This window comes from Streptococcus sp. 4886 (genome assembly GCF_013276485.1).
GTDB lineage: Bacteria > Bacillota > Bacilli > Lactobacillales > Streptococcaceae > Streptococcus.
Map to the genome: position 1 here is coordinate 1 of NZ_VMLD01000022.1, position 112,603 is coordinate 112,603.

The 112,603-nt window shown below is 40.0% G+C and carries 128 protein-coding genes, 4 pseudogenes and 1 riboswitch (1 of these 133 cut by a window edge); of the genes and pseudogenes, 104 read left to right on the forward strand and 28 right to left on the reverse strand.

Annotated elements, in window-relative coordinates; genetic code table 11:
- The 15 genes from HT679_RS09260 to HT679_RS09325 all read left to right on the forward strand — a co-directional run.
- Nucleotides 1–823: hypothetical protein (locus tag HT679_RS09260; RefSeq protein WP_240149595.1), on the forward strand; the 823-nt coding region annotated here is incomplete at its 5' end.
- 455 nt (nt 824–1,278) lie between these two features.
- Complete coding sequence (locus HT679_RS11605; protein ID WP_001839798.1) at nt 1,279–1,401, forward strand: hypothetical protein; 123 nt, start codon at nt 1,279–1,281, stop codon at nt 1,399–1,401.
- 59 nt (nt 1,402–1,460) lie between these two features.
- Nucleotides 1,461–2,246, forward strand: a complete 786-nt coding sequence (locus tag HT679_RS09265) for an enoyl-CoA hydratase (protein WP_173214263.1) — start codon at nt 1,461–1,463, stop codon at nt 2,244–2,246.
- Nucleotides 2,247–2,339: 93 nt separating this feature from the next.
- On the forward strand, nt 2,340–2,774 hold the full coding sequence (locus HT679_RS09270) for a MarR family transcriptional regulator (RefSeq protein ID WP_173214264.1): 435 nt from the start codon (nt 2,340–2,342) through the stop codon (nt 2,772–2,774).
- Nucleotides 2,774–3,748 carry a beta-ketoacyl-ACP synthase III gene (locus HT679_RS09275; protein WP_173214265.1) on the forward strand — a complete coding sequence of 325 codons (975 nt, stop codon included), beginning with the start codon at nt 2,774–2,776 and terminating at the stop codon, nt 3,746–3,748. The genes HT679_RS09270 and HT679_RS09275 overlap by 1 nt, the downstream gene beginning before the upstream one ends.
- 58 nt (nt 3,749–3,806) lie before the next feature.
- On the forward strand, nt 3,807–4,031 hold the full coding sequence (locus HT679_RS09280) for an acyl carrier protein (protein WP_000257838.1): 225 nt from the start codon (nt 3,807–3,809) through the stop codon (nt 4,029–4,031).
- 223 nt (nt 4,032–4,254) lie between these two features.
- A complete protein-coding gene (gene fabK, locus HT679_RS09285; protein ID WP_112444397.1) occupies nt 4,255–5,229 on the forward strand; it encodes an enoyl-[acyl-carrier-protein] reductase FabK in 975 nt (324 codons plus the stop codon).
- Entirely contained in the window at nt 5,222–6,145 is a 924-nt protein-coding gene (gene fabD / locus HT679_RS09290; protein ID WP_173214267.1) for an ACP S-malonyltransferase, read from the forward strand. Before fabK ends, fabD begins: the two co-directional genes overlap by 8 nt.
- Before the next feature lie 40 nt (nt 6,146–6,185).
- Complete coding sequence (gene fabG / locus HT679_RS09295) at nt 6,186–6,917, forward strand: 3-oxoacyl-[acyl-carrier-protein] reductase (protein ID WP_173214269.1); 732 nt, start codon at nt 6,186–6,188, stop codon at nt 6,915–6,917.
- Nucleotides 6,918–6,938: 21 nt separating this feature from the next.
- The gene (gene fabF / locus HT679_RS09300; protein ID WP_173214271.1) at nt 6,939–8,174 is read left to right on the forward strand and encodes a beta-ketoacyl-ACP synthase II; all 1,236 of its coding nucleotides are present in this window, start codon (nt 6,939–6,941) and stop codon (nt 8,172–8,174) included.
- 2 nt (nt 8,175–8,176) lie between these two features.
- On the forward strand, nt 8,177–8,662 hold the full coding sequence (gene accB, locus HT679_RS09305; RefSeq protein ID WP_173214273.1) for an acetyl-CoA carboxylase biotin carboxyl carrier protein: 486 nt from the start codon (nt 8,177–8,179) through the stop codon (nt 8,660–8,662).
- Nucleotides 8,659–9,081, forward strand: coding sequence for a 3-hydroxyacyl-ACP dehydratase FabZ (gene fabZ / locus HT679_RS09310; protein WP_000565509.1), 423 nt, complete (start codon nt 8,659–8,661; stop codon nt 9,079–9,081). Before accB ends, fabZ begins: the two co-directional genes overlap by 4 nt.
- Nucleotides 9,082–9,092: 11 nt before the next feature.
- Complete coding sequence (locus HT679_RS09315) at nt 9,093–10,460, forward strand: acetyl-CoA carboxylase biotin carboxylase subunit (RefSeq protein WP_173214275.1); 1,368 nt, start codon at nt 9,093–9,095, stop codon at nt 10,458–10,460.
- A 36-nt stretch (nt 10,461–10,496) separates the two neighbouring features.
- Nucleotides 10,497–11,363 carry an acetyl-CoA carboxylase, carboxyltransferase subunit beta gene (gene accD, locus HT679_RS09320; RefSeq protein ID WP_049522033.1) on the forward strand — a complete coding sequence of 289 codons (867 nt, stop codon included), beginning with the start codon at nt 10,497–10,499 and terminating at the stop codon, nt 11,361–11,363.
- Nucleotides 11,360–12,127, forward strand: a complete 768-nt coding sequence (locus HT679_RS09325; RefSeq protein ID WP_173214277.1) for an acetyl-CoA carboxylase carboxyl transferase subunit alpha — start codon at nt 11,360–11,362, stop codon at nt 12,125–12,127. Before accD ends, HT679_RS09325 begins: the two co-directional genes overlap by 4 nt.
- A gap of 254 nt (nt 12,128–12,381) precedes the next feature.
- On the opposite strand, the gene nusB is transcribed toward HT679_RS09325, so the two are convergent.
- The 6 genes from nusB to gatC form a co-directional block, all read right to left on the reverse strand.
- Nucleotides 12,382–12,807, reverse strand: coding sequence for a transcription antitermination factor NusB (nusB, locus tag HT679_RS09330; RefSeq protein WP_173214279.1), 426 nt, complete (start codon nt 12,805–12,807; stop codon nt 12,382–12,384).
- Nucleotides 12,800–13,189, reverse strand: coding sequence for an Asp23/Gls24 family envelope stress response protein (locus tag HT679_RS09335; RefSeq protein WP_173214281.1), 390 nt, complete (start codon nt 13,187–13,189; stop codon nt 12,800–12,802). Before HT679_RS09335 ends, nusB begins: the two co-directional genes overlap by 8 nt.
- A gap of 21 nt (nt 13,190–13,210) precedes the next feature.
- Nucleotides 13,211–13,771: an elongation factor P gene (gene efp / locus HT679_RS09340; protein ID WP_000568643.1), complete on the reverse strand. Its 561-nt coding sequence runs from the start codon at nt 13,769–13,771 to the stop codon at nt 13,211–13,213.
- A 127-nt stretch (nt 13,772–13,898) separates the two neighbouring features.
- Nucleotides 13,899–15,341, reverse strand: a complete 1,443-nt coding sequence (gene gatB, locus HT679_RS09345; RefSeq protein ID WP_173214283.1) for an Asp-tRNA(Asn)/Glu-tRNA(Gln) amidotransferase subunit GatB — start codon at nt 15,339–15,341, stop codon at nt 13,899–13,901.
- Entirely contained in the window at nt 15,341–16,807 is a 1,467-nt protein-coding gene (gatA, locus tag HT679_RS09350; RefSeq protein WP_000143706.1) for an Asp-tRNA(Asn)/Glu-tRNA(Gln) amidotransferase subunit GatA, read from the reverse strand. Before gatA ends, gatB begins: the two co-directional genes overlap by 1 nt.
- Nucleotides 16,807–17,109 carry an Asp-tRNA(Asn)/Glu-tRNA(Gln) amidotransferase subunit GatC gene (gatC, locus tag HT679_RS09355; RefSeq protein WP_173214285.1) on the reverse strand — a complete coding sequence of 101 codons (303 nt, stop codon included), beginning with the start codon at nt 17,107–17,109 and terminating at the stop codon, nt 16,807–16,809. The genes gatA and gatC overlap by 1 nt, the downstream gene beginning before the upstream one ends.
- 212 nt (nt 17,110–17,321) lie before the next feature.
- Between gatC and HT679_RS09360 the strand changes: the two genes are divergently transcribed.
- Both HT679_RS09360 and HT679_RS09365 read left to right on the forward strand, forming a co-directional pair.
- Complete coding sequence (locus HT679_RS09360) at nt 17,322–18,866, forward strand: peptide chain release factor 3 (RefSeq protein ID WP_001025436.1); 1,545 nt, start codon at nt 17,322–17,324, stop codon at nt 18,864–18,866.
- Between the two features lie 302 nt (nt 18,867–19,168).
- A complete protein-coding gene (locus HT679_RS09365; protein WP_225904690.1) occupies nt 19,169–19,507 on the forward strand; it encodes a glycosyltransferase in 339 nt (112 codons plus the stop codon).
- A 59-nt stretch (nt 19,508–19,566) separates the two neighbouring features.
- On the opposite strand, the pseudogene HT679_RS09370 reads toward HT679_RS09365, so the two are convergent.
- Nucleotides 19,567–19,728 (reverse strand): annotated as a pseudogene (locus HT679_RS09370) (helix-turn-helix domain-containing protein); the annotation flags it as partial.
- Nucleotides 19,729–19,932: 204 nt separating this feature from the next.
- On the opposite strand from HT679_RS09370, the gene rpmB reads away from it, so the two are divergent.
- The 10 genes and pseudogenes from rpmB to HT679_RS09415 all read left to right on the forward strand — a co-directional run bounded on the left by rpmB (nt 19,933) and on the right by HT679_RS09415 (nt 28,483).
- Complete coding sequence (gene rpmB, locus HT679_RS09375) at nt 19,933–20,121, forward strand: 50S ribosomal protein L28 (RefSeq protein WP_001140948.1); 189 nt, start codon at nt 19,933–19,935, stop codon at nt 20,119–20,121.
- A 154-nt stretch (nt 20,122–20,275) separates the two neighbouring features.
- Complete coding sequence (locus HT679_RS09380) at nt 20,276–20,641, forward strand: Asp23/Gls24 family envelope stress response protein (RefSeq protein WP_000216442.1); 366 nt, start codon at nt 20,276–20,278, stop codon at nt 20,639–20,641.
- A 2-nt stretch (nt 20,642–20,643) separates the two neighbouring features.
- Nucleotides 20,644–22,311 (forward strand): DAK2 domain-containing protein, encoded by a 1,668-nt coding sequence (locus HT679_RS09385; protein WP_173214287.1) that lies wholly within the window; start codon nt 20,644–20,646, stop codon nt 22,309–22,311.
- Between the two features lie 201 nt (nt 22,312–22,512).
- Nucleotides 22,513–24,213, forward strand: a complete 1,701-nt coding sequence (locus HT679_RS09390; RefSeq protein WP_173214289.1) for an acetolactate synthase large subunit — start codon at nt 22,513–22,515, stop codon at nt 24,211–24,213.
- Nucleotides 24,206–24,682, forward strand: a complete 477-nt coding sequence (gene ilvN, locus HT679_RS09395; RefSeq protein WP_001253803.1) for an acetolactate synthase small subunit — start codon at nt 24,206–24,208, stop codon at nt 24,680–24,682. The genes HT679_RS09390 and ilvN overlap by 8 nt, the downstream gene beginning before the upstream one ends.
- A 65-nt stretch (nt 24,683–24,747) precedes the next feature.
- Nucleotides 24,748–25,770: a ketol-acid reductoisomerase gene (gene ilvC / locus HT679_RS09400; RefSeq protein WP_000290683.1), complete on the forward strand. Its 1,023-nt coding sequence runs from the start codon at nt 24,748–24,750 to the stop codon at nt 25,768–25,770.
- 83 nt (nt 25,771–25,853) lie between these two features.
- Nucleotides 25,854–26,210: a hypothetical protein gene (locus tag HT679_RS09405; protein ID WP_023940905.1), complete on the forward strand. Its 357-nt coding sequence runs from the start codon at nt 25,854–25,856 to the stop codon at nt 26,208–26,210.
- Between the two features lie 50 nt (nt 26,211–26,260).
- The gene (ilvA, locus tag HT679_RS09410) at nt 26,261–27,511 is read left to right on the forward strand and encodes a threonine ammonia-lyase IlvA (protein WP_000952975.1); all 1,251 of its coding nucleotides are present in this window, start codon (nt 26,261–26,263) and stop codon (nt 27,509–27,511) included.
- Nucleotides 27,512–28,048: 537 nt separating this feature from the next.
- Nucleotides 28,049–28,144, forward strand: a pseudogene (locus HT679_RS11460) (SPFH domain-containing protein); the annotation flags it as partial.
- 123 nt (nt 28,145–28,267) lie between these two features.
- Complete coding sequence (locus tag HT679_RS09415; RefSeq protein ID WP_001130036.1) at nt 28,268–28,483, forward strand: hypothetical protein; 216 nt, start codon at nt 28,268–28,270, stop codon at nt 28,481–28,483.
- A 105-nt stretch (nt 28,484–28,588) separates the two neighbouring features.
- On the opposite strand, the gene HT679_RS09420 is transcribed toward HT679_RS09415, so the two are convergent.
- A complete protein-coding gene (locus HT679_RS09420; protein WP_000189477.1) occupies nt 28,589–29,329 on the reverse strand; it encodes an amino acid ABC transporter ATP-binding protein in 741 nt (246 codons plus the stop codon).
- Entirely contained in the window at nt 29,329–30,894 is a 1,566-nt protein-coding gene (locus tag HT679_RS09425) for an ABC transporter substrate-binding protein/permease (RefSeq protein WP_173214291.1), read from the reverse strand. The genes HT679_RS09420 and HT679_RS09425 overlap by 1 nt, the downstream gene beginning before the upstream one ends.
- A 138-nt stretch (nt 30,895–31,032) precedes the next feature.
- Here HT679_RS09425 and HT679_RS09430 point away from each other — a divergent pair, with 138 nt between their 5' ends.
- Together HT679_RS09430 and HT679_RS09435 are read left to right on the forward strand one after the other, a co-directional pair.
- Nucleotides 31,033–32,922, forward strand: a complete 1,890-nt coding sequence (locus HT679_RS09430; RefSeq protein WP_173214293.1) for a DUF2207 domain-containing protein — start codon at nt 31,033–31,035, stop codon at nt 32,920–32,922.
- Between the two features lie 61 nt (nt 32,923–32,983).
- Nucleotides 32,984–33,829, forward strand: coding sequence for an undecaprenyl-diphosphate phosphatase (locus HT679_RS09435; RefSeq protein ID WP_173214295.1), 846 nt, complete (start codon nt 32,984–32,986; stop codon nt 33,827–33,829).
- Between the two features lie 146 nt (nt 33,830–33,975).
- Here the strand turns inward: HT679_RS09435 and dinB are convergent, their stop codons facing one another.
- The gene (gene dinB, locus HT679_RS09440) at nt 33,976–35,037 is read right to left on the reverse strand and encodes a DNA polymerase IV (protein WP_173214300.1); all 1,062 of its coding nucleotides are present in this window, start codon (nt 35,035–35,037) and stop codon (nt 33,976–33,978) included.
- A gap of 238 nt (nt 35,038–35,275) precedes the next feature.
- On the opposite strand from dinB, the gene pflB reads away from it, so the two are divergent.
- Nucleotides 35,276–37,600: a formate C-acetyltransferase gene (gene pflB, locus HT679_RS09445; protein ID WP_000260628.1), complete on the forward strand. Its 2,325-nt coding sequence runs from the start codon at nt 35,276–35,278 to the stop codon at nt 37,598–37,600.
- Between the two features lie 261 nt (nt 37,601–37,861).
- Here pflB and HT679_RS09450 read toward each other — a convergent pair whose 3' ends face one another.
- The 3 genes from HT679_RS09450 to HT679_RS09465 all read right to left on the reverse strand — a co-directional run bounded on the left by HT679_RS09450 (nt 37,862) and on the right by HT679_RS09465 (nt 40,929).
- Nucleotides 37,862–38,419, reverse strand: a complete 558-nt coding sequence (locus tag HT679_RS09450; RefSeq protein ID WP_173214301.1) for a DUF6036 family nucleotidyltransferase — start codon at nt 38,417–38,419, stop codon at nt 37,862–37,864.
- Complete coding sequence (locus HT679_RS09455) at nt 38,412–38,696, reverse strand: hypothetical protein (RefSeq protein WP_050259685.1); 285 nt, start codon at nt 38,694–38,696, stop codon at nt 38,412–38,414. The genes HT679_RS09450 and HT679_RS09455 overlap by 8 nt, the downstream gene beginning before the upstream one ends.
- Before the next feature lie 1,009 nt (nt 38,697–39,705).
- Nucleotides 39,706–40,929: an ROK family transcriptional regulator gene (locus tag HT679_RS09465; RefSeq protein ID WP_173214303.1), complete on the reverse strand. Its 1,224-nt coding sequence runs from the start codon at nt 40,927–40,929 to the stop codon at nt 39,706–39,708.
- Nucleotides 40,930–41,096: 167 nt separating this feature from the next.
- Here HT679_RS09465 and HT679_RS09470 point away from each other — a divergent pair, with 167 nt between their 5' ends.
- The 5 genes from HT679_RS09470 (at nt 41,097) to HT679_RS09490 (ending at nt 47,989) form a co-directional block, all read left to right on the forward strand.
- Complete coding sequence (locus HT679_RS09470) at nt 41,097–42,419, forward strand: PTS sugar transporter subunit IIC (RefSeq protein ID WP_173214304.1); 1,323 nt, start codon at nt 41,097–41,099, stop codon at nt 42,417–42,419.
- A gap of 1 nt (nt 42,420) precedes the next feature.
- The gene (locus HT679_RS09475) at nt 42,421–44,307 is read left to right on the forward strand and encodes a DUF4838 domain-containing protein (protein ID WP_173214306.1); all 1,887 of its coding nucleotides are present in this window, start codon (nt 42,421–42,423) and stop codon (nt 44,305–44,307) included.
- A 167-nt stretch (nt 44,308–44,474) separates the two neighbouring features.
- Nucleotides 44,475–44,819: a PTS lactose/cellobiose transporter subunit IIA gene (locus HT679_RS09480; protein ID WP_000836780.1), complete on the forward strand. Its 345-nt coding sequence runs from the start codon at nt 44,475–44,477 to the stop codon at nt 44,817–44,819.
- 9 nt (nt 44,820–44,828) lie between these two features.
- On the forward strand, nt 44,829–46,241 hold the full coding sequence (gene lacG, locus HT679_RS09485; protein WP_173214308.1) for a 6-phospho-beta-galactosidase: 1,413 nt from the start codon (nt 44,829–44,831) through the stop codon (nt 46,239–46,241).
- Nucleotides 46,242–46,309: 68 nt separating this feature from the next.
- Nucleotides 46,310–47,989 (forward strand): PTS transporter subunit EIIC, encoded by a 1,680-nt coding sequence (locus HT679_RS09490; RefSeq protein ID WP_173214311.1) that lies wholly within the window; start codon nt 46,310–46,312, stop codon nt 47,987–47,989.
- A 125-nt stretch (nt 47,990–48,114) separates the two neighbouring features.
- On the opposite strand, the gene HT679_RS09495 is transcribed toward HT679_RS09490, so the two are convergent.
- Nucleotides 48,115–49,554 carry a TrkH family potassium uptake protein gene (locus tag HT679_RS09495; protein WP_173214313.1) on the reverse strand — a complete coding sequence of 480 codons (1,440 nt, stop codon included), beginning with the start codon at nt 49,552–49,554 and terminating at the stop codon, nt 48,115–48,117.
- A gap of 3 nt (nt 49,555–49,557) precedes the next feature.
- Nucleotides 49,558–50,907 (reverse strand): Trk system potassium transporter TrkA, encoded by a 1,350-nt coding sequence (gene trkA, locus HT679_RS09500; RefSeq protein WP_173214315.1) that lies wholly within the window; start codon nt 50,905–50,907, stop codon nt 49,558–49,560.
- 188 nt (nt 50,908–51,095) lie between these two features.
- Here trkA and HT679_RS09505 point away from each other — a divergent pair, with 188 nt between their 5' ends.
- From HT679_RS09505 to HT679_RS09555, 11 genes are all read left to right on the forward strand, one after another.
- Entirely contained in the window at nt 51,096–51,944 is an 849-nt protein-coding gene (locus tag HT679_RS09505; RefSeq protein ID WP_173214317.1) for an S-adenosyl-l-methionine hydroxide adenosyltransferase family protein, read from the forward strand.
- Between the two features lie 18 nt (nt 51,945–51,962).
- Complete coding sequence (locus HT679_RS09510) at nt 51,963–52,511, forward strand: ECF-type riboflavin transporter substrate-binding protein (protein ID WP_173214320.1); 549 nt, start codon at nt 51,963–51,965, stop codon at nt 52,509–52,511.
- Between the two features lie 168 nt (nt 52,512–52,679).
- Complete coding sequence (locus tag HT679_RS09515) at nt 52,680–54,362, forward strand: ABC transporter ATP-binding protein (RefSeq protein ID WP_173214322.1); 1,683 nt, start codon at nt 52,680–52,682, stop codon at nt 54,360–54,362.
- Nucleotides 54,347–55,177 (forward strand): energy-coupling factor transporter transmembrane component T, encoded by an 831-nt coding sequence (locus HT679_RS09520; RefSeq protein WP_173214324.1) that lies wholly within the window; start codon nt 54,347–54,349, stop codon nt 55,175–55,177. Before HT679_RS09515 ends, HT679_RS09520 begins: the two co-directional genes overlap by 16 nt.
- 192 nt (nt 55,178–55,369) lie before the next feature.
- Nucleotides 55,370–55,873 (forward strand): tRNA (cytidine(34)-2'-O)-methyltransferase, encoded by a 504-nt coding sequence (locus tag HT679_RS09525; protein ID WP_173214326.1) that lies wholly within the window; start codon nt 55,370–55,372, stop codon nt 55,871–55,873.
- A 59-nt stretch (nt 55,874–55,932) separates the two neighbouring features.
- Nucleotides 55,933–56,151, forward strand: a riboswitch (FMN riboswitch).
- A 164-nt stretch (nt 56,152–56,315) separates the two neighbouring features.
- Nucleotides 56,316–56,879 carry an ECF transporter S component gene (locus tag HT679_RS09530; protein ID WP_000185834.1) on the forward strand — a complete coding sequence of 188 codons (564 nt, stop codon included), beginning with the start codon at nt 56,316–56,318 and terminating at the stop codon, nt 56,877–56,879.
- Complete coding sequence (locus HT679_RS09535) at nt 56,869–57,519, forward strand: phosphatase PAP2 family protein (RefSeq protein ID WP_138704046.1); 651 nt, start codon at nt 56,869–56,871, stop codon at nt 57,517–57,519. The genes HT679_RS09530 and HT679_RS09535 overlap by 11 nt, the downstream gene beginning before the upstream one ends.
- A gap of 27 nt (nt 57,520–57,546) precedes the next feature.
- Entirely contained in the window at nt 57,547–57,966 is a 420-nt protein-coding gene (locus HT679_RS09540; protein WP_173214328.1) for a chromosome partitioning protein ParB, read from the forward strand.
- Nucleotides 57,941–58,420, forward strand: coding sequence for a GNAT family N-acetyltransferase (locus HT679_RS09545; RefSeq protein ID WP_173214330.1), 480 nt, complete (start codon nt 57,941–57,943; stop codon nt 58,418–58,420). The genes HT679_RS09540 and HT679_RS09545 overlap by 26 nt, the downstream gene beginning before the upstream one ends.
- A gap of 127 nt (nt 58,421–58,547) precedes the next feature.
- Complete coding sequence (gene rpoE, locus HT679_RS09550; RefSeq protein WP_173214332.1) at nt 58,548–59,135, forward strand: DNA-directed RNA polymerase subunit delta; 588 nt, start codon at nt 58,548–58,550, stop codon at nt 59,133–59,135.
- Between the two features lie 236 nt (nt 59,136–59,371).
- Nucleotides 59,372–60,979: a CTP synthase gene (locus HT679_RS09555; RefSeq protein ID WP_061438751.1), complete on the forward strand. Its 1,608-nt coding sequence runs from the start codon at nt 59,372–59,374 to the stop codon at nt 60,977–60,979.
- Between the two features lie 371 nt (nt 60,980–61,350).
- Here HT679_RS09555 and HT679_RS09560 read toward each other — a convergent pair whose 3' ends face one another.
- Nucleotides 61,351–62,982, reverse strand: coding sequence for a Na/Pi cotransporter family protein (locus HT679_RS09560; protein ID WP_173214334.1), 1,632 nt, complete (start codon nt 62,980–62,982; stop codon nt 61,351–61,353).
- A gap of 303 nt (nt 62,983–63,285) precedes the next feature.
- Between HT679_RS09560 and HT679_RS09565 the strand changes: the two genes are divergently transcribed.
- The gene (locus HT679_RS09565; protein ID WP_173214335.1) at nt 63,286–68,295 is read left to right on the forward strand and encodes a bacterial Ig-like domain-containing protein; all 5,010 of its coding nucleotides are present in this window, start codon (nt 63,286–63,288) and stop codon (nt 68,293–68,295) included.
- A gap of 86 nt (nt 68,296–68,381) precedes the next feature.
- Complete coding sequence (locus HT679_RS09570; protein WP_173214336.1) at nt 68,382–69,848, forward strand: YSIRK-type signal peptide-containing protein; 1,467 nt, start codon at nt 68,382–68,384, stop codon at nt 69,846–69,848.
- Nucleotides 69,849–69,902: 54 nt separating this feature from the next.
- Here HT679_RS09570 and HT679_RS09575 read toward each other — a convergent pair.
- Nucleotides 69,903–70,412, reverse strand: a pseudogene (locus tag HT679_RS09575) (transposase); the annotation flags it as partial.
- A gap of 150 nt (nt 70,413–70,562) precedes the next feature.
- A pseudogene (locus tag HT679_RS09580) lies at nt 70,563–71,084 on the reverse strand (biotin--[acetyl-CoA-carboxylase] ligase); the annotation flags it as partial.
- Nucleotides 71,085–71,295: 211 nt separating this feature from the next.
- Between HT679_RS09580 and HT679_RS09585 the strand changes: the two are divergent.
- The 12 genes from HT679_RS09585 to dnaJ all read left to right on the forward strand — a co-directional run bounded on the left by HT679_RS09585 (nt 71,296) and on the right by dnaJ (nt 83,043).
- Complete coding sequence (locus tag HT679_RS09585) at nt 71,296–72,492, forward strand: phosphoglycerate kinase (RefSeq protein ID WP_173214337.1); 1,197 nt, start codon at nt 71,296–71,298, stop codon at nt 72,490–72,492.
- Between the two features lie 428 nt (nt 72,493–72,920).
- Nucleotides 72,921–73,448, forward strand: a complete 528-nt coding sequence (locus HT679_RS09590) for an aromatic acid exporter family protein (protein WP_000119914.1) — start codon at nt 72,921–72,923, stop codon at nt 73,446–73,448.
- Between the two features lie 76 nt (nt 73,449–73,524).
- Entirely contained in the window at nt 73,525–73,881 is a 357-nt protein-coding gene (gene glnR, locus HT679_RS09595; RefSeq protein WP_000659547.1) for a transcriptional repressor GlnR, read from the forward strand.
- A 36-nt stretch (nt 73,882–73,917) separates the two neighbouring features.
- Nucleotides 73,918–75,264, forward strand: a complete 1,347-nt coding sequence (glnA, locus tag HT679_RS09600; RefSeq protein ID WP_173214338.1) for a type I glutamate--ammonia ligase — start codon at nt 73,918–73,920, stop codon at nt 75,262–75,264.
- 120 nt (nt 75,265–75,384) lie between these two features.
- Complete coding sequence (locus HT679_RS09605) at nt 75,385–75,705, forward strand: PadR family transcriptional regulator (RefSeq protein WP_049510185.1); 321 nt, start codon at nt 75,385–75,387, stop codon at nt 75,703–75,705.
- Nucleotides 75,705–76,280 (forward strand): DUF2812 domain-containing protein, encoded by a 576-nt coding sequence (locus HT679_RS11675; RefSeq protein ID WP_173214433.1) that lies wholly within the window; start codon nt 75,705–75,707, stop codon nt 76,278–76,280. The genes HT679_RS09605 and HT679_RS11675 overlap by 1 nt, the downstream gene beginning before the upstream one ends.
- A gap of 34 nt (nt 76,281–76,314) precedes the next feature.
- Nucleotides 76,315–76,827, forward strand: a complete 513-nt coding sequence (locus tag HT679_RS09615; protein WP_173214339.1) for a DUF2812 domain-containing protein — start codon at nt 76,315–76,317, stop codon at nt 76,825–76,827.
- 159 nt (nt 76,828–76,986) lie between these two features.
- Nucleotides 76,987–78,021, forward strand: a complete 1,035-nt coding sequence (gene hrcA / locus HT679_RS09620; protein ID WP_173214435.1) for a heat-inducible transcriptional repressor HrcA — start codon at nt 76,987–76,989, stop codon at nt 78,019–78,021.
- 26 nt (nt 78,022–78,047) lie between these two features.
- Nucleotides 78,048–78,572, forward strand: a complete 525-nt coding sequence (gene grpE, locus HT679_RS09625) for a nucleotide exchange factor GrpE (RefSeq protein ID WP_000046038.1) — start codon at nt 78,048–78,050, stop codon at nt 78,570–78,572.
- 259 nt (nt 78,573–78,831) lie between these two features.
- Complete coding sequence (dnaK, locus tag HT679_RS09630) at nt 78,832–80,655, forward strand: molecular chaperone DnaK (protein WP_000034661.1); 1,824 nt, start codon at nt 78,832–78,834, stop codon at nt 80,653–80,655.
- A gap of 419 nt (nt 80,656–81,074) precedes the next feature.
- A complete protein-coding gene (locus HT679_RS09635; protein ID WP_173214340.1) occupies nt 81,075–81,707 on the forward strand; it encodes a DJ-1/PfpI family protein in 633 nt (210 codons plus the stop codon).
- Between the two features lie 199 nt (nt 81,708–81,906).
- Nucleotides 81,907–83,043, forward strand: coding sequence for a molecular chaperone DnaJ (dnaJ, locus tag HT679_RS09640; RefSeq protein ID WP_173214342.1), 1,137 nt, complete (start codon nt 81,907–81,909; stop codon nt 83,041–83,043).
- A 393-nt stretch (nt 83,044–83,436) separates the two neighbouring features.
- On the opposite strand, the gene HT679_RS09645 is transcribed toward dnaJ, so the two are convergent.
- Entirely contained in the window at nt 83,437–83,724 is a 288-nt protein-coding gene (locus HT679_RS09645; protein ID WP_049487998.1) for a hypothetical protein, read from the reverse strand.
- Between the two features lie 9 nt (nt 83,725–83,733).
- Nucleotides 83,734–84,144 (reverse strand): HIT family protein, encoded by a 411-nt coding sequence (locus tag HT679_RS09650; protein WP_173214343.1) that lies wholly within the window; start codon nt 84,142–84,144, stop codon nt 83,734–83,736.
- A 67-nt stretch (nt 84,145–84,211) separates the two neighbouring features.
- Here HT679_RS09650 and HT679_RS09655 point away from each other — a divergent pair, with 67 nt between their 5' ends.
- Both HT679_RS09655 and HT679_RS09660 read left to right on the forward strand, forming a co-directional pair.
- A complete protein-coding gene (locus tag HT679_RS09655) occupies nt 84,212–84,943 on the forward strand; it encodes an ABC transporter ATP-binding protein (RefSeq protein WP_049511542.1) in 732 nt (243 codons plus the stop codon).
- A complete protein-coding gene (locus tag HT679_RS09660; protein WP_173214344.1) occupies nt 84,940–85,989 on the forward strand; it encodes an ABC transporter permease in 1,050 nt (349 codons plus the stop codon). Before HT679_RS09655 ends, HT679_RS09660 begins: the two co-directional genes overlap by 4 nt.
- 62 nt (nt 85,990–86,051) lie before the next feature.
- Here HT679_RS09660 and HT679_RS09665 read toward each other — a convergent pair whose 3' ends face one another.
- Entirely contained in the window at nt 86,052–86,381 is a 330-nt protein-coding gene (locus HT679_RS09665; RefSeq protein ID WP_004257513.1) for a hypothetical protein, read from the reverse strand.
- Nucleotides 86,382–86,676: 295 nt separating this feature from the next.
- On the opposite strand from HT679_RS09665, the gene HT679_RS09670 reads away from it, so the two are divergent.
- The 3 genes from HT679_RS09670 (at nt 86,677) to HT679_RS09680 (ending at nt 89,203) form a co-directional block, all read left to right on the forward strand.
- A complete protein-coding gene (locus tag HT679_RS09670) occupies nt 86,677–87,414 on the forward strand; it encodes a LytTR family DNA-binding domain-containing protein (protein WP_173214345.1) in 738 nt (245 codons plus the stop codon).
- A 13-nt stretch (nt 87,415–87,427) separates the two neighbouring features.
- Nucleotides 87,428–88,777 carry a sensor histidine kinase gene (locus HT679_RS09675; RefSeq protein ID WP_173214346.1) on the forward strand — a complete coding sequence of 450 codons (1,350 nt, stop codon included), beginning with the start codon at nt 87,428–87,430 and terminating at the stop codon, nt 88,775–88,777.
- A 69-nt stretch (nt 88,778–88,846) separates the two neighbouring features.
- On the forward strand, nt 88,847–89,203 hold the full coding sequence (locus HT679_RS09680) for a hypothetical protein (RefSeq protein WP_173214347.1): 357 nt from the start codon (nt 88,847–88,849) through the stop codon (nt 89,201–89,203).
- A gap of 436 nt (nt 89,204–89,639) precedes the next feature.
- Here the strand turns inward: HT679_RS09680 and HT679_RS09685 are convergent, their stop codons facing one another.
- From HT679_RS09685 to HT679_RS09710, 6 genes are all read right to left on the reverse strand, one after another.
- A complete protein-coding gene (locus HT679_RS09685) occupies nt 89,640–90,788 on the reverse strand; it encodes a site-specific integrase (protein WP_173214349.1) in 1,149 nt (382 codons plus the stop codon).
- 174 nt (nt 90,789–90,962) lie between these two features.
- Nucleotides 90,963–91,370, reverse strand: a complete 408-nt coding sequence (locus tag HT679_RS09690) for a DUF4429 domain-containing protein (protein WP_173214351.1) — start codon at nt 91,368–91,370, stop codon at nt 90,963–90,965.
- Between the two features lie 14 nt (nt 91,371–91,384).
- Nucleotides 91,385–91,888, reverse strand: coding sequence for a hypothetical protein (locus HT679_RS09695; protein ID WP_173214353.1), 504 nt, complete (start codon nt 91,886–91,888; stop codon nt 91,385–91,387).
- Between the two features lie 12 nt (nt 91,889–91,900).
- Nucleotides 91,901–92,284, reverse strand: a complete 384-nt coding sequence (locus HT679_RS09700; protein WP_173214355.1) for an ImmA/IrrE family metallo-endopeptidase — start codon at nt 92,282–92,284, stop codon at nt 91,901–91,903.
- Nucleotides 92,285–92,293: 9 nt separating this feature from the next.
- Nucleotides 92,294–92,644: a helix-turn-helix transcriptional regulator gene (locus HT679_RS09705; protein ID WP_173214357.1), complete on the reverse strand. Its 351-nt coding sequence runs from the start codon at nt 92,642–92,644 to the stop codon at nt 92,294–92,296.
- 769 nt (nt 92,645–93,413) lie between these two features.
- Nucleotides 93,414–93,503, reverse strand: coding sequence for a type I addiction module toxin, Fst family (locus HT679_RS09710; RefSeq protein WP_073177132.1), 90 nt, complete (start codon nt 93,501–93,503; stop codon nt 93,414–93,416).
- Between the two features lie 101 nt (nt 93,504–93,604).
- Here HT679_RS09710 and HT679_RS09715 point away from each other — a divergent pair, with 101 nt between their 5' ends.
- Nucleotides 93,605–93,814 carry a helix-turn-helix transcriptional regulator gene (locus HT679_RS09715; protein WP_173214359.1) on the forward strand — a complete coding sequence of 70 codons (210 nt, stop codon included), beginning with the start codon at nt 93,605–93,607 and terminating at the stop codon, nt 93,812–93,814.
- Nucleotides 93,815–93,976: 162 nt separating this feature from the next.
- Complete coding sequence (locus HT679_RS09720) at nt 93,977–94,147, forward strand: hypothetical protein (protein WP_173214361.1); 171 nt, start codon at nt 93,977–93,979, stop codon at nt 94,145–94,147.
- Here HT679_RS09720 and HT679_RS09725 read toward each other — a convergent pair.
- Nucleotides 94,130–94,600 carry a hypothetical protein gene (locus tag HT679_RS09725; protein ID WP_173214363.1) on the reverse strand — a complete coding sequence of 157 codons (471 nt, stop codon included), beginning with the start codon at nt 94,598–94,600 and terminating at the stop codon, nt 94,130–94,132. The two genes, HT679_RS09720 and HT679_RS09725, sit on opposite strands and share 18 nt — an antisense overlap.
- A 117-nt stretch (nt 94,601–94,717) precedes the next feature.
- On the opposite strand from HT679_RS09725, the gene HT679_RS09730 reads away from it, so the two are divergent.
- From HT679_RS09730 to HT679_RS09910, 37 genes are all read left to right on the forward strand, one after another.
- The gene (locus HT679_RS09730; protein ID WP_173214365.1) at nt 94,718–94,861 is read left to right on the forward strand and encodes a hypothetical protein; all 144 of its coding nucleotides are present in this window, start codon (nt 94,718–94,720) and stop codon (nt 94,859–94,861) included.
- 72 nt (nt 94,862–94,933) lie between these two features.
- Nucleotides 94,934–95,641, forward strand: coding sequence for an ORF6C domain-containing protein (locus HT679_RS09735; RefSeq protein WP_173214367.1), 708 nt, complete (start codon nt 94,934–94,936; stop codon nt 95,639–95,641).
- A gap of 12 nt (nt 95,642–95,653) precedes the next feature.
- The gene (locus HT679_RS09740; RefSeq protein ID WP_000370958.1) at nt 95,654–95,911 is read left to right on the forward strand and encodes a hypothetical protein; all 258 of its coding nucleotides are present in this window, start codon (nt 95,654–95,656) and stop codon (nt 95,909–95,911) included.
- An 85-nt stretch (nt 95,912–95,996) separates the two neighbouring features.
- Nucleotides 95,997–96,317, forward strand: coding sequence for a hypothetical protein (locus tag HT679_RS09745; RefSeq protein WP_112445619.1), 321 nt, complete (start codon nt 95,997–95,999; stop codon nt 96,315–96,317).
- A 65-nt stretch (nt 96,318–96,382) separates the two neighbouring features.
- Nucleotides 96,383–96,631 carry a hypothetical protein gene (locus HT679_RS09750; protein WP_240149596.1) on the forward strand — a complete coding sequence of 83 codons (249 nt, stop codon included), beginning with the start codon at nt 96,383–96,385 and terminating at the stop codon, nt 96,629–96,631.
- The gene (locus HT679_RS09755) at nt 96,622–97,503 is read left to right on the forward strand and encodes a phage replisome organizer N-terminal domain-containing protein (protein ID WP_173214371.1); all 882 of its coding nucleotides are present in this window, start codon (nt 96,622–96,624) and stop codon (nt 97,501–97,503) included. The genes HT679_RS09750 and HT679_RS09755 overlap by 10 nt, the downstream gene beginning before the upstream one ends.
- Entirely contained in the window at nt 97,503–97,697 is a 195-nt protein-coding gene (locus HT679_RS09760; RefSeq protein ID WP_050234594.1) for a hypothetical protein, read from the forward strand. Before HT679_RS09755 ends, HT679_RS09760 begins: the two co-directional genes overlap by 1 nt.
- Complete coding sequence (locus tag HT679_RS09765) at nt 97,697–98,371, forward strand: DNA methyltransferase (RefSeq protein ID WP_173214373.1); 675 nt, start codon at nt 97,697–97,699, stop codon at nt 98,369–98,371. The genes HT679_RS09760 and HT679_RS09765 overlap by 1 nt, the downstream gene beginning before the upstream one ends.
- A 9-nt stretch (nt 98,372–98,380) precedes the next feature.
- On the forward strand, nt 98,381–98,608 hold the full coding sequence (locus HT679_RS09770) for a hypothetical protein (protein WP_031222755.1): 228 nt from the start codon (nt 98,381–98,383) through the stop codon (nt 98,606–98,608).
- Nucleotides 98,609–98,694: 86 nt separating this feature from the next.
- Nucleotides 98,695–99,090: a single-stranded DNA-binding protein gene (ssb, locus tag HT679_RS09775; protein ID WP_000609556.1), complete on the forward strand. Its 396-nt coding sequence runs from the start codon at nt 98,695–98,697 to the stop codon at nt 99,088–99,090.
- 15 nt (nt 99,091–99,105) lie between these two features.
- A complete protein-coding gene (locus HT679_RS09780; protein WP_173214375.1) occupies nt 99,106–99,273 on the forward strand; it encodes a hypothetical protein in 168 nt (55 codons plus the stop codon).
- A gap of 167 nt (nt 99,274–99,440) precedes the next feature.
- Complete coding sequence (locus HT679_RS09785) at nt 99,441–99,752, forward strand: hypothetical protein (RefSeq protein WP_173214378.1); 312 nt, start codon at nt 99,441–99,443, stop codon at nt 99,750–99,752.
- On the forward strand, nt 99,745–100,227 hold the full coding sequence (locus HT679_RS09790) for a DUF1642 domain-containing protein (RefSeq protein WP_112445635.1): 483 nt from the start codon (nt 99,745–99,747) through the stop codon (nt 100,225–100,227). Before HT679_RS09785 ends, HT679_RS09790 begins: the two co-directional genes overlap by 8 nt.
- Nucleotides 100,227–100,421 carry a hypothetical protein gene (locus HT679_RS09795; protein WP_173214380.1) on the forward strand — a complete coding sequence of 65 codons (195 nt, stop codon included), beginning with the start codon at nt 100,227–100,229 and terminating at the stop codon, nt 100,419–100,421. Before HT679_RS09790 ends, HT679_RS09795 begins: the two co-directional genes overlap by 1 nt.
- The gene (locus HT679_RS09800; protein WP_049515369.1) at nt 100,418–100,678 is read left to right on the forward strand and encodes a DUF1372 family protein; all 261 of its coding nucleotides are present in this window, start codon (nt 100,418–100,420) and stop codon (nt 100,676–100,678) included. The genes HT679_RS09795 and HT679_RS09800 overlap by 4 nt, the downstream gene beginning before the upstream one ends.
- Nucleotides 100,678–101,136, forward strand: coding sequence for a hypothetical protein (locus tag HT679_RS09805; protein WP_173214382.1), 459 nt, complete (start codon nt 100,678–100,680; stop codon nt 101,134–101,136). The genes HT679_RS09800 and HT679_RS09805 overlap by 1 nt, the downstream gene beginning before the upstream one ends.
- An 8-nt stretch (nt 101,137–101,144) precedes the next feature.
- Nucleotides 101,145–101,636: a MazG-like family protein gene (locus tag HT679_RS09810; RefSeq protein WP_173214384.1), complete on the forward strand. Its 492-nt coding sequence runs from the start codon at nt 101,145–101,147 to the stop codon at nt 101,634–101,636.
- Nucleotides 101,633–102,058, forward strand: coding sequence for a YopX family protein (locus HT679_RS09815; protein ID WP_173214387.1), 426 nt, complete (start codon nt 101,633–101,635; stop codon nt 102,056–102,058). Before HT679_RS09810 ends, HT679_RS09815 begins: the two co-directional genes overlap by 4 nt.
- Entirely contained in the window at nt 102,055–102,288 is a 234-nt protein-coding gene (locus tag HT679_RS09820) for a DUF3310 domain-containing protein (protein ID WP_173214389.1), read from the forward strand. The genes HT679_RS09815 and HT679_RS09820 overlap by 4 nt, the downstream gene beginning before the upstream one ends.
- A complete protein-coding gene (locus HT679_RS09825; protein WP_173214391.1) occupies nt 102,281–102,457 on the forward strand; it encodes a hypothetical protein in 177 nt (58 codons plus the stop codon). The genes HT679_RS09820 and HT679_RS09825 overlap by 8 nt, the downstream gene beginning before the upstream one ends.
- Nucleotides 102,447–102,845 (forward strand): helix-turn-helix transcriptional regulator, encoded by a 399-nt coding sequence (locus HT679_RS09830; RefSeq protein ID WP_173214393.1) that lies wholly within the window; start codon nt 102,447–102,449, stop codon nt 102,843–102,845. Before HT679_RS09825 ends, HT679_RS09830 begins: the two co-directional genes overlap by 11 nt.
- A gap of 6 nt (nt 102,846–102,851) precedes the next feature.
- Nucleotides 102,852–103,040: a hypothetical protein gene (locus HT679_RS09835; protein ID WP_173214395.1), complete on the forward strand. Its 189-nt coding sequence runs from the start codon at nt 102,852–102,854 to the stop codon at nt 103,038–103,040.
- A 17-nt stretch (nt 103,041–103,057) separates the two neighbouring features.
- A complete protein-coding gene (locus HT679_RS09840) occupies nt 103,058–103,459 on the forward strand; it encodes a transcriptional regulator (protein ID WP_173214397.1) in 402 nt (133 codons plus the stop codon).
- 189 nt (nt 103,460–103,648) lie between these two features.
- Nucleotides 103,649–104,191, forward strand: a complete 543-nt coding sequence (locus HT679_RS09845) for a site-specific integrase (protein WP_049505458.1) — start codon at nt 103,649–103,651, stop codon at nt 104,189–104,191.
- Nucleotides 104,192–104,646: 455 nt separating this feature from the next.
- Nucleotides 104,647–104,973, forward strand: coding sequence for an endonuclease (locus HT679_RS09850; protein WP_033686226.1), 327 nt, complete (start codon nt 104,647–104,649; stop codon nt 104,971–104,973).
- A 140-nt stretch (nt 104,974–105,113) separates the two neighbouring features.
- Nucleotides 105,114–105,506 carry a P27 family phage terminase small subunit gene (locus HT679_RS09855; RefSeq protein WP_001118282.1) on the forward strand — a complete coding sequence of 131 codons (393 nt, stop codon included), beginning with the start codon at nt 105,114–105,116 and terminating at the stop codon, nt 105,504–105,506.
- The gene (locus HT679_RS09860) at nt 105,499–107,229 is read left to right on the forward strand and encodes a terminase large subunit (protein ID WP_173214399.1); all 1,731 of its coding nucleotides are present in this window, start codon (nt 105,499–105,501) and stop codon (nt 107,227–107,229) included. Before HT679_RS09855 ends, HT679_RS09860 begins: the two co-directional genes overlap by 8 nt.
- 21 nt (nt 107,230–107,250) lie before the next feature.
- Nucleotides 107,251–108,453, forward strand: coding sequence for a phage portal protein (locus HT679_RS09865; RefSeq protein ID WP_173214401.1), 1,203 nt, complete (start codon nt 107,251–107,253; stop codon nt 108,451–108,453).
- Complete coding sequence (locus HT679_RS09870) at nt 108,437–109,012, forward strand: HK97 family phage prohead protease (RefSeq protein WP_049543890.1); 576 nt, start codon at nt 108,437–108,439, stop codon at nt 109,010–109,012. Before HT679_RS09865 ends, HT679_RS09870 begins: the two co-directional genes overlap by 17 nt.
- The gene (locus HT679_RS09875) at nt 109,009–110,175 is read left to right on the forward strand and encodes a phage major capsid protein (protein ID WP_173214404.1); all 1,167 of its coding nucleotides are present in this window, start codon (nt 109,009–109,011) and stop codon (nt 110,173–110,175) included. The genes HT679_RS09870 and HT679_RS09875 overlap by 4 nt, the downstream gene beginning before the upstream one ends.
- A gap of 11 nt (nt 110,176–110,186) precedes the next feature.
- Nucleotides 110,187–110,456 carry a hypothetical protein gene (locus HT679_RS09880; RefSeq protein ID WP_173214406.1) on the forward strand — a complete coding sequence of 90 codons (270 nt, stop codon included), beginning with the start codon at nt 110,187–110,189 and terminating at the stop codon, nt 110,454–110,456.
- Nucleotides 110,457–110,458: 2 nt separating this feature from the next.
- Nucleotides 110,459–110,710, forward strand: a complete 252-nt coding sequence (locus HT679_RS09885; protein ID WP_112445584.1) for a hypothetical protein — start codon at nt 110,459–110,461, stop codon at nt 110,708–110,710.
- Between the two features lie 3 nt (nt 110,711–110,713).
- Entirely contained in the window at nt 110,714–111,016 is a 303-nt protein-coding gene (locus HT679_RS09890; RefSeq protein WP_173214407.1) for a phage head closure protein, read from the forward strand.
- Complete coding sequence (locus HT679_RS09895; protein ID WP_173214408.1) at nt 111,013–111,372, forward strand: HK97 gp10 family phage protein; 360 nt, start codon at nt 111,013–111,015, stop codon at nt 111,370–111,372. The genes HT679_RS09890 and HT679_RS09895 overlap by 4 nt, the downstream gene beginning before the upstream one ends.
- Nucleotides 111,369–111,692, forward strand: coding sequence for a hypothetical protein (locus tag HT679_RS09900; RefSeq protein WP_173214409.1), 324 nt, complete (start codon nt 111,369–111,371; stop codon nt 111,690–111,692). Before HT679_RS09895 ends, HT679_RS09900 begins: the two co-directional genes overlap by 4 nt.
- Before the next feature lie 11 nt (nt 111,693–111,703).
- Nucleotides 111,704–112,285, forward strand: a complete 582-nt coding sequence (locus HT679_RS09905; RefSeq protein WP_173214410.1) for a major tail protein — start codon at nt 111,704–111,706, stop codon at nt 112,283–112,285.
- A 10-nt stretch (nt 112,286–112,295) separates the two neighbouring features.
- A protein-coding gene (locus tag HT679_RS09910) for a hypothetical protein (protein WP_173214411.1) crosses the window boundary here: on the forward strand, nt 112,296–112,603 show its 5' portion. 112 nt of this gene lie beyond the right edge of the window; 308 of the gene's 420 nt are visible here — the first part of the coding sequence; its start codon is at nt 112,296–112,298; its stop codon lies beyond the right edge, outside the window.

Sequence of the window (112,603 nt, forward strand, 5' to 3'; positions counted from 1 at the left end):
CACAAGTGCTAAGGACAATGTTAAGAAAGTAATCGATAAAATCAGTTCTCAGCCTGCTCCTCGTCCTGACGACAGTACTAACACTAACAATGGTGGAAACACTAACAACGGCGGCACTACCAACCCGGCTCCTAATAATAGTGACAGTGTGACACCAGATAACAGCGGTAATATTCCAGCTCAAGAAACACCAGTTTCTACTTTGACTCCAAACAATTCAGGAAATACAGGAAATACAGGTAATACAGTGACTCCTAGTGAGACTCGTCCTGTTGATAAGTCTGAACTTGCACGATTGGTTGAAGAATTGGAAACTCGCTTGAAGGCTTTGGATAGTGTAGACAGTACAGTGGTTGAGTCTGCTAAAGTTCTTCTTGCAGATATTAAACAAGCTCTTAATGACGAAAGTTTGACAGAGGCGGAATTGCGTGATATTGTTAGAAGAGTAAAAGAGGTGTTAGACTCCTTAAAAGATGTGAGAGAAGACCAGCAAAACCAAGACAAAGATCAGGTAAAAGACAAGAGTCAGACAGATACGGACCTTCCGTATGTGGCAATAGTCGGAAGTTTGCTCGCCCTTCTTGGTCTCCTTCTCTTCCTCATCGCTCGTCGTAAGAAAGAGTCAGAACTCAAGAAATTAGTCAAGGAACTAAGCAAGCTTGAAGCAGAATTGGATTCTACAAGTGTAGATGCGAAAGTTCTCGACAAAGCACGAGAAGCTCTCGCTCAAGCGGTTGCCTTCCTAGCCAATGAGAAAGAGTCTGACCACACAGAAGATGAGTTGATTGAGAAACTCAAAGCTATTCTTGCTCAGTTAAGATAAGCGACATGTTGAAATATCGCAGGCGACCATAGAAGTTACTACATTGCTGGATAATAACTATAGGAAAAGTTAGGCGCAAACCTGTAGTGGGAATATACCAGTTTCTAGCGGGGAAGTGGTTCTGGGAACAGGACACCATCTTTTGGATGGGAATACTTCCTTCTCTAGTACAAGTAGAAGTCTTTGATGGTAGAGTAAGATAAAGAAGAAACACGAAACAAGTAAGATAGTTCATGAAATGGAACTGAAAATTGCTGGTGTGGACTCTTAAAGGAAGTAATGGATAGAAAGAAGTTGAAAAGCGTCTTTCTATCCATCTTTCTTTGGGAGTATATGTAAGCGTTTTCTGTTCTAGAGCGAGCCTTTCCAATCGGCTGAGACACTTTCAGTTGATTTTTCCTTGCTTTCTGTTCCTAAAAAAGATATACTTTGAAAATAAAATGATTTAACAATCAATGAAAATCAAAGAGCAAACTAGGAAGCTAGCCGTAGTCAGCTCAAAGCACTGCTTTGAGGTTGTGGATAGAACTGACGAAGTCAGCTCAAAATACTGTTTTGAGGTTGCAGATGGAAGCTGACGTGGTTTGAAGAGATTTTCGAAGAGTATAAACCGCTTATAAAATAAAAAGGAGTCCAGATGGAACACATTATTTATCAGCTTGAAGAGGACTTGGCAATCCTTACCTTGAATCGTCCTGAGGTTGCAAATGGCTTTCATATTCCTATGTGTGAAGAAATTTTAGAAGCCTTGACTCTGGCAGAAGAAAATCCAGCTGTGCATTTTATATTAATCAATGCCAATGGCAAAGTCTTTTCAGTTGGGGGAGATTTGGTAGAGATGAAGCGGGCAGTGGATGAGGATGATATTCCATCATTGACAAAAATCGCAGAGTTGGTCAATACGATTTCCTATAAAATCAAACAAATAGCCAAACCTGTTTTAATGGAAGTTGACGGTGCTGTTGCAGGTGCCGCAGCGAATATGGCTGTTGCGGCAGATTTCTGTCTGGCGACGAATAAGGCGAAGTTTATTCAAGCCTTTGTTGGCGTTGGTTTGGCTCCAGATGCAGGGGGGATTCACCTCTTGAGCCGCAGTATCGGTGTGACGCGTGCTGCTCAATTAGCCATGACAGGTGAGGCTTTAACCGCAGAAAAAGCCCTAGAATGGGGGCTAGTTTACCGCGTTTCTGAAGCTGATAAGTTAGAAAAAACCAGAGAACAGCTTCTTAAAAAATTAAGACGTGGTTCAAGTAATTCCTATGCAGCCATTAAGAAGTTGGTTTGGGAGAGCCAATTTAAAGACTGGCAGGATTACGCTACTTTAGAACTGAACTTACAGGAATCCTTGGCTCAAACAGAGGATTTCAAAGAAGGAGTGCGAGCTCATTCGGAGAGAAGACGGCCTAAATTTACAGGAAAATAAAAAAATACTTGCATCATTCTTTGAACTTTGATATAATTCTCTTGTCAAATGTTTTGATTGTAAAAGTTTTTTTGAGAAGGAGGGAAAGAAAGATTGGACTACCAACGAATTAATGAATATTTAACATCTATATTTAACAATGTCCTTGTCATTGAGGAAGTGAGCTTGAGAGGTAGTCGTTTCAAGGATATCTCCATCAAAGAAATGCATACGATTGATGTGATTGGGAAATTCCCAGACGTGACACCAAGTAAAGTGTCAAAAGAGTTGATGGTGACTCTTGGGACCGTTACGACTAGTTTGAATAATCTCGAACGCAAGGGTTACATTGAACGCATTCGCTCAGAGCAGGATCGTCGTGTGGTGCATCTACATTTGACAAAGAAGGGTCGCTTGGTTCATAGGTTACATAAACGCTTCCACAAGGCCATGGTTGAAAAAATCATTGATGGTATGAGTAAGGAAGAAATTGATGTTATGAGCAAAGGGTTGACCAATCTTTATCAATTTTTGGAGGATTTGAAATAATGGCTTTTGCAAAAATAAGCCAGGTTGCTCATTATGTGCCAGAGCAAGTGGTTACAAATCATGACTTGGCTCAGATTATGGATACCAATGATGAGTGGATTTCAAGTCGGACGGGAATACGACAAAGGCATATTTCAAGAACAGAATCTACCAGTGATTTGGCTACAGAGGTTGCTAAGAAACTGATGGAAAAAGCTGGAATCACAGGAGAGGAGCTGGATTTTATCATCCTAGCTACCATCACTCCAGATTCGATGATGCCCTCTACAGCTGCTCGTGTCCAAGCTAATATTGGTGCTAATAAGGCCTTTGCTTTTGACCTAACAGCTGCCTGCAGTGGATTTGTATTTGCTCTTTCAACTGCTGAAAAGTTTATCGCTTCTGGTCGCTTTCAAAAAGGCTTGGTGATTGGTAGTGAAACCCTCTCTAAGGCAGTCGATTGGTCGGACCGATCAACAGCTGTATTGTTTGGAGATGGTGCTGGTGGCGTCTTGTTAGAAGCTAGCGATAAGCAACATTTCCTAGCGGAGAGTCTCAATAGCGATGGTTCACGAAGCGAGTGTCTAACTTATGGACATTCAGGCCTAGATTCTCCGTTTTCAGATAAAGAAAATGCAGATTCATTTTTGAAGATGGATGGGCGCGCAGTCTTTGATTTTGCCATTCGAGATGTAGCCAAGTCTATCAAGCAGACTATTGATGAAGCTCCTATAGAGGTGACAGACTTGGATTATCTGCTACTGCATCAGGCTAATGTCCGTATTTTGGATAAGATGGCTAGAAAAATTGGTGTTGACCGAGACAAACTTCCAGCCAATATGATGGAGTATGGCAATACCAGTGCAGCCAGTATCCCGATTTTACTTTCAGAGTGTGTAGAACAGGGACTCATCCCTTTAGATGGTAGCCAGACTGTTCTGCTATCAGGCTTCGGTGGAGGCTTGACCTGGGGCACGCTCATTCTTACAATTTAGGTAATCATGTGGTGAACACATTGTTATAAAAAACTATTTATTTTAAAGGAGTCCTATCATGGCAGTATTTGAAAAAGTACAAGAAATTATCGTTGAAGAACTTGGAAAAGATGCATCAGAAGTAACACTTGAATCAACTTTTGATGATTTGGATGCAGATTCATTGGACTTGTTCCAAGTAATCTCAGAAATCGAAGATGCTTTTGATATCCAAATCGAAGCAGAAGATGACTTGAAAACAGTTGGTGACTTGGTTGCCTACGTTGAAGAGCAAACAAAATAATACTCAATGAAAATCAAAGAGCAAACTAGGAAGCTAGCCGCAGGCTGTACTTGAGTACGGCAAGGTGACGCTGACGTGGTTTGAATTTGATTTTCGAAGAGTATAAGCAGAATATAAGATAGAAGGAGTAGGGAAACCCGCTCCCTCTTGTTTAGGCAATAGTTTGATTGTCAAATTATGACGATATCGAACTATTACGTAAGCAAGAAACGATGGAGGCACTATGAAAACGCGTATTACAGAATTATTGAATATTGAGTATCCTATTTTCCAAGGAGGAATGGCCTGGGTTGCTGATGGTGATTTGGCAGGGGCTGTTTCTAAGGCTGGAGGACTAGGCATTATCGGAGGGGGAAATGCCCCTAAAGAAGTTGTTAAGGCAAATATTGATAAAATCAAATCATTGACAGATAAACCCTTTGGTGTCAACATCATGCTCTTGTCTCCCTTTGTGGAAGATATTGTAGACCTCGTTATCGAGGAAGGTGTTAAGGTAGTGACAACAGGCGCAGGAAATCCTGGAAAATACATGGAACGCTTCCATGAAGCTGGGATTACAGTTATTCCTGTTGTACCAAGCGTTGCCCTAGCTAAACGAATGGAAAAAATTGGTGCGGACGCTGTTATCGCAGAAGGAATGGAAGCTGGGGGACATATCGGTAAATTAACAACCATGACCTTGGTGCGTCAAGTGGCGGCAGCTGTATCTATCCCTGTTATTGCGGCAGGAGGGATTGCGGATGGTGAAGGTGCTGCGGCTGGCTTTATGCTAGGTGCAGAGGCTGTTCAGGTTGGAACTCGTTTTGTCGTTGCAAAAGAGTCTAATGCCCATCCAAATTACAAGGCCAAGATTTTAAAAGCTAGAGATATTGATACTACGATTTCAGCTCAACACTTTGGACATGCTGTTCGTGCAATTAAAAATCAGTTGACTCGTGATTTTGAAAAAGCTGAAAAAGATGCCTTTAAACAAGAAAATCCTGATTTGGAAATTTTTGAACAAATGGGAGCAGGTGCCCTAGCCAAAGCAGTTGTTCACGGTGATGTGGATGGTGGCTCTGTTATGGCAGGTCAAATCGCAGGCCTTGTTTCCAAAGAAGAAACCGTTGAAGAAATCCTAAAAGATTTGTACTATGGAGCAGCTAAGAAAATACAAGAAGAAGCCTCTCGTTGGGCAGGAGTTGTAAGAAATGACTAAAACAGCCTTTTTATTTGCTGGTCAAGGTGCCCAGTATCTAGGGATGGGACGGGATCTCTATGATCAGTATCCGATTGTCAAAGAAACGATTGATCAAGCCAGTCAGGTTCTTGGTTATGATTTGCGTCATCTCATCGATACAGAAGAAGAAAAACTCAATCAGACCCGCTATACGCAACCAGCTATTTTAGCAACTTCAGTTGCTATCTACCGTTTATTACAAGAAAAAGGCTATCAGCCTGATATGGTTGCTGGTTTATCCCTTGGAGAATACTCTGCCTTGGTGGCCAGCGGTGCCTTGAATTTTGAAGAAGCTGTTGCCTTAGTTGCTAAGCGTGGAGCCTATATGGAAGAAGCAGCTCCTGCTGGCTCTGGTAAGATGGTGGCAGTTCTTAATACGCCAGTAGAGGTCATTGAAGAAGCCTGTCAAAAAGCTTCTGAACTTGGAGTGGTTACCCCAGCCAACTATAATACACCTGCACAAATCGTGATTGGTGGAGAAGTGGTTGCAGTTGATCGAGCTGTTGAACTCTTGCAGGAGGCAGGTGCCAAACGCTTGATTCCTCTCAAGGTTTCAGGACCTTTTCATACCGCTCTCCTTGAGCATGCTAGCCAGAAACTAGCTGAAACTCTAGCTCAAGTAAGTTTTTCAGATTTCACTTGTCCCCTAGTCGGCAATACAGAAGCTGCAGTTATGCAAAAAGAAGATATTGCTCAACTCTTGACGCGTCAGGTCAAGGAACCAGTTCGTTTTTATGAAAGTATTGGGGCTATGCAAGAAGCAGGAGTAACCAACTTTATCGAGATTGGACCGGGGAAAGTCTTGTCAGGCTTTGTCAAAAAAATTGATAAAACGGCTAAACTAGCCAATGTTGAAGATCAGGCGAGTTTGGAAGCTTTGCTAGAAAACAAGTAATCCCTTCTCCCATAAATACAAGAGGAAACAGGAGAAAAGAATGCAACTAAAAAATAAAAATATCTTTATTACAGGTTCGAGTCGTGGAATTGGTCTTGCCGTTGCCCATAAGTTTGCTCAAGCAGGAGCCAACATCGTCTTAAACAGCCGTGGGGCAATCTCAGAGGAATTACTCGCTGAGTTTGCAGACTATGGTGTCAAGGTGATTTCCATTTCAGGAGATGTATCCGATTTTGCAGACGCTAAACGTATGGTTGAGCAAGCTATTGCAGAGCTGGGTTCAGTAGATGTTTTGGTTAACAATGCAGGGATTACCCAAGATACCCTTATGCTCAAGATGACAGAAGCAGATTTTGAAAAAGTGCTCAAGGTTAATCTGACTGGTGCCTTTAACATGACACAATCAGTCTTGAAACCGATGATGAAAGCCAGAGAAGGTGCTATCATCAATATGTCTAGTGTTGTTGGTTTGATGGGAAATATTGGCCAAGCTAACTATGCTGCTTCTAAGGCCGGTTTGATTGGTTTTACCAAGTCTGTGGCGCGTGAAGTGGCCAATCGCAATATCAGGGTTAACGCTATCGCGCCTGGAATGATTGAGTCCGATATGACAGCGGTTCTATCAGACAAGGTAAAAGATGCCATGCTGGCACAAATTCCTATGAAAGCATTTGGGCAGGCAGAGCAGGTTGCAGATTTAACAGTATTTTTAGCAGGCCAAGATTATCTAACTGGTCAAGTGGTTGCCATTGATGGCGGCCTCAGTATGTAGCAGAAGCTAGAGGTAAAAAAGATGAAACTAAATCGCGTAGTAGTAACAGGTTATGGAGTGACATCTCCAATCGGAAATACACCAGAAGAATTTTGGAATAGTTTGACAACTGGAAAAATCGGAATTGGTCAAATTACGAAATTTGATCATAGTGACTTTGATGTGCATAATGCGGCAGAAATCCAAGATTTTCCTTTTGATAAATACTTTGTAAAGAAAGATACCAATCGTTTCGATAACTATTCTTTATATGCCTTGTATGCAGCCCAAGAAGCTGTCAACCATGCTAATTTGGATGTAGAGGCTCTTGATAAAGATCGTTTTGGTGTTATCGTTGCCTCTGGTATTGGTGGAATCAAAGAAATCGAAGATCAAGTGCTTCGCCTCAACGAAAAAGGACCAAAACGTGTGAAACCATTGACCCTTCCAAAAGCCTTGCCAAATATGGCTTCAGGAAATGTTGCTATGCGTTTTGGAGCAAACGGTGTTTGTAAATCTATCAATACTGCCTGCGCTTCATCAAATGACGCGATTGGAGATGCCTTCCGCTCGATTAAGTTTGGTTTCCAAGATGTTATGTTGGTAGGTGGTTCAGAAGCCTCTATCACACCTTTTGCTATTGCTGGTTTCCAAGCCCTAACTGCTCTCTCAACTACAGAGGATCCAACTCGTGCCTCTATTCCATTTGATAAGGATCGCAATGGGTTTGTTATGGGTGAAGGTTCTGGGATGTTGGTTCTTGAAAGTCTTGAACACGCCGAAAAACGTGGGGCTACTATCCTTGCTGAAGTGGTTGGTTACGGAAATACTTGTGATGCCTACCACATGACTTCACCACAACCAGAAGGTCAGGGAGCTATCAAAGCCATTAAACTAGCCTTGGAAGAAGCTGAGATTTCTCCAGAGCAAGTAGCCTATGTCAATGCTCACGGAACGTCAACTCCTGCTAATGAAAAAGGAGAAAGTGGTGCAATCGTAGCTGTTCTTGGTAAGGAAGTACCTGTATCATCAACCAAGTCTTTCACAGGACATTTGCTGGGGGCTGCAGGCGCGGTAGAAGCTATCGTCACAATCGAAGCCATGCGTCATAACTTTGTACCAATGACAGCTGGAACAAGTGAAGTATCAGATTATATCGAAGCCAATGTCGTTTATGGACAAGGCTTGGAGCAAGAAATTCCATACGCTATTTCAAATACCTTTGGTTTTGGTGGCCACAATGCAGTTCTTGCTTTCAAACGTTGGGAGAATAAATAAGTATGAATTTAAACGATATTAAAGACTTGATGGCTCAATTTGACCAGTCAAGTTTGAGAGAATTTTCTTATAAAAATGAGACGGATGAGTTGCAGTTTAGCAAGAATGAAGCGAGACTGGTGTCTGAAGTTGCAGCTCAAGTCGCTCCAGCGCCCGTTCTAGCAACACCGAGTCAAGTAGCTCCTATATCTGCTCCAGCAGAAACTATAGTGGAAGAAACTTCGGCGCCAGCTGAAGCAAGTGTGGATGCTGAGGGAGATCTTGTAGAGAGTCCACTTGTTGGAGTGGCTTACTTGGCTGCTGGTCCTGATAAACCTGCATTCGTTACAGTTGGCGATAGTGTCAAAAAAGGTCAAACATTGGTCATCATCGAAGCCATGAAAGTCATGAATGAAATTCCTGCACCTAAGGATGGTGTGGTAACAGAAATTCTCGTTTCTAACGAAGAAATGGTTGAGTTTGGTAAAGGATTGGTACGTATCAAATGATCGATATTCAAGGAATCAAAGAAGCCCTTCCCCACCGTTATCCTATGCTCCTAGTGGACCGTGTCTTGGAAGTGAGCGAGGATACCATCGTTGCCATCAAAAATGTGACCATCAATGAACCTTTCTTTAACGGCCATTTTCCTCAATACCCAGTTATGCCAGGTGTTCTGATTATGGAAGCCTTGGCGCAAACAGCTGGTGTCTTGGAGTTGTCAAAACCTGAAAATAAAGGAAAACTGGTCTTTTACGCTGGTATGGACAAGGTCAAATTCAAGAAGCAAGTTGTACCAGGCGACCAATTGCTTATGACGGCAACGTTTGTAAAACGTCGTGGTACCATAGCTGTGGTTGAAGCAAAGGCTGAAGTGGATGGCAAGCTTGCGGCCAGTGGTACTCTTACCTTTGCAATAGGGAACTAAGGAGGTTCTCCATGTTTCGAAAAATTTTAATTGCCAATCGTGGTGAAATTGCGGTTCGTATTATCCGTGCGGCGCGTGAATTGGGGATTGCAACGGTGGCGGTTTATTCAACTGCTGATAAGGAAGCCCTTCATACGCTTTTGGCAGATGAAGCAGTTTGTATCGGTCCTGGCAAGGCAACAGAGTCTTATCTCAATATCAATGCGGTTCTATCAGCTGCAGTCTTGACTGAGGCAGAAGCCATTCACCCAGGTTTTGGATTTCTCAGTGAAAATTCTAAATTTGCTACCATGTGTGAAGAAGTTGGTATCAAGTTTATCGGTCCATCTGGTCATGTCATGGATATGATGGGGGATAAAATCAATGCGCGTGCTCAGATGATTAAAGCAGGCGTGCCTGTCATTCCAGGTTCGGATGGAGAAGTGCATAACTCTGAGGAAGCTTTGATTATTGCTGAAAAAATTGGCTATCCTGTTATGCTCAAGGCTTCAGCAGGTGGTGGTGGTAAAGGGATTCGTAAGGTTGAAAAACCAGAAGACCTCGTTTCAGCCTTTGAAACTGCCTCTAGTGAAGCCAAGGCAAATTATGGCAATGGTGCCATGTACATAGAACGGGTCATCTATCCAGCTCGTCACATCGAGGTTCAAATCCTAGGAGACGAACACGGAAATGTGATTCATTTAGGTGAACGGGATTGTTCTCTTCAACGGAATAACCAAAAGGTTTTGGAAGAAAGTCCTTCGATTGCAATCGGAAAAACGTTGCGCCATGAAATCGGTGCTGCAGCTGTTCGAGCTGCAGAGTCTGTTGGCTATGAAAATGCAGGGACCATTGAGTTTCTTCTTGATGAAGCCAGTGGCAATTTCTATTTCATGGAAATGAATACTCGTGTACAAGTAGAACATCCAGTAACAGAATTTGTTTCAGGTGTGGATATCGTTAAGGAACAGATTCGCATTGCGGCAGGTCAACCTCTGTCTGTTAAGCAAGAAGATATTGTCCTACGCGGTCATGCCATCGAGTGTCGTATCAATGCAGAAAACCCAGCCTTTAACTTTGCTCCAAGTCCAGGTAAGATTACCAATCTCTATCTTCCAAGTGGAGGAGTTGGCTTGCGCGTGGATTCAGCAGTTTATCCAGGTTATACCATTCCGCCTTATTATGATAGTATGATTGCCAAAATCATCGTACACGGTGAAAACCGTTTTGATGCCTTGATGAAAATGCAACGTGCCCTCTATGAATTAGAGATAGAAGGGGTGCAGACCAATGCAGATTTCCAGCTTGACCTCATTTCAGATCGCAATGTCATTGCTGGAGATTACGATACTTCCTTCTTGATGGAAACTTTTTTACCCAAATATCAAGAAAAAGAATAAAATGACTTCAAGAGTTTAAACCGAAAAGGGGAATCAATGGCTCTATTTAGTAAAAAAGATAAGTATATTCGAATCAATCCCAATCGTTCGGTTAGGGAAAAACCTCAAGCCAAGCCAGAGGTTCCAGATGAATTATTTTCCCAGTGTCCGGGTTGTAAGCATACCATCTATCAGAAGGATCTGGGAAGTGAGCGCATCTGTCCACATTGTAGCTATACCTTTCGTATTTCTGCCCAAGAACGCTTGGCTTTGACGATTGATATGGGAACCTTCAAGGAATTGTTTACAGGGATTGAAAGCAAGGATCCCTTGCATTTCCCTGGTTATCAAAAGAAACTAGCAACCATGCGTGAAAAAACAGGGCTGGATGAAGCTGTTGTGACAGGAACTGCTCTTATTAAGGGTCAGACTGTGGCTCTTGGGATTATGGATTCCAACTTTATCATGGCTTCTATGGGTACGGTTGTAGGTGAAAAAATCACTCGATTGTTTGAGTATGCGACTGTCGAACAATTGCCAGTTGTCCTCTTCACAGCCTCTGGTGGCGCCCGTATGCAGGAAGGAATCATGAGTCTCATGCAGATGGCCAAGATTTCTGCAGCGGTTAAACGCCATTCAAATGCTGGTCTCTTTTATCTGACCATTTTGACAGATCCAACGACAGGTGGAGTAACAGCTTCTTTCGCTATGGAAGGCGATATCATTCTAGCTGAACCACAGAGCTTGGTCGGTTTTGCTGGGCGTCGTGTCATTGAAAATACGGTTCGTGAAAGCTTGCCTGAGGATTTCCAAAAGGCAGAATTCCTATTGGAACATGGCTTTGTGGATGCTATCGTTAAAAGAAGAGATTTGCCAGATACGATTGCAAGCCTAGTCAGATTGCATGGAGGGAGTCCTAGATGAATATTGCAAAAATAGTCAGAGAAGCGCGTGAGCAGAGTCGTTTGACAAGCTTGGATTTTGCGACAGGCATTTTTGATGATTTTATCCAATTACATGGTGACCGTTCTTTTCGAGATGATGGTGCAGTTGTTGGTGGTATTGGCTGGCTTGGAGACCAAGCTGTAACAGTGGTTGGTATCCAAAAAGGCAAGAGTTTGCAAGACAACCTCAAACGGAATTTTGGCCAACCACATCCAGAAGGCTACCGCAAGGCCCTACGTTTGATGAAACAGGCTGAAAAGTTTGGCCGTCCAGTTGTGACCTTTATCAATACCGCAGGTGCCTATCCTGGTGTCGGTGCGGAAGAACGCGGTCAAGGAGAAGCTATTGCTCGCAATCTCATGGAAATGAGTGATCTGAGAGTTCCTATTATCGCTATCATTATCGGTGAAGGTGGTTCAGGTGGGGCTCTGGCTCTAGCAGTCGCAGACCGTGTCTGGATGCTGGAAAATTCTATCTATGCTATTCTCAGTCCAGAAGGCTTTGCTTCCATTCTATGGAAGGACGGCAGTCGTGCCATGGAAGCGGCAGAACTGATGAAAATCACTTCACACGAGTTGTTAGAAATGGACGTGGTGGATAAAGTGATTTCTGAAGCAGGACTTTCTAGTAAAGAACTGATTAAGAGTGTCAAAAAAGAACTCCAAGCTGAGCTAGCTCTACTTTCACAAAAACCGCTAGAAGAGTTGTTGGAAGAACGCTATCAACGATTTAGAAAATACTAATATAAAAACTAGAACTGGCAGTCAGTTCTAGTTTTTATGTGCTTCTTATACTCAATGAAAATCAAAGAGCAAACTAGGAAACTAGCTGCAGGCTGCTCAAAACACTGTTTTGAGGTTGCAGATAGAACTGACGAAGTCAGTAACATCTATACGACAAGCCGACGCTGACATTGGTTTGAAGAGATTTTCGAAGAGTATTACTCTGTGCAGAGGGGAAAGTCAAAAGGTGCCTGGAAGACCAAACACCTTTTTGATTATTCATTTTCTTCAGTTACAAATTGACTAAGCAGTCCATTGATAAAACGGGCTGATTTTTGATCTGAAAAATTCTTAGCAAGTTCAATGGCTTCATTGACTGCTACCAGCTGAGGTGTATCAAATGATGTGATTTCAAAGATACCCAAGCGTAGTAAGTTTTTTTCGACCAAGGTTAAGCGTTCAACTGTCCAGCCTGACTTGAGGTGCTGGTTGATTTGTTTATCCAACTCGTCTTTTTGAGCTTGGATACCAGAAACCAAGTTTAGAAGAAAGGCTGGAATTTGCACATCTGCATCTTCACGGTCATGCGTGTAGGCAAAGCGACAAGCTGTTTCCATATCTGTTCCGAATTCAAGGCTCATGAGAGCTTGAAAAGCGCATTTACGAAGTTCACGTCTGGATTCTAATAATGGACTAGTCATTGAGGAAGTCCTCGTCAAACAGATCTTTCAACTCAGGTTTTGGTGTTTTATCTGGAACAATTCCTGCAACATGGATGTTGACAGCAGCAAGTTCCACATCAGCCATATCACGGACAGCATCTTTGACTGCTTTTTGAATAGCCATAGCAACTTTTGGTACCTTCACACCGTACTCAAGGTAGAGATAGATGTCAGCAGTTAGTTCTTCGTTGCTTTCTTTTAAGTAGACGCCACGACCAAGAGAGAGTTTTGATAGGGTGTCAGATACGGATTTATTTGAAAATGAGTGGACACCATCAACTTTAGCAGTTGCGATGGCAATGATTTTTTCAAGTACACGTGGAGCGATAACGATTTCGCCAAATTGTTCTTCAATTCCCATAGAATGACCTCTTTCTAGAGATTAGGCACGAGAAACGTAAGTTCCTTCTGCAGTGTTGATGATCAATTTTTGTCCAGCTTCGATGAAGTCAGGAACGTTGACAACAAGTCCAGTTTCCATAGTTGCTGGTTTACCAGAACCTGTAACAGTAGCACCTTTGATAGATGGTTGTGTTTCAGCAACTGTCAATTCAACAGTAGTTGGTACAGTTACACCGATCACTTCAGTTCCGTAGAATTGGATTTTTACATCAGAGTTTTCAAGGATGTAAAGCAATTCATTTTCAACGTTTACGACTGGGATTTCGTATTGGTCGTAAGTTTCAGTGTTCATGAAGTAGGCAGTTTCATCCATTTTGTACAAGTATTGAGCTGGAACAGTCTCGATAATAGCTTGTTCGAATTTTTCTTCTGGACGGTAGCTTGTATCAAATGTAGAACCAGTACGGACATCACGTAATTTCATACGCATGATTGTGTTCCCTTTACCTGGTTTGTGGTGGCTAGCTTCCAAAACGCGGATCAATTTTCCGTCTGCAGTTTCAAATGTCATACCAGCTTTCAATTTGCTTGCTTCAATCATGTTTTTACCTCTTTAATAAATATTATTACTCTTCATTTTACCATAAAATCTTCTGGAAATAAAGCCAAAATAGTTAATGGGATTTGGTAGGAGCGAAAAAACCAACCTCAGGGCTGGTTTTTACATATTACTCTTCTTTCAACTTCGCCAATTCTTGGGCAAGGAGTTTAAGGGCGACTTGTGGGTTGGCTTGGCCTTTGGTTGCTTTCATAAGGAATCCTGTGAAGGCCTTGTCTGCGTTGCGTTTGCCTGACTTGAAGTCGGCAACAGCAGCTTCGTTATCCGCAAAGACTTGGTGGATAATTGGAATCAAGACAGCTGGATCTGAGATTTGAACCATACCTGCTTTTTCAACGTATTCACGCGCGCCACCGCCATTTTTAGCTAGGTGGACAAAGACTTTCTTGGCAATCTTAGAAGAGATAGTACCGTCTTCGATGATGGCAATCATTTCAACCAAGTTTTCTGGTGTCAATTCGATTTGTTCCAGTGTCTTGCCTTCGGCATTCAAGAACTGAGCAACCTCCCCTTGGAGCCAGTTAGAGACTTGTTTAGCATCGCCACCGAGGGCAACAGCTTTCTCAAAGAAGTCAGAAGTGACTTTATTTGCAGTCAACTGGCTAGCATCATAGTCTGACAAGCCGAGGTCAGCAACATAGCGCGCACGGCGTTCTTTTGGAAACTCTGGTAACTCTGTACGCATTTCTTCGATCCACTCGTCTGAAATTTCAAAGAGGGGTAGGTCTGGTTCTGGGAAGTAGCGGTAGTCTGCAGCACCTTCCTTGACACGCATGAGGATGGTTGCCTTGTTGGCTTCATCGTAACGGCGTGTTTCCTGGCGGATTTGACCACCTGAGCGAAGGATTTCAGCTTGACGTTGAACCTCGTATTCAAGACCTTTGCGAACGTTTGAGAAGGAGTTGAGGTTCTTCAACTCAGTCTTGGTACCGAATTTCTCTTGACCATAAGGACGAAGAGAAATATTGGCATCCACACGCATAGAACCTTCTTCCATCTTAACGTCAGAAATGCCAGCGTACTGGATAACTTCCTTGAGGGTTGTCAGATAAGCATAGGCCTCCTCTGGCGAACGCATATCGGCTTCAGATACAATCTCAATCAAAGGTACCCCTTGGCGGTTAAGGTCAACGTAAGAGTAGCCGTCTGTACCGTGGGTGTTTTTACCAGCGTCTTCCTCTAGGTGAGCACGTTCGATACCGATTTTCTTAGTTGTACCGTCTTCTAGCTCGACTTCAATCCAACCGTTATAACCGATTGGCTCATCAAACTGAGAAATTTGGTAGGCCTTTGGATTATCAGGGTAGAAGTAGTTCTTGCGGTCAAAGTGCATCTTTTTGTGGATGTCCATGTTGAGAGCAAGAGCAGCCTTGATACCGGCATCAACAACACCTTTATTGAGAACTGGCAGGACTCCTGGGAAGGACCAGTCAATCACGTTAGTGTTGGCATTTTGGTCATTTCCAAAGTGGGCAGAAGTAGGTGAGAAGATTTTTGAATTGGTGTTGAGCTCTACGTGGACTTCAAGTCCGATGACTGTTTCAAAGTTCATTAGTTGTCACCTCCAAAAATCACGGGTTGTTGTTTGTGGTAGTCTGTTGTCGCCTCAAAAGCAGCAGCAGCTTGGTAAATAGTTTCCTCAGAATACTTAGGACCGATCAATTGGAGTCCGACAGGGAGACCTTGAGAGAATCCAGCTGGAATCGAAATTCCTGGGAGACCAGCTAGGTTGACTGGGATGGTCAAGAGGTCAGCCAAGTACATGGCAACTGGGTCGTGGTTGAGAGAATCCAAGTCATAGGCAACACTAGGAGCAGTTGGTCCCAAAATCAAATCGTAATCCGCGAAGACTTTTTCGAAATCTTGGATGATGAGGGTACGGACCTGACCAGCTTTCTTGTAGTAAGCATCGTAGTAGCCTGATGAAAGGCTGAAAGTACCTAGCATGATACGGCGTTTCACCTCTTCACCAAAACCTTGGCTACGGCTGTTTACATAGATTTCATCAAGATTTGTCGCATCCTCTGCGCGGTAGCCGTAACGGATACCGTCAAAACGTTGCAAGTTTGATGAAGCTTCTGATGAAGCGATGATGTAGTAAACGGCAACACCGTATTTTGAGTGAGGAAGGCTGACTTCTTCGACAATAGCACCAAGTTTTTCAAAGTGTTTGGCTGCGTTCAGAATGGTTTCCTTAACCTCTGGGTCAATTCCTTCACCAAGGTATTCTTTAGGCAAAGCGATTTTCATGCCCTTGATGTCTTGACCGATTTTTGAAGTAAAGTCGGCAATGCGGACAGGAGCAGAAGTAGAGTCTTTGGCATCTTCGCTGGCAATAGCGTTGAGTAAGAGGGCATTTTCCTTAACAGTTGGTGCGAAAGGTCCGATTTGATCTAATGAGCTACCAAAGGCAATGAGACCGAAACGTGAAACTGTTCCGTAGGTTGGTTTGAGACCAACGATCCCGTTGAAGGCAGCAGGTTGGCGGATGGAACCACCAGTATCAGAACCAAGTGACAAGCGGACTTGTCCTGAAGCTACAGCTGCAGCAGAACCACTTGATGAACCACCAGGAACCTTGCTGTGGTCCCAAGCATTTTTAGTGGCACCATAGTGTGAAGTCTCACCAGAACCGCCCATGGCAAATTCGTCCATGTTGGTTTTTCCAACGACAATCATACCCTTGGCTTTTGCATTGGCAACGGCCGTCGCATCAAAGATTGGCTCATAGTTGTAGAGCATTTTTGAGGCAGCAGTTGTGAGGATGCCGTCTGTAGAGATGTTATCCTTAACAGCAAGTGGAATTCCTGAAAGGACATTATCAGCGTCAATTCCAGCTTCATCAATAGCTTTAGCTTGAGCAAGAGCTTGCTCCTCAGCGATGGTAACAAAAGCGTTAATAGCTGTCTCGCGAGACTTGATATCTTCAAGCGTAGCTTGTGTCAATTCTGTTGCTGAAATTTCCTTAGAAACAAGGAGATTGTGCAAGTCTTCAATGGTTTTATTGTTGAAAGTCATTAGGCATCTCCTCCATCGTCTAGGATAGCTGGTACCTTGATATAGTAGTTGTCTTTTTCAGGTACGTTTTTAAACAAGCGATCACGGTCTGTTCCTTCTTCAGCCACATCAGGGCGTAGTACGGTCTTACAGTCAGCCATGGTTGTAGTAGGTGTGACACCAGTTGTGTCAACTTCGCCCAGCAGTTCAACCATGTCAACAATCTTAGACAAGGTAGTCGCAAAGGCAGCAGTTTCTTCTTCAGAGAATCTTAATTTTGAAAGATTGGCAACGTGTGTTACCTCTTCTTGCGTAATTTTCATCTTGCATCCTTTCGTGAAATGATGATTTTTAGTCTGTTCTATTTTACCATATTTTCCTATAAATAAGGGAGGGGGAAGTGAAAAGAAATAGAAATTGAAAAAAATGCTAAAATCCGATATAATGAAGTGTTGAAAGGAATGGTAAAATCCAATGTAAAAATCATTCTTAGCTATTTAAACAAGAAAAATAGAGAATCAAAGAAAGAGAACTTATGAATATTCAAGAAGAAATTAAGAAACGTCGTACTTTTGCCATCATCTCCCACCCGGACGCGGGGAAAACGACCATCACTGAGCAGTTGCTCTACTTTGGGGGCGAGATTCGTGAGGCTGGTACCGTAAAAGGAAAGAAAACAGGGACTTTTGCCAAGTCTGACTGGATGGATATCGAGAAGCAACGTGGGATTTCGGTTACTTCATCTGTTATGCAGTTTGACTACGACGGTAAGCGTGTCAACATCCTCGACACACCAGGGCATGAGGACTTTTCAGAAGATACCTATCGTACCTTGATGGCGGTGGATGCTGCGGTCATGGTCGTGGACTCTGCCAAGGGTATCGAGGCTCAAACCAAGAAATTGTTTGAGGTTGTCAAGCACCGTGGTATTCCAGTCTTTACCTTTATGAACAAGCTAGACCGTGATGGTCGTGAGCCACTGGACCTCTTGCAAGAATTGGAAGAAGTCTTGGGCATTGCGAGCTACCCTATGAACTGGCCTATCGGGATGGGGAAAGCTTTTGAAGGCTTGTATGACCTCTATAATCAACGCTTGGAGCTCTACAAGGGGGATGAGCGTTTTGCTAGTTTAGAAGATGGGGACAAGCTTTTTGGTAGCAATCCTTTCTACGAGCAAGTCAAGGATGATATTGAACTTTTAAATGAAGCTGGAAATGAGTTTTCAGAGGAAGCTATCCTTGCTGGAGAATTGACACCTGTCTTCTTCGGTTCAGCTTTGACAAACTTTGGTGTGCAGACCTTCCTTGAGACTTTTCTCAAGTTTGCTCCAGAACCACATGGTCACAAGAAAACAGACGGAGAAATTGTGGATCCTCATGATAAGGATTTCTCAGGATTTGTCTTTAAAATCCAAGCCAACATGGACCCTCGTCACCGTGACCGTATTGCCTTTGTCCGTATCGTATCAGGTGAATTTGAGCGTGGCATGAGTGTCAACCTTCCTCGTACTGGTAAGGGGGCTAAACTTTCGAATGTGACTCAGTTTATGGCGGAAAGTCGTGAGAATGTGACCAATGCCGTGGCAGGTGATATTATCGGGGTTTACGATACCGGTACTTATCAGGTTGGGGATACCTTGACAGTTGGGAAAAATAAATTTGAATTTGAACCCCTACCAACCTTTACCCCTGAAATTTTCATGAAAGTTTCTGCTAAGAATGTCATGAAACAAAAATCCTTCCACAAGGGGATTGAGCAACTGGTGCAAGAGGGTGCCATTCAGCTTTATAAGAATTACCAAACAGGCGAGTACATGCTAGGAGCTGTAGGTCAGCTCCAGTTTGAAGTCTTTAAGCACCGTATGGAAGGCGAATACAATGCGGAAGTCGTCATGAGTCCAATGGGTAAAAAGACCGTTCGTTGGATCAAGCCTGAGGATTTGGATGAACGGATGTCATCAAGTCGCAATATCTTGGCCAAAGACCGTTTTGACCAACCAGTCTTCCTCTTTGAAAATGACTTTGCCCTCCGTTGGTTTGCGGACAAGTATCCAGACGTAGAGTTGGAAGAAAAAATGTGACTCAGTACCAACAATTGGAACTAAAGTTCCTAATTGTTGGACGCTAGTCGCTATTTGGCGAACTAGCTAACTGCCTCACTAACTGAGTTTTACAAATGGAATCGATTTGCCAAACTTCGTGTCGTAATGTAAAAATTGTAAACCGTAATAGGACTTCAACTAAAATCTCCACTGGTATGGTTTTACGAACGAATGGGCGAAAATAATGGTTAAGTAGAAACATATGATGGGAAAAAAAGAAATGAGATAAAGAGTGAAAGAAGAGAAAAAAGCGATTGTCCTAGGCGCAGGTAATGCTCAGTATGAATAAAGTTGAGACTACGATAAAATCTCTTTGTGTTCATCATGATAATCGGAAGTTTTATATTTTTAATGATGATCTTCCGATTGACAGTAGTATTCTGAAAGATTATCGCCTACCCTTTGAGGGACTTTCTTACGCTACCTTCTTTAGGTATTTTATTCCTAAGTATGTAAGTGAGGTTCGTGTACTGTATTTAGACTCGGATATTATCGTAAGAAAACCGATAGATGAGCTGTGGTACTTAGACGTTACAGGCATCTCCTTAGTAGCAGTTAGAGATGATTTTTATACACCTATTTTCAATGCTGGTTTTTTGTTAATCAACAATGACATGTGAAGAGCAGAAAATGTCACGTAAAATCTGATTTAAGACACAAATAAAAAAGCTTCCAATTCTCTGTTTCCGTGTCTGAAGGCTTCTTTTCCTTTCTGTTGATAGACTAGTAGCAGACGATTGATTTGTCTTTCAGAAAGATTGAGTTCGACACAGGCCCGTTTCTTTGTTTTCTTTCCTTGGGCTATAGCTTTTATCACAAGATATTTTTTCATTTCATTCATATTTAGCTGGATCCTTTTCATATGACTATTCTACCAAATGAGACATTTTCATGTTCGATTTACTAAAGACATTATCACATTCGAATCACAATAAATAAAAAAATCTTCCAATTCCCTTGCAAAAAAGAAGAAAGTGTGATAACATAGTACGGTATGTGGTGCTAGCACATCCGCTATATTAGATCTAATAGGAGGAAAACACAAATGGCTAAAGTATGTTACTTTACAGGTCGTAAGACTGTATCAGGAAACAACCGTTCACACGCGATGAACCAAACAAAACGTGCCGTAAAACCAAACCTTCAAAAAGTTACTGTACTTATCGATGGTAAACCTAAAAAAGTTTGGGCTTCAGCTCGTGCTTTGAAATCAGGTAAAGTTGAACGCGTTTAATAATAAAAGTAAGGAGACCTCAGGGTCTTTTTCTTTTGTCATAGTGAAAAAATCATTTTAAAAGCAGAGTAAATATCCGCTGATACAGTATTCTGCTTTTACACTTGGGCTGAAATATGATAAAATAGAGTATCAACTAGTTGAGGTAAAAAGGATGACTGTAAAAATCAATACAAAAGATGGTCAAATCGAACTAACAGATGAAGTGATTGCAACTGTCGTAGGCGGTGCAACAACTGAGATTTTTGGTGTGGTCGGTATGGCTAGTAAAAATGCCCTCAAAGATAATTTTCAAGCCCTTCTAGGTAAGGAAAATTATTCCAAAGGTGTCGTCGTAAAGGCAGCCGAAGATGGCAGCATTGCAGTTGATGTGTATACCGTGTTGAGCTACGGAACAAAGATTAGTGAAGTGTCAAAAAACATTCAAGAGCGTGTTCGTTTTAGCTTGGAAAACCAGCTTGGAATTACTGCTCAGACTGTAAATGTCTACATTCAAAATATCAAAGTTGTAGGAGAATAACCGTGTCAAAAATTACTACTAGCTTATTTCAAGAAATGGTGCAGGCTGCATCAACTCGCTTGAATAAGCAAGCTGAATATGTCAATTCATTAAACGTCTTCCCCGTTCCAGATGGAGATACTGGAACAAACATGGGAATGACCATTGAAAATGGTGCTAAAGAAGTTGCAGACAAGCCAGCTTCTACAGTTGGCGAGGTAGCGAGCATTCTTGCTAAAGGGCTTTTGATGGGTGCGCGTGGGAACTCAGGTGTTATTACGTCTCAGCTTTTCCGTGGATTTTCACAAGCCATCAAGGATAAAGATGAGTTAACAGGTCAAGACTTGGCTCTTGCTTTCCAATCAGGTGTGGAAGTTGCCTATAAGGCAGTAATGAAGCCAGTTGAGGGAACGATTTTGACAGTTTCTCGTGGGGCTGCTATCGGTGCTAAGAAAAAGGCTGAGCAAACAGATGACGCTGTTGAAGTCATGCGCGCAGCCTTGGAAGGTGCTAAAACAGCTCTAGCTAAAACACCAGACATGCTTCCAGTCTTGAAAGAAGTTGGCGTTGTGGACTCAGGTGGTCAAGGATTGGTCTTCATCTACGAAGGTTTCCTTTCAGCCCTTACTGGTGAATATATTGCATCTGAGGACTTTGTAGCGACTCCTGCCAACATGAGTGAGATGATCAATGCAGAGCATCATAAGTCTGTGGCTGGTCACGTAGCGACTGAGGACATCACCTTTGGTTACTGTACTGAAATCATGGTAGCTCTTAAGCAAGGTCCAACCTATGCCAAAGATTTTGACTACGACGAATTCCGTAACTACTTGAATGAGCTTGGAGACTCTCTCCTCGTTGTTAACGATGATGAAATTGTTAAAGTCCATGTCCATACAGAAGATCCAGGACTTGTTATGCAAGAAGGTCTCAAATATGGTAGCTTGGTCAAGGTAAAAGTTGACAATATGCGTAACCAACACGAAGCACAGGTTGAGAAAGAAGCTATCCAAGTTAGCAAGCCTGCTGAAGAAAAAGAGTATGCTTTGATTGCTGTAGTGGCTGGTAAAGGCCTAGCAGATATCTTCCGCTCTCAAGGCGTGGATTATGTTATCGAAGGCGGTCAAACCATGAACCCTTCAACAGAAGACTTTATCAAGGCTGTTGAACAGGTCAACGCTCGTAACATCATCTTCCTGCCAAATAACAAGAATATCTTCATGGCAGCTCAATCTGCAGCAGAAGTTTTGGAGCAACCAGCAGTAGTGGTGGAAGCTCGTACTCTTCCTCAAGGTTTGACAAGTCTTCTTGCCTTTGATCCAGGCAAGTCCATCGAAGAAAACCAAGAGCGTATGACTGCTGCTCTCAGCGATGTCGTTAGCGGAAGCGTCACAACAGCTGTGCGTGATACAACCATTGATGGCTTAGAAATCCATGAAAATGATAATCTTGGTATGGTTGATGGGAAAATTCTCGTGTCAAACCCTGACATGCACCAAACCTTGACAGAAACATTGAAACATATGTTGGATGAAGATAGTGAAATCGTAACCTTCTATGTCGGTGAAGACGGAAGCGAAGAACTTGCCAATGAAATTGCTCAAGAAATCGCAGAAGAATTCGAAGACGTTGAAGTCGAGATTCACCAAGGCCAACAACCTGTTTACCCATACCTATTTAGTGTGGAATAAGATTAATAAAGGACTGAGAAATCAGTTCTTTTTTCTTTTTTAGTAAATGAAATCGGTATCTTTTTTTATAAAAACAAAAATAACATTCATAAATAAACGTTAAAATAGAAAATTCAGAAAATTTCTTCTTTTCTCTTGAAAATTTTTGAAAAAATGGTATGATAGTAACAAGTTATTTTTAAGAGGAAAGAAAGGGGAACAATGGAGAAAATCAGTTTAGAATCTCCTAAGACGGGGTCGGATCTAGTTTTGGAAACACTTCGTGATTTAGGAATTGATACCATCTTTGGTTATCCTGGTGGTGCAGTCTTGCCTTTTTATGATGCGATATATAATTTTAAAGGCATTCGCCACATTCTAGGGCGCCATGAGCAAGGTTGTTTGCATGAAGCTGAAGGTTATGCCAAATCAACTGGAAAGTTGGGTGTTGCCGTCGTCACTAGTGGACCAGGAGCAACAAATGCCATTACAGGGATTGCGGATGCCATGAGCGATAGCGTTCCCCTTTTGGTCTTTACAGGACAGGTTGCGCGAGCAGGGATTGGGAAGGATGCCTTTCAGGAGGCAGACATCGTGGGAATTACCATGCCAATCACTAAGTACAATTACCAAGTTCGTGAGACAGCTGATATCCCTCGTATCATTACGGAAGCTGTCCATATTGCAACTACAGGTCGACCAGGGCCAGTTGTCATTGACCTACCTAAAGATGTATCTGCTTTAGAAACGGACTTCATCTATTCACCAGAAGTGAACCTACCAAGCTATCAGCCAACTCTTGAGCCAAATGATATGCAAATCAAGAAAATCTTGAAGCAATTATCCAAGGCTAAAAAGCCAGTCTTGTTAGCTGGTGGTGGAATTAGTTATGCTGAGGCTGCGGCAGAATTAAATGAATTTGCAGAACGTTACCAAATTCCAGTGGTAACTAGTCTCTTAGGGCAAGGTACGATTGCAACGAGTCATCCGCTCTTCCTTGGAATGGGAGGCATGCACGGATCATTTGCAGCTAATATTGCCATGACGGAAGCGGACTTTATGATTAGTATTGGTTGTCGTTTCGATGACCGCTTGACGGGGAATCCTAAGACTTTCGCTAAGAATGCTAAGGTTGCCCATATTGATATTGACCCAGCTGAGATTGGCAAGATTATCAGTGCAGATATTCCTGTAGTTGGAGATGCGAAAAAAGCCTTGCAAATGTTGCTGGCCGAACCAACAGTTCATAACAATACTGAGAAATGGATTGAAAAAGTCACTAAAGACAAGAACCGCGTTCGTTCTTATGATAAGAAAGAGCGTGTAGTTCAACCGCAAGCTGTTATTGAACGAATTGGTGAATTAACTAACGGAGATGCCATCGTGGTAACAGACGTTGGTCAACACCAAATGTGGACAGCCCAGTATTATCCCTACCAAAATGAACGTCAGTTAGTGACTTCAGGTGGTTTGGGAACGATGGGATTTGGAATTCCAGCAGCAATCGGTGCTAAAATTGCTAACCCAGATAAGGAAGTAGTCTTGTTTGTTGGGGATGGCGGTTTCCAAATGACTAACCAGGAATTGGCTATTTTGAACATTTATAAGGTGCCAATCAAGGTGGTTATGCTGAACAACCACTCGCTTGGAATGGTTCGCCAATGGCAGGAATCCTTCTATGAAGGTAGAACATCTGAGTCAGTCTTTGATACTCTTCCCGATTTCCAATTGATGGCACAAGCTTACGGTATTAAAAACTATAAATTTGACAATCCTGAGACCTTAGCTCAAGATCTTGAAGTGATCACTGAGGATATTCCTATGCTAATCGAGGTAGATATTTCTCGTAAGGAACAGGTGTTACCAATGGTACCAGCTGGTAAGAGTAATCATGAGATGTTGGGGGTGAAGTTCCATGCGTAGAATGTTAACAGCAAAACTACAAAATCGATCAGGAGTCCTCAATCGCTTTACCGGTGTCCTGTCTCGTCGTCAGGTTAATATCGAAAGTATCTCTGTTGGAGCAACAGAAGATCCGAATGTATCGCGCATCACCATTATTATTGATGTAGCTTCACATGATGAAGTGGAGCAAATCATCAAGCAACTCAATCGTCAGATTGATGTGATTCGCATTCGAGATATTACAGACAAGCCTCATTTGGAGCGCGAGGTGATTTTGGTTAAGATGTCAGCACCAGCTGAGAAGCGAGCTGAGATTCTAGCGATTATTCAACCTTTCCGTGCAACAGTGGTAGACGTAGCGCCAAGCTCGATTACCATTCAGATGACAGGAAATGCTGAAAAGAGTGAAGCCCTATTGCGAGTCATTCGACCATACGGTATTCGCAATATTGCTCGAACGGGAGCAACTGGATTTACCCGCGATTAAAAATCCAACTTAAATTTGTTAAACCAGCCTAAAAGGCAATAAATAATAGAAAAGAGAGAAAAACTATGGCAGTTCAAATGGAATACGAAAAAGATGTTAAAGTAGCAGCACTTGACGGTAAAAAAATCGCCGTTATCGGTTATGGTTCACAAGGACATGCGCATGCTCAAAACTTGCGTGATTCAGGTCGTGACGTTATTATCGGTGTACGTCCAGGTAAATCTTTTGACAAAGCAAAAGAAGACGGATTTGACACTTACACAGTAGCAGAAGCTACTAAATTGGCTGACGTTATCATGATTTTGGCACCAGATGAAATCCAACAAGAATTGTACGAAGCAGAAATCGCTCCAAACTTGGAAGCTGGAAACGCAGTTGGATTTGCTCATGGTTTCAACATCCACTTTGAATTTATCAAAGTTCCTGCAGATGTAGATGTCTTCATGTGTGCTCCTAAAGGACCAGGACACTTGGTACGTCGTACTTATGAAGAAGGATTTGGTGTACCAGCTCTTTATGCAGTATACCAAGACGCTACAGGAAATGCGAAAAACATTGCTATGGACTGGTGTAAAGGTGTCGGAGCAGCTCGTGTAGGTCTTCTTGAAACAACTTACAAAGAAGAAACTGAAGAAGATTTGTTTGGTGAACAGGCTGTACTTTGTGGTGGTTTGACTGCCCTTATCGAAGCAGGTTTCGAAGTCTTGACAGAAGCAGGATATGCTCCAGAATTGGCTTACTTTGAAGTTCTTCACGAAATGAAATTGATCGTTGACTTGATCTATGAAGGTGGATTCAAGAAAATGCGTCAATCAATTTCAAACACTGCTGAGTACGGTGACTATGTATCAGGTCCACGTGTAATCACTGAACAAGTTAAAGAAAATATGAAGGCTGTCTTGGCAGACATCCAAAATGGTAAATTTGCAAATGACTTTGTAAATGACTATAAAGCTGGACGTCCAAAATTGACTGCTTACCGTGAACAAGCAGCTAACCTTGAAATTGAAAAAGTTGGTGCAGAATTGCGTAAAGCAATGCCATTCGTTGGTAAAAACGACGATGATGCATTTAAAATCTATAACTAATTAGAGAGCAAAGGATTTTGAGAAAACTTTAGCTTCAGCTATTCGTGGGATATTAGATATACTTATTTAGGGATTGAAATCATATGAATATTACCAATTTGTTTTCTATCAAGACAGGATGTGATGAAACTGATAGGCAACTGCAAAAATTATTTTTTCAGTTGGATTTACAATTGGGAGAATTGACAGATCAACTAAGAAAATTAGATTCTAATTTTGTTCCTCGTAGTCAATTTGTAGACACGCTGGATTTGAATGATGTAGAATATAAAGAAATTTTAAACTATTTTATCTTCCATCGTAATGATAGTGAAGAAAGTTTGGTAGAATGGTTATATGATTGGATTTCCACAAATCGTTATGAACTTCCTAAAGAGTTTTCAATTCGTATGGCTCATAAATATCATGAAAGTGTTGCTGAAGTTTTTGGAGATGAATAACTAAAAAAACAGTCATTAGTGACTGTTTTTTATAGAAAAAGAGGTTTTATATGTTAAGTTCAAAAGATATAATCAAGGCTCATAAGGTCTTGAACGGTGTGGTCGTTAATACACCGCTTGATTATGACCATTATTTATCGGAGAAGTATGGTGCTAAGATTTATTTGAAAAAGGAAAATGCCCAACGTGTTCGTTCCTTTAAAATTCGTGGTGCCTATTATGCTATTTCTCAGCTCAGCAAGGAAGAGCGTGAACGTGGGGTAGTCTGTGCCTCTGCGGGAAATCATGCGCAGGGAGTAGCCTATACTTGTAATGAGATGAAAATTCCTGCTACTATTTTTATGCCCATTACCACTCCGCAACAAAAGATTGGTCAGGTTCGCTTTTTTGGTGGGGATTTTGTAACTATTAAACTAGTTGGAGATACCTTTGATGCTTCTGCTAAAGCAGCTCAAGAATTTACAGTTTCTGAAAATCGTACCTTTATTGATCCTTTTGATGATGCTCATGTTCAGGCAGGTCAAGGAACCGTTGCTTATGAGATTTTAGAAGAAGCTCGAAAAGAATCGATTGATTTTGATGCTGTCTTGGTTCCTGTTGGTGGTGGCGGTCTCATTGCCGGGGTTTCTACCTATATCAAGGAAACAAGTCCAGAAATTGAAGTCATCGGAGTAGAGGCGAATGGGGCACGTTCCATGAAAGCTGCCTTTGAAGCTGGTGGACCTGTTAAGCTCAAGGAAATTGACAAATTTGCGGATGGGATTGCTGTGCAAAAGGTAGGACAGTTGACCTATGAAGCAACTCGTCAACATGTTCAAACCTTAGTAGGTGTTGATGAGGGATTGATTTCTGAAACCTTGATTGACCTCTACTCTAAGCAAGGAATTGTTGCAGAACCTGCTGGAGCGGCTAGTATTGCTTCTTTAGAAGTTTTAGCTGAATATATCAAGGGGAAAACCATTTGTTGTATCATTTCTGGAGGAAATAATGATATCAACCGTATGCCGGAAATGGAAGAGCGTGCCTTGATTTATGATGGGATCAAGCATTACTTTGTGGTTAATTTTCCACAGCGTCCAGGAGCATTGCGTGAATTTGTAAATGATATCCTGGGGCCAAATGATGATATCACACGTTTTGAGTATATCAAACGAGCTAGCAAGGGGACAGGGCCTGTATTGATTGGGATCGCTTTGGCAGATAAGCATGATTATGCAGGATTGATTCGTCGAATGGAAGGTTTTGATCCGGCTTATATTAATTTAAATGGTAATGAAACCCTTTATAATATGCTTGTCTGAGAACTAATAAAAAAATATCATATTATTTGCACAACTGATGTATAGGTGCTATAATGAAGATGAAGAAAGGGGGCGATTCCTATGGTTTTAGGAAGCTTATCGTGCAATTCTTACTTCTGTTCATTATAGCACTTATGATGTTTGGCTCAGATTTCCATCCTTCATTTTGATTTCCCATCTATTTTGAAAAGTAAACTCACACGGTCTTTAAGATGTGATTTGCTTTCTTTTTGCTGACAAATATACCATATTAAAAGGATATATGAGTAACCGACTGAGCTTATCTGTCTTGTCATCTTTATTAAGGATGGTTTAGAGAATCGGGTGTTTGGTTTTAGGTTAGCACCTCAATATCCAAATGAGTGATGAATTTGAAGAATATAAGGAATGGCTATCTATCAGATGATTTCTTGAGGAAGAAAGATAGGAGTTTTGAGCTAGTGAATGCTTGGATTTCTAAAGGTTAGGATTGTCATATTCAGTTATTAAATCGAAGAAATAAGCTATCTTACGGAAATAGGGAAGCATTTTTTTAAAAGCTTGAATAATTTTGCACCTCAAGAGGGTAATAATACAATATTTTTATTAGCAAATATTTATGGTGTAGAGGCTAGCAAAACCTATATATTATAAGCTTTAAAAAGGAAGTAAGAAGATTCTGAATCATTTATTTTATTGAATATATGTTTTTTTGTTGACAAAAGACATAAAAACGTATAGAATAATATAACGTAAAGAAGAAAATAGGAGAAGAACATGGCTAAGTCAAACTTTGAAAAAGTAGAATCAGTTGTTGGCTGGGTTCGTGATAAGAAAATCACAGGCTACCGTATCTCTAAAGAAACGAATGCGCGTGAAATGTCTATCATTGCTCTGGCGCAGGGTCGTGCAAAAGTAAAAAATATTTCATTTGAAACAGCCCTAGGCCTAATTGATTTCTATGAAAAAAATCATGAAAAATTTGAAGATTGATCTTTGGATAACGGCGGATTCTTGACCCTCAAGTAGTAGAGATAGAGAATCTGCCTTTTCATTTTGGACAGCAAAAAGACTGCACGGTTATGCAGCCTTTTCTTTTTATTTGAGATAGCGTTGAAGGAACTCTTTTGTACGGTCTTCTTTAGGATTGGTGAAGAGATCTTCTGGTTTGCCTTCTTCAGCAATCACACCCTTATCCATAAAGATAACACGGTGAGAGACATCACGAGCGAATTCCATTTCGTGGGTTACAACAATCATGGTCAAGCCTTCTTGAGCCAGGTCCTGCATGATTTTGAGGACTTCTCCAACCATTTCTGGATCGAGAGCTGATGTTGGTTCATCAAAGAGAATGGCGTCCGGATTCATGGAGAGGGCACGAGCGATGGCCACACGTTGTTTTTGACCTCCTGAGAGTTGTTTTGGTTTCGCTTGCCAGTAGCGTTCTCCCATGCCGACCTTTTCCAAGTTTTCTTTGGCAATCTTTTCAGCTTCTGTACGTTCGCGTTTAAGGACAGTTGTCTGAGCGACAATTGTGTTTTCAAGCACGTTGAGATTTTCAAAGAGGTTAAAGGATTGGAAAACCATTCCCAACTTTTCACGGTATTGCGTGAGGTCATAGCCTTTTTCGAGGACGTTTTGTCCATGATAAAGGATTTGTCCATCAGTTGGCGTTTCAAGTAGGTTAATGGAGCGTAGGAAGGTCGATTTCCCGCTTCCAGAGCTTCCGATGATAGAGATGACCTCTCCCTTGTGGACAGTGAGTGAAATGTCTTTTAGCACTTCGTTTTGGCCATAGGATTTTTTGAGGTGTTTAATTTCAAGGATTGCTTGTGTCATTATTTCAAATCCTCCGTTTGCATTTGGTTAGCACCTGTAGTATAGGTATCCATGTCCATGCGGCGTTCGATGAAGCGTAGGATACGTGTTACGGTGAAGGTGAGGACAAAGTAAATCACGGCGATGATTGTAAATGTCTGGAAGTATTGATAAGTTTGTGTTGCCACGGTATTTCCTGAGAAATAAAGTTCGACAACAGAGATAACGTTCAATACAGATGTATCTTTGATATTGATGACAAATTCATTACCAGTTGCGGGTAGGATGTTGCGGACAACCTGAGGTAGGACAATCTTACGCATGGTTTGGTTATGAGTCATACCAAGAGCAGTCGCGGCTTCAAATTGTCCCTTGTCAACCGCTAGGATACCACCACGGACGATTTCAGTCATGTAGGCACCAGTGTTAATCGAAACGATGAAGATAGCAGCCAGTGTGCGGTCAAGGTTGATACCGAAAGCTTGGGCAGTTCCATAGTAGATAACCATCGATTGAACAATCATAGGTGTACCACGGAAAATTTCAATGTAGACATTGAGGATCCAGCCGACTAGTTTTTGTAGGCCATAAATGGCTTTATTTTCAGATAGAGGAGCAGTACGGAAGACACCAATGGCAAGGCCGATAATGAGACCTATGATGGTTCCGACAATAGAGATTAAAAGAGTGATACCAGCACCACGTAAGAGTTGTTGCCAGTTTTCAGAGAGAATTTTAGCGACTTGGCTAAAGAAACTACTGCTAGTCTCTTCAGTTGTTGTAGCTTCGGCAGGTTGTTCCTTAATCATACGATCCATCAAGGCAACTTGGTCGTCTTTTGAAATGGTTTCAATGCTGGCATTGATTTGGCTAATACGATTGTCATCTTTACGAAGTCCAATAGCGATAGCTGTATCTTCTTCCCCAGTTTTGAAACCTGGCTCTACTTGAATCATCTTGAACTTAGAGTTAGCAGCTTCAGCGGTCAGAGCTTCTGGGCGTTCAGAAACATAGGCATCGATGACACCAGCCTCAAGAGCTTGGCGCATTTGAGCGAAGTCTCCCATGGCTGTTTCTTTTTTAGCGCCTGGGATTTGTGCAATCAAATCGTAAAGGTAAACACCTTGTTGAGAAGTGATTTTTGCACCGTTAAAGTCATCCAAAGACTTAGCATTTGCGTAGGCAGAATCTTTTTTGACAAGCAAAACTGGTTCGCTAGTGTAGTAACTGCTTGAAAAGGCAATTTCTTGTTTACGCTCGGCAGTAGGACTCATACCTGCGATAATCATGTCAATCTTACCAGAAGTAAGGGCGGGGACTAGACCTTCCCACTTGGTTTTAACGACAAGAGGTTCTTTACCTAAGTCCTTAGCGATTTTCTTGGCAATTTGGACATCGTATCCATTGGCATACTGGTTGGTTCCATCGATTTTGACAGCTCCATTGCTATCATCATCCTGAGTCCAGTTAAAGGGAGCATATGCTGCTTCCATACCGATGCGTAAATATTCATCGGCTTGAGCAACATTGACAAGTCCCAGCATCAGCAAGAGACCTGTGAAAATAGATAAGTATATTTTTCTCATGATTTCTCCTATTTCTAATCTATTAAAAAATAACTGTCTCCTATTTTATCGAAAAATGCGTAATTTTTCAACATAAGTAAGCCTTTACTTACGAAAAAATGCTATAATGATAAGAAAGATAAAAAGGGGGCTTAATTGATGAAAAAAACTTTTTTCTTACTGATGTTTGGCTTGTTTTGCCTTCTGCCACTCTCTGTTTTCGCCATTGATTTCAAGATAAACTCTTATCAAGGTGATTTGTATATTCATGCAGATAATACGGCAGAATTTAGACAGAAGATAGTTTATCAGTTTGAGGAGGACTTTAAGGGCCAAATCGTGGGACTTGGACGTGCTGGCAAGATGCCTAGCGGATTTGAGATTGATTCTCATCCAAAGGTTCAGGCTGCGAAAAATGGTGCTGAACTAGCAGACGTTACTAGCGAAGTGACAGAAGGAGCAGATGGTTATACTGTGAGAGTCTATAATCCAGGCCAGGAAGGCGACACAGTTGAAGTTGACCTTGTCTGGAACTTAAAGAATTTGCTTTTCCTATATGATGACATCGCTGAATTAAATTGGCAACCTTTAACAGATAGTTCAGGGGCTATTGGAAAGTTTGAATTTCATGTAAGGGGAGACAAGGGAGCTGAAAAACTCTTTTTCCATACCGGGAAACTTTTTAGAGAGGGAACGGTTGAAAAGAGTAGCCTTGATTATACTATTCGTTTAGACAATCTTCCGGCTAAGCGTGGAGTTGAATTGCATGCCTATTGGCCTCGAACTGATTTTGCTAGCGCTAGGGATCAGGGATTGAAAGGAAATCGTTTAGAAGAGTTTAATAAGATAGAAGACTCGATTGTTAAAGAAAAAGAGCAAAGTAAACAACTCCTTACTTGGGTCTTCCCTTCGATACTTTCTATCTCCTTGTTATTAAGTGTCTGCTTCTATTTTATTTATAGAAGAAAGACCACTCCTTCAGTTAAATATGCCAAAAATCATCGTCTTTATGAACCACCAATGGAATTAGAGCCTATGGTTTTATCAGAGGCGGTTTACTCGACCTCCTTGGAGGAAGTGAGTCCTCTAATCAAAGGAGCAGGTAAATTCACCTTTGACCAACTTATTCAAGCTACTTTGTTAGATGTGATAGACCGTGGGAATGTTTCTATTATTTCAGAAGGAGATGCAGTTGGTTTGAGGCTGGTCAAAGAAGATGGTTTGTCAAGCTTTGAGAAAGACTGTCTAAATCTGGCTTTTTCAGGCAAAAAAGAAGAAACTCTTTCCAATTTGTTTGCGGATTACAAGGTATCTGATAGTCTTTATCGTAGAGCAAAAGTCTCTGATGAAAAACGGATTCAAGCAAAGGGGCGTCAACTTAAATCTTCTTTTGAAGAAGTATTGAAAGAGATGCAAGAAGGAGTGAGAAGTCGAGTTTCCTTCTGGGGACTTCCGGATTATTATCGTCCCTTGACTGGTGGAGAAAAGGTCTTGCAAGTGGGTATGGGGGTCTTGACTATCTTGCCCCTATTTATCGGATTTGGTTTGTTCTTGTACAGTTTGGATGTTTATGGTTATCTTTATATCCCCTTGCCAATACTTGGTTTTCTAGGTTTGGTTTTGGCTGTTTTCTATTATTGGAAGCTTCGTCTAGATAATCGTGATGGTGTCCTAAATGAAGCAGGGGCAGAAGTCTACTATCTCTGGACCAGTTTTGAAAATATGTTGCGTGAGATTGCACGATTGGATCAGGCTGAATTGGAAAGTATTGTGGTCTGGAATCGCCTCTTGGTCTATGCGACCCTATTTGGCTATGCGGACAAGGTCAGTCATTTGATGAAGGTTCATCAGATTCAAGTGGAAAATCCAGATATCAATCTCTATGTAGCTTATGGCTGGCACAGTATGTTTTATCATTCAAGCGCGCAAATGAGCCATTATGCTAGTGTCGCAAATACAGCAAGTACCTACTCCGTATCTTCTGGAAGTGGAAGTTCTGGCAGTGGCTTCTCTGGAGGCGGAGGCGGTGGCAGTATCGGTGCCTTTTAAAGAGAACTGTCATAGACTGAAAAAGTATGCTATAATGGAAGATAGAAAAAAGGAGTAATCTATGTATCTTATTGAAATTTTAAAATCTATCTTCTTCGGTATTGTTGAAGGAATTACGGAATGGCTGCCGATTTCCAGTACAGGTCACTTGATTTTAGCAGAGGAATTTATCCAATACCAAAATCAAAACGAAGCCTTTGTGTCCATGTTTAATGTCGTGATTCAGCTGGGTGCGATTTTAGCGGTTATGGTGATTTACTTTAACAAGCTCAATCCTTTCAAACCGACTAAGGATAAGCAGGAAGTTCGTAAGACTTGGAGACTATGGTTGAAGGTCTTGGTTGCCACTTTGCCTTTACTTGCCGTCTTTAAATTTGATGATTGGTTTGATACCCACTTTCATAACATGGTTTCAGTTGCTCTCATGTTGATTATCTATGGGATTGCCTTTATCTATTTGGAAAAGCGAAACAAAGCGCGTGCTATCGAGCCAAGTGTAACAGAGTTGGACAAGCTTCCTTATACGACAGCTTTCTATATCGGACTCTTCCAAGTTCTTGCCCTTTTACCAGGAACCAGTCGTTCTGGTGCAACGATTGTCGGTGGTTTGTTGAATGGAACTAGTCGTTCTGTTGTGACAGAATTTACCTTCTATCTTGGGATTCCTGTTATGTTTGGAGCCAGTGCCTTAAAGATTTTCAAATTTTTGAAAGCAGGACAGCTCTTGAGCTTTGGACAATTGTTCTTGCTCTTGGTTGCGATGGGAGTCGCCTTTGCGGTCAGCATGATCGCTATTCGTTTCTTGACAAGTTATGTGAAAAAACACGACTTTACCCTTTTCGGTAAATACCGTATCTTGCTTGGTAGTGTCTTGCTACTGTATAGCTTTGTTCGTTTATTTGTATAAGAAAAACCTTGAAGGGGCAACTCTTCAAGGTTTTATACTCTTCGAAAATCTCTTCAAACCGCGTCAGCTCTATCTGCAACCTCAAAACAGTGTTTTGAGCAGCCTGCGGCTAGCTTCCTAGTTTGCTCTTTGATTTTCATTGAGCTTTAAAATCCAGTCACGGTAATCCCCAGCAGGCGGACACCTCTTTCTTTCTCGCTTAATTCTTCATAGAGCTGCAGGGCAATTTGGCTTATCTGACTAGGGTCCTGTGTTTTTTGAGCTAGACTTTTTCGTTTAGTGAGAGTTGAAAAGTCCTCGTAGCGGATTTTCAAAATGACAATTTTTCCAGATTTTTCTTGTTGGCTGAGATTGAGAGCGACTCTTTCTGATAGAAGAGTCAGCTCTTTTTTGATATCTTCCTCGGCATGGAGAATCTTCCCGTAGGTTTTCTCCTTGCCGATTGATTTACGGATGCGATTTGATTTAACTGGAGAGTTGTGAATGCCACGAGCCTTTCGATAAAGGTCATAGCCCAGTCTGCCAAATCGGTCTATTAGGGTCACTTCAGGAACTTCAAGTAGGTCAGCGCCAGTAAAAACACCCATGTGATGAAGACGTTCGACTGTCTTTTTTCCTACTCCATGAAATTTGGAAATATCCATTTGTTTGAGAAAATCCTCAGCTTGGTCAGGTAGAATCACTGTCAAACCATGAGGTTTTTGATAATCGCTAGCCATTTTAGCTAAGAATTTGTTATAAGAAACGCCTGCGGAAGCAGTTAAATGGAGTTCTTGCCAGATATCCTCTTGAATGAGACGAGCGATTTTGACCGCTGACTTAATCCCAAGTTTATTTTCTGTTACATCCAAATAGGCTTCGTCAATACTCATAGGTTCAATCAAATCTGTATAGCGCTTAAAGATAGCTCGAATCTGGAGTCCCACAGTCTTGTATTTTTCATAATTCCCTGAGATAAAGACTGCCTGGGGACAACGTTCGTAGGCTTCCTTGGAGCTCATGGCTGAATGGACACCAAAAGCTCGCGCCTCATAGCTACAGGTAGAGACGACTCCTCGTCCACCTGTTTGCCGAGGGTCACTGCCGATAATGACAGGTTTTCCTCTGAGTTTAGGATTATCTCTGATTTCTACCGCAGCAAAAAAGGCATCCATGTCAATATGGATGATTTTTCTTGACAAATCATTTAACAAAGGAAAAATCAACATGCCTAGCCCCCTTTTTACTGCTTATTTTCTTTTATTATACCCTTTTTTCTGAAAAAAAGAAAAAAGGACTTTATTTTTTCAAAAATATAATACAGTTTGAAATAAAATGTAGACTGTTTTAGAAAAGAAAGTGTAAAAATAGGGAATTTTCACTTGTTGAAATCGGTTACTGTATGGTATACTTGACTCATGAATGTAACAGATGGTTGTTACTAGAAAGAAAAAAGAGGACATTAACATGGTTGTTAAAACAGTTGTTGAAGCACAAGATATTTTTGACAAAGCTTGGGAAGGCTTCAAAGGCGTAGATTGGAAAGAAAAAGCAAGTGTATCACGCTTCGTACAAGCTAACTACACACCTTATGATGGAGACGAAAGCTTCCTTGCAGGACCAACAGAACGTTCACTTCACATCAAAAAAATTGTAGAAGAAACTAAAGCACACTACGAAGAAACTCGTTTCCCAATGGACACTCGTCCAACATCTATCGCTGATATCCCAGCAGGATTTATCGATAAAGAAAACGAAGTTATCTTCGGTATCCAAAACGACGAACTCTTCAAATTGAACTTCATGCCAAAAGGTGGTATCCGTATGGCTGAAACTACTTTGAAAGAAAATGGATACGAACCAGATCCAGCTGTTCACGAAATCTTTACTAAATACGTAACAACAGTTAACGACGGTATTTTCCGTGCCTACACTTCAAATATCCGTCGCGCTCGTCACGCACACACTGTAACTGGTCTTCCAGATGCATACTCACGCGGACGTATCATCGGTGTTTACGCACGTCTTGCTCTTTACGGTGCAGACTACTTGATGCAAGAAAAAGTAAATGACTGGAATGCAATCGAAGAAATCGATGAAGAAACAATCCGTCTTCGTGAAGAAATTAACCTTCAATATCAAGCGTTGCAACAAGTTGTTCGCTTGGGTGACCTTTACGGAGTTGATGTTCGCAAACCAGCGATGAACGTTAAAGAAGCAATCCAATGGGTTAACATCGCCTTCATGGCTGTCTGCCGTGTGATCAACGGTGCTGCTACATCTCTAGGACGTGTACCAATCGTTTTGGACATCTTTGCAGAACGTGACCTTGCTCGTGGTACATTTACTGAATCAGAAATCCAAGAATTCGTTGATGATTTCGTTATGAAACTTCGTACAGTTAAATTTGCTCGTACAAAAGCTTATGACCAATTGTACTCAGGTGACCCAACATTCATCACAACTTCTATGGCTGGTATGGGTAACGACGGTCGTCACCGTGTTACTAAGATGGACTACCGTTTCTTGAACACACTTGACAACATCGGTAACTCTCCAGAACCAAACTTGACAGTTCTTTGGACTGATAAATTGCCATACAACTTCCGTCGCTACTGTATGCACATGAGCCACAAACACTCTTCTATTCAATACGAAGGTGTAACAACAATGGCTAAAGACGGATATGGTGAAATGAGCTGTATCTCATGCTGTGTGTCTCCACTTGACCCAGAAAATGAAGAACAACGCCACAACATCCAGTACTTCGGTGCGCGTGTAAACGTATTGAAAGCCCTTCTTACTGGTTTGAACGGTGGTTACGACGATGTACACAAAGACTACAAAGTATTTGACATCGAACCAATCCGTGACGAAGTTCTTGAATTTGAATCAGTTAAAGCTAACTTTGAAAAATCTCTTGACTGGTTGACTGACACTTACGTAGATGCTTTGAATATCATCCACTACATGACTGATAAGTACAACTACGAAGCTGTTCAAATGGCCTTCTTGCCAACTAAACAACGCGCTAACATGGGATTCGGTATCTGTGGATTTGCCAACACTGTTGACACATTGTCAGCTATTAAGTACGCTACAGTTAAACCAATCCGTGATGAAAATGGCTACATCTACGATTACGAAACAATCGGAGAATACCCACGTTGGGGTGAAGATGATCCTCGTTCAAACGAATTGGCAGAATGGTTGATCGAAGCTTACACAACTCGTCTACGTAGCCACAAACTTTACAAAGACGCAGAAGCTACAGTTTCACTTTTGACTATCACATCTAACGTTGCTTACTCTAAACAAACTGGTAACTCACCAGTCCACAAAGGTGTATACCTCAACGAAGATGGTTCTGTGAACTTGTCTAAACTTGAATTCTTCTCACCAGGTGCTAACCCATCTAACAAAGCTAAAGGTGGATGGTTGCAAAACTTGAACTCACTTTCTAGCCTTGACTTTAGTTATGCAGCTGATGGTATCTCATTGACTACACAAGTATCACCTCGCGCTCTTGGTAAGACTCGTGACGAACAAGTTGATAACTTGGTAACAATCCTTGATGGTTACTTTGAAAACGGTGGACAACACGTTAACTTGAACGTTATGGACTTGAACGATGTTTACGAAAAGATCATGTCAGGTGAAGATGTTATCGTACGTATCTCTGGATACTGTGTAAACACTAAATACCTCACTCCAGAACAAAAAACTGAATTGACACAACGTGTCTTCCACGAAGTTCTTTCAATGGATGATGCCTTGGATGCGTTGAGCTAGTCAAGTTTTTGAATAATGAAAAGGAACCCTCGGTCAGTCGACTGAGGGTTTTGTGCTTGGGATCGTGTGAGCAATTCCTTCGGCGCAATATGCAATGTTTTTGGAAAGGAATAGTGGACCGAATCTGAAATAGCCCGCTGAAACGGCTCAAATAGTGCTAGAAATTGACTGGAATTCTCTAAGCGATTTGTTCAGTTTTTATTTCATTCCATCATAAAAACAAGACGACTGGCTAATTGACAATCATCTTGTTTGATACTGTTAATAAAATTCGCGAAGTTTATCTTGATTTTCTTTAAAAAATTTTTCTAACCAGGCCATACCATAAGCATAACTAAAACCTTCTAAGAGAACAGAGAGGTCAATAGTATCAAATCCCATGTCTTTTAAATATTTAAAGGTATCGAATGGTGAATGAAAGTTTTTGTATTTAATAATTGCACCAATATCTTTCAAATCCTGCTCCCTGATACTCATCATCTTCATTCCTAACACATACTCAATAGGGACTACTAAAACAGTCAGATTCTCAAATGAGTACAAGGATTCACATAAACTTAAGGGAGGTTGTTTGTTCATATTTGCAACATGATTGTTGAGCCATAACTCTTCGTGGGTGTTAAGATTAAACTGTTTTCCTACACGAGCAATAATTTCATTGATTTTCTGATTTTGGTCATAAAAAGCATCAACATCTTGTGTGGCACGTAAACCATGATATTCTAAGACATAACCACCGACACAGATAATTGTTAAAGTCAGATTTTCCTGAATTAATTCCTTATTTAGGGCTTGGAATACCGGTTTCATTTTATCCATGCTTGTATTTCTCCATCAATTTTTGAACATTGGTTAACTTAGCAGGTTTATTTAATGAAATCACATATTTATGAGTTGGAGTATGCTCTTGAAAGGCATACTTCAAGCTAATTTTTTGAAAATGAGTTAGTTCTTTGGAGTCTAGCAACTTTTCTACATCTTGGTTTGTTAAATAAGAATAGTCTTCAAAAATAACTTTTCGCAAATAGCGAAACCAATGACTTGCGTTGAATTGTGATTGTTTGGATGCCTGTATCATATAATCGTACCAATCCATTGTCTTCCTCCTATGAAATTTAGTTTATCTTATTGTAGTTTATATTTAAAAATGTAGTTTTTTTACTTAGCTCGTATTAGAAAAGAGTGTTTAGAAATGTAAAATGAACCTTTTTTCTTATCCGAAAACCTTACTAAAGTATATAATTTAGGAAGTCAATCCTGTATGATAATGTTTGTACTATCGTCGAGTTTTTGCTTGATTGCCTAACGAGATAAATTTTAGAAGAATTTTCGGTGTGATTTGACAAGCTTCTGACTGGAAGGATAGTTACACTAGTATTGTTTATTAAAATGAGCAGATAGAGAAAATTTGGAATCCATTTGCTTATTATCAATCGTTTTTTAGCTTATTTGTCTTAGATTGGTATAGAACTGATTTATGGATTGATCCTCTTGTATCTTATCTTGTTCCTAAATATGTTGGTAGAAAAATGAAGCAGTTGTTACGAGTGTCTGTATTGGGAAAAATTTTATCTATACAATTCTTTAAATGATATGAAGGCTAGGAATGCCAAAACACTGACATATTTCATTTGAATCTCATCCAATCCCTTTACTTGTATTTGTAGAAATGCTATCAGTAATATATTCGCGAACACTATGATTTACAACAGTGTGGTCGTACATCTTTGTAACTTTATTATACAACAACCATTTACAGGTGTAAAGTTGAGCAGTGTTTTTAGTAAATTTAGGGACTTGTTTTGTCACAGTTTTGATACCTGTATTCGTTGTTTTATGAGCATTTAACGTTTCTTTTCATGTAGGCATTTCAAGAATTAGAATGATATTTTTCCGAGGATGAACTTATATATTGTGACTTTTTAGAGTTATGATACCTATTGATTTGACTACCGCTATCAATTTCATCTATTTTTACAGTTTCACTCAACATAGCGAGAAGGCGGTTTCCTATATGGAAGTCGTCTTGTTTTCATATTGTCTAAATACGAGATATTTACTACAGGTTATAGTTGATTTAAATAGGTGTATAGATTTCTAATATATTAAGGTGAAATAATATCTTGTAATACATTGCTATGCTCTATGAAAAAAGCAACGATAGCTAATGCACAAGCTCCTATACTTCCACGATGTTTGTTGTAAGGTAAAATTTCAATTTCTATATTACGAGTAAAGGGAACGAAGTGGAGCTGATCTTGGATTTTATCCCTGACTTCATGAGTGAAAGGTTGATAATTAAGCAAGTGACTGTTGATATAGATTTTATCAGCAGGATTGATGAGGAGAAGATTTGCAATAGAAGTGGCCAATAAATTGACTCCTTTATCAATTTGTTGGCGTAAAGCAGAGTCACCTAAGTTGTAAGCTGTTAAAAGGGTATCTAAATAAATGTCTTTTTCAGTCTTTACAAGGCTTTTTAGTACAGTTAGTTGAGAATTTTTAAATAATAATTGGGCATGTTTGATTAACCAAGCATCCGAAATATATGTTTGTAAACAACCTTTTTTTCCACATTCACAATATTGTCCATTCAATTCGACAATGGTGTGTCCAATTTCTCCGATATAAGGATTTTTAGAGGCTCCTATTTTTTCTTTTGTGAAAAAGGACGTGTAAATACCTAATCCAGCGTGTAGGAAAATAAAGTTATCGGGGGTATTGTGTGGGTTAAAAAGGTATTGTCCTATAGCCATACAATCGATATTATTTTTTACAATAAAAGGGAAATCGAATTTTTTAATTACATTTAATAAATTAAATGATTCCCATATGGGATTGTTTGTAATGATGCTTCCGGAGTCTTTGTTATAATGTCCAGGTATTGATAAGCCAAATCCAAGTAATTTTGTCTCCAAAGGGACGTACTCTATAGCTGTTTTTATCATATTGGTAATGGTGGAATTGATTTCTGAAATAGGATAATCTTCATTCAAAATTTCTGTCTCGAAAAGAGTTTTCCCTTGTAAGTCACATAGACTGAGAAAGATACCTAGGACGTTTATTTCAATACCTCCAACAACATATGGGATATTATCTGTGATAGAAATAGTTTTTCTACGTCTTCCAGATCCGGAAAACTCGCTAAATTCATCACCAGTTTCGTATATGAGGGATTGTTCACTTAGATCTTTGATGATGTTAGTCGTTGTTGCTGGAGTAAGTCCTGTTTCATTAACAATATCTGTACGGGATGTTGCTGGATTTCGATATAGAAACTCCAGTATAGTGGCTCTATTTTGTAAAAAGGCTGATTGTTTTGTAATCATTTGTTTCCTCCTTTGGTTTATTTTATATTAAACATAAGAAAAAATCAATTAAAATTATTATTATATACAAAGAAAAAAATATTGTAAAAACAGCAAAAAATATATTGACAACGCTTTCTGTTAGTGGTATATTTAATTTATAAAAAATAAAAAAAGGAGTTCCGGTGATGAACAATATTTTAACGTTTTTAGAAACGAAAGTCGCTCCGTTTGGTGAAAAAGTTGGTAACCAACGGCATTTGAAAGCTATTCGTGAAGGATTTATGATGGCAATGCCTTTGATTTTAGTCGGCTCTTTATTTCTTATTCTAATCAGTTGGCCTCAAGAGGCTTTTACAAATTGGCTGAATAGTGTTGGATTGCTAAGTATCTTGACAACTATGAATCAGTCAACAGTAGCGATTATTTCCTTGGTCGCTTGTTTCGGTATTGCCTACAGGTTGTCGGAAGGATATGGTACAGATGGTCCGTCTGCAGGGATTATAGCCTTATCCAGTTTTGTATTGATGGCACCTCGTTTTTCAAGTATGGTTTATGATAAAAATGGGGAGCAGGTCAAGCAGTTATTTGGCGGCGCAATACCATTTTCTAGCCTGAATGCATCTTCGTTGTTTATGGCGATTACTATTGGATTGGTTACAGCGGAGATTTATCGTATGTTTATCCAGCGCGGAATTACGATAAAAATGCCAAGTGGTGTCCCAGATGTGGTCAGTAAATCATTTTCAGCTCTTTTACCTGGTTTTACTACTTTTGTTTTGTGGGCTCTGGTCTTAAAAGGTCTGGAAGCAGCAGGAGTTGCAGGAGGTCTCAACGGACTTCTAGGTGCAATTATTGGAACACCGCTTAAGTTAATTGCAGGAACGCTTCCAGGTATGATTCTATGTGTTATTGTAAACTCATTCTTTTGGTTCTGTGGAGTTAATGGGGGACAAGTTTTAAATGCTTTTGTAGACCCAGTTTGGTTACAATTTACTACAGAAAACCAAGAAGCTGTGGCTGCAGGACAAACCCTACAACACATTATTACATTACCGTTTAAAGATTTATTTGTATTTATTGGTGGCGGTGGAGCGACTATTGGTCTTGCGATTTGTCTCTTCCTATTTAGTAAGAGTCGTGCGAATAAAACATTAGGTAAGCTAGCTATTATACCGTCTATCTTTAATATCAATACAGCTATTCTATTTACGTTTCCAACGGTTTTAAATCCGATTATGCTGATTCCGTTTATTGCTACTCCTACAATCAATGCCTTAATTACCTATGTATCAATGGCTGTAGGATTAGTACCTTATACAACAGGTGTAATTCTTCCGTGGACAATGCCACCGATCATAGGAGGCTTCCTTGCGACAGGGGCTAGTTGGCGAGGAGCTCTATTACAAGTTGTTTTAATTTTGGTTTCTGTGGCAATTTATTATCCATTCTTCAAAATTGCAGATAAACGCAATCTTGAAAAAGAAAAAGCTACTGTTGGAGGGGAATAAGATGGTTATCAGAGTATTTGATCAGCAGAAAAATGCTTATTCTAGCTTTGCCTTAGAGGAATTAAGTTACTATATGAATCGGGTCTTTAAGACTGACATAGAACTTGTCGAGGAGAAGGAAGCGGATATTTTTGTAGGATTAGTCAATAAAGAGGATAGAAAAGACCATGTTCTTATCTCATTAGACAAGGGTAAGGGGAGAATTGAGTCTAATACAATTGTAGGTTTACTTATTGGAATTTACCGAATGTTTCATGAATTTGGGGTTGTGTATACTAGACCAGGGCGCGGACATGACTTTGTTCCAGAGTTACGATTTGAAGATTTTTTAGATAAAGAGCTATCTATAGATGAAACAGCCAGTTACTATCATAGGGGAGTATGTATAGAGGGAGCGGATTCATTTGAAAATATACTAGATTTCATTGATTGGCTACCTAAGATTGGGATGAACAGTTTTTTCATCCAGTTTGAAAATCCCTACTCTTTTTTGAAACGTTGGTATGAACATGAATTTAATCCATATCTAAATAAAGAACAATTTTCAAATGAATTAGTACAAGAATTGAGTGATAGGTTGGATAAAGAATTGCAAAAAAGAGGTCTTATTCATCATCGTGTTGGTCATGGATGGACAGGTGAAGTTTTAGGTTACTCTTCAAAATTTGGCTGGGAATCAGGTCTTAGTATTTCAGAGGAGAAGAAACCCTATGTCGCTGAAATAAACGGGAAACGAGAATTGTTTAATACGGCTCCGATTTTAACCAGCCTGGATTTTTCAAATCCAGATGTAGCTGATAAGATGGTAGAAATTATCAAGGATTATGCCAAGAAAAGACCTGATGTTAACTACTTACATGTATGGTTGTCGGATGCTCGTAATAATATTTGTGAATGCGAAAACTGTAGACAAGAATTGGTTTCGGATCAGTATATTCGTATTCTCAATCAATTGGATAGGGCTTTAACGAGTGAGGGATTAGATACAAAGATTTGTTTTCTGCTTTATCATGAGTTGTTATGGGCACCTCAGAAAGAAAAATTAGATAATCCTGAACGCTTTACCATGATGTTTGCACCGATTACAAGAACATTTGAAATGAGTTATGCAGATGTAGATTTTGACAATTCCATACCTACGCCTAAACCTTATCTGCGTAATAAAATTATACTTCCGAATTCTCTTGAGGAAAATTTATCTTATCTTTTTGAGTGGCAAAAAGCATTTAAAGGAGATAGTTTCGTATATGACTATCCTTTAGGGCGTGCTCATTATGGCGATTTAGGCTATATGAAAATTAGTCAAACTATTTACAGAGATGTATCTTATCTTTCCAACCTACATTTGAACGGGTACATTTCGTGTCAAGAATTACGTGCCGGATTCCCTCATAATTTTCCTAATTATGTCATGGGGCAAATGCTCTGGAAGAAGACAAGAAATTATGAAGAATTGATTGAAGAATACTTTTCTGCTTTGTATGGGGAAAATTGGCAGTCTGTTGTTGAATATTTAGAAAAATTATCCATTTATTCCTCTTGTGATTATTTTAATGCAATTGGCAGCCGTCAAAGTGATGTTTTAGCGAATCATTATTATATAGCTTACAATCTAGCTGATAATTTTTTACCAATTATTGAGGAAAATATTTCTAAGTTATTAAATAGTCAAAAGGATGAATGGAAACAGCTCAGTTATCATCGTGAATATGTTGTTAAGATGGCGAAGGCTTTATATCTTCAAGCAACCGGAAAAACAAGGCAAGCTCAAGATGAATGGAGAAATGTGTTGAATTATATCCGTGGGCACGAACTGCTATTCCAATCTAATTTGGATGTTTATCGTGTAATTGAAGTAGCAAAAAATTATGCTGGTTTCCACTTATAAATCATAAGTATAGAAAATGAACTAAGGTATTCAGAGAAGATTGATCCTAAATATTATGAAATTTAAGGATTTTTAAGATATTTAGGGTCGACTTTCTATTTGTATCGTAGCGAAGTCATTTTAATAATGATGTGTGAAAGATGGATCAAGATTGAGGAGGAAGAAAGATGAAATCAAAAGAAGAAATAAATATGCTTGGTTTTACAATTGTCGCTTACGCAGGAGATGCAAGGTCAGATTTGATGGATGCTTTGGCGTTTGCGAGAGATGGATATTTTGAACAGGCAAGAGAATTGGTTGAGTCTGCAAACGACTCAATAGTGTCTGCCCATCGAGAACAGACTAATTTATTAGCGGAGGAGGCATCTGGAGATAATTTTGAAGTGAGTTTTATCATGATTCATGGTCAAGATACTTTGATGACAACGATGCTATTGTATGATCAGGTAAAGTTTTTTATTGATGAATATGAACGAATTCGAAAGATTGAAGAACATATTGGTTTGCAATGAGGATTAGTCATGGAAAATTTACAGGTTAAAGCCTTACCGAAGGAGTTCTTATTAGGAGCTGCTACCGCTGCTTATCAAGTAGAGGGTGCAACTAGGGTAGATGGCAAAGGAATAAATATGTGGGATGTTTATTTGCAAGAAAATAGTCCGTTCTTACCAGATCCAGCTAGTGATTTTTATTATCGTTACGAAGAAGATATAGCCTTGGCGGCAGAACATGGTTTGCAGGCTTTGCGTTTATCTATTTCCTGGGTTCGCATATTTCCTGATATAGATGGGGAGCCGAATATATTGGCTGTTCAGTATTACCATAGAGTCTTTCAGTCCTGCTTAAAACATAATGTGATTCCGTTTGTTTCTTTACATCATTTTGATTCGCCTCAGAAAATGTTAGAAACAGGGGATTGGTTGAATAGAGAGAATATTGATCGTTTCATACGATATGCTCGTTTTTGTTTCCAAGAATTTACAGAAGTCAAGCATTGGTTTACAATCAATGAACTGATGTCTCTTGCCGCAGGTCAATATATAGGAGGTCAGTTTCCTCCGAATCATCATTTTCAATTATCTGAAGCAATTCAATCGAATCATAACATGTTGTTGGCGCATGCTCTTGCAGTCCTCGAATTTCATCAATTAGGGATTGAGGGAAAGGTAGGTTGTATTCATGCCTTAAAGCCAGGCTATCCTATTGATGGGCAAAAAGAAAATATTTTGGCAGCTAAACGGTATGATGTTTATAATAATAAATTTCTATTAGATGGAACTTTTTTGGGCTACTACAGTGATGACACGCTTTTTCACTTAAATCAAATATTGGAAGCTAATAATTCTAGCTTTATTATTGAAGATGGTGATTTAGAAATTATGAAAAGAGCTGCACCTCTTAATACGATGTTTGGGATGAATTATTATCGTTCAGAATTTATTCGTGAATACAAAGGTGAAAATAGACAAGAATTTAATTCAACAGGAATAAAAGGACAGTCTTCTTTTAAATTAAATGCTCTAGGTGAATTTGTAAAAAAGCCTGGTATTCCGACAACAGATTGGGATTGGAATATTTATCCTCAAGGCTTATTTGATATGTTGCTTCGTATCAAAGAAGAATATTCTCAACATCCGGTCATTTATTTAACTGAAAATGGTACAGCCCTTAAAGAGGTTAAGCCAGAGGGCGAGAATGATATTATTGATGACAGTAAGAGAATCCGTTATATTGAGCAACATTTACACAAAGTTTTAGAGGCTCGAGATAGGGGAGTCAATATTCAAGGCTATTTTATATGGTCTTTGCAAGATCAATTTTCTTGGGCGAATGGCTACAATAAGCGATATGGTCTTTTCTTTGTTGATTATGAGACACAGAAGAGATATATTAAGAAAAGTGCTCTTTGGGTAAAAGGGCTAAAACGGAATTAAGGTTAGCGATTTGAATGATGTTTAATATGTTTTAAATATGAGGTTGAATTTTTTATAGGAGGAGTTTTATGGATAAGCTAGTCGCTGCCATTGAAAAGCAACAAGGGAAATTTGAAAAAATTTCTACTAATAATTATATGATGGCTATTAAAGATGGATTCATTGCTACTATGCCTTTAATTATGTTTTCAAGCTTTTTGATGATTATTATTATGATTCCTAAAAATTTCGGAGTAGAGTTACCGAGTCCAGCTATTGTCTGGATGAGGAAAGTGTATATGCTAACCATGGGAGTTTTGGGTGTTATTGTTTCAGGGACAGTTGCAAAGTCATTGGCTGGAAATGTTAATAGAAAAATGCCTCCTGGAAAGGTAATAAATGATACTTCTGTAATGTTGGCAGCCATATGTAGTTATCTGGTATTAACTGTAACGCTTGTAGTTGATGAGAAGACGGGATCTACAAGTTTGTCGACAAACTATTTAGGATCTCAAGGATTGATAACTTCGTTTGTCAGTGCCTTTATTACTGTAAATGTTTACCGATTCTGTATTAAGCGAGACATTACTATTCATTTACCTAAGGAAGTTCCTGGAGCTATATCACAAGCTTTTAGAGATATTTTTCCTTTTTCTTTTGTTTTACTTATTAGTGGTTTGTTAGATATTGTATCTCGGTTTAGTTTAGATGTTCCTTTTGCCCAAGTATTTCAACAACTATTGACCCCTATTTTTAAGGGTGCAGAATCATATCCTGTTATGATGTTGATTTGGTTTATGTGTGCTTTGCTTTGGTTTGTTGGAATTCATGGACCATCTATTGTCTTACCTGCTGTTACAGCTTTACAACTAAGCAATATGGAAGAGAATGCTCAACTCCTTGCAAATGGGCAGTTCCCTTATCATTCTTTAACACCTAATTTCGGGAATTATATCGCTGCTATCGGAGGAACGGGGGCTACCTTTGTTGTACCATTTATTTTGATTTTCTTTATGCGGTCTAAACAATTAAAATCGGTAGGTAAAGCTACAATTACTCCTGTTTTATTTGCGGTAAATGAACCTCTTCTATTTGGTATGCCTGTTATTTTGAATCCCTATTTTTTTGTCCCTTTTTTGATGACTCCACCAGTGAATGTATTTCTAGGAAAGGTCTTTATTGATTTCTTTGGAATGAACGGATTTTATATCCAGTTGCCTTGGGCCTTTCCTGGACCATTAGGATTGTTAATTGGAACGAATTTTCAACCTATCTCCTTTGTATTTTTATCTTTGATTTTAGTTGTCGACATATTGATTTATTTGCCATTCTGTAGAGCGTATGATAGACAGTTGCTGATGAAAGAAGATGTTGCAAGCTCAAATGATATTATTTTAGAGGAGGATACGAGTGAAATAATGCCTGGTGAGTTAGATGAAATAAAAAGTAAGGAGTTGAAAGTACTGGTTCTTTGTGCAGGGTCTGGAACAAGTGCGCAATTAGCCAATGCAATTAACGAGGGCGCTCAATTAGCAGAAGTTAGAGTGATTGCGAATTCAGGAGCGTACGGAGCTCATTATGATATTATGGGTGTTTATGATTTAATTATTCTGGCTCCACAAGTTCGGAGTTATTATAGAGAGATGAAGGTGGATGCAGAAAGATTAGGTATTCAGATAGTTGCTACCAGAGGAATGGAATATATTCATTTAACAAAGAATCCAAATAAAGCCTTACAATTTGTATTGGAGCATTACCAAGCTGTGTAGTCAGTTTTTTAATCTTTTATTTGAGTAAGAACTTTACTTACAGACAGGCTTGGATTTAAAAACGTTCCCCCTTTTTTAATATAAAAATCCCTCTTTCACAATTGTAAAAAGAGGGATTTTGTGTTTTATCTCTTGGACCAAGTTCTCTTCATAAAGAGAAGGAGGATTGGGTAAATCTCTAATCGGCCTGCAATCATTGCAAAGGAGAGGAGAATTTTTGAGATAGGACTAAAGATTGAGAAACTAGAGGTCGTTCCTAGGATAGGCCCGATATTATTGAAGCAGCTAAAGACAGCACTGGTAACGACCAGGAAATCATTGCTGTCTAGACTGACAATAAAGATAAGTGCTAGCAAAATCATAGAATAGATGACAAAGTACTTGAGAATCTTATGCTGGGTATCTTTGTCAATCACCGTTTTATTAACATGGAGTGTCAAAACACGGTGGGGCGATAGGATTGACAAAATTTGATTTTTGGCAATTTTTGAAAGGATAAGGCCTCGAATAACCTTGAGTCCACCTGCGGTTGATCCAGCGGAGCCACCGATTCCCATGAGAAAGAGGAGGATAAACTGGGAGAAGAGAGGCCAGTTAGTAATATCTCCATATCCAAAACCAGTTGTTGTAATGATGTTGGAAACCTGGAAGAAGGCCATTTCAAAACTTTTTGAAAATCCCGGGTAGAGATAGAGGGTATTAAGGCTAATCAAGCCTGTAGAAACCAGCACGATGACCAAGTAAGCACGAAGTTCTTCATCTCCAAAGAAGGCTTTGATGCGACGGAGCATGAGGTAGTAGTAGAGGTTGAAATTGACCCCAAAAACCAGAACTCCGATACTAACCAGATAGGTAATCAGTGAGCTACCATAGTGGGCAATTCCATCGTTATAGACTGTAAAACCTCCTGTACCTGCTGTTCCCATGGCAATGACAAAACTATCAAATAGGGGCATACCAGCCAGATAATAGATGATGACAAAGAGGGAAAAGAGGGCTAGGTAAAGGAGATAGAGGATCTGGGCAGTATTTTTGAGTTTGGATACAACCTTGCCAAAAACAGGGCCAGGAACCTCAGCCTTCATCACTTCTAGGTGGCTATTCTTGGCATTATCCATAATAGCAAGTGCAAAAACAAGCACTCCCATCCCTCCAATCAAGTGGGTAAAACTTCGCCAGAAGAGGAGGGAACGGCTGAGAACCGAAACGTCGTTCAGAATAGTTGCTCCAGTAGTTGTAAAGCCAGAACTGATTTCAAAAAAGGCATCGATAACGCTGGGAATTTGTCTAGCAAAGACAAAGGGGAGACCACCAAAGAAGGACCAAAGGATCCAACAGAGGGCAACAATCAAGACTCCCTCCTTGGCATAAATCCGTTGATTTTTTGGCTTTTGTAAAATTCCTGAACCGCCAAGTAATACGAGAATCCCAATCGTTGTAAAGAGGGCTGTAAAGACTTGGCTCGATTCACGGTAATAGAGAGCGACAGCTACAGGAACCAAGAGGAGAACAGCTTCAATCAAAAGTAGCTTTGAAAGGAGGTAACGAATCATACTTTTATTCATTTCTTACCTCGCGATCAAGTCATAAATCTTGGTGATGTTTGGCAACAAAGTTGTTACTAGGAGCTTGTCTCCAACTTCCAGCATATCCTCCCCAGTTGGGAAAATAGTCTTGCCCTTTCGAATGATGGCCGCAATAAGAACCCCTTTTTTCAGTTTTAGTTGAGAAAGAGGTTTGGCAGTCATTTTATTGGCTTCCTTGATATGGAATTGTAGGGTTTCGATTTGTCCATTGGCTAGATGGTGCATGGCTTGAAGGTCTGAATACTGGGCATTAACCCGACCACGAATAAAGTGCATGATTGTATCTACAGCGATGCTTTTAGGTGTGATGATACTTGAAAAATCAGGCGCATTGATAATCTCGAGGAGACTGGTACGATTGACCTTGGTGATATTTTTTTGTACACCTACCCTGTCAAGGAACATAGAGGTAATCAGATTTTCCTCATCGACTCCTGTTAGAGTCGCAACGGCATCATAGTTTTGAGCACTTTCTTCCAGCAGGATATCTTTTGCGGTACCATCTCCTTGAACGATGTAGAGATTTGGGAATTTCTCGCTAAAGAAGCTGGCGATTTCAGGATTGATTTCAATAACCTTGGTATCGATACGACTGTCTTTGAGGATACCTAGTAGATAATAGGCAATTTTACCAGCTCCAACAATAAGAAGACTCTTCACGGCACGAGACTTGAAATAATTATGGAAGAGCATCATGTCAACACGGTTACCAGTGACAAAGATTCTATCTTTATCCTGTACAGTCATATCACCACTTGGGATGATAATTTGATGATCTCTTTCTATCGCACATACAATGACATTGCCAAATTTTTTCCGAAAATCAGAAATGGGCATTTGGCAAAGACCACTGGAGGATTTAACAGTGAATTCCATCAAGCTGACCCGTCCACCAAAGAAACGTTCGACAGATAGGGCGTTGGGGAAGTCAATGATGTTGGCGATAGCGCGGGCAGCCAAGAGCTCAGGGTTAACGATAAGAGAAAAACCGAGAATATTCTTTTCTTTGAAATAGGAGTTAGAATATTCAGGGTTCCGCACCCGAACGATGGTCTCTTTAGCTCCCATTTTTTTGGCTAGAACGGCTGCAATCATGTTCACTTCATCGTATTCAGTCAGGGCGATAAAGATATCACAATCCTGGACACTGGTTTGCTCAAGGATGGTAAAATCGGCCCCGTTACCAAGGATACCCATGATATCAAAGCGATTGACAATATGATTGAGGACAGCTTCGTTTTGCTCAATCAGTAAAACATCGTGCTTTTCTGCAACCAAGGAGCGACAGAGGGCAGAACCAACTTTTCCCCCTCCGACAAGGATAATTTTCATAATAAAACCTACTTCTTCATTATGTAACTATCATACCTTTTTTCAAGAAAAAATGCACCTACTAGCTAATCACCAGAGTTTTTAGTAGGTAATTTGCTATAAGGTAAAACTATACCCTAATCAATTGAAATAGCTATTAGCACCTTTCTCTGAAATATGGTATGATAAAGGATATACAAGGAGATAAAATGAATAATAATTTACTGGTATTACAATCAGACTTTGGTCTGGTTGATGGTGCGGTATCGGCTATGATTGGAGTGGCTTTAGAAGAGTCTCCAACCTTAAAAATTCATCATTTGACGCACGATATCACGCCTTATAATATTTTTGAGGGGAGTTACCGTCTCTTTCAGACGGTGGATTACTGGCCTGAGGGAACGACATTTGTATCGGTGGTCGATCCAGGTGTCGGCTCGAAACGTAAGAGTGTGGTTGCCAAGACTGCAAAAAATCAATACATTGTCACGCCAGACAATGGGACGCTTTCTTTTATCAAGAAACACGTTGGCATTGTAGCTATTCGTGAGATTTCTGAGGTAGCTAATAGGCGTCAAAACACAGAGCATTCTTATACCTTCCACGGTCGTGATGTTTATGCTTATACTGGTGCTAAACTAGCCAGCGGTCACATTACTTTTGAGGAAGTGGGACCAAAGCTCAGTGTGGATCAGATTGTGGAACTTCCAGTCGTAGAGACCATCATAGAAGATCATCTGGTGAAGGGAGCTATTGATATTCTGGATGTGCGTTTTGGTTCGCTTTGGACCTCGATCACGCGAGAAGAATTTTACAAGCTGGAACCAGCATTCGGTGACCGTTTTGAGGTGACTATCTATCATGCAGATATGCTGGTCTATCAAAATCAGGTTGTTTATGGCAAATCATTTGCAGATGTGAGAATTGGGCAACCCATCCTTTACATCAACTCTCTCTATCGTTTAGGTCTGGCTATCAACCAAGGTTCCTTTGCCAAGGCTTATAATGTAGGTGTCGGTCCATCTTGGACCATTGAAATAAAGAAAATAGAAGTATAAAATAGGAGAACAAATAGTATGGAAATCAAATTTACAATTAAACAAGTTGTTGCTGTCGGAATTGGCGCTGCCCTCTTTGTCGTCATCGGGATGATCAACATTCCGACCCCTGTTCCAAATACAAGCATCCAGCTTCAGTATGCGGTACAAGCGCTACTTTCTATTATTTTTGGACCGATTATCGGTTTGTTTGTTGGGTTGATTGGTCATGCAATTAAGGACTCTATTGCTGGCTATGGTCTGTGGTGGACTTGGATTATCGCTAGCGGGCTCTTTGGTCTAGTTGTGGGGCTATTTAGAAAGTACGTTCGCGTGATCAATGGTGTCTTTGACTGGAAAGATATTCTTATTTTTAATCTCATTCAACTACTTGCAAATGCCCTTGTTTGGGGTGTCTTGGCACCACTTGGAGATGTTGTGATTTATCAAGAAGCGGCAGAAAAAGTATTTGCCCAAGGGATTGTTGCGGGAATTGCTAATGGTGTATCTGTAGCTATTGCAGGAACTCTTCTCTTGCTTGCCTATGCAGGAACTCAAACTCGTGCAGGAAGTTTGAAAAAGGACTAAAATGATGGGGAAGGCTGGGCAACCAGTCTTTTTCGATGTTTATAGATTAGTTAGGCAAGTAAGCTAGGATAGGAATCTTTTTGGCGCTAAGATTTTAAGAGAAGAGACTGCAAGAAGGGATTGATTTATGATAAAATAGAAGTCTAAGAAGCGAATGAAGAGAGTAAGATGAAAGAAGCTATAATTGAGTGGAAGGATTTCTCTTTCCGGTATGAAACACAACAAGAACCGACCTTGCAAGGGGTAGACTTGACCATTTACAAGGGAGAGAAAGTCTTAATTGTTGGGCCATCTGGGTCAGGTAAGTCTACCTTGGGTCAGTGTTTGAATGGAATTATTCCCAATATTTACAAGGGTCAGATGTCTGGAGAATTTTTGATCAAGGGGCAAGCAGCCTTTGATATGAGCATCTACGATAAATCTCATCTGATCAGCACGGTTTTGCAGGATACAGATGGGCAGTTTATCGGCCTGTCTGTGGCAGAGGATTTGGCTTTTGCTCTGGAAAATGATGTGACAGCTTTAGAGGAGATGAAAAGCCGTGTTCATAAATGGGCTGAAAAACTGAATCTTCTCCCTTTACTGTCTCAGCGTCCTCAAGATTTGTCAGGTGGACAAAAGCAGCGGGTCAGTCTGGCTGGTGTCCTGATTGATGAGAGTCCGATTCTTTTGTTTGATGAGCCACTCGCCAATCTGGATCCCAAGTCAGGTCAGGATATTATCGAATTGATTGACCAGATTCATAAGGAAGAGGGGACGACGACTCTTATTATTGAGCACCGTTTGGAGGATGTTCTGCATCGCCCTGTGGATCGGATTGTCTTGATCAATGATGGTCGTATTCTCTTTAATGGGAGCCCTGACCAGCTACTGGCGACTGATTTATTGACCCAAAATGGAATTCGGGAACCCCTTTATCTAACCACTCTCCGTCAATTAGGTGTGGATTTAGCTAAGGAAGAACAATTAGCAAATTTGGACAACTTGTCTATCTCAAAAGGTCAGGTTCAGTTGCGGACGGAACTGGCAAAAGAAACCCCAGAATTGCAGTCACTCTTTAAATTAGAGGACGTGTCTTTTTCTTATGATGATAGACCAATTTTAAAATCCCTACATTTAGATATTAAAAAGGGTGAAAAAATTGCCATTGTCGGAAAAAATGGAGCAGGGAAATCAACCCTAGCCAAGGCCTTAAGTAGCTTTATCCAGACGGAAGGCCGCTATCTTTGGGAAGGACAGGATATAAAAGGCGATTCTGTTGCAGAGCGGGCGGAACGAGTAGGCTATGTGCTGCAAAATCCCAATCAAATGATTTCGACTAATATGATTTTTGATGAGGTGGCTCTAGGACTTCGTTTGCGAGGTGTGGACGAGCAGGAAATTGAAACGAAAGTCTATGAAACCTTGAAAATCTGTGGTCTTTATGAATTTCGTAATTGGCCCATTTCTGCCCTGTCATTTGGGCAGAAAAAACGTGTCACTATTGCCTCAATTTTGGTCTTAGGAGCTGAAATTATCCTCCTAGATGAACCGACAGCAGGTCAAGACCAGAAGAACTATACTGAGATTATGGAATTTCTCGAAGAACTGCATCAAAAAGGACATACCATTGTCATGATTACCCATGATATGCAATTGATGCTGGATTATTCAGACCGAGCCCTTGTCATGGTTGATGGAGAATTGATTGCTGATACTGATCCAGCTAGTCTGTTGAGCAATCCTGAGCTGTTAGTAAAAGCCAATCTAAAAGAAACTTCTATCTTCAACTTGGCAAAGAAACTCGACGTGGATCCACTTGCTTTAACGGCATTTTATAAAGAAAGGAGAGAAGGATGCAAGCTAAACTAATTGGTTACCAGCATAGAGATACTGTGATTCATCGCCTGTCAGGAGCTGGTAAACTCCTCTTTTTCATCCTTGTATCATTGGCGGCCATGATTAGCTATGATACTAGACTACTTGTTCTGATTGCCATCTTTTCGGTTTTTCTCCTCTATTTGTCAGAAATCCGCTTTAAAGATGTTTCCTTTGTAGCTGTTTTTGCGATGGTATTTGCCGTTTTAAACGTTTTGATGGTCTATCTCTTTTCTCCCGAGTATGGGGTTGGACTTTACGGAGAAAGAAGTGTGATTTGGCAGGGAATCGGTGCCTACACTCTGACCAGTCAAGAGCTCTTTTATCTACTAAATCTGGCCATTAAGTACCTTTGCACCATTCCTCTGGCTATTATCTTTTTGATGACAACCCACCCTAGTCAGTTTGCTTCCAGTTTAAATCAAATTGGTGTGTCTTACAAGATTGCCTATTCTGTCAGCCTGACCTTGCGCTATATTCCAGATTTGCAGGAAGAATTCTTTACTATCAAGATGTCTCAGGAGGCGCGTGGGATGGAATTATCCAAGAAAGCTTCTCTTATGCAACGAATCAAAGGCAATCTGCGCATTATTACACCCTTGATTTTTAGCTCGCTAGAACGCATTGATACCATCGCGACTGCCATGGAACTTCGCCGCTTTGGGAAAGAGAAAAGACGCACTTGGTATAGTTATCAGGCCTTGAGAAAAGGAGACTATCTTACCTTGTTCTTTGCAGCCTTGTTTTTAGTAACTAGTTTACTACTTATCTTGCAGAATCAGGGACGATTTTACAACCCTTGGAAATAGCTTGAAAAAATTGAAAAAATCAAGTCGTTTCTATTGACAATGATTCTGAAAGTGTTATACTAAGAAAGTAGTTTCGCTGATTTACTTCAAACCTGTTGTGAGGTAAGTTAACGATGCCTTAACCACGCTGTTTGCTGAGCTTGACTCCGGGCAGTGTGGCTATTTTTTTGCAATGGTGAAAGGAAGCAAGTCATGACAAATCACATTGTATTATTTGAACCACAAATTCCACAAAATACAGGAAATATCGCGCGTACTTGCGCTGCGACCAATTCTCCCCTCCACATCATCAAGCCAATGGGCTTTCCTATTGACGACCGCAAGATGAAGCGAGCTGGATTGGATTATTGGGATAAGCTAGAGATTTATTTTTACGACAGTTTAGAAGATTTCATGTCTCAGATGCAGGGCAAACTCTATCTGATTTCTAAATTTGCGGAAAAAGTGTATTCTGATGCGGATTTATCGACTAACGAAGACCATTATTTTCTCTTTGGACGTGAAGACAAGGGCTTGCCTGAGGACTTTATGCGCGAACATCCTGAGAAAGCTCTCCGTATTCCTATGAATGATGAACATGTCCGCAGTCTCAATGTGTCTAATACCGTCTGCATGATTGTCTATGAGGCTCTTCGCCAGCAGAATTTTGCAGGTCTTGAGCTTGTTCATACCTATGAAGTGGATAAATTGAAATAAAAAATGAAAATGAAAATGAACAAAATGCTTGCGCTTGCAAGCGTTTTTTGTTATGATAAAAGAGTCTTCAGGGCAGGGTGTGATTCCCGACCGGCGGTAAATTTGACTAGCTATTTTAGCTTTCTCGTCGTTGTCTTGTCTCGATATACTTTAAGTATTATCTTCGACTGCGACGCCTAGATAAATCTAAAATATCTTAGCCAAATAAGTCCGCGAGCGCAAGCTGATGTGGTGAGATTCCACAACCGACAGTATAGTCTGGATGGGAGAAGACGAAAGAATAGCTTTGTCTGTTCTGATAGATTTATAGCTAGATTGTAACCGCTTGCTTTTGTTTTCTTTAATAGAGTGAGAGGGAACTTTTGGGATATAAAAAGTGAGAATAGATAGAGGAATCCTTTCTAACTTCTTCTGATTTTATAGAAAATTGGAGGAACCTGTTATGACAAACACACGTCGACTTTCGACCATTGCAATTCTATCAGCCATCTCATTTGTGCTGATGTACTTTGACTTTCCGCTTTTGCCAGCGGCATCCTTCCTCAAGATCGAATTTAGTATCTTGCCAGTCCTTGTGGGCTTGGTGGTCATGGATTTGCCTGCTGCTCTAGGAGTTCTCTTGCTTCGCTCACTCTTGAAGTTGCTTCTTAACAGCCAGGGAGTGAATACTTACATTGGTTTGCCAATGAATATCGTAGCTTTGGGAGTTTTTGTCATCGTATTTGCTTTGATTTGGAAAAAGGAACGGACAACCCTTCGTTTCCTACTAGGATCTCTAGCTGGGACTATTGGTTTAACCGTGGCTATGCTGGTTCTCAACTATGTTTATGCTGTTCCTTTGTACGCTAAGTTTGCTAACTTTGATATTGGAAAAATTTTGGGACTTTCCAACTACCTAATGACCATGGTATTACCTTTTAACTTGATTGAGGGTGTAATCTTTTCCGTTTCATTCTGGTTGTTGTATGTTCTCTTGAAACCAACCTTAAAACATTATGAGAGATAAACAAACATTTTTAATGAAGGGCAGTTTTGCCCTTTTACTTTTCGTTATTCTTGGCTACATGGTCAAATTTTACCCTGAAACGCTGGTCGGTTTTGATCAATCGATTCAGACTGCCATTCGAGGAGACTTACCAGATTACTTGACTATTCTTTTCCGAGCCATCACACGCTTGATTGATATTCCAGTGATTATCACTTGGGTTGCCATCGTAGCCTTTATCTTTTATCGTAAGCGATGGAAGATAGAAAGTTTCTTCATGCTGGGAAATCTGGCTTTAGCAGGACTTTTAATCGTGACTTTTAAAAACATCTACCAGCGCCCACGACCAGCTATTTTACACTTGGTTGAGGAGAAGGGATTTTCCTTCCCAAGTGGTCATTCTCTGGCTGTAACCTTGATGGTCGGCTCTCTGATTGTCATTCTCAGTCAACGGATGAAAAATCCGGTCTGGAGAAAAATCATGCAAATTGTGCTAGGTCTCTACCTAGTCAGTGTGCTGGTATCAAGGGTCTATCTGGGAGTTCATTATCCATCAGATGTCCTTGCCAGTCTCTGTGTGGGCTTGGGAGTCTTGTTTATCGAATTTCCCTTCTATGACAAGCTACGCTTCCAATGGCGATTTAAAGGCAAGCAGAAGTGAGTATCAAATTCCCTTGAGGAGAAAGAAATGAAAGTCAATATAGCAGATCTTCATCCGACTCAACTATACTTATCAGAAAAGACGTTGCAAAATATTCAGATGCTTTACCAGTCGGCAGAAACAATCCAAGTCGATCCAATCAGTATTCTTGCCTTTGGAGATTGCTTGTTGATTACAGATGGGCATCACAGGGCTTATCAGGCTTTATTGGCAGGTAGGAATACGATTTCTGCTGAGTGGGATAGAGATGGTGGTGATGAACTATATCATCTCTATGCGCAAGCCTGCGAAGAAAGAAAAATTTACTCTGTTCTGGATTTAAAAAATCATATCTTAGCTCAAGATGAGTATGAAGCAAAATGGTATAACTGGTGTGATGGTTTTAATCAAGCAGCAACTCTTTTGTTGAAAAGGAAAGCAGATGAAACGGATTTTACAAATAGATAATTCACTACGTCTTGTTCCTTATTGTAAGGTCAATCATTGTGAGGAAGCTTTTGCTTGGTATCAGAATGTGGACTTGGTTTACCTCGTAGATGGGGTGAAGCTTCCTTACAGTCAAGAAACTTTGGAAGCCATGTATTCCTATTTGGATCAGCATGGTGAACTTTTTTGGATTGAAGTCAAGGAGAAGGGAGAATGGTTTCCAATTGGGGATGTTACACTAACTCAGGATAATCTCCCCATTGTGATTGGGAATTCCGCTTACCAACATCGAGGACTTGGAAAAAAGATTCTGAGTGCTTTGATTGAATTGGCTCGAGTAAAAGGATGGAAAGAATTGAGAGTCAAGGAAATCTACACCTACAATCATGCTTCTAGGAGGTGTTTCAAGTCGCTTGGATTTGTGGAAGATGGAACAACAGAAAAAGGAATGAGTTTTATATTGAAATTAGTCTAATCCTGCCACTTTCTCCCCCTTAATCTTTGACTATTCTGCAAAATTATCGTAAAATAAAGAGTAAATGATAAAATGAGGTCAGAGTCTGTTTACTCTGGCGATAGTAGTATAAATGAGGAGAAACGCTTTGGAATTAGAAGTATTTGCTGGGCAAGAAAAAAGTGAACTATCTATGATTGAGGTAGCGCGTGCTATCTTGGAACTTCGTGGTCGCGATCACGAGATGCATTTTAGCGATCTTGTAAACGAAATTCAAAACTACCTTGGAACATCAAACAGCGATATCCGCGAAGCTTTGCCTTTGTTCTACACAGAGTTGAACTTTGACGGTAGCTTCATCTCTCTTGGGGACAACAAATGGGGTCTTCGTTCATGGTATGGTGTGGACGAAATCGACGAAGAAATTATCGCTCTTGAAGAAAGTGACGACGATGAAGTAGCACCAAAAGCTAAGAAAAAACGTGTCAATGCCTTCATGGATGGTGATTCAGATGCTATTGACTACAATGCAGATGATCCAGAAGACGAAGATGCATATGAAGCAGATCCAGCTCTTTCATACGATGATGAAAATCCAGATGATGAGAAAAACGAAGTGGAAGCTTACGATGCAGAAATCAACGAAATCGCTCCTGATGACTTGGGTGAAGACGTGGATCTCAACGAAGACGACGACGAGTTTTCAGATGATGATGCTGAAAACATCGAGGAATAAAAGTTAGCTATTGACAATTATCCTATTTTTAGGTATCATATTGTTCGGGCACCTCTTTTAGAGGTCGGGGCTCCCTAGTTCTTAGGGAGCTATTTTTGTTTTTTCAAGAAGTTATCTTCTTGTATTTTAGTTGTGAATCTGGTGCAGTCGTCCCAGATTATTCTTATTAGTAGGGTCTTGTTTTCTATGTCCCCTCGTAGTTAACAAGGTCTTGAGCATTTTAGAAAGAGGAATCTATGTCTACGAAATATATTTTTGTAACTGGTGGTGTCGTATCGTCTATTGGGAAAGGGATTGTGGCAGCGAGTCTAGGCCGTCTCTTGAAAAATCGTGGTCTCAAAGTAACCATTCAAAAGTTTGACCCTTATATCAATATAGATCCGGGAACTATGAGTCCTTACCAGCACGGGGAAGTTTTTGTGACAGATGACGGAGCTGAGACAGATTTGGACTTGGGGCACTATGAACGTTTCATCGATATCAATCTTAACAAATATTCCAACGTGACAACTGGTAAAATTTACAGTGAAGTTCTTCGTAAAGAACGCCGTGGAGAATACCTTGGGGCAACTGTTCAGGTTATTCCTCATATTACAGATGCCTTGAAAGAAAAAATTAAGCGTGCCGCTCTAACGACCGACTCTGATGTCATTATTACAGAGGTTGGTGGAACAGTAGGAGATATCGAGTCCTTGCCATTCTTAGAGGCCCTTCGTCAGATGAAGGCAGATGTGGGGGCGGATAATGTTATGTACATCCATACAACCTTGCTTCCTTACCTCAAGGCTGCTGGTGAAATGAAGACCAAACCAACTCAGCACTCTGTAAAAGAATTGCGTGGATTGGGAATCCAACCAAATATGTTGGTTATTCGTACAGAAGAGCCAGCTGGTCAAGGAATTAAAAACAAACTGGCCCAGTTCTGTGATGTGGCACCAGAAGCCGTTATCGAATCGTTGGATGTTGAACACCTTTACCAAATTCCACTGAACTTGCAGGCACAAGGGATGGACCAAATTGTTTGTGACCATTTGAAATTAGACGCACCAGTAGCAGATATGACAGAATGGTCAGCCATGGTGGATAAGGTCATGAACCTCAAGAAACAAGTCAAAATTTCCCTTGTTGGTAAGTATGTGGAGTTGCAAGATGCCTACATCTCAGTGGTCGAAGCCTTGAAACACTCTGGTTATGCCAACGATGCAGAAGTTAAAATCAATTGGGTCAATGCCAATGATGTGACAGCAGAGAATGTGGCAGAGCTTTTGTCTGATGCGGATGGAATCATCGTACCAGGTGGTTTTGGTCAACGTGGTACGGAAGGGAAAATCCAAGCCATTCGCTATGCGCGTGAAAATGATGTTCCAATGTTAGGTGTCTGCTTGGGAATGCAGTTAACTTGTATTGAATTTGCTCGTCACGTTTTAGGTCTTGAAGGTGCCAATTCTGCAGAGCTTGCACCAGAAACAAAATACCCTATCATTGATATCATGCGTGATCAGATTGATGTTGAGGATATGGGAGGAACCCTTCGCTTGGGACTTTATCCGTCTAAACTAAAACGTGGCTCTAAGGCAGCAGCTGCTTATCACAATCAAGAAGTGGTGCAACGCCGTCACCGTCACCGCTATGAGTTTAACAACGCCTTCCGTGAGCAGTTTGAGGCAGCAGGCTTTGTCTTCTCAGGAGTTTCTCCAGATAATCGTTTAGTCGAAATCGTGGAAATTCCAGAAAATAAATTCTTTGTAGCGTGTCAGTATCACCCTGAACTGTCAAGCCGTCCAAATCGACCAGAAGAACTCTACACTGCCTTTATTACTGCAGCAGTCGAGAACAGCAATTAGCAAAATCAGAACCTTTGAGAAGAATCTCAGAGGTTTTTTTACATACGATGGATATTGCAGTATATCTGATGTAGGAGTCCTCTGTGTGTACCTGCTACCCTTGAAATCAATAGCGACTCCCTCTTGCCCTGTGCTAGTGAATGGATTTATCAGTATATTGAAATGAAATAAAATCTGAACAAATTAAATTCGGAAAGCCAAATCAATTTATAGAAATATTTTAGCAGTCAAGGTGTACTGTTATAGATTCAATACACTATACTTTTTTAACTTAATCCACTATATCTGCAGAATACTCTTTCAGTTTCATTCAGCCTAGTCTTGCTTAGGAAAAGCAAAAAGCCATCCCATTCAGGATAGCTTTTTGGTTCTTAGATTTGTTCTGCAAAAACCTTTTCAGCAAGGTTCATAGCGTGGTCTGATACACGAGTGTAGTGTGAGATGATATCGATAAAGTTTACCCCGGCTTGTGTTGAACATTCGCCTTTGTTGAGGCGTTTGATGTGAGTTTTTCTGAGAACACGTTCTATCTTATTGATTGCTTCATGGCGTTCTACAAGACTGCGTGCTTTTTCAATATCATTGTTTTCCACACTATCCAGAGCATCTTTGATAAAGTCACTAGTTTGACGGTAAACTTCCTCTAATTCTTTCAAGGCGGCATCAGAAAATTCAACATTTTTCCGTTGAAGATAGTCAGTCAGATTGAGTAGAGCCTCCGCGTGGTCTCCAATCCGTTCCAAATCACGGGAGGAATCAAGGATATTGGTGAGCACTTCACTTTCTTTTTGGCTGAGAGCTTCGCTTGAAAGGGCAATGAGATAACGTGTTAATTGCTCATCGATGGTGTTAATTGCTTCTTCGGTTTTATGCCCTTTTTCAGCAACTTTTTCATCCAAGTCAATGATATACTGATAGGAAAGGTCAAAGGCTTTGGCAGCGTAGTTTCCTAAGTGCAAGAGCTCTTTCTTAGCATTTCCGAGAGCGATAGATGGGGCTTGTTTGATGAAGTGTTCATCAAGATATAAGGGTTCGTATTTGACAACCTCGTCCTCTCCAGGAATAATCTTGGTTACAAAGTAAGCCAGAGCTCCGATAAATGGAAATTGGACAATGGTATTGGTAATATTAAAGGTTCCGTGAGCAAAGGCGATGGTCATTTCCGGTGCTAGATTTAGCGTGGTTTCAAACCAATGAATCAGGGCTGTAAAAGGAACTAGAAAAATAACGCAGACGACTGTTCCGATAACGTTGAAGGCAACATGAGCTCCTGCTACCCGTTTAGCTGCAATATTAGCACCTAAAGAGGCAATGATGGCTGTAATGGTTGTCCCGATATTGTCACCAAATAGAACTGGCAAAGCTCCTTGCAGGTCAATGAGATTGCTGGCGTAGAGGTTTTGTAAAATCCCGATGGTAGCCGAGGAAGCTTGAATCAGTAAGGTCAAGCCGGTACCGACAAAGACACCCAAAACAGGATTCTTACTTAGCTCAATCATATAGTCTTTAAAGACCTGTAAATCTTTGAGTGGAGCCATTGCACCGCTCATAAGATTGAGAGCGAAGAAAATACCACCTACACCAAAAATGATACGTCCGATGTTATTGATAGAGCGATTCTTGGTGAAGAAGAGACAAATCGCTCCGATGAAAAGCATTGGTAAGGCGTAATCTCCTAGCTTAAAACCGATGATAAAGGATGTAACGGTAGTTCCAATATTGGCACCCATGACAATACCGATAGCTTGACGCAAGGTCAAAAGTCCTGCACTGACTAGCCCCACTGTAATGACTGTGACACCAGAACTTGACTGAATTAGCGCCGTCATACCGATACCAACTAGCACACCGAAGAACGGATTGCTGGTATATTTGTCAATGTAAAAACGAAGGCGATCTCCAGCAGCTTGTTGCAAACCGTCTCCCATGGTCTTGATACTATATAAGAATAGTCCCAGACCACCTAAAAAGTGAAATAAAATTTCCTGCCAATTAATGGACATTTCTTTTTCCTCCGAAAAATAATAACGGAATTTCTCCTATTCTATTTTAAAGGATAAAAGTAAATCTAACAAGTGTTAAGCTAAGATTTTAGAAAGAAAATTCGTGAGAAAAGGCCTTAATTATATTAATTTTACCAATTTCTAACCTAGATATAGATATTTCCTTTTATATATTGACATTTAAAAGAAATATTTTAAAATTAGGGAGAAATTATCTTAATCCCTGTGATTGGGATAAAAATTTTACGAAGAAAGTTAAGCGCTTTCTTTAAAATAATAAAATCAATCTTTTAGGAGGAGAAAATGAAGAATTCATTTTTTGAAAGACGTTGTCGGTACAGTATTCGTAAGTTATCAGTAGGAGCCTGCTCGCTGATGATTGGGGCTGTTTTATTTGCTGGTCCAGCCTTGGCAGAAGAAACTGCAGTTCCTGAAAATAGCGGAGTCAATACAGAGCTTGTTTCAGGGGAGAGTGAGCATTCGGCCAATGAAGTTGATCAGCAGAATGAAGGAGAACATGCTAGAGAAAATAAGCCAGAAAAGGCAGAAGGAGTAGCGACAGCATCTGACACTGCTTCGCCAGCAAGCAATGAAGCTGCAACTACTGAAACTGCAGAGGCAGTAAGCGTAGCTAAATCAGAGGAAAAACCAAGTGAGGTGGCTGCAGAAACACCATCTGCAGAAGCAAAACCAAAGTCTGACAAGGAAACGGAAGCAAAGCCTGAAGCAACTAGCCAAGGAGATGAGTCTAAGCCAGCAGCAGAAGCTAATAAGACTGAAAAAGAAGTCCAGCCAGATGTCCCTAAAAATACGGACAAAACATTAAAACCAAAGGAAATCAAATTTAATTCTTGGGAAGAATTGTTAAAATGGGAACCAGGTGCTCGTGAAGATGATGCTATTAACCGCGGGTCTGTCGCCCTCGCTTCACGTCGGACAGGTCATTTGGTTAATGAAAAAGCTAGCAAGGAAGCAAAAGTTCAAGCCCTATCAAACACCAATTCTAAAGCAAAAGACCATGCTTCTGTTGGTGGAGAAGAGTTCAAGGCCTATGCTTTTGACTATTGGCAATATCTAGATTCAATGGTCTTCTGGGAAGGTCTCGTACCAACGCCTGACGTTATTGATGCAGGTCACCGTAACGGGGTTCCTGTATATGGTACACTCTTCTTCAACTGGTCTAATAGTATTGCAGATCAAGAAAAATTCGCTGAAGCTTTGAAGCAAGACTCAGATGGTAGCTTCCCAATTGCCCGTAAATTGGTGGATATGGCCAAGTATTATGGCTATGATGGCTATTTCATCAACCAAGAAACAACTGGGGATTTGGTTGAACCTCTTGGAGAAAAGATGCGCCAGTTTATGCTCTATACCAAGGAGTATGCTGCTAAGGTAAACCATCCAATCAAGTATTCTTGGTACGATGCTATGACCTATAACTATGGACGTTACCACCAAGATGGTTTGGGAGAATACAACTACCAATTCATGCAACCTGAGGGAGATAAGGTTCCAGCAGATAACTTCTTTGCTAACTTTAACTGGGATAAGGCTAAAAATGATTACACTATTGCAACTGCCAACTGGATTGGTCGTAATCCTTATGATGTATTTGCAGGTTTGGAATTGCAACAGGGTGGTTCCTACAAGACCAAGGTTAAGTGGAATGACATTTTAGATGAAAATGGGAAATTACGCCTTTCTCTTGATTTGTTCGCCCCAGATACCATTACAAGTTTAGGAAAAACTGGTGAAGATTATCATAAGAATGAAGATATCTTCTTTACAGGTTACCAAGGTGATCCTACTGGCCAAAAACCAGGTGATAAAGATTGGTATGGGATTGCTAACCTAGTTGCGGACCGTACGCCAGCAGTAGGTAATACTTTTACTACTTCTTTTAATACAGGTCATGGTAGAAAATGGTTCGTAGATGGTAAGGTTTCTAAGGATTCTGAGTGGAATTACCGTTCAGTTTCAGGTGTTCTTCCAACATGGCGCTGGTGGCAAAAATCAACTGGCGATAAGTTGAAAGCAAGCTATGATTTTGAAGATGCTTATAATGGTGGAACTTCTCTCAAATTTGCAGGGGATCTTTCAGGTGCGACCAAGCAAGATGTGAACTTGTACTCTACTCGCTTGAAGGTGACAGATACCACCAAATTGCATGTTGCCCACAAAGGAGGCAAAGGGACCAAGGTTTATGTAGAATTTGCAACCAAGAAAGATTATACCTACGGTGATGAAGCTGCCCGTAAAGAATTGACAGTTTCAGATAACTGGACTACCGATGATTTTGATTTGAGTGCCTTGGCAGGTAAAACAATTTACGGTATTAAACTCTATTTTGAAAATGATAAAGACTTAAAAGGTTATCAATTTAACTTGGGGCAATTGACCATCAGCAATAATCAAGATGCTCCTCAGGCACCAACCACAGTAGCTGTAGCCAAACAAGTCCTAAAAAATGCCCAAGAAGCAGAAGCAGTCGTGCAATTTAAAGGCAACAAGGATGCAGATTTCTATGAAGTTTACGAAAAAGATGGAGACAGCTGGAAATTACTAACTGGCTCATCTTCTACAACTATTTATCTACCAAAAGTTAGCCGTTCAGCAAGTGCTCAAGGTACAACTCAAGAACTGAAAGTTGTAGCAGTCGGTAAAAATGGAGTTCGTTCAGAAGCTGCAACCACAACCTTTGATTGGGGCATGACTGTAAAAGATACCAGCCTACCAAAACCATTAGCTGAAAATATCGTACCAGGTGCAACAGTTATTGATAGTACCTTCCCTAAAACAGAAGGTGGGGAAGGCATAGAAGGCATGTTGAATGGTACCATTACCAGTCTGTCAGACAAGTGGTCTTCTGGACAATTAAGTGGTAGTGTGGATATTCGTTTGACCCAGCCACGTACAGTTGTTAGATGGGTGATGGACCATGCTGGAGCTGGTGGAGAATCTGTAAACGACGGTTTGATGAACACCAAAGATTTTGACCTCTATTATAAAGATGCGGATGGTCAATGGAAGTTGGCTAAGGAAGTCCGTGGCAATAAAGCCCATGTTACAGATATTACCCTTGATAAACCAATCACAGCTCAAGATTGGCGCTTGAATGTTGTCACTTCTGACAATGGAACTCCATGGAAGGCTATTCGTATCTATAACTGGAAAATGTATGAAAAGCTTGATACAGAAAGTGTCAATATTCCGATGGCCAAGACTGCAGCTCGTACTTTAGGCAATAACAAGGTACAAGTTGGCTTTGCAGATGTACCAGCTGGAGCTACCATTACCGTTTATGATAATCCAAATTCTCAAACTCCGCTTGCAACCTTGAAGAGCGAAGTTGGAGGAGACCTAGCAAGTGCACCATTGGATTTGACAAATCAATCTGGTCTTCTTTACTATCGTACCCAGTTGCCAGGCAAGGAAATTAGTAATGTCCTAGCAGTTTCTGTTCCAAAAGATGACAGAAGAATCAAGTCAGTCAGCCTAGAAACAGAACCTAAGAAAACAAGCTACGCCGAAGGGGAGGATTTGGACCTTAGAGGTGGTGTTCTTCGAGTTCAGTATGAAGGAGGAGCTGAGGACGAGCTCATTCGCCTAACTCACGCAGGTGTATCAGTATCAGGCTTTGATACGCATCATAAGGGAGAACAAAATCTTACTTTACAATATTTGGGACAACCAGTAAATGCGAAGTTGTCAGTGACTGTCACTAGCCAAGATGAAGCAAGTCCGAAAACTATTTTGGGAATTGAAGTGAGTCAGGAACCGAAAAAAGATTACCTAGTTGGTGATAGCTTAGACTTGTCTGAAGGACGCTTTGCAGTGGCTTATAGCAATGACACCATGGAAGAACATTCCTTTACTGATGAGGGAGTTGAAATTACTGGTTACCATGCTCAAAAGACTGGTCGTCAAACCTTGACTCTTCGTTACCAAGGTCATAAAGTCAACTTTGATGTTTTGGTATCTCCAAAAGCAGCATTGAACGATGAGTACCTTAAACAAAAATTAGCAGAAGTTGAAGCGGCTAAGAACAAGGTGGTCTATAACTTTGCTTTACCAGAAGTAAAAGAAGCCTTCTTGAAAGCAATTGAAGCGGCTGAACAAGTGTTGAAAGACCATGAAACTAGCACCCAAGATCAGGTTAATGACCGACTTAATAAATTGACAGAAGCTCATAAAGCTCTGAATGGTCAAGAGAAATTTACGGAAGAAAAGACAGAACTCGATCGCTTAACAGGTGAGGCTCAAGAACTCTTAACTTCAAAACCAAACCATCCTTCAGGTTCCGCCCTAGCTCCTCTTCTTGAGAAAAACAAGGCCTTGGTTGAAAAAGTAGATTTGAGTCCAGAAGAGCTTGCAACAGCGAAACAGAGTTTGAAAGATCTGGTTGCCTTATTGAAAGAAGACAAACCAGCAGTCTTTTCTGATAGTAAAACAGATGTTGAAGTACACTTCTCAAATAAAGAAAAGACTGTCATCAAGGGCTTGAAAGTAGAGCGTGTTCAAGCAAGTGATGAAGAGAAGAAATACTTTGCTGGAGAAGATGCTCATGTCTTTGAAATAGAAGGTCTAGATGAAAAAGGTCAAGACGTTGATCTCTCTTACGCTTCTATTGTGAAAATTCCAATTGAAAAAGATAAGAAAGTGAAGAAAGTCTTCTTCTTACCTGAAGGCAAAGAAGCAGTAGAATTGGCTTTTGAACAAACGGATAGTCATGTCATCTTTACAGCACCACACTTTACTCATTATGCCTTTGTTTATGAATCTGCTGAAAAACCACGAGTAGAATCTAATGGTGCAAATGACCTTGTTACTATCTCAACTAAACCAGAACAACAAAACACAGTCCTTTCAAAACCTACTAATCAACCTCCTTCTGATAAACAAAAGGCTCCTAAATTGGAAGTTCAAGAGGAAAAGGTTGCTTTTGACCGTCAAGAGCATGAAAATGCTGATATGCTAGTTGGGGAACAACGAGTCATCATACAGGGACGAGATGGTCTGTTGAGACATGTCTTTGAAGTTGATGGGAACGGTCAGCGTCGCCTTCGTTCAACAGAAGTCATCCAAGAAGCGATTCCAGAAATTGTTGAAATTGGAACAAAAGTAAAAATAGAACCAGCAGTAGTAGCTACACAGGAAAAATCAGCTCAAAATACAGCAGTTAAATCAGAAGAAGCAAGCAAACAATTGCCAAATACAGGGACAGTTGCTACAAATGAAGTCTTAATAGCAGGATTGGCCAGCCTTGGCTTTGCTAGTTTAGCCTTGACATTGAAACAGAAAAAAAGAAGATGAAGATTAAATAAAAGATTTTTTTTTTTTTTTGGTATAATAACTTTAAAATTATTTTTTTGAAAGGTTTTGTATTTATGAAAAATAAGATGTTTAGTGGGTATACTTTGCGCAAAAAATATGCTTTAAGAAAATTGACAGTTGGACTTTTTAGTGTAGCTGTTGGTTTGTTGAGTATTGGTCTTGTCGATGGTGTCAATTTTATTATGAATGACGATTATGGGACTGTTTATGCGGCTGAAAATTTTCATAGTATTGAAGTTGTCAATTATTATGATTATGATACTATTTATGAAGGTGATTCAAATTTGACAAAAGGTGACCATGAAGATGGTAGACAAGGTGAGAGTGGTAAACAAATCTTTGATATCGAACATGGTCTTAGTTCATCACCAATCTATAGTTTAGGTGATAATCTTAACGAAATCGTCTATCGACCTTATGAAGTGATCAAAGATAATAGGTCTAAACTTAAAGAACATTATGGTGATGGGAGTACGGGAGGGTGGGACTCTAATTATCCAGCCACTTATGATGAAATCCTAGCTGAGACTCGCACCCATAAGAAAATCTTGATTGACGATAATATTGAAGAGCCTATTTATAAGGATGACGGGACTGTTATTTTACCTCGAACTATCATTTCCAAAGTTGGTGTTAATTATCGAGGTTCTTCGTCTGAATATCTTTTTACTGAATCTGTCGAAAAAGAAGCTATTTCAAAAATCATTAAAGTTGGTAATGTGGAGAGGGTTCCTATTTCCAAAATAGCTGTAGAGACCGAATATGTTGCTAATAACACTTTGAATTACGGTGTTAGAAATATTAAATCTAATGGTAAAGAAGGTTTGCGTGAAAATGTAACGACTTATGAAGTCAATAAGTTCACTGGTGATTTGAGTAATCCAACTACTGTTGAAAATTATGTTCCGATGGAGAAGAAGGTTGTTGAAGTTGGGACTAAAGGTGATGTGGTTTTTACTAAAGTCGGAAACGATGTTGTGAAACGCACTACATCTTATACGGTAACCCCTGAGAACGGTGATGTTACACCGAATGTTAATGACGAAATCGTTAAACCAGGTGAAGTGAAAGACAAGGTTGAATACCTTAAAGTCGGAAACGATGTTGTGAAACGCACTACATCTTATACGGTGACCCCTGAGAATGGTGATGTCACACCGAATGTTAATGACGAAATCGTTAAACCAGGTGAAGTGAAAGACAAGGTTGAATACCTTAAAGTCGGAAACGATGTTGTGAAACGCACTACATCTTATACGGTAACCCCTGAGAACGGTGATGTCACACCAAGTACTTCAGAATATAAAAATTCGTCTAAATTGACTAATACAAATAACACAAATAAACCAAACGACGTTAATGTTGAAGGTGAGATTCAGACAGGTGATAATTCTCGAACTAACTTGACTGGCAAAAAAGTTTTACCAAACACAGGTGGATCTGACTCAGTTGCTATGAATTTGTTAGGTGCGTTAACACTCACTTCTGTTCTTGGTTTGGCTGCGACTAAACGCAAAACGGAAGATAATTAATCTTTAAAGAGATACCTTTGGGCTCTTTGTCAACTGTAGTGGGTTGAAGAAAAGCTATGATCGAGAAAGGACAAATTTCGTCCTTTCTTTTTTGATGTTCAGAGCGATAAAAATCCGTTTTTTGAAGTTTTCAAAGTTCCGAAAACCAAAGGCATTGCGCTTGATAAGTTTGATAAGATTATTGGTTGCTTCCAGTTTGGCGTTTGAATAGGAGAATTGAAGAGCGTTGACGATTTTCTCTTTGTTCTTTAGAAAGGTTTTAAAGACAGTCTGAAAAAGAGGATGGACCTTCTTTAGATTGTCTTCAATGAGACCGAAAAATTTGTCAGCTTCCTTATTCTGAAAGTGAAAAAGCAAGAGCTGATAGTGGTGTTTCAAGTCTTCTGAATAGCTCAAAAGCTTGTCTAGGATTTCTTTATTGGTTAAGTGCATACGAAAAGTAGGGCGATAAAAACGCTTATCACTGAGTTTACGACTATCCTGTTGAATGAGCTTCCAGTAGCGCTTGATAGCCTTGTATTCATGGGATTTTCGCTCAAATTGATTCATGTTTTGTATAAATCTTATGGGACTTTTTTCTACAACAAAATAGGCTCCATAATATCCATAGGGGATTTACCCACTACAAATATTATATAGCTGAAAAGCTAAGCTCTAGAAAGGACAAATTTCTTTCTTTTTATATAGTTTATTTTTTGTTATATAACTTTACTATTATTTCCAAGTTTTTAGTGAAATTTCTCCGCTATTTAGCCAGATTTCTTTTCCGTTATCACATTGAACTAAAAGTTTACCACTTTCAGAGATATCTTTAGCAAGTCTCTTGTAGTCTTTTTGCCCTAGTGTGAAAGTGACTTCTTTTCCAAGAACGAATGACTGTTTTTTGTATAGGTATAATAGCTCTTCTGCTGGTGTTTCGAAGAAAGCACGCCATATTTCGATAATTAATTCATTTCTTGTTATAGGTGCTGGTACTTTAAATAAACTATCAGCTTTTTCTTTTAATTCCTGAGGGAAGTCTTTAATAGTGAAATTGATACCTACTCCAATAATGATATCTGTGACTAAGCCAGTTTCTACAGAGGTCATTGCTTCAGTAAGGATTCCTCCAATTTTATGATTTTTGAGGTAGATATCGTTGACCCATTTTATGTCGACATCTATTAAAGTTAGGTTCTTAATAGCTTTGTAGATAGCTCCAGCTACAAGTAGTGTGTAGGATGCTATTTTGTCATAGTGGACCTCATTTCTAACTCAAACGTCTCATACTTAATTCCACCATAAAAATCCGTTTTAGACTAATTTCCACTTTGGTCATCCAAGTGGAAGTTACTTTGAGAAGTTACCATGGAGATTAAATATCGAAAAATATTGTGAAATCTTTCCTTATATTCCCAAAGTGTGATATAATAGTTTCGAATAAAATAAATAAAGGGGTTTTTGTAACATGGCAAAACTTACTGTTAAAGACGTTGACTTGAAAGGTAAAAAAGTCCTCGTTCGTGTTGACTTCAACGTACCATTGAAAGATGGCGTAATCACTAACGACAACCGTATCACAGCAGCTCTTCCAACTATTAAGTACATCATCGAACAAGGTGGACGTGCAATTCTTTTCTCTCACCTTGGACGTGTGAAAGAAGAAGCTGATAAAGCTGGTAAATCACTTGCTCCTGTAGCAGCAGACTTGGCAGCAAAACTTGGTCAAGATGTTGTGTTCCCAGGTGTTACTCGTGGTGCTGAATTGGAAGCAGCTATCAACGCTCTTGAAGATGGACAAGTTCTTTTGGTTGAAAACACTCGTTACGAAGATGTTGAAGGCAAGAAAGAATCTAAAAACGATCCTGAACTTGGTAAATACTGGGCATCACTTGGAGATGGTATCTTCGTAAACGATGCATTCGGTACAGCTCATCGTGCACACGCATCTAACGTTGGTATCTCAGCAAACGTTGAAAAAGCAGTTGCTGGTTTCCTTCTTGAAAACGAAATTGCCTACATCCAAGAAGCAGTTGAAACTCCAGAACGTCCATTCGTAGCCATTCTTGGTGGTTCAAAAGTTTCAGACAAGATCGGTGTTATCGAAAACTTGCTTGAAAAAGCTGATAAAGTCCTTATCGGTGGTGGTATGACTTACACATTCTACAAAGCACAAGGTATCGAAATCGGTAACTCACTTGTAGAAGAAGACAAATTGGATGTTGCGAAAGCTCTTCTTGAAAAAGCAAATGGTAAATTGATCTTGCCAGTTGACTCAAAAGAAGCTAACGCATTTGCTGGCTACACTGAAGTGCGTGACACTGAAGGTGAAGCAGTTTCTGAAGGCTTCCTTGGTCTTGACATTGGTCCAAAATCTATCGCTAAATTTGACGAAGCTTTGACTGGTGCCAAAACAGTTGTATGGAACGGACCTATGGGTGTATTTGAAAACCCAGACTTCCAAGCTGGAACAATCGGTGTGATGGACGCTATCGTGAAACAACCAGGCGTTAAATCAATCATCGGTGGTGGTGACTCAGCTGCCGCAGCGATCAACCTTGGTCGTGCAGACAAGTTCTCATGGATCTCTACGGGCGGAGGTGCTTCAATGGAACTTCTCGAAGGTAAAGTATTGCCAGGTTTGGCTGCACTTACAGAAAAATAATTTCAGCCCGTTAGTCTCTACAAAATCCTGATTTTGTAGAAAAAGGAACAAAACTGAAACGTTAACAAAAAGGTGGCTATGTCACCTTTTTGTGTTAGTGGAGGTATTTGTGACGCGGTGGTGGGGCATCAATGGAGCTTCTTGAAGGTAATACTCTTCGAAAATCTCTTCAAACCACGTCAACGTCGCCTTGTCGTACTCAAGTACAGCCTGCGGCTAGTTTCCTAGTTTGCTCTTTGATTTTCATTGAGTATAAAGTGCTTCCAGGACTTGCAGCCTTGACAGAAAAATAAGATTAACTAAATGAATCAAAGAAGAGAGGGATGAAAGTTCCTCTTTTCTTTTGCTTAAAATAAAAACGCTTCCTCTCAACTATTACTCATAAAAATCACCGATTTATGATAAAATGGAAATAGAAAGTTGAGATTATGAGTTATTTTAAAAAATATAAATTCGATAAATCCCAGTTTAAACTTGGTATGCGAACCTTTAAAACAGGTATTGCTGTTTTTCTAGTTCTCTTGATTTTTGGCTTTTTTGGCTGGAAAGGTCTTCAAATCGGTGCTTTGACAGCCGTTTTTAGCCTGAGGGAGAGTTTTGATAAGAGTGTCCATTTTGGGACTTCGCGTATTCTAGGAAATAGTATCGGTGGCCTCTATGCCTTGGTTTTCTTCCTAATAAATAGTTTTTTCCACGAAGCCTTTTGGGTGACCTTGGTAGTTGTTCCAATCTGCACCATGTTAACCATTATGACAAATGTAGCCATGAATAACAAAGCAGGGGTTATTGGTGGTGTAGCGGCTATGTTAATCATTACCCTATCGATTCCGAGTGGAGAGACAATTTTGTACGTATTTGCGCGTGTATCAGAAACGTTCATGGGAGTTTTTGTCGCAATTCTCGTAAATTACGATATTGATCGTATTCGACTCTTTTTAGAGAAAAAAGAAAAATAATGTTATATTTTATAACATTATCAATTGACGTTTGTCTTTTTTTAGACTATAATAGACAGAAAGAAGGAAATTGTAAATGAAGGAAAAAGAATTTCGCCGAAATATGGCTGTTTTTCCTATCGGCAGTGTTATGAAGTTGACCGATCTATCGGCGCGTCAGATTCGTTATTATGAAGATCAAGAGTTGATTAAGCCTGATCGAAACGAAGGGAACCGTCGCATGTATTCCTTGAATGACATGGATCGTCTGCTTGAAATCAAAGATTATATCTCTGAAGGTTATAATATCGCTGCCATTAAGAAAAAATATGCTGAACGTGAAGCGAAATCCAAGAAAGCGGTGAGTCAGACTGAGGTGCGCCGTGCACTTCACAATGAACTCCTCCAACAGGGTCGCTTTGCTTCAGTACAGTCACCTTTTGGTCGCGGTTAGGCAACCGCAAGTAGTCATACATTAAGGAGAAAACTCATGCCAATCACAGCTGCAGATATTCGTCGTGAAGTCGAGGAAAAAAATGTTACCTTTATTCGTCTCATGTTTTCAGATATTTTGGGAACCATGAAAAACGTCGAAATTCCTGCTACAGATGAACAATTAGATAAGGTCTTGTCAAATAAGGCTATGTTTGATGGATCTTCTATTGAAGGTTTTGTACGTATCAATGAGTCAGATATGTACTTGTACCCAGACTTGGATACATGGACAGTCTTCCCTTGGGGAGATGAAAATGGAAGTGTTGCAGGTTTGATCTGTGATGTCTATACAACAGAAGGTGAACCATTTGCAGGTGACCCTCGTGGCAATTTGAAGCGTGCTCTTCGTCACATGGAAGAAGTAGGATTCAAATCCTTCAACCTTGGTCCAGAGCCAGAATTCTTCCTATTTAAGTTGGATGAAAATGGAGATCCAACACTTGAAGTGAATGACAAGGGTGGCTACTTTGATTTGGCGCCTACTGACCTTGCGGACAATACACGTCGTGAGATTGTGAATGTCTTGACCAAAATGGGATTTGAAGTAGAAGCGAGTCACCACGAGGTTGCGGTTGGACAACATGAGATTGACTTCAAGTACGATGAAGTTCTCCGTGCTTGTGATAAGATTCAAATCTTTAAACTTGTTGTTAAAACCATTGCTCGCAAACACGGACTTTACGCAACCTTTATGGCCAAACCAAAATTTGGTATTGCCGGATCAGGTATGCACTGTAATATGTCCTTGTTTGATACAGAAGGAAATAACGCCTTCTTTGATCCAAATGATCCAAAAGGAATGCAGTTGTCAGAAACGGCCTACCATTTCCTTGGCGGATTGATTAAGCATGCCTACAACTATACTGCCATCATGAATCCAACGGTTAACTCATACAAACGTTTGGTTCCAGGTTATGAAGCGCCTGTTTACATTGCTTGGGCTGGTCGTAACCGTTCGCCACTTGTGCGCGTGCCTGCTTCACGTGGTATGGGAACTCGTCTTGAGTTGCGTTCAGTGGATCCGATGGCAAACCCATACATCGCTATGGCGGTTCTTTTGGAAGTTGGTTTGCATGGTATTGAAAATAAAATCGAAGCGCCAGCTCCTATCGAAGAAAATATCTACATCATGACAGCAGAAGAGCGTAAGGAAGCTGGTATTACAGACCTTCCATCAACTCTTCACAACGCTTTGAAAGCTCTGACTGAAGATGAAGTTGTCAGAGCAGCTCTGGGAGAACATATCTATACTAGTTTCCTTGAAGCCAAGCGAATCGAATGGGCAAGTTATGCAACCTTCGTTTCACAATGGGAAATTGATAATTATTTAGACCTTTACTAATACTAATATAGAAGAAAGATTGCCTGAGGGCGGTCTTTTTTTCTTGTATTTTATATCGAGGTGTGATATATTTTATATAACGAAGTGCGATATATCGAATTTAATAGGAGGTGAATGCAAATGGAATTAACGGATAAGATTCGTCGAGTTTATCTTCCGATGACGGAAACGGGTTTTTATATCTTGTTCTGTCTGCAAAAGGAAGGTCATGGTTATAGTATTACGCAAAAGGTCAAGGAGATGACAGATTCTCAAGTTTCGATTAGTCCTGGGACTATGTATGGAACCTTGTCAAAAATGGAAAAGGATGGTTTGATTTCCTTTGTCCGTGAAGAGGAAAAACGGAAAATCTATCAGATTACAGACTTGGGACGAAAAGTCTTAGATATTGAATTGAAGCGTATTGAACGGCTCTATAGAAACAGTCTGGAGGAAAGATGATGGAAAAGAAGGTTGTTTATAGAATTGCTACCATTGCGGATTATGATAGAGAGGCATTATATCTTAGAAAAATGCATGCTGAGGGCTGGAAACTCAAAGAAGTAACCTATTCTAACTTAGTAGTTGCAGTTAAGTATACCTTTGAAAAGTGTCAGCCTGAGCAGGTATCATATCAGTTGGACTTTTATCCTATGAAAAAATCAGATAGAGCCTCCTATTTACAATTATTTAAAGACTGTGGCTGGGAGCATATTACAGACTTTAATGGGTTTTCCTACTTTAGAAAGCTTCGTTCTGGAATTGAGTCGGATGCCGAGTTTGAAATTTATAATGACGCGGCCGGGAAGTTAGCTATGGTCAAACGGATTTTAACGAGGCGGATGCTTCCTATTTTGCTTCTCTTTTTAGCTCTACTACCGATTTTTTCAAAGTTTGTCAGTGGAGTTAGTTCTTTCAGTTGGGCATTGTTTTTAATTTTCATAATAGATGGTGTTTTATTAATAGTTTTTGCGATTCAGATTTCTTATATTCTTTGCAGATTGAGTCAAAAGTGGAAAGAATTATCTAATAAATAACACCAGGCATGTTTTCTAATTTTGGGGTAAGATAATGAAAAATAAACTACAATTTCGAATTTTCACCATTGTTGATTTGGATAAGGAAGAAGATTATTTACATGAGATGCACTTGAAAGGTTGGAGATATAGAACTAGTCGTTTTGGTTTGTTCTATTTTGACCAATGTCAACCAGACGATGTCATCTACTGTATCTATGATTCTAGGTTTCTTAAAAAATATAAGCATGAACTGCAAGATTTTAGAAATAGAGGTTGGGAATTGATAGAAACAGGTTTTTGTTCGATTCTTCGTAAATCGGCTTCTGATATACTTTCAGAGGATCAAGTCTATATGAGTAAGAATCTCAGGTGGGAAGTTATGCGATCTAGACTTCGTTCCTGTACAGCTACTTTCTTAGGTGGTTTGGTTGTTTGTATGAGTTTATTTAAAGAAGAACTTTCTATGTCTTTCTTCGTTATTTTTCTTTTATATGCTCTCTTGATTTCCTATCTAATCTATGGTTTTTTAAGACTTAAAAGGAAATACCAAGTAGATGAACAGTAATTTTCTAGGTCTTCAGACCGATTTTTAGCACTCTTGATAAAAGAGTGCTAATTTTTGAGTTTTTATCTTGACATTCTCTTCTAAGGGTGTATAATAGAATCATAAGTTAGCACTTAAGTGTATCGAGTGCTAATTGATCAGACAGAGAGGAGTGATGAGGTGGTTACAGGGCGTCAGCAGGATATTTTAAATCTCATTATTGACATCTTTACCAAAACGCACGAACCTGTCGGATCCAAAGCCTTGCAAGAGTCTATTAACTCTAGCAGCGCAACCATTCGTAATGACATGGCGGCTCTAGAAAAGCAAGGTTTGCTTGAAAAGGCTCATACATCAAGTGGTAGGATGCCAAGTGTTGCTGGTTTTCAGTACTATGTGAAACACTCACTGGATTTTGACCGACTGGCTGAAAATGAGGTTTATGAGATTGTCAAAGCCTTTGATCAGGAATTCTTCAAATTGGAGGATATTCTGCAAGAGGCTGCTAACCTGCTGACAGACTTGAGTGGCTGTACGGTAGTATCACTGGATGTTGAGCCGAGCAGGCAACGTTTGACAGCCTTTGATATCGTTGTTTTGGGGCAACATACAGCCTTGGCAGTATTTACCCTAGACGAGTCACGAACGGTTACCAGTCAGTTTCTGATTCCAAGGAACTTTTTGCAGGAGGATTTGCTGAAACTGAAGAGCATCATTCAGGAACGTTTCCTCGGCCACACCGTTCTAGATATTCACTACAAGATTCGGACGGAGATTCCTCAGATTATCCAGCGTTACTTCACAACGACGGATAATGTTATCGATCTCTTTGAACACATTTTTAAGGAAATGTTCAACGAAAACATTGTGGTGGCGGGCAAGGTTAATCTCTTGAATTTTGCTAATCTGGCAGCTTATCAATTCTTTGACCAACCGCAAAAGGTGGCCCTGGAGATTCGTGAGGGGTTGCATGAGGATCAGATGCAAAACGTCCGTGTTGCAGACAGTCAAGAGTCCTGTCTAGCTGACCTAGCGGTGATTAGTAGCAAGTTCCTCATTCCTTATCGGGGAGTTGGAATTCTAGCCATTATCGGTCCTGTTAATCTGGATTACCAACAGCTAATCAACCAAGTCAATGTGGTCAACCGTGTTTTGACCATGAAGTTGACAGATTTTTACCGCTACCTCAGCAGTAATCATTACGAAGTACATTAAGATTGAAATCATTAAAGGAGGCGAAAATGGCCCAAGATATAAAAAATGAAGAAGTAGAAGAAGTCCAAGAAGAGGAAGTTGTGGAAACGGTAGAAGAAACAACTCCTGAGAAGTCTGAATTGGACTTGGCAAATGAACGTGCAGATGAGTTCGAAAATAAATACCTTCGCGCTCATGCAGAAATGCAAAACATTCAACGCCGTGCCAATGAAGAGCGTCAAAACTTGCAACGTTATCGTAGCCAGGATTTGGCAAAAGCGATTCTCCCTTCTTTGGATAACCTTGAGCGTGCACTCGCAGTTGAAGGTTTGACAGATGATGTGAAGAAGGGCTTGGAAATGGTGCAAGAAAGCTTGATTCACGCTTTGAAAGAAGAAGGAATCGAAGAAATCGCAGCTGACGGCGAATTTGACCATAACTATCATATGGCCATCCAAACTCTCCCAGCAGACGATGAACACCCAGCAGATACCATCGCCCAAGTCTTCCAAAAAGGCTACAAACTCCATGACCGCATCCTACGCCCAGCAATGGTGGTTGTTTATAACTAGGCTAGATAGCTTGAAAAAACTTGTCCGAAACGACACTAAACTATGAAGAAAGATAAGAGGCAAGCCGGAGGCTTGCAAGGAAGATATTGCCCGCCGTGGTGAAAGTTTCAGTAGCTTTTGCTACTGAAATAGGGGATTTTTGAGACAATAGGCTCAAAAATAAGTGATGAAATCCCGTAGGGAGTTGCTCACGTCCCCACCACTTAAGGGGAATATCAAAAAATCAAAATTCGAATATAAAATTTAAGGAGAAAAACACATGTCTAAAATTATCGGTATTGACTTAGGTACAACAAACTCAGCAGTTGCAGTTCTTGAAGGAACTGAAAGCAAAATCATCGCAAACCCAGAAGGAAACCGCACAACTCCATCTGTAGTCTCATTCAAAAACGGCGAAATCATCGTTGGTGATGCTGCAAAACGTCAAGCAGTTACAAATCCAGATACAGTTATCTCTATCAAATCTAAGATGGGAACTTCTGAAAAAGTTTCTGCAAATGGAAAAGAATACACTCCACAAGAAATCTCAGCTATGATTCTTCAATACTTGAAAGGCTACGCTGAAGACTACCTTGGTGAAAAAGTAACCAAAGCAGTTATCACAGTTCCAGCTTACTTTAACGATGCTCAACGTCAAGCAACAAAAGACGCTGGTAAAATCGCTGGTCTTGAAGTAGAACGTATCGTCAACGAACCAACAGCAGCAGCCCTTGCTTACGGTTTGGACAAGACTGACAAAGAAGAAAAAATCTTGGTATTTGACCTTGGTGGTGGTACATTTGACGTCTCTATCCTTGAATTGGGTGACGGTGTCTTCGATGTATTGTCAACTGCAGGGGACAACAAACTTGGTGGTGATGACTTTGACCAAAAAATCATCGACCACTTAGTAGCAGAATTCAAGAAAGAAAACGGTATTGACTTGTCTACTGACAAGATGGCAATGCAACGTTTGAAAGATGCGGCTGAAAAAGCGAAGAAAGACCTTTCTGGTGTAACTTCAACTCAAATCAGCTTGCCATTTATCACTGCTGGTGAAGCTGGACCTCTTCACTTGGAAATGACCTTGACTCGTGCGAAATTTGACGATTTGACTCGTGACCTTGTAGAACGTACAAAAGTTCCAGTTCGTCAAGCCCTTTCAGATGCAGGTTTGAGTTTGTCAGAAATCGACGAAGTCATCCTTGTTGGTGGTTCAACTCGTATCCCAGCCGTTGTAGAAGCAGTTAAAGCTGAAACTGGTAAAGAACCAAACAAATCAGTAAACCCTGATGAAGTTGTTGCCATGGGTGCTGCGATCCAAGGTGGTGTCATTACTGGTGATGTTAAAGACGTTGTCCTTCTTGATGTAACACCATTGTCACTTGGTATCGAAACAATGGGTGGTGTCTTCACAAAACTTATCGATCGCAACACTACAATCCCAACATCTAAATCACAAGTCTTCTCAACTGCAGCAGACAACCAACCAGCCGTTGATATCCACGTTCTTCAAGGTGAACGCCCAATGGCAGCAGATAACAAGACTCTTGGACGCTTCCAATTGACAGATATCCCAGCTGCACCTCGTGGAATTCCTCAAATTGAAGTAACATTTGACATTGACAAGAACGGTATCGTGTCTGTTAAGGCCAAAGACCTTGGAACTCAAAAAGAACAAACTATTGTTATCCAATCTAACTCAGGTTTGACTGACGAAGAAATCGACCGCATGATGAAAGATGCAGAAGCAAACGCTGAAGCAGATAAGAAACGTAAAGAAGAAGTTGACCTTCGTAACGAAGTAGACCAAGCGATCTTTGCGACTGAAAAGACAATCAAGGAAACTGAAGGCAAAGGATTCGACGCAGAACGTGACGCTGCCCAAGCTGCCCTTGATGACCTTAAGAAAGCTCAAGAAGACAACAACTTGGACGATATGAAAGCAAAACTTGAAGCATTGAATGAAAAAGCTCAAGGCCTTGCTGTTAAACTCTACGAACAAGCCGCAGCAGCCCAACAAGCTCAAGCAGGAGCAGAAGGCGCACAAGCAACAGGAAACGCAGGCGATGACGTCGTAGACGGAGAGTTTACGGAAAAATAAGATGCAAAGCCCGTTAAAACCTCACAGTGAAAATAGGAAATCTGACGCAGAAACTTTAGTTTCTAGAAAGATTTGTCTTTTTCACCAAGAGGTTAGGGCGTGCTCGATTCGGTAAGATGTTGAGGCGTTAAGAAAACGAAAGAAAAATAGGAAGCCATCGCCTTGTGCGATGCACAAAAGATGGCTTATCTTTTTTCCGAAGTTTTTAGCCGAAACTCAGTTAAGCCTAACTCGTTAAGAATGACAAATGGCTAAAGAGTTTGTCATTCGACTGCAATCGCTATGGCGACTTGCCTAAACGCCTTACTAGTTCAAAAACAAAGTATAATCGACTTTGTTTTTGAACGTTGTAATGATAGGAAGAAATCCAGAGGTTGCAACCCAGCCTCTGTTTTTCGATAAAATAGAGGGTGTAGCTTATGAAAAAAGTACTTTGTGTCATTTATCCTAATTTTTCTCTTTATGAGATAACTACTTTAACGAGTACTTTAGCTCTGTCTTTTGATATCACGATTGATTATGTAGCTTCTGAGAATTCGATGGTGGTCTCTGAGGATGGTTTGCCCTGTCAACCGACGAAAACATTGGATCAAATCCGTATAGAAGATTATTCTTGTGTGATTTTGCCAGGAATGGTAAATATAGGTCCTGCTATACAAGATGAGAAATTGATCTCGTTTTTGAGAAGTCTTGATGAGCAAGATATCCTAATTGCAGCCATTTCTTCAGCGCCCCTTTTATTGGCGAAAGCAGGCTTGTTGAACAACACGAAATTTACAGGTGGAATTTGGCAAAACTTCTTTGACTATTTTGAATTTCTGCCACGTGAGAATTTCCAACCGAAAGTTCTTGTACAAGATAAACAAATCATTACGGCTATCGGTTTTGCACATCAAGAGTTTGCAAGAAAAGTGATTTTCGGTTTAGGGTTGGCGGAGAATACGGACAACTATTTTAAAGAACAGAACGGGTATGCTGAAGAGGATTTGATATTTACTCTATCAGATGAAGAGTTTGATCAAGTGAAGCAGAGTATAGAAAACAGCCTCTAAAGATTTATATGAAAATTATAGAAAGGAACAAGGAGTGTTCGAGTAATTGAACACGGGTTCCAGAATTTCTTACTCAATATAACAGAAAGGAATTGAACCCGACCTAAATTCTCGGAAAAAAGATAAATCTGCCTAGGAGCATCGCCCCGGCGTCAGATTTCCTATTTTTCAGTCGAATTTTACGGTCTTGGTATCTTGTATGAACAATACTGAATTTTATGATCGTCTGGGGGTGTCAAAAAACGCTTCGGCAGACGAGATCAAAAAGGCTTATCGTAAGCTTTCGAAAAAATATCACCCAGATATCAATAAGGAGCCTGGTGCTGAGGAAAAATACAAGGAAGTTCAGGAAGCCTATGAGACTTTGAGTGACGACCAAAAACGGGCTGCCTATGACCAATATGGTGCTGCGGGTGCCAATGGCGGTTTTGGTGGTGCTGGCGGTTTCGGCGGTTTCGACGGGGCAGGTGGCTTCGGTGGTTTTGAGGATATTTTCTCAAGTTTCTTTGGCGGAGGCGGTGCTTCACGCAATCCAAATGCTCCTCGTCAAGGGAATGACCTCCAGTATCGTGTGAATTTGACCTTTGAAGAAGCTATTTTTGGAGCTGAAAAAGAGGTTAAGTACAATCGCGAAGCAAGCTGTAGTACATGTAATGGCTCTGGTGCTAAGCCAGGAACAAGTCCAGTTACTTGTGGACGCTGTCATGGCGCTGGTGTCATTAACGTCGATACGCAGACTCCGCTTGGTATGATGCGTCGCCAAGTAACCTGTGATGTCTGTCATGGTCGCGGAAAAGAAATCAAAGATCCATGTACAACTTGTCACGGAACAGGTCATGAAAAACAAGCCCATAGTGTACATGTAAAAATCCCTGCTGGTGTGGAAACCGGCCAACAAATTCGCCTAGCAGGCCAAGGTGAAGCAGGCTTTAACGGTGGACCTTATGGTGACTTGTATGTAGTGGTTTCTGTGGAAGCTAGCGACAAGTTTGAACGTGAAGGAACTACTATCTTCTATAATCTCAACCTCAACTTTGTCCAAGCGGCTCTTGGTGATACAGTAGATATCCCAACTGTTCACGGTGATGTTGAATTGGTTATCCCAGAGGGAACTCAGACTGGTAAGAAATTCCGTCTACGTGGCAAGGGAGCTCCTAGCCTTCGTGGTGGTGCAGTTGGTGACCAATACGTTACTGTTAATGTCGTAACACCGACAGGCTTGAACGACCGTCAAAAAGCAGCGCTGAAAGAATTCGCAGCTGCTGGTGATTTAAAAGTCAATCCAAAGAAAAAAGGCTTCTTTGACCATATTAAAGATGCCTTTGATGGAGAATAAAGTAAAAAGAGCCGACTGGCTCTTTTTGCTTGTAGATTTTTAAGACTTTCCTTAAGTAATGATGGACGGTAGTGACCTTCTTCGAAGTTACATACCTAAACTTTGAACCTAGGTCTCAAAGTTTCTGGACGCCTGAAACCAAGCTGTTTCAGGTATTTTCATTACGGCGGAAAGTCTGGGGAAGTATTCGATTTATACTCAATGAAAATCAAAGAGCAAACTAGGAAACTAGCCGCAGGCTGTACTTGAGTACGGCAAGGCGACGTTGACACGGTTTGAATTTGATTTTCGAAGAGTATTAGTTGTGAAATGGTGTATGAGTTTTCTAAATTATGATGTATAGTTGATGGAATATAACTTGTTTACCTTTTAGAAAAGAGCCGTCGGGCTCTTTTACTTATCTTCAGTTTCCTGTGTTTCTTTGATCACAGCTAGTCTAGTCTGGATATCCTTTTCCAAGACTTTAAACTTGTAAGTCAGGTCTTCTTGGTATTCCTTGATGAGTTCTTTTTGTTGGTCAATGATTTGCAGGCTGTTTTGGATAATATCCACATCATCCTTGATAGCTTGAACGCGGTCAGTAGTGTTCAAGACTTCATCTGTGATAGTTTGGCGATTTTTTGTGACCAGATAACTTCCGGCTGCAGCTCCTGCAAATAGCAATAGGTTGGATAATTTCATGGCAACTCCTTAGGCATTTTTGATGGTTTCAGCGATTTGAGCAAGTTTGTCAAAGTCTGGTTCGTGGGCGATAAAATCAATCTTGAGGTCATCGTCCGCACTGTAGCGAGGCACGAGGTGAACGTGGGTATGAAAGACTGTTTGACCAGCGATTTCTTCACAGTTAGTAATGATATTCATACCAGTAGCCTTGGTAGCTTTCATGACTTTTTGAGCTACTTTTGGTACTTGGGCAAAGAGTTGGCTGGCGCTAGTAGCGTCCATTTCCAAAAGATTGCGATAGTGCTTTTTGGGTACGACCAAGGTGTGTCCTGGTGTCACTTGAGAGATATCAAGAAAGGCAAGAACCTGCTCATCTTCATATACTTTTGAAGCAGGAATTTCCCCTGCGATGATTTTACAAAAAATGCAATCTGACATAAAATCTACCTCTACTGTATTGAATTTTGATATAATATAGCTACATTATACCAGATTTGGAGAAAATATGTTAGAAATTAAAAACCTGACAGGTGGCTATGTCCATATCCCTGTCTTGAAAGATGTGTCTTTTACTGTTGAAAGTGGGCAGCTGGTCGGTCTGATTGGTCTCAATGGTGCTGGAAAATCAACGACAATCAATGAGATTATCGGTCTGTTGACACCTTATAGTGGTTCTATCAATATCAATGGCTTGACCCTGCAAGAAGATGCAACGAGCTACCGCAAGCAAATTGGCTACATTCCTGAGACACCTAGTCTGTATGAGGAATTGACCCTCAGAGAGCATATCGAAACGGTTGCCATGGCTTATGGTATTGAGCAGAAAGTGGCTTTTGAGCGAGTAGAGCCCTTGTTAAAAATGTTCCGTCTGGACCAGAAATTAGACTGGTTTCCTGTTCATTTTTCAAAAGGGATGAAGCAGAAAGTCATGATTATCTGTGCTTTTGTGGTGGATCCGAGTCTTTTCATCGTGGATGAGCCATTCCTTGGTCTCGATCCGTTGGCGATTGCGGACTTGATTCAGCTTTTGGAAGTGGAAAAGCAAAAGGGCAAATCCATTCTCATGAGTACACACGTGCTGGATTCGGCGGAGAAGATGTGTGATGCTTTTGTCATTCTTCATAAGGGAGAGGTGCGTGCCAAGGGAAATCTCCTGCAACTGCGCGAAGCCTTTGACATGCCTGAGGCTAGTTTGAATGATATTTACTTGGCTCTGACCAAAGAGGAGGAGCTATGAAAGACTTGTTTTTAAAGAGAAAGCAGGCTTTTCGTAAGGAGTGTGTCGGTTATCTGCGCTATGTTCTCAATGACCACTTTGTCTTGTTCCTGCTTGTTCTGCTGGGCTTTCTAGCCTACCAGTACAGTCAACTCTTACAACATTTTCCTGAAAATCATTTGCCTATCCTTTTATTTGTAGGAATTACGTCTGTTTTACTTTTGCTTTGGGGTGGAATTGCCACTTATATGGAGGCTCCAGACAAGCTCTTTCTCTTAGTTGGAGAAGAGGAAATCAAACTCCATCTCAAGCGTCAAACTGGCATTTCCCTAGTCTTTTGGCTCTTTGTCCAGACCCTTTTCTTGCTGTTATTTGCGCCTTTATTTTTGGCAATGGGTTATGGCTTGCCTGTTTTTCTGGTCTATGTGCTTTTATTGGGAGTAGGTAAATATTTCCTCTTTCGTCAAAAGGTTAGTAAATTTTTCACTGAAACTGGACTGGACTGGGACTATGTCATTTCCCAAGAAAGCAAGCGCAAACAAGTCTTGCTTCGTTTCTTTGCCCTCTTTACGCAGGTCAAGGGAATTTCAAACAGCGTCAAGCGTCGTGCCTATCTGGACTTTATCCTAAAGGCTGTTCAGAAGGTGCCTGGGAAGATTTGGCAAAATCTCTATCTGCGATCTTATTTGCGAAATGGAGACCTCTTTGCGCTCAGTCTCCGTCTGCTCTTGCTTTCCATACTGGCGCAGGTCTTTATCGAGCAAGCTTGGATTGCGACAGCAGTGGTAGTGCTCTTTAACTACCTCTTGCTCTTTCAGTTGCTGGCTCTCTACCATGCCTTTGACTACCAGTATTTGACCCAACTCTTTCCGCTGGACAAGGGGCAAAAGGAAAAAGGCTTGCAGGCGGTAGTCCGAGGATTGACCAGTTTTGTTTTACTTGTGGAATTAGTTGTTGGGTTGATTACCTTTCAAGAAAAACTAGCTCTTTTAGCCTTGCTGGTTGCTGGTTTGGTTTTACTAGTCTTGTACTTACCTTATCAAGTAAAACGTCAGATGCAGGACTAACATTGCTTATATGATATTAAAAAAGAAGTTGAGTTCAGTTTGTCTCAGCTTCTTTTTAGTTGCTACAGGATAATGGTTGGCCCGTAGAGACTCAACTTGGTCTTGACCTGGTCAAAGTGGAAGCGGTCATATGCCCGCCAAGCAGCGCGAGTAGGAGCATCTGGATTGAGAGCGCTGAGTCCCATGAGAAGACTGGAAGTCTGGTAAAATTTTTCCAGTTCAATCAAGACTCGATTATCCACTGTCTCAGCCTTGGCTAGAAAGCCAAGAATAGAGTTTAATTGCTCCTGAAAGCGGACGTCGTCAGCGGTTGCCTGTTTGCATGCTTGATAGGCTTTGTTTAAGTCAGTAATCAAAGTCTGAGCTCTTTTGATGGGGTCTGTATCTGTCATGAGAATTCCTCCTTTAATCTGGGTGCTAGTCTTGGTTCTAGCAACTGTGTTTTGATACTGTCAGTCTATCACTTTTATCTTCTTTTTCACCATCAAATCTTTAATTGCCCTTGAAATTTCCTGAATGGTACTGTTAAGATTTTATGATAAAATAGTGGTAAGATTATCATGCTTATTTGAGGAACAAGCTACCCTTCAGGAGCGTTAAAGGCCTGTTTAGGATTTGGTAGGCTTGTATCATAGTATTTTTGCTATTCTCTTTTTAGGAAGAAATCGAAACAAGGAGAGTAAGAAGATGAGAATATTTGTTTTAGAAGATGATTTTTCCCAACAGACTAGGATTGAAACGACGATTGAGAAACTTTTGAAGGAACATCATATCACTCCGAGTTCTTTTGAAGTTTTTGGTAAGCCAGCTCAACTGCTGGCAGAGGTGTATGAGAAGGGAGCCCATCAGCTATTCTTTTTGGACATTGAGATTCGAAATGAGGAGATGAAGGGTCTGGAAGTGGCTAGAAAGATTCGGGATCGGGATCCTTATGCCCTCATCGTCTTTGTGACGACTCACTCAGAGTTTATGCCCCTGTCTTTTCGCTACCAAGTGTCTGCTTTGGACTACATTGACAAGGCCTTGTCGGCAGAGGAATTTGAATCTCGGATTGAGACAGCCCTCCTCTATGCCAATAGTCAAGATAGTAAAAGTCTGGCGGAAGATTGCTTTTACTTTAAATCAAAATTTGCCCAATTCCAGTATCCTTTTAAAGAGGTTTACTATCTCGAAACGTCGCCCAGAGCCCATCGTGTTATTCTCTATACTAAAACGGATAGGCTGGAATTTACAGCGAGTTTAGAGGAGGTTTTCAAGCAGGAACCCCGTCTCTTGCAGTGCCATCGCTCTTTTCTGATCAATCCTGCCAATGTGGTTCGTTTGGATAAGAAAGAAAAACTTCTTTACTTTCCCAATGGTGGAAGCTGTATGATCGCGCGTTATAAGGTCAGGGAAGTGTCTGAAGCTATCAATAACTTACATTGAGTGAGGTGCTGGAATGGAATTAGTTTGGAAGATAGTATATGTGTTTTTGATATCTGGATTGGAATTGTTTATATTTTTTAAGGTGGATGGAATTGTTCTAACTCTGGAGAGAGTTTTTAAGTCCTTTCTTTTTAAGCTGCTTTTAGCAGTTGTTTTTGTAACGATTAGCTATATAGTAGGAAATACTTACCTATCTTATTTTATGGAACCCTTGTACGGCATTGGTTTATCTTTATTACTGTTAAGAGGACTTCCTAAAAAACTCCTTTTCTTTTATGGTCTCTTTCCAATGATATTGGTGAATCTCTTTTATAGAGGTATTTCTTATTTTGTGCTTCCATTTTTAGGGCAAGGGCATGTGTATGATGACCGCTCTTTTATTTGGTTATGTATAAAAATTTTCATTTGCTTTATTTCTCTAGCCTTTTTGAAATGGTTAGACTATGATTTTACTAGTTTGAGAAAGGAGATTCCCGATAAAGATTTTCAAAAGTCCCTGACTAAGATTAACTGGATAATGGGGGCTTACTATCTAGTGATGCAAAGTCTGTCTTATTTTGAATATGTACAAGGTATACAATCAACGACTGTTCGCCATTTCATTCTGGTATTTTATCTACTCTTTTTTATGGGGGTTATCAAGAAATTAGATACCTATTTGAAGGAAAAACTTCAGGAGAAACTGAACCAAGAACAGACCTTGCGCTATAGAGATATGGAACGCTATAGTCGGCATATAGAGGAACTTTACAAGGAAGTACGGAGCTTTCGGCATGATTATAGCAACCTCTTGACTAGTTTACGTCTGGGCATTGAAGAGGAGGATATGGAGCAGATAAAAGAGGTTTACGACTCTGTTTTAAAGGATTCCAGTGAAAAATTGCAGGACAACAAATATGACCTGGGCAGATTAGTGAATATTCGTGATAAAGCCCTCAAAAGTCTCCTAGCAGGAAAGTTTTTAAAAGCTAGAGATAAGAAGATTATCTTTAATGTCGAAGTTCCTGAGGAGATTCAGGTAGAGGGGATGAGCTTGCTTGATTTTCTAACCATTGTGTCTATCCTTTGTGACAATGCTATTGAAGCCAGTGTAGAGGCCAGTCAACCTCATGTTTCAATTGCCTTTTTAAAAAATGGAGAACAGGAGACCTTTATCATTGAAAACTCCATCAAAGAAGAGAGCATCGATATTTCGGAGATTTTTTCTTTTGGAGCAAGTTCTAAAGGGGAGGAGAGAGGAGTTGGTCTCTATACCGTCATGAAAATTGTGGAAAGCCATCCCAATACCAGTCTAAATACCACCTGTCAAAATCAAGTCTTTCGTCAGGTTTTAACGATTCACTTGATGTCGGTTGATGATTAGAAGATTTATGAAGCAGAAGTACTGTATGCAGTTATCAATTAAAATACTATAGTATGTGAGGTATCCTATATGAATAAGAAATCCTATTTTGTCATCTGTTCTGCGTTGATCATAGCATCGAATCTTCTCATGATTTCTGTGGTGAACAAGGGAGAAGAAACGGGGAGCAATCTGTTTGTGATTGCTATAGCCTGTGTTATGTTACCGTCATTCTTATATGCGGTTGAGAACCGAATGGCTTCTTTAATTCGAACAGGGTCAGTAGCTTTACTCTTATTGACAGTATTGTCTTTAGTCCGTCTTGTCAACAGAATAGAGAGGACGCCTGAAATCCTCAACATTATCATTACCCTCCTGGTTTTGGCAGGTGGGACAGCCTGTATCCTAGTTGCAATCATGAGAATCTATCAGAACAGACGAAAGTAAGGGTGAATAGTTTTCGATTATTGTTAAATTCCCATAGGGCAAGTATGTTGTTCATGCTTGCTTTTTAAATTTGTTAACAATTCAAGATGTTTTGATGACCATTTATGATTTGGATGGAAAATTTTAAAAAATAGTAGTATACTAACCTTATTAAGGTTGCAATAGGACGAAAGTAAAAAGAGGAATTCCTCGTGAATGCAAAAACAATGTTACAATTGGCTATTATGGTTGTTTAAAGACTTGAGCTTGTGTACTTGGAGGTAATTATGGATTTCATAATAATCTCCCTTAACTCCACCTAATCAGGTGGAGTTTTTTGGCTCTATTTCAGGCTTTTTGGGACTATTCTAAAAATCATTTTTCGATATTTTTCGGTATTTTTCGGATTTTGGTCGGGGAATTGGCGGGGAATTTTTGAGATTTTGGCGGGGATTTTTTAGCGAATATGACTAAGAAATAGGTCTGTTGTCGCTTCAGCAAGTTCATCCTCAACTTGGTTATAACGATCGGTCATATAGACTTTTGTATGGCCCAGCGCCTGGCTTAATTGTTCAAGCGGAACCCCTGCAATAATGCTTTGAGTCGTGAAGAAGTGGCGCATCATGTGAGGTGTTACATGCAATCCTGTTGCTTCATTCACTAGATTGAAGTTTCTATTTAGCTGGTTTGGATTGATGAGGCCGCCTTTCTCGTTGATAGTGATATAATCCTTGTGCTGTTCCTTGATAATCCCTAACTTTCGCTTAATTTTAGAAGCTTCAGCTATCAGATAATAGATAAGGTCCGTTCCGATATCATCAAGGCAGACATATCGCTCTGAATCCTTCGTTTTAAGCCCTCCTTTCCCTTTCAAGGTCTGGTTGCTTCGACTGTCTCTAAGATGCAGTATAGCCCGTCCGCTGTCGTTCTGAGTGATGTCCATTGGACGCAAACCAAAGACTTCTCCTCTTCTCAATCCAAAAATGGTAAGATAGGTCAGAGCGTAGAATTGTTTTGGCATAATCTCTTCTGCCTTTGCTATCCAAGTCTTGAACTCTTTGAGAGTCACTTTCTTGTTAGCTGCAGGAATATCACTCTGGCCAATAAAGACACCTTTCAAGCGATTTGAGAGCAGATTCCCATTTTTGACGGCATCATTCAGTAATGACATGAAGCTGGAATTGAGAGTTTGAACAGTGTATCTGGTATGGTTCTGCAATTTTTCAGCGATAAAGAGTTCATACTCATTTCTATCCAAATTTTTAAGCTGGATAGAACCAAATTTGGGTTTGATATGATTCTTATAGAGATTATCATTGAGGTAGTAGGAAGTGTCATTCCAGCGCCCTGTTGACAATCTCTTTTCAGAATAGATATCCCAATACTGATCAAGCGTTAGATTCGTATTGATACCTAATTCTTGGTCTTGGATTTGTTGCTCAATATCTGTCAAGGCTGCACGAGCTTGGGGGAGAGTTGTGAGACCACTTTTAGTAATCTCTTTCTTTTTACCATGAAAATAGAAAGAGCGTCTGATATAATATCGCTTACCTTTTGCGGTCTCGTAGTAATAGATATTTGGGTATTTTGTTTTATTATATTTCATTGTATTCTCCTTGTTTATCAGCTTCTGGACAAGGTCTAAACATTGAGAATATTGACATCACCCCTTTCATGGTGTAAAATAGGGTATAGAAAAGAGGCCTTTTTAATGGCTGATTTTTATACAGGATAAGCTTCACAATCAAACTTTGGCGAGGGCGATTGTGGGGCTTTTTTGTTATTTCTTAACTTTATCTTTTAAAGCTTTCTCTATAGCTTTCTTTAATTCCAAAATAGATGCTTTTTCATCTTTGGTAAAGGTTACTGTATTTTCATCTTTGACGGCATCAAACACACCACCTTTTGAATCAGACGATCCAGGATAAACAAGTTGAAGATATCCAACAGTTGAACCAGGTTCTTTCAGTTGGTATGCTGTAATCTCAGATAGGAGAATTGACTTTTCGCCATCAAGACCATGAAGAAGAACATTAGATACATTTGACTTTCTTGCAATCCTGATAAAGTAATCATCGATTCTTACGACAGTTTTTGATTTTTTAAACTCAAAAACTCGTTCATTAGGTTCCTCTGTAAAAAGTTCGATTTCTAAAACTTCATTTTGTTTTTTACCAAATAACGCCATAATATTTCCTCCGTTTATTTTAGTATTTTCATTTCTCCTCTGTACTCTTGAGATATTTGAGTTTTATCAGAGTCTGAGGTATAAACAAGTAGTTGAGGTGTATCTTTTTCCACATCAACATTGTAACCTTTTTCTTGAGCCCACTTTTCAAAGATAGTATTTTTAGCTTTTAGAAATTCATTTGAAATATAGATCTTGCGGCTAGGGCTTTCATTTTTCCAGCTTTCTCCAATTCGCACTGAAATATATTTATCGTCGCCTCCAGGAACAAAATCAATCTTTTCCCCTTTATCAATAATTTCAGCGTTGTCTTTAAAATACAAGGCAAAATCTTCGCCTAACTCTTTAGTCATTTTAAATTTCTGTTCAACTGCTGTTGATGTTTTTTCAGATTTGGTTGCAGTATTTTTAGATGGGTTCTTTAAAATACTATTTGTCACACCAATAGCCAAAAAAGCTATCAGTCCCCAAAACCATACTCGCTTATAAATTGGCTTAGAATTTTTTCTTTTGTTCATGTTTTTTCTCCTTTATCCAACTAGTGACTTATATTCCTCTTTTACCATGATTTCATTTGTCATGGTTTTGAGGTTGTATTTCTCCATGAAGTGGAGGTAGTTGAAATTAGTGATGTCATCCATCGTTTCTAGCTCTTCTTTTAGCAGGTAGTGGATCATGTTTCTATCTGCTTGGAGTTCGTATTCTTCTCGTCTTCGTTTATACTGCTCCGGGTTGTGGTCTTTGTGCCCTATCTCGTGATAGATGACTTTCTTTTTCTCAATATCATCTAGGTAAGTGTCTACCGCTATGAGATTGTAGGGTTGGTTGTAAAGTCCTTTATTGTGGGAACCTCTACCATCAAAATAAACTAGATCGATACCTTGTTCAGAACAGACTTGTTCGGGTGTTGTCATAGGCAAGTATTACTTTCTATTTCTCATACGAGCTTCTAGTAGTGAGGAGATGAGGTCTAAATCCTCGTCGTTGAGTTCGTGTCCATCGTAAAAGAAGCTTTCTGCTGCGTCCTTTTTGAAGTCTATTTCTGTTTTTGTGACGGTATCCCTAGCGATAACTGGGTTATCTGTTCGTCCGAGCAGGTAGTCGGTGGATACGTTGAAGTAGTCAGCGATTTCTGAAATTCGTTCAGTGGATGGTTTTGAATTTTTTAGATTATAAATAGTATTTCTACTGTAACCAAGTTTTTCTTCCAATGAATTTATTGAAAGTCCCTGCTTTTTGGCAAGTTCTTTAATTCTGTCAAATGTCTGAAACATTGATTTTTCAACCTTTCTGAGAACATGACAAAAAATATTTAATATTTCTCATTAAAACACTTGACAAAGTTAATGCGAAGTATTAAAATAGTTTTTGTAAGTTAATGAGTTAGTAAAAAACAAAGTTAAAACTTATCTAAAAAATAAATAGCTTTGGCGAGCAAATAAGTTGATAGATATAAGGTTTTATCAAGGTTTTTAATTATGCTTTCATTTTAATACTATACATTAAATTTGTCAAGCGTTTTATAAAATAATTTACTAACTCTTTAACTCTGTTCCTTGACAATTGAATAGAGCATGTGAGATAATAGGGGAGAAGAAAAGAAAGATGTTGCTTAGCAACGTGTTCACGCTTAACCTCTAAGTCGCCAGCTTGGAGGTTTTTTGGTACGTAAAAAACACCCCACATCGCCAGATTGTGGAGTGCAAGGCGTTAATCCTCATCGCTATGTTTGTCTAGTAGCCAGGTCAAGATGACTGGGGCTAGTGCGACAACTAGCGGATGGGAAAGAAAAGAAATTATCGTGTCCACGCATTTCACCTCCTTAGCTGTATGGTTAACAGCGGGGATTTGTGACTAACGCCGTCACTATTATATCACATTTCTAATTCAGCTTGTCAGAGATTTCTTTTGACAACTGAAAATAGATGTGAGATAATATAGGGGAAGTGAAGATGTAGTCTACTATAACTACAAAAAAGCCCCTGCTGATAACCACAAAAGCAAGGGCTTTTTCTAGTCTACGCTAGAAAGGTGGGTTGGTCGCTATTTCTTGTTTAGCCATTTTTCGATGACTATCAGGATGATACCGACTACCAAGGGTAGAATAATATTTGTGAAGATGTAATCTACCATAGGCTCCACCTCCCTTCTAAGGCAGATGTGCCGTCACTATTATACCACATGCTCTATCAGTTAGATAGGGCATTTTTTATTTTCAAAAAGGAGGAGGTTACATGAGCCAACAACATCTTAAATGGATTGAGCTTGTAAAAGAGCGAATTGAAAAACGTGGGTGGTCGCAGACGGACCTAGCTACCGTCGTAGGCGTTAGTCCGTCAGCCATCACACAGTTGCTTAAGGATGGAAAAGGGAGCGATGATTTGAAGCTTCGTATTAACAAGAAGTTGAGAATTAGCGAGTCGTGGGAGAAATTTGAGGAGTAGAAAAATGAGACCAAGACGATATCCGTATAGTGGACAAAAATAGTCCACCTTTGTAAAGGCAGACCCTGAGTTATTATTGAATATCGATAAGATTGATTGTGGGAATATAAAAACAATAAATCTATTTGGAAAAATTTTAGATAAAGAAAGTAGGTAAGAAGAATGGCTAAAAATTCAATGACCCTTGAAGTTAAAGTAAATATTACGAATATGGAGAAATTTAATGATCTTGTCAAAGAGTTCAATAAAAAAGCTCACGAGCTTGAAGAGCTTGCTCATGAGCTGAATTGGTTTCGTTTTGAAGCAGATATCCTATCAAATGATGGCAACTAGTTCAAAATTAGTATTTTCTGGAAACAGATAAATTGGATATGATTCTTTTGTTTCGAGATTACGGAACTGGTAACCAAAATAATCTTTTTTTGCATTTGAATTTTTTTCAGTTAGTATTTCAATACTAGCTTGTGATAGCAACTTAAAAATCTGAATACGAGCTTGTTCCATATCAGACACTCTATTCAAGGCTCTTAGTTCGTGTTCGCTTGGGAATGCACTTATCAATTCTTCTCTATTATCTAAATAGGTTATAGAATCATCCAGATAATCATATTTTAATTTGAAATCGATAAAAGATAAATTCCTGTATTCTTGATAGGTTACAAAGGTAATATTTTTATCTTGGAATCGGTAGACGAGGGAATCATTTTGTAATTCATCCTTAAATTCCGTAAGACCAATTAAAAATTTATGACAAGCTTCTAAAATACGAATTTGATTTAGATTCATTTTATTTTCCTCCTTTCTGTTGGAATGTTGACTAAAACGGTGAGAGGTCCTAGTCAAGATTATTATAGCAATTTAGGAGGATATTACATCAGTCTTGAGGCTGATATAGGAGGTTGAATGGAAGATAAAATCATCGAACTTGCTGATTACTTCATCAGCGAAAACACAACGTACAGAGAGGCTAAAATAGCGTGTGAGAAGCTATTTAGACAAGTCAGCCATGAGATAGAACTCAGGGCGATGGAAAGTAAAACTTTTTAAACTAAAAAGCACCTAACAATGTCAGGCGCTCAACAAAAATAACTAACTGAATTATATCGCGAAAGGAACATTATGAACGAAATTTTTAATTTTCACGGGCAGGAAGTCCGTACTCTGACAATTGATGACGAGCCTTGGTTCGTCGGGAAAGATGTGGCGGATATTCTGGGGTACCAAAACGGTAGTCGAGATATTAACCGTCACGTAGATGATGAAGATCGTCAAAACTACCAAAACGGTACTTTTGGAAATAGAGGCGTTACCGTTATCAACGAATCTGGTCTCTACTCTCTTATCTTATCCAGTAAATTACCTCAAGCGAAAGAGTTTAAACGTTGGGTGACATCAGAGGTTTTGCCAGCTATTCGCAAGCAGGGGGGATTTATCCGTGAGGACTTGGATGAGGATGCCTTCATTGCTCTATTTACTGGACAGAAGAAATTGCGTGAGCAACAAGCTAGCATGATTGAAGACATCGACTACCTCAAGAGTGAGCAACCGATTCATCCAAGCTATGCTCAATCTCTCCTGAAGAAGCGTAAGGCTAGGGTTGTGGCATGCCTGGGTGGTATTGATAGCCCAGCTTATGCAGATAAGAATTTTGCTCAGTCGGTATTTAGACAAGCTGAGATTGATTTCAAGGATCATTTTAATATTAGTCGCTATGACCTGCTACCCAAGAAGCATGCGGATGCTGCTCTAGCTTACTGGATGACGTGGGAGCCAAGCACCAATACCAAGATGAAAATCATGAAATTGAACTCATTTGACGAAGGGTAAGAGGGGAAGAAGATGGACAATGTTCTACTTTCACTATCTGAATGGATTAAATCCATTATCAAGGACACAATCACTAGATTGGTTGAAATCGAAAAAGATAGTGACCACTATCCAGAGTTGATGGATGTGAACACTACATGTGATTTTCTAGGAATTAAGTATGCCACATTTTCAGATAATTATCGTTACTTAAAGGGATTTCCAAAGGAATTACCTGGTAAGAAATGGTCAAAAAGAGCCATCAAAGAATGGCTCTCTAATCAAATATAATAACTTTACTAAAAGGCTTCTGGACAAGGTCTTAGCAAAATTATTTGACTATATTATAACACAAAAAGAGCATAAGGAGATAAAAATGTTTGAACCACCGATTTTAGACCAGCTGATGGGTGCTGGAGCTTTGCTGATTGGATTTGCAGGGCTTTGCCGTCATATAAAATTGCAAGAGGATCGTAAGGAAAAAGAAAGACGAGAAGAGCAAGAATTTGCGTCTATGATTATCCAAGGCTACAACCATGCATACGAACGTGGTAGAGAGGCACAGCGTCAAGAAATCCGCAAGAATATCCGTAGAGAGTTCAAGGGTTTTACCTACGACAATGAACCACCTGTAGGCTTACGCCCTGAGCCATTAGCCTTACCAGAGCCGAAACAGTCTGCAATCAGACTTTTGTAATGAGGAGGGCAGAAATGGAAGAATTGATTGAATGGCTGTTATGGCACGAGAGAGTGAATAAAGAAATGTTATCGTCTGATGAAGAAAAGTCTGACTTTGAAATATATTTAGAGGACGAGAACAGGAAAATTTCACTTATCAAAGAATACCTAACCGACTATGGAAAACTAGCCAAGGACTACCGTGATGTGGTATCTGAAAATAAGCTGTTAAAGGTCGAGAAGATGGCGCTAGAAGGCAGACACATCTATGAGGATATGCGAATGAAGTATCGCGCTAACCGTAGGAAGTGGGGTGTGAGATTATGGCGTTAAAAAACAAGCGGTATTTCTGGATCCAGCTTGCTCAAGACTTCTTTAAGTCAAAGGAGATGAAACTACTTCGTAAGATTGCTGGTGGAGATACACATACCATCATTTATCTCAAAATGATGTTAATTAGCTTGGAAGACGGAGGGCATATTTACTATGATGGACTTGCAGACAATCTAGCTGAGGAAATTGCTCTTGTCATTGACGAAAATGTTGAAGATATTAAAATTACATTGATTTTTTTAGAAAGCAAAGGATTGCTGACTAGAAACTCTGACCGTGATTATTTCTTAGAACAGGTTCCTGAGATGGTTGGGAGTGAAACAGCGAGCACTCGTAGAAGTCGTAAGCACAGAGAATTACAAAAGTTGCATTGCAACACTATCGCAACAACTTGCAACGGAGATATAGATAAAGAGATAGATAAAGAGATAGAGAAAGAGATAGAGAAAGATATAGATAAAGATAAAAATCCAGTCGAGCTCATCGTGGAAGAATATCAATCTCGTATTGCTCCGTTGGATGGAACTCAATTTGAAATCTTGAAAGAGTTCATCACCTTGGACGGCATGGAAGCGAAAGTTGTCCTGAAAGCAATTGGTCTTGCTGCTGACAATGGTAAAAGAAATTTTAGCTATATTAAAGCAATTTTGACGAATTGGAAAAAAGACGGGGTCTTGACGATTGCAGCAGTAGATGAACGTGAGCGTCAATACAGAGAAAGTAAGATCAGCAATCGCCAAGGACAAGCAAAATCTAACGTTCCTGAATGGTCTCAACCTAACTATGTGAATACCACGAGTGAGGAGGACAAGAAAGAGCTTGAAAAACGGAAACGTGAATTACTTGAAAGGCTTGAGAATGGAGGTGTCTGATGTTTATTTTAAAGCATGGTACAAGAGAGGACAAGCCCTTTCTGAGGTCCGCAGTTATCGGAGTGACTGGCTTGGACATTTCATGTTCTGAGGAGAAGAAAGCCATGCGGTTTGTTTCTCGGGCGGCAGCCTTACAGGTTGGAAAGGCTTTGAGGGGTTCCTTTGGGAACTTTTACCCTGTTGAGGTGGAGTGATGATGAAATTCTTAAATGGTGACTGCATGGACATCATGAAACAATATCCTGATAATTACTTTGACCTAGCTATTGTTGATCCACCATATTTTTCTGGTCCAGAAAAAAGGAAATTTTACGGACGGAAAATCAGTCCAATAGGTGTAAGCGGACTCTATGGCGAAATCTCAGAGTGGAAAATTCCAAACAGAGATTATTTTGATGAACTTTTCAGGGTATCTAAAAATCAAATTATTTGGGGTGTGAACTACTTCGACTATTCTTTTGGTTCTGGCCGTATTGTGTGGGACAAAGTTAATGGTCAATCAAGTTTTTCAGATTGTGAGATAGCGTACTGCAGTTATCATGATAGTACTAGGCTATTTCGTTACATGTGGAATGGTATGATGCAAGGTAAATCAATCTCTGAAGGTCATATACAACAAGGAAATAAGGCATTGAATGAGGTTAGAATCCATCCGACACAAAAACCAGTCAACCTTTACCTTTGGTTATTGCAAACTTACGCAAAAGAAGGCGATAAAATACTTGATACTCACGTCGGTTCAGCAAGTAGCTTGATTGCTTGCGGAGAGCTAGGATTTGACTATGTTGGATGCGAGATTGATAAAAGTATTTTCAACCTCGCTCAACAGAGACTTGATGCTTATGAGAAGCAGTTGAAGTTATTTTAGGAGGTATTGATGTTAGAGCTTTACTTCGTCTACAACGGGCACTGCAAGTTTTACCTTGGGACGTTTGACAATGTCGATGATCTCATTGAGCAAATGGAAGATCATCAGTGGGCTTTCTCGGCTATCACTCAGCCAAGGTTTCAGAAGCACATTGGTCAGCGGACGACACGGTTTGACTATGGTGCGAAGGATTGTTACTATTTAGCAACTTTTTCAGGAGGAGAAGAAAATGATTGAATTTATTAAAGAATTTGGAATAACTTTTCTGTGCTTTTTTATCGGTTACTCAGTTGTGGAATGTGCGACAGGAAAGGAAAAGAAAGATGATTAATAATGTTACGTTAGTGGGGCGCTTGACGAAAGACCCTGAATTAAAACATACACCGTCGAATGTGGCGGTTGCTACCTTTACTCTGGCGGTCAATCGGAATTTCAAGGGAGCCAACGGCGAGCGAGAGGCAGACTTCATCAACTGTATGATGTGGCGCAAGCAGGCGGAGCTATTCGCAGAATGGTGCAAGAAGGGTAATCTGGTCGGTGTGACGGGTCGCATCCAGACAAGGAACTACGAGAATCAGGAGGGGCGCAGGGTCTATCTGACTGAGGTGGTCGCAGATGGTTTTGAGCGACTTGAAAAGCGTGATGATACAGCTAACCGTTCGAACATTGAGGAACAAATGCCAGGATACGCCCTTGAAGAAGATGATTTTCCGTTTTAGCAGGAAGTGATAAATATGATTGGATTAACCTATCAGGAAATTCATCTCTTTGTTGAGTTTTTGAAAAAGCAGTATGGGCAAGGTCGTCCAGACTATATTGAAGCACTGAACGACTTAGACGGCTTGGCGAAAGTCTCCTATAGAGAAGCTATTGAAAGATTTTTAGAAGATGAAGTACGATAAACAGACAGTCATCGACGGATTGAAACGAACAATCGAGCAGACGAAGGCAAGGATAGTTGAACTATCTGAGCCGTGTGTTAAATCACTTGCTTTTAGCAGGTCTGAGGAACGTGACGTGCTTAAAAAGAAAGTGAAAGGATGGAAGAAGAGAATAAAGGAGTTGGAAAATGAAATATAAAGTGACAGAATACCATTCAGATTTTCAGGAAGAACAGACTGGCACTTGCGAATTGTGTTTTGGTACAGCGTGGGTTGAAAATGGTTCAATAACGGTTGAAGATGAAAATGGAACTGAAACAGAAATTTATTTAACGGTTTGGGATTGGGGCGATTACAACACAATCTACATTGATAATGTGGTTAACTTCTCAGCTTGGTTGCAAGAAAGGGAAGTTGACCCAATCAGTGAAGAAACCGAACCTTGGTCGTGGTTGCATGAATTGGTAGAAAAATATAACGAGGAATTGGAAGATGAATAAGCAGGAAGCGTTAAAAAGGATTGAGGTACAGAAAGAAACCCTCATAAGACTTACTGGCTGGGCAGTTTATGTATATATAGAGGAGCTTATTAAAAGTCTTGACGAACCAAAACCGGTCAAAGTACCTCAGTTTGTGGCAGATTGGATAACGCATTCAAAAAATATAGGGCGTTCTCTATTTGGAGCAATGAGTATCTTTGAAGAAAATACCGAGATTAAAAAGTGGCTGCAATGGGCAGATAATCAAGAAACATTCGCACTAGCTTGGATTTTAGGCTATGAGGTCGAGGAAGAAAAGCGGTATACAGTAGTGATGAAAACAACAAAACAACCGCTATATTATAATGCTGGGGATAAGAAACTATTCTTCTCTCTGGGTGGACTAGCTACGAATTTTACCCAAAAACAACTAGAAGAAGCGGATTTCGGCTGGGTATTCGATTGCCCAGGGATTGAGATTGAGGAGGTGGAGTGATGAAGAAAATAACGTTTATCATAGGGTTAGGAGGCGAGCAAATAGAATTCAAAACAAATAGAGATGATTTTATCAATGAATTAAAATTTCGTTATGAAAACAAGCAACTTCTTGAAATCAATCTTGGTCCTGAGATTGTGTTGCTCAATCCCAGCAAGATCTTATTTGTTAAAATCAAGGAGGTCGCAGAATGAAACGTTTTATCGCAATCTGGATTTTATTGTCTGCCGGATTAAATATCTGGCAGATGGACAGGATTCGAGATTTGGAAGAGAAGAAGCCGATGGTTATCTACAAGGCGGATAACGCAGGCGCAGAGATATTCGGTAAGGTCGTCGAGAAAGGGCGACATGGGAAGCTATATACACTTACGATTCGTGATTACGGGGTGTTCGTGGTTACTAAGGATGTGTACGAGAAAGTGAAAGTTGGGGATGAGGTGTTACTCTAATGGACGATATCTTACAAGCTTTAGCAAAAATGCTAAATATGACTGTTGATGAAGTAAGTTCTTTGCTTACAACATTTAAAGGGAATGCACCACAGATTTATGAAATGTTCGTTAAAGAAAAGATGTTTTATGATCTCTTCAGTCTTTTTCAAATCATGTCAATTATAATATTTAGTGTTTCTGCAGTAGTTTTAGCAGTTTTAACTCTCATATATTTTACATACGATGGTGGTTTTGTTTATTCCTATGATATACGTACAGGAAAAACCGAGGAAGAAATTAAATTAGAACGCATTGAACGGAAAAGAAAGGACTTAAAAATACCACTAAAAATTAGTTGCATTTCATCAAGCGCAAGCTTGATAACATTAGTTCTTGCAATTGTTTTAAAAGCAACTCTTGCACCTAATTATATATTCATCGTGAATGAAATTTTACCAAGAATAACGAAAAGATAGGAGTTATCATGAACACACTAGAACAAGTCAAACGATGGTTTATAGACCGTGATTTAGAAAATGGTGGACGACTAGACAAGCAGTCATTAAAACTTAGCGAAGAGTTCGGTGAGTTGTGCGCAGGCTATCTCAAGAAGAATGAGAAGCTGACCAAGGATAGCATTGGAGATTGCGCAGTCGTGATTGTCGGTCTGGGATTGTTGAGCAAAGTGGATTTGGATAGTATTTTTGAAGAGTCGAAGAATGTTAGAAAGAACGATATTATGACATCATTCGCGTACGCAAATACATGTATTAGCAACATTCAAACAGAACAACATCTGAAACTTATGACCTTACGTATAAAATCATTGACTCTATTGATTGGTCATCTAAAATCAATCAGCAAGTCGCTAGGTTATGATTTTGAAGAGTGTTTTGAACTGGCATACCAAGAAATCAAAGATCGCAAGGGTCGTTGGATTGATGGCAGCTTTGTGAAGGAGGAGGATTTGGCATGACACCAAAATTTAGAGTGTGGGATAGCGTAGAAAAGAAATTCGTAGAACATTTTTTTATCACAGATAACGGCTTGATTTGCAACATGGAAAAACCAACATCGGACTCCAAACTTCTTATTCCTATCGAAAAGTCAGAATTGATCCTCATGCAATCAACAGGACTCAAGGATAAGAACGGGGTGGAGATTTTCGAGGGGGATGTGGTTTCTAGGAATAGTGGAATGCCCAGCGTAGTCAAATTTGGTAAATGGATTTATGAGGAAGATTTTGGATATAAAATAAAAAATATCGGGTTTCACCTTAATTCTAGTTGTGATGATGATGAATGGTTTCAAGCTATGGACTATGAAGATATTCGCAAGAATTATGAAGTCATTGGCAATATCTACGAAAACCCAGAACTTTTGGAGGATAAGGAATGAACCCAGAAATAATTGACAACATCAACAAACCAAGCCACTACCAAGGTAGATATGGTATGGAATCTATCGATGCTTTAAGGAATTTCATGACACCAGAACAGCTGAAAGGCTTTTATCTTGGAAATGCCTTGAAGTATCAACTGCGATTTCAGAAGAAAAACGGTCTTGAAGACCTGAAGAAAGCCAGAAAGAACCTTGACTGGCTGATTGAGGAGATGGAACATGAGTGAATACGCTTTGTATCAAGGTGATGCATTCATAACATTGGGCACTCTTACTGAAATCAGCAAAGAAACAGGAATCGCTGAAAGGATGTTGAAGTATTACACTTTTGCATCTACACAAAGAAGAAATCCGAATGGTAGGGCAGTCGTAAAGATTGAGGTGGATGATGAATAGAGAAAACAAAAAATTCCCAGAACAATTACGGATGTGGCGGAAATCAAGGCGATTGACACAAACACAAGCTGGGAAAGTGCTCTGTGTTTCCGCAAACACGATTAGTAGTTGGGAAAGAGGCAAGGTACCGCCTGAACGTTTTAGAAAACGAATAGCTGAAGAGTTAGGAGTTGAGGAATCAATTTTATTCGATATAGTCCCCAAAGAGTTCAATACCATTTTGAAAACAAAACGGCTAGAGCGTGGACTGACTCAGAAAGAGTTAAGCGATAAGTTAGGCTATTCCGTTTCAACAATCAATAATTGGGAGAACGGTGCAAGTATTTTAGAGTTTGCCATCGAAGATATCTGTACGTTTTTTGGGATTGAGATCCAAGAAAGGAATTAAAAGTCAATGAACAAAAGAATTAAGAAAAAGATAGCTAAACGGCAGATACAAGAAAAGCAAGAAGAATTAGCCAAACAACTACGGAAGTTAAGTCCTGAAGAAATTGAAGATATAGCTAAAATGATTAACCAGGCATTTTCTAATATTCGCAAGGCTTTCTCTCAGATATTTGATAACTTGTTTACATTTTTTTAAAAACTTGGAGGTGGAAATTGAAAAAATTGAGCGACGAAGAACTCAAAACGTTAGACAGAGAACTTTTCAAATTTCAAAACATTCAACGCACAATAGACTTAAGAAGGCTAGAATTAGAAACCAGAAACCCAGATGCCCAAAATGGGCCTACTGTAGGAATAAGCAAGCCTACCGAAACTATCGCAATCAGAATCGCGGATGATCCGACTTTAAAATTTCTTGAAGGATTTAAAGGGATTATTAACAAACTACTGATCAATCTAGTTAATGAAGATAAGGAAATCTTTAATCTGCGCTGGAGATATCCTCAACTGAGATGGGAAGAAATAGCAGAACAGAAATTCATGAGCAAAGCTACAATCTATCGACGTAGAAGGATTATCCTAGAGCAGTACGCTATTTTGAAAGGTGAGTTGTAAATAAGATTGAGACAAAAGACATCTTGAAGTCTCACAAAAAAAGGTCTATTATGATAGCATGAACTTCTGAAAACAAAAACACAAATCACATGTTGGAGTCATCCTATTTTTTCCAGAAAAGTTGTTTAACAGAGGAACATCATGAGTCAGCAACCAGCTGGCTTTTTGTTTTGTAGAAAGGAGGCAGTTATGGAATTTGTATCACCGATAAAAGATAATGATGACATTCAAGCTATGAAAGATTATCTCAGAGAATGGAATGAGATGTATTATATGCTATTCATCACAGGTCTGAATACTGGTTTACGAGTCGGAGATATACTTACCTTGAAAGTTAAAGATGTCCAGGGATGGCACATCAAGCTGAGAGAACGGAAGACTGGCAAGCAGATAACAAGACGGATGACAAAAGAACTCAAGAAAGAAATGAGAAGATATGTCGAAGACAAACCATTTCATCATTTCTTATTCAAGAGTAGGCAAGGGAAAAATAAAGCAATCACTCGTGAGAGAGCCTATCAAATTATTCATGAGGCTGCTGAAGAGCTTGGCATTGATAATGTCGGCACACATACAATGCGCAAGACATTCGGCTATAAATATTACAACAAGACAAAGGACGTAGGGACATTACAGAAAATGTTCAATCACTCATCACCTGCAATAACCTTGAGATACATAGGGATAGAACAAGCAGAGCTTGATGATGCTTTACGGAACTTTGTCATTTAATTTTTTAGATATTACTTTCACATAATGAGTTAAGCATAAACTGAAAAAATGAAACTCTTTAAAACCCATGCTTAGTAAGGGTTTGAGATTTAGAGTGAGTTTAACAAAATATAAGATATGTGAAAGTGAGGGATAAAATTGGTATAGTTGAAGGATGGAACATTGAGATTATTTCTAGGATATCTAGTTGTTTATTTTTTTACCCTAATTATTTTAGTCATTTTTTTTGATCATACAAAAAGAGATGTATTAGACTTCCTTGCTGAAGGGCTGCGATTTATTTTTTTACCGTTCGTTTTTCTTTTTGTATTAGTCTATGATTTGATAAATAAAAGATGAGACAAAAGACATCTTGAAGTCTCACAAAAAAAGGTTTATTATGGTAGCATAGATTTCTTGTATGAGATGGGATAGGTCAAGAGCCTGTCCTTTTGTTTTGCAAAGGAGTATATATCATGTACAACAAACCAGTCAGACAGAGCTTGAAGACAAGGAAGTGGAACAAGTTCCGTGACAAGGTCATGAGACAACACGATTACCTTTGCCAAGAAAGTCTAAGATATGGGCAGTCAGTTCCAGCTGAAATGGTTCATCATATTTACCCAGTATCTGAGTATCCGGAACTTGAGTATGTATCTTGGAATTGTTTGCCGCTGACCAACCGCAAACATAATACGTTCCATGACCGCAACAACGATAAGATAATCGGAAATGGAATTTATTGGCAGAAGAAAAGAAAAAAAGAATTTTTAAATTTTTTCAAAAACAAAAATGAAAAATGAAAAAAATTTTTTATCCCCCCCACTTCAAAAAAATTTTTTCGAAGCCTCTGGGAACCGGTGAAGGGAACTTTTTCCAAGTCGGGGGCCTTCAAACAAAAAGGGGGTAAAAACTAAGCGATTTTGACGAAAGGAGGTAGTTTTTGGCTAAACCAATTACAGCGAAGTCGATTAAGTCAAAAGTAGTCAAGCAGATGAAAGACTTGGGCACTTATCGTAAAGAGTTCGAAATGATCATTGATATTTTTGCAGGAATGCTCTATCAGTATCAGAAACTTGCTCAAGATTATGCTGACATGGGTTATCCAGTAACAGACACCTACGTCAATAAGGCTGGTGCTGAAAATGAGCGCAAAGTTCCAATCTTGACAGCTATGGAAATTTTGAGGAAAGACATTCTCAGCTACTCTAATCAGTTGATGATGAATCCTAAGTCGCTCGGTGAGGTAGTAGAACAAGAGGGTGAGTCAGTTCTTACTGAGGTCCTGAAGTTCAAGAACGAAATCAAGAAGAAGCGAGTGACTGGCAATGGGTAATCTTGATAAAGCAAAAGAATACGCTCAACACGTCTTAACTCACCGAGAAGAACATTGCGAAGAGAACATTTTTGCTGCTGAACGTTTTTTCCGTGATTTAGAAAATCCAGCGTTTGAGATGGATGAGGATATGGTGGATTTTGTTATTCACTTTATCGAGAACGTGATAGTTCATCAGCAGGGCGATGATATGTTTGCGGTATCTATCCGTAACAAGCCATTACTCTTGCAACCTTGGCAACATTTTGTAGTTGTGAACCTGTTTGGATTTTACTATAAAGGGACGAATGAGCGCAGGTTCAAAGAAGCGCTTATTATGCTTGCTCGGAAGAATGGAAAGACCTCGTTTACTGCTGCAATTGCACTTGCTTATCAGATTCTGGACACGGATAGCGGTTCGAAATGCTATATCGTTGCTAACTCAGTCAAGCAAGCGATGGAAGCTTTTGGTTTTTTAAGGTTCAACGTTGAACGATGGAATGATAAGAACATTCGTATCAAGGACAATAACCAGGAACACTCTATTACTGCTAACTTTGGTGATGAGGGTTCTTTCTTTATCCAAGCTCTAGCGAATGATGAGAGCCGATTGGACTCTTTGAATGGGAATGTTATCATCTTGGACGAAGCTCATACTATGCGAAACAGTAAGAAGCATGGTCTTATGAAAAAAACAATGTCGGCATACCGTAACAGTATGCTTTTTGTTATCTCTACAGCTGGGGATATTCCTACTGGGTTCCTTGCTAACCGTCTGAAATACTGTCAAAAGGTGCTCAAGCAATTGGTCACTGATGATTCATTTTTCATCTTCATCTGCAAGGCTAATCAATCTGCTGATGGTGATGTAGTAGACTATCTGGACGAGAACATCCTCAAGATGGCTAATCCGTCATGGGGTGTCACGGTTTCGCTCAAGGCTCTCAAGGAAGAAGCAGAGCAGGCTATGAATGATCCTCAGACTCGAAACGAGTTTTTCAATAAGACCCTGAATATCTTCACTAACTCTATGAACGCTTATTTTAATCCTGATGAGTTCATTGCGTCGGATAGTTGCTACGATTGGAGTTTAGAAGAGCTGGCACGCTTGCCGATTCGTTGGTATGGTGGTGCGGACTTGTCAAGATTACATGACTTAACAGCAGCTGCTCTCTACGGTGTCTATAATGATGGTGAGAAAGATGTTGATATCTGTATCACACATGCTTTCTTTCCTCGGATTAATGCTCAGAAGAAGGCTAATGATGATGGGATTCCACTTTTTGGCTGGCAATCTGATGGCTGGCTGACGATGAGCAACACTCCTACCGTTCTCTATGATGATATCGTCAAATGGTTCATCAGTATGCGTGAGCGTGGATTTAAAATCCAAGCTGTGGGAATGGATAGGAAGTTTGGTCGTGAGTTTTTGGCCAAGATGAAAAAGGCTAAGTTCAAGATGATTGACCAACCTCAGTTATTCTATCTGAAATCTGAGGGGTTCAGACGGATTGAGTTCAAAGTCAAGAACAAGGAATTTTACTATCTTCATTCTGACGCTTATGAATACTGTGTGAGCAATGTTAGAGCGATTGAAAAGGTGGATGACGCTGTGCAATACGAAAAATTAGATGGAGACGGTGGTACTGCAAGGATTGACTTGTTTGATGCCAGCGTCTTTGCTTGTATACAGGCTCTTGCTAATCTTGGCAAGGGTGGCGATGTGATGAGATTCTTTGATTAGAGAGAAAGGAGGTGAGGAAACATGGGTATTTTTGAAAAGTTTTGGAAACGAAACAAGCCAAGTAAGCCAATCAACATGCTGAGTCATTCAGATTTAGGGTTGTCAAACCTGATGGATTCGTATGTACCTTTGGCCAGAAATCCAGATGTGGTGACAGCGGTTAATAAGATTGCTGATTTGGTCTCTAATATGACCATCCACTTGATGGAAAATACAGATAAAGGTGATATCAGAATCCGTGATGGGCTTGCTAGAAAGATTGACATCAATCCCTGCGAACATATGACAAGGAAGTCATGGATTTTCAAGATTGTGCGCGATTTGCTTCTATACGGCGATGGAAATTCTGTCTTACATGTGGAATATGAACCTGTTACGGATTATATTTCTAATTTAAGACCATTTCCGATGAGAGAGGTTTCATTCCAAACAGATAAGGATTCCTATGTAATCTCATTTAGGGGTGAAGAGTATTCCCCTGATGAAGTAGTCCACTTTGTCATCAATCCAGATCCAGATATTCCATACATTGGTACTGGTTTTAGGGTGACGTTGACAGATGTGGTTCAAAGTTTGAACATGGCTACGAAGACTAAAAAAAGCTTTATGAACGGTAAGAACATTCCTAGTCTTATCGTTAAAGTAGACTCGTCCAGTGCTGAACTAGATTCGGAGCAAGGGCGTGAGCGTATCGCTGAGAAGTATTTAAGTACTAGCAGGGTTGGCGCTCCATGGATTGTTCCAGAGGCATTGCTGGACATCCAGCAGGTAAAACCGCTTAGTCTAACGGATATCGCTTTAAACGAGTCTGTGGAATTAGATAAAAGAACCGTTGCAGGGCTATTAGGAGTACCTGCTTTTATTTTGGGCGTGGGAGAGTTCAACAAGACAGAGTATAACAACTTTGTAAATACGACTGTCATGAGTATCGCTACTACCATAACCCAAACTCTAACAAGGGACTTGTTGGTATCCAGCAATCGTTATTTTAAGCTAAATCCTCGTTCACTCTTCTCTTACAACATTACGGAGTTGTCTGCTGTTGCTCAACAAATGGCAAACAGTGCTGCAATGCGTCGTAATGAGTGGAGGGATTGGCTAGGGATGGCTCCTGATCCTGAGATGGAAGAGTTGATTGTTCTTGAAAACTTTCTCCCTCAAGAGAAACTAGGAGATCAAAACAAACTGAAAGGAGGTGAGGAAGAGAATGCAGAAACGGAATAGTTATCGTGCCACTCAATTTCAAACGAGGGAAGAAGACTCTGGTGATTTGATTTTGAGTGGCTACTTTATCAAGTTTGACGAGGAGACGGAATTGTGGCCAGGCTACTGTGAAGTTATCAAGCGTGCTGGAGTTGAAAAAGCTATCACAGACGCTGATATCAGAGCTTTATTTAACCACGATGATAGTCTTGTTCTCGGTCGAACAGGTAACGGAACTCTGACACTGGGTGTTGATGATGTTGGTCTTTTTGGGGACATCATCATTAACAAGGATGATCCTCAAGCGGTTGGAGCCTATGCCCGTGTCAAGCGTGGAGATGTTATCGGATGTAGCTTTGGCTTTATCCCGATAAAAATCGAAACAGAGGAACGTGAAGATGGTTCGTATCTGGACACTGTCTTAGAACTAGAAATCTTTGAAGTGAGCCCATGTACTTTCCCAGCCTATCCACAAACGGAAATTGCTGCACGACAAAAAGACTTTGAAAGTCAGAGTCGTGCTAATCGTGAAGCGCTAGATAAGCGCAAGAAAGAAATTAAGGAGAAATTTAAGCTATGAATAAGGCGTTAATCTTTGGTGCTCGTATGCGAGCAAAAGCAACTAAGGTAGTTGAGTTGGAAGAAACTATCGAAGAATTGAACAAACGTTCGGTTGTTGAGTTAGAAAAGTTGGATCGTGCTGAAACTGATGAAGAAGTTTCAGCAGTTGAAAAGACTGTGGACGGTCTTCAAAAGGAAATTGAAGAAAAAGAAGTTGAAAAAGCGCAGTTGGAAAAAGAAATTGAAGAGTTGGAAAAACAAATCGAGGAGCAAAATCGAAAAGCACCAACACCAGGTAAAACTGAGAAACGAGGAGGCAAAACATTGGAACAACGCGAAGCATTTAATCACTACCTTCGAACAAAAGAAGTGCGTGCTGATGGTCTCAAATCCGCTGAAGGGGAAGCAATCATCCCTGTTGAATTGATGACGCCTAAAGAAGCGAAACAAGACAAGACAGATTTGACTTCATTGGTCAACATCGTTAATGTCAAGAATGCAAGCGGTAAATGGGCAGTTGTAAAATTGACTGATCAAACAATGAACACTGTTGAAGAGTTGGAAGAAAACCCTGAATTGGCTAAACCAACCTTTACAAAGGTGAACTATGAAATCAAAACACGTCGTGGTCATTTGCCAGTATCTCAAGAATTGATTGATGACGCTGACTACGATGTCATGGGATTAGTTGCTAAACAAGCTAAGAACCAAGAACGTATTACTAAGAATAAAGAGATCGCTAAAGTTCTCAAGACAGCTACAGCTAAAAGCGCAGCTGGTTTGGACGGCTTGAAAGATATTCTCAACGTGGAATTGAAACCGTACTACGATGCAACTATTGTATGTACCCAATCTATGTTCGCTGCTCTTGATAAAATCAAGGACAAGGACGGTCGCTATATGCTCCAAACAGATATCACATCTCCAACTGGCTACAAGTTCGCTGGTCGTGTAATCGATGTTTATCCTGATAACATCATTGGAGATGCCAAAGGTGAGATGAAAGCCTTCATCGGTGACGTTGGAGAGTTTGCGACATTGTTTGACCGTGCTCAGACAACTGTCAAATGGCAAGATGATAAAATCTACGGTCAGTATTTGGCAACTGCTAATCGTTTTGATGTAGTCAAGGTAGATAGCGATGCAGGATTTTATGTGACCTATACAGATGCTGTTTTGTAAGGAGGTAGTAAATGGTATATAAGGTAATCCGTCCTTTTAAGGACTTACGAGACCCAAAGAAACATTGCTATGAGGTTGGGGATAATTACCCTAGAGCTAAGCACAAACTTGATAAAGAGTTTGCGGAGACTCTGCTAAATGGGGCAAATAGTGCAGGATCTATTTTTTTGATGAATGTAGAAGATAAGGATATGTCGAAAGATGACACATTAACTACAGAAGTAGAAAAGGAAGAAACAAAGGTAGTAGATGTGAAAACTGAAGAGGGAGACGAGGAGTAGTTATGGACAATGCTCAATTATTAGAATTGCTTAAGCTAAAATTGGGTATAGCAACAAAACTACGCGATAAGCCCTTGGAGAAAATCATCGAATCTGTCAAAACAGAACTGGAAGATAACTTAGGAGTTCTACTTGACTTAGACAGCCCAGAAGACCAAATGTTTGTAGTTGATTTTGCAGCCTTTCGCTATGAGGGTGGGGTGGATATGCCACGCCACCTTTTATGGCGATTGCATAATTTGAAATTGAGGTAAGTCATGGCGTGGAACAATGAAATTACACTAATTTCTAAGATTAAAACAGGACTAGATAAATTACACCAACCTCTATTTGAAGAAAAGCGGTTGACTATTTTATGTCGTAAGCGTTCCATTGCTCGTTCTGAATTTTATCAGGCTAGCCAGGTTGGACTTAGACCAAGACTTATCCTTGATATTCATAGCTTTGAGTATAACAACGAGGAAGAAGCGGAATTTAATGGGAAACGGTATCGTATTCTCAAAACATTTCCGATTGGTTTAGAAATTCTGGAGTTGACCTTGATGGAGGAATTGCCATGAGTTCAACAGGTGACCTTTCAGCAGAAATCGCTAAAGCACTGAGCGAATATTCTAGTGAGTTAGAAGATGAGATTGACGCTATCGCACAAGAGTTAGGTGATGAAGCTGTTGCGACTTTGAAAGCGACAAGCCCAAAGAATAAAGGAAAGTATGGAAGAGGATGGCGTCTTAAGAAAAACGCAAAAGGCTCATACGTAATCCATAATGCTACAAGACCTCAATTGACTCACCTACTTGAAAATGACCATGTCTTAAGGAATGGAGGTCGCAGTCGTGCTATTCCTCATATCCAACCTGTAGAAGAAAAGCTAATCAATTCCTTTGAACGGAAAGTGAAGGAGGCTATTCAAAAATGAAATTATCTGACCTTGTCGATATTCTAAGTCAAGCGAATCTACCTATAGCCTATCGTGCATTTGAAATTGGACACGTTCCTCAAACACCTTACCTTATCTACTTTGAATCACATCCAGATATCAAGAGAGCAGACAACGAACAGAAATACCAGATTAAATCTGTGACTGTAGAGCTTATCTTTGAACGTAAAGACGAAGATTTGGAAGAGATCTTGGAAGAGTTGTTGTCTAAACATCAACTTGTTTTTGAGGTATCAGAAGAAAGCTATATCCCAACAGAAAGGCTATCTGTCAAGCCTTATACTGTTTATTTGTACTAAAGGAGAAGAAGATGACAAAAACAGAAAATACAGTAACCTATGGATTGAAAAACGTGCATATCGCACCAATCGAAAGTATCAACAGTGAGACAAAAGTCATTAGCTACGGGCAAATTTTCCGTTTCCCTGGAGCTATGAACTTGGAGTTAGAACCAAAAGGAGAATCGAAAGCAATCCAAGCAGACGATGTGGACTACCACTTCATGAACTCAAACGAAGGATATGAAGGGAAATTGAAAGTGCCGCATATCACGGAAGAGTTTGCGACGAAAATTCTAGGAGAACTCAAGGATGAGCAAACAGGAGTATTGACTGAAAAAGGCGATGCTTCAACTAAACCGTTTGCTATTATGTTTGAATTTTCAGGAGATAAAAATAAGACTCGTTACGTTATCTACTACTGCTCTGCTAGTCGTCCATCAAACGGCTCTGGTACTAAGAGTGGAACAACTGTCAATGAACGTGAACTTAGCTTTAAGGGTTCACCACGTCCGCTTGATAGCGTAGTGAAACGTTCGATTACGTCTGCAGACAAGAAAGAAGTGTATGACGCTTGGTTTACTAGCGTTTATGAGCCAACATCTCTAGGATAAGGAGTAAAGAATGCGTCGAAGTATTAAAATCAGCAATAAGCGCTATGAGCTTGCAACAAATGCCTATACTCCAATCGCTTACAAGAACGAGTTTGGGCAGGATTTTTTCAAGGACCTTTTAGGACTTTTGAAAAATAAGCAATTGGTAGCTCAATTGAACCAATTGGAAAAAGGTAATGATTTGGTAGCGGAAAGTGTCGATTTATCTCTTTTAGAAGATTTTGATATTACCTTTTTCTATCGTCTATTTTGGGTATTTGCTAAATCTGGCAATCCTAAAATTAAACCGTTTGATGATTTCTTTATGGAGATGGAAGA

Bases quoted from the DNA above. Each gene is read 5' to 3' on its own strand.
- HT679_RS11605 (WP_001839798.1), top strand. From the start codon at position 1,279: ATGAAAATCAAAGAGCAAACTAGGAAGCTAGCCGTAGTCAGCTCAAAG.
- HT679_RS09265 (WP_173214263.1), top strand. From the start codon at position 1,461: ATGGAACACATTATTTATCAGCTTGAAGAGGACTTGGCAATCCTTACC.
- HT679_RS09275 (WP_173214265.1), top strand. From the start codon at position 2,774: ATGGCTTTTGCAAAAATAAGCCAGGTTGCTCATTATGTGCCAGAGCAA.
- HT679_RS09280 (WP_000257838.1), top strand. From the start codon at position 3,807: ATGGCAGTATTTGAAAAAGTACAAGAAATTATCGTTGAAGAACTTGGA.
- fabK (WP_112444397.1), top strand. From the start codon at position 4,255: ATGAAAACGCGTATTACAGAATTATTGAATATTGAGTATCCTATTTTC.
- fabD (WP_173214267.1), top strand. From the start codon at position 5,222: ATGACTAAAACAGCCTTTTTATTTGCTGGTCAAGGTGCCCAGTATCTA.
- fabG (WP_173214269.1), top strand. From the start codon at position 6,186: ATGCAACTAAAAAATAAAAATATCTTTATTACAGGTTCGAGTCGTGGA.
- fabF (WP_173214271.1), top strand. From the start codon at position 6,939: ATGAAACTAAATCGCGTAGTAGTAACAGGTTATGGAGTGACATCTCCA.
- accB (WP_173214273.1), top strand. From the start codon at position 8,177: ATGAATTTAAACGATATTAAAGACTTGATGGCTCAATTTGACCAGTCA.
- fabZ (WP_000565509.1), top strand. From the start codon at position 8,659: ATGATCGATATTCAAGGAATCAAAGAAGCCCTTCCCCACCGTTATCCT.
- HT679_RS09315 (WP_173214275.1), top strand. From the start codon at position 9,093: ATGTTTCGAAAAATTTTAATTGCCAATCGTGGTGAAATTGCGGTTCGT.
- accD (WP_049522033.1), top strand. From the start codon at position 10,497: ATGGCTCTATTTAGTAAAAAAGATAAGTATATTCGAATCAATCCCAAT.
- HT679_RS09325 (WP_173214277.1), top strand. From the start codon at position 11,360: ATGAATATTGCAAAAATAGTCAGAGAAGCGCGTGAGCAGAGTCGTTTG.
- nusB (WP_173214279.1), bottom strand. From the start codon at position 12,807: ATGACTAGTCCATTATTAGAATCCAGACGTGAACTTCGTAAATGCGCT.
- HT679_RS09335 (WP_173214281.1), bottom strand. From the start codon at position 13,189: ATGGGAATTGAAGAACAATTTGGCGAAATCGTTATCGCTCCACGTGTA.
- efp (WP_000568643.1), bottom strand. From the start codon at position 13,771: ATGATTGAAGCAAGCAAATTGAAAGCTGGTATGACATTTGAAACTGCA.
- gatB (WP_173214283.1), bottom strand. From the start codon at position 15,341: ATGAACTTTGAAACAGTCATCGGACTTGAAGTCCACGTAGAGCTCAAC.
- gatA (WP_000143706.1), bottom strand. From the start codon at position 16,807: ATGACTTTCAACAATAAAACCATTGAAGACTTGCACAATCTCCTTGTT.
- gatC (WP_173214285.1), bottom strand. From the start codon at position 17,109: ATGAAAATTACGCAAGAAGAGGTAACACACGTTGCCAATCTTTCAAAA.
- HT679_RS09360 (WP_001025436.1), top strand. From the start codon at position 17,322: ATGAATATTCAAGAAGAAATTAAGAAACGTCGTACTTTTGCCATCATC.
- HT679_RS09365 (WP_225904690.1), top strand. From the start codon at position 19,169: ATGAATAAAGTTGAGACTACGATAAAATCTCTTTGTGTTCATCATGAT.
- rpmB (WP_001140948.1), top strand. From the start codon at position 19,933: ATGGCTAAAGTATGTTACTTTACAGGTCGTAAGACTGTATCAGGAAAC.
- HT679_RS09380 (WP_000216442.1), top strand. From the start codon at position 20,276: ATGACTGTAAAAATCAATACAAAAGATGGTCAAATCGAACTAACAGAT.
- HT679_RS09390 (WP_173214289.1), top strand. From the start codon at position 22,513: ATGGAGAAAATCAGTTTAGAATCTCCTAAGACGGGGTCGGATCTAGTT.
- ilvN (WP_001253803.1), top strand. From the start codon at position 24,206: ATGCGTAGAATGTTAACAGCAAAACTACAAAATCGATCAGGAGTCCTC.
- ilvC (WP_000290683.1), top strand. From the start codon at position 24,748: ATGGCAGTTCAAATGGAATACGAAAAAGATGTTAAAGTAGCAGCACTT.
- HT679_RS09405 (WP_023940905.1), top strand. From the start codon at position 25,854: ATGAATATTACCAATTTGTTTTCTATCAAGACAGGATGTGATGAAACT.
- ilvA (WP_000952975.1), top strand. From the start codon at position 26,261: ATGTTAAGTTCAAAAGATATAATCAAGGCTCATAAGGTCTTGAACGGT.
- HT679_RS09415 (WP_001130036.1), top strand. From the start codon at position 28,268: ATGGCTAAGTCAAACTTTGAAAAAGTAGAATCAGTTGTTGGCTGGGTT.
- HT679_RS09420 (WP_000189477.1), bottom strand. From the start codon at position 29,329: ATGACACAAGCAATCCTTGAAATTAAACACCTCAAAAAATCCTATGGC.
- HT679_RS09425 (WP_173214291.1), bottom strand. From the start codon at position 30,894: ATGAGAAAAATATACTTATCTATTTTCACAGGTCTCTTGCTGATGCTG.
- HT679_RS09430 (WP_173214293.1), top strand. From the start codon at position 31,033: ATGAAAAAAACTTTTTTCTTACTGATGTTTGGCTTGTTTTGCCTTCTG.
- HT679_RS09435 (WP_173214295.1), top strand. From the start codon at position 32,984: ATGTATCTTATTGAAATTTTAAAATCTATCTTCTTCGGTATTGTTGAA.
- dinB (WP_173214300.1), bottom strand. From the start codon at position 35,037: ATGTTGATTTTTCCTTTGTTAAATGATTTGTCAAGAAAAATCATCCAT.
- pflB (WP_000260628.1), top strand. From the start codon at position 35,276: ATGGTTGTTAAAACAGTTGTTGAAGCACAAGATATTTTTGACAAAGCT.
- HT679_RS09450 (WP_173214301.1), bottom strand. From the start codon at position 38,419: ATGGATAAAATGAAACCGGTATTCCAAGCCCTAAATAAGGAATTAATT.
- HT679_RS09455 (WP_050259685.1), bottom strand. From the start codon at position 38,696: ATGGATTGGTACGATTATATGATACAGGCATCCAAACAATCACAATTC.
- HT679_RS09465 (WP_173214303.1), bottom strand. From the start codon at position 40,929: ATGATTACAAAACAATCAGCCTTTTTACAAAATAGAGCCACTATACTG.
- HT679_RS09470 (WP_173214304.1), top strand. From the start codon at position 41,097: ATGAACAATATTTTAACGTTTTTAGAAACGAAAGTCGCTCCGTTTGGT.
- HT679_RS09475 (WP_173214306.1), top strand. From the start codon at position 42,421: ATGGTTATCAGAGTATTTGATCAGCAGAAAAATGCTTATTCTAGCTTT.
- HT679_RS09480 (WP_000836780.1), top strand. From the start codon at position 44,475: ATGAAATCAAAAGAAGAAATAAATATGCTTGGTTTTACAATTGTCGCT.
- lacG (WP_173214308.1), top strand. From the start codon at position 44,829: ATGGAAAATTTACAGGTTAAAGCCTTACCGAAGGAGTTCTTATTAGGA.
- HT679_RS09490 (WP_173214311.1), top strand. From the start codon at position 46,310: ATGGATAAGCTAGTCGCTGCCATTGAAAAGCAACAAGGGAAATTTGAA.
- HT679_RS09495 (WP_173214313.1), bottom strand. From the start codon at position 49,554: ATGAATAAAAGTATGATTCGTTACCTCCTTTCAAAGCTACTTTTGATT.
- trkA (WP_173214315.1), bottom strand. From the start codon at position 50,907: ATGAAAATTATCCTTGTCGGAGGGGGAAAAGTTGGTTCTGCCCTCTGT.
- HT679_RS09505 (WP_173214317.1), top strand. From the start codon at position 51,096: ATGAATAATAATTTACTGGTATTACAATCAGACTTTGGTCTGGTTGAT.
- HT679_RS09510 (WP_173214320.1), top strand. From the start codon at position 51,963: ATGGAAATCAAATTTACAATTAAACAAGTTGTTGCTGTCGGAATTGGC.
- HT679_RS09515 (WP_173214322.1), top strand. From the start codon at position 52,680: ATGAAAGAAGCTATAATTGAGTGGAAGGATTTCTCTTTCCGGTATGAA.
- HT679_RS09520 (WP_173214324.1), top strand. From the start codon at position 54,347: ATGCAAGCTAAACTAATTGGTTACCAGCATAGAGATACTGTGATTCAT.
- HT679_RS09525 (WP_173214326.1), top strand. From the start codon at position 55,370: ATGACAAATCACATTGTATTATTTGAACCACAAATTCCACAAAATACA.
- HT679_RS09530 (WP_000185834.1), top strand. From the start codon at position 56,316: ATGACAAACACACGTCGACTTTCGACCATTGCAATTCTATCAGCCATC.
- HT679_RS09535 (WP_138704046.1), top strand. From the start codon at position 56,869: ATGAGAGATAAACAAACATTTTTAATGAAGGGCAGTTTTGCCCTTTTA.
- HT679_RS09540 (WP_173214328.1), top strand. From the start codon at position 57,547: ATGAAAGTCAATATAGCAGATCTTCATCCGACTCAACTATACTTATCA.
- HT679_RS09545 (WP_173214330.1), top strand. From the start codon at position 57,941: ATGAAACGGATTTTACAAATAGATAATTCACTACGTCTTGTTCCTTAT.
- HT679_RS09555 (WP_061438751.1), top strand. From the start codon at position 59,372: ATGTCTACGAAATATATTTTTGTAACTGGTGGTGTCGTATCGTCTATT.
- HT679_RS09560 (WP_173214334.1), bottom strand. From the start codon at position 62,982: ATGTCCATTAATTGGCAGGAAATTTTATTTCACTTTTTAGGTGGTCTG.
- HT679_RS09565 (WP_173214335.1), top strand. From the start codon at position 63,286: ATGAAGAATTCATTTTTTGAAAGACGTTGTCGGTACAGTATTCGTAAG.
- HT679_RS09570 (WP_173214336.1), top strand. From the start codon at position 68,382: ATGTTTAGTGGGTATACTTTGCGCAAAAAATATGCTTTAAGAAAATTG.
- HT679_RS09585 (WP_173214337.1), top strand. From the start codon at position 71,296: ATGGCAAAACTTACTGTTAAAGACGTTGACTTGAAAGGTAAAAAAGTC.
- HT679_RS09590 (WP_000119914.1), top strand. From the start codon at position 72,921: ATGAGTTATTTTAAAAAATATAAATTCGATAAATCCCAGTTTAAACTT.
- glnR (WP_000659547.1), top strand. From the start codon at position 73,525: ATGAAGGAAAAAGAATTTCGCCGAAATATGGCTGTTTTTCCTATCGGC.
- glnA (WP_173214338.1), top strand. From the start codon at position 73,918: ATGCCAATCACAGCTGCAGATATTCGTCGTGAAGTCGAGGAAAAAAAT.
- HT679_RS09605 (WP_049510185.1), top strand. From the start codon at position 75,385: ATGGAATTAACGGATAAGATTCGTCGAGTTTATCTTCCGATGACGGAA.
- HT679_RS11675 (WP_173214433.1), top strand. From the start codon at position 75,705: ATGGAAAAGAAGGTTGTTTATAGAATTGCTACCATTGCGGATTATGAT.
- HT679_RS09615 (WP_173214339.1), top strand. From the start codon at position 76,315: ATGAAAAATAAACTACAATTTCGAATTTTCACCATTGTTGATTTGGAT.
- grpE (WP_000046038.1), top strand. From the start codon at position 78,048: ATGGCCCAAGATATAAAAAATGAAGAAGTAGAAGAAGTCCAAGAAGAG.
- dnaK (WP_000034661.1), top strand. From the start codon at position 78,832: ATGTCTAAAATTATCGGTATTGACTTAGGTACAACAAACTCAGCAGTT.
- HT679_RS09635 (WP_173214340.1), top strand. From the start codon at position 81,075: ATGAAAAAAGTACTTTGTGTCATTTATCCTAATTTTTCTCTTTATGAG.
- dnaJ (WP_173214342.1), top strand. From the start codon at position 81,907: ATGAACAATACTGAATTTTATGATCGTCTGGGGGTGTCAAAAAACGCT.
- HT679_RS09645 (WP_049487998.1), bottom strand. From the start codon at position 83,724: ATGAAATTATCCAACCTATTGCTATTTGCAGGAGCTGCAGCCGGAAGT.
- HT679_RS09650 (WP_173214343.1), bottom strand. From the start codon at position 84,144: ATGTCAGATTGCATTTTTTGTAAAATCATCGCAGGGGAAATTCCTGCT.
- HT679_RS09655 (WP_049511542.1), top strand. From the start codon at position 84,212: ATGTTAGAAATTAAAAACCTGACAGGTGGCTATGTCCATATCCCTGTC.
- HT679_RS09660 (WP_173214344.1), top strand. From the start codon at position 84,940: ATGAAAGACTTGTTTTTAAAGAGAAAGCAGGCTTTTCGTAAGGAGTGT.
- HT679_RS09665 (WP_004257513.1), bottom strand. From the start codon at position 86,381: ATGACAGATACAGACCCCATCAAAAGAGCTCAGACTTTGATTACTGAC.
- HT679_RS09670 (WP_173214345.1), top strand. From the start codon at position 86,677: ATGAGAATATTTGTTTTAGAAGATGATTTTTCCCAACAGACTAGGATT.
- HT679_RS09675 (WP_173214346.1), top strand. From the start codon at position 87,428: ATGGAATTAGTTTGGAAGATAGTATATGTGTTTTTGATATCTGGATTG.
- HT679_RS09680 (WP_173214347.1), top strand. From the start codon at position 88,847: ATGAATAAGAAATCCTATTTTGTCATCTGTTCTGCGTTGATCATAGCA.
- HT679_RS09685 (WP_173214349.1), bottom strand. From the start codon at position 90,788: ATGAAATATAATAAAACAAAATACCCAAATATCTATTACTACGAGACC.
- HT679_RS09690 (WP_173214351.1), bottom strand. From the start codon at position 91,370: ATGGCGTTATTTGGTAAAAAACAAAATGAAGTTTTAGAAATCGAACTT.
- HT679_RS09695 (WP_173214353.1), bottom strand. From the start codon at position 91,888: ATGAACAAAAGAAAAAATTCTAAGCCAATTTATAAGCGAGTATGGTTT.
- HT679_RS09700 (WP_173214355.1), bottom strand. From the start codon at position 92,284: ATGACAACACCCGAACAAGTCTGTTCTGAACAAGGTATCGATCTAGTT.
- HT679_RS09705 (WP_173214357.1), bottom strand. From the start codon at position 92,644: ATGTTTCAGACATTTGACAGAATTAAAGAACTTGCCAAAAAGCAGGGA.
- HT679_RS09710 (WP_073177132.1), bottom strand. From the start codon at position 93,503: ATGGTAGATTACATCTTCACAAATATTATTCTACCCTTGGTAGTCGGT.
- HT679_RS09715 (WP_173214359.1), top strand. From the start codon at position 93,605: ATGAGCCAACAACATCTTAAATGGATTGAGCTTGTAAAAGAGCGAATT.
- HT679_RS09720 (WP_173214361.1), top strand. From the start codon at position 93,977: ATGGCTAAAAATTCAATGACCCTTGAAGTTAAAGTAAATATTACGAAT.
- HT679_RS09725 (WP_173214363.1), bottom strand. From the start codon at position 94,600: ATGAATCTAAATCAAATTCGTATTTTAGAAGCTTGTCATAAATTTTTA.
- HT679_RS09730 (WP_173214365.1), top strand. From the start codon at position 94,718: ATGGAAGATAAAATCATCGAACTTGCTGATTACTTCATCAGCGAAAAC.
- HT679_RS09735 (WP_173214367.1), top strand. From the start codon at position 94,934: ATGAACGAAATTTTTAATTTTCACGGGCAGGAAGTCCGTACTCTGACA.
- HT679_RS09740 (WP_000370958.1), top strand. From the start codon at position 95,654: ATGGACAATGTTCTACTTTCACTATCTGAATGGATTAAATCCATTATC.
- HT679_RS09745 (WP_112445619.1), top strand. From the start codon at position 95,997: ATGTTTGAACCACCGATTTTAGACCAGCTGATGGGTGCTGGAGCTTTG.
- HT679_RS09750 (WP_240149596.1), top strand. From the start codon at position 96,383: ATGTTATCGTCTGATGAAGAAAAGTCTGACTTTGAAATATATTTAGAG.
- HT679_RS09755 (WP_173214371.1), top strand. From the start codon at position 96,622: ATGGCGTTAAAAAACAAGCGGTATTTCTGGATCCAGCTTGCTCAAGAC.
- HT679_RS09760 (WP_050234594.1), top strand. From the start codon at position 97,503: ATGTTTATTTTAAAGCATGGTACAAGAGAGGACAAGCCCTTTCTGAGG.
- HT679_RS09765 (WP_173214373.1), top strand. From the start codon at position 97,697: ATGATGAAATTCTTAAATGGTGACTGCATGGACATCATGAAACAATAT.
- HT679_RS09770 (WP_031222755.1), top strand. From the start codon at position 98,381: ATGTTAGAGCTTTACTTCGTCTACAACGGGCACTGCAAGTTTTACCTT.
- ssb (WP_000609556.1), top strand. From the start codon at position 98,695: ATGATTAATAATGTTACGTTAGTGGGGCGCTTGACGAAAGACCCTGAA.
- HT679_RS09780 (WP_173214375.1), top strand. From the start codon at position 99,106: ATGATTGGATTAACCTATCAGGAAATTCATCTCTTTGTTGAGTTTTTG.
- HT679_RS09785 (WP_173214378.1), top strand. From the start codon at position 99,441: ATGAAATATAAAGTGACAGAATACCATTCAGATTTTCAGGAAGAACAG.
- HT679_RS09790 (WP_112445635.1), top strand. From the start codon at position 99,745: ATGAATAAGCAGGAAGCGTTAAAAAGGATTGAGGTACAGAAAGAAACC.
- HT679_RS09795 (WP_173214380.1), top strand. From the start codon at position 100,227: ATGAAGAAAATAACGTTTATCATAGGGTTAGGAGGCGAGCAAATAGAA.
- HT679_RS09800 (WP_049515369.1), top strand. From the start codon at position 100,418: ATGAAACGTTTTATCGCAATCTGGATTTTATTGTCTGCCGGATTAAAT.
- HT679_RS09805 (WP_173214382.1), top strand. From the start codon at position 100,678: ATGGACGATATCTTACAAGCTTTAGCAAAAATGCTAAATATGACTGTT.
- HT679_RS09810 (WP_173214384.1), top strand. From the start codon at position 101,145: ATGAACACACTAGAACAAGTCAAACGATGGTTTATAGACCGTGATTTA.
- HT679_RS09815 (WP_173214387.1), top strand. From the start codon at position 101,633: ATGACACCAAAATTTAGAGTGTGGGATAGCGTAGAAAAGAAATTCGTA.
- HT679_RS09820 (WP_173214389.1), top strand. From the start codon at position 102,055: ATGAACCCAGAAATAATTGACAACATCAACAAACCAAGCCACTACCAA.
- HT679_RS09825 (WP_173214391.1), top strand. From the start codon at position 102,281: ATGAGTGAATACGCTTTGTATCAAGGTGATGCATTCATAACATTGGGC.
- HT679_RS09830 (WP_173214393.1), top strand. From the start codon at position 102,447: ATGATGAATAGAGAAAACAAAAAATTCCCAGAACAATTACGGATGTGG.
- HT679_RS09835 (WP_173214395.1), top strand. From the start codon at position 102,852: ATGAACAAAAGAATTAAGAAAAAGATAGCTAAACGGCAGATACAAGAA.
- HT679_RS09845 (WP_049505458.1), top strand. From the start codon at position 103,649: ATGGAATTTGTATCACCGATAAAAGATAATGATGACATTCAAGCTATG.
- HT679_RS09850 (WP_033686226.1), top strand. From the start codon at position 104,647: ATGTACAACAAACCAGTCAGACAGAGCTTGAAGACAAGGAAGTGGAAC.
- HT679_RS09860 (WP_173214399.1), top strand. From the start codon at position 105,499: ATGGGTAATCTTGATAAAGCAAAAGAATACGCTCAACACGTCTTAACT.
- HT679_RS09865 (WP_173214401.1), top strand. From the start codon at position 107,251: ATGGGTATTTTTGAAAAGTTTTGGAAACGAAACAAGCCAAGTAAGCCA.
- HT679_RS09870 (WP_049543890.1), top strand. From the start codon at position 108,437: ATGCAGAAACGGAATAGTTATCGTGCCACTCAATTTCAAACGAGGGAA.
- HT679_RS09875 (WP_173214404.1), top strand. From the start codon at position 109,009: ATGAATAAGGCGTTAATCTTTGGTGCTCGTATGCGAGCAAAAGCAACT.
- HT679_RS09880 (WP_173214406.1), top strand. From the start codon at position 110,187: ATGGTATATAAGGTAATCCGTCCTTTTAAGGACTTACGAGACCCAAAG.
- HT679_RS09885 (WP_112445584.1), top strand. From the start codon at position 110,459: ATGGACAATGCTCAATTATTAGAATTGCTTAAGCTAAAATTGGGTATA.
- HT679_RS09890 (WP_173214407.1), top strand. From the start codon at position 110,714: ATGGCGTGGAACAATGAAATTACACTAATTTCTAAGATTAAAACAGGA.
- HT679_RS09895 (WP_173214408.1), top strand. From the start codon at position 111,013: ATGAGTTCAACAGGTGACCTTTCAGCAGAAATCGCTAAAGCACTGAGC.
- HT679_RS09900 (WP_173214409.1), top strand. From the start codon at position 111,369: ATGAAATTATCTGACCTTGTCGATATTCTAAGTCAAGCGAATCTACCT.
- HT679_RS09905 (WP_173214410.1), top strand. From the start codon at position 111,704: ATGACAAAAACAGAAAATACAGTAACCTATGGATTGAAAAACGTGCAT.